At 66.9% G+C, this 115,343-nt stretch carries 104 protein-coding genes and 1 pseudogene (1 of these 105 running past the window's edge); 71 read left to right on the top strand and 34 right to left on the bottom strand.

The window, feature by feature from the left end; all coding sequences use genetic code 11:
- From cydB to cydC, 3 genes are all read left to right on the top strand, one after another.
- A protein-coding gene (cydB, locus tag FM113_RS14950) for a cytochrome d ubiquinol oxidase subunit II (RefSeq protein ID WP_087015622.1) crosses the window boundary here: on the top strand, window positions 1-173 show its 3' end. The gene continues 856 nt to the left of window position 1, outside the view; the window shows 173 of its 1,029 coding nt (coding positions 857-1,029); its start codon lies beyond the left edge, outside the window; its stop codon occupies window positions 171-173.
- Between the two features lie 104 nt (window positions 174-277).
- Complete coding sequence (gene cydD / locus FM113_RS14945; RefSeq protein ID WP_087015621.1) at window positions 278-1,948, top strand: thiol reductant ABC exporter subunit CydD; 1,671 nt, start codon at window positions 278-280, stop codon at window positions 1,946-1,948.
- Window positions 1,945-3,660 carry a thiol reductant ABC exporter subunit CydC gene (gene cydC, locus FM113_RS14940; RefSeq protein ID WP_087015620.1) on the top strand — a complete coding sequence of 572 codons (1,716 nt, stop codon included), beginning with the start codon at window positions 1,945-1,947 and terminating at the stop codon, window positions 3,658-3,660. The genes cydD and cydC overlap by 4 nt, the downstream gene beginning before the upstream one ends.
- A gap of 146 nt (window positions 3,661-3,806) precedes the next feature.
- Here cydC and FM113_RS14935 read toward each other — a convergent pair whose 3' ends face one another.
- A complete protein-coding gene (locus FM113_RS14935) occupies window positions 3,807-4,709 on the bottom strand; it encodes an aminotransferase class IV (RefSeq protein ID WP_087015619.1) in 903 nt (300 codons plus the stop codon).
- Between the two features lie 71 nt (window positions 4,710-4,780).
- Here FM113_RS14935 and FM113_RS14930 point away from each other — a divergent pair, with 71 nt between their 5' ends.
- Complete coding sequence (locus tag FM113_RS14930) at window positions 4,781-6,319, top strand: anthranilate synthase component I family protein (RefSeq protein ID WP_254909028.1); 1,539 nt, start codon at window positions 4,781-4,783, stop codon at window positions 6,317-6,319.
- Here FM113_RS14930 and FM113_RS14925 read toward each other — a convergent pair.
- Window positions 6,316-6,735, bottom strand: coding sequence for a PIN domain-containing protein (locus FM113_RS14925; protein ID WP_087015617.1), 420 nt, complete (start codon window positions 6,733-6,735; stop codon window positions 6,316-6,318). The genes FM113_RS14930 and FM113_RS14925 overlap by 4 nt on opposite strands.
- Window positions 6,710-6,982 (bottom strand): AbrB/MazE/SpoVT family DNA-binding domain-containing protein, encoded by a 273-nt coding sequence (locus tag FM113_RS14920; protein ID WP_087015616.1) that lies wholly within the window; start codon window positions 6,980-6,982, stop codon window positions 6,710-6,712. The genes FM113_RS14925 and FM113_RS14920 overlap by 26 nt, the downstream gene beginning before the upstream one ends.
- A 161-nt stretch (window positions 6,983-7,143) precedes the next feature.
- On the opposite strand from FM113_RS14920, the gene leuS reads away from it, so the two are divergent.
- Window positions 7,144-9,666, top strand: a complete 2,523-nt coding sequence (gene leuS / locus FM113_RS14915; protein WP_087015633.1) for a leucine--tRNA ligase — start codon at window positions 7,144-7,146, stop codon at window positions 9,664-9,666.
- Window positions 9,667-9,748: 82 nt separating this feature from the next.
- Here leuS and FM113_RS14910 read toward each other — a convergent pair whose 3' ends face one another.
- From FM113_RS14910 to FM113_RS14890, 5 genes are all read right to left on the bottom strand, one after another.
- The gene (locus FM113_RS14910) at window positions 9,749-10,807 is read right to left on the bottom strand and encodes an ABC transporter substrate-binding protein (RefSeq protein ID WP_087015615.1); all 1,059 of its coding nucleotides are present in this window, start codon (window positions 10,805-10,807) and stop codon (window positions 9,749-9,751) included.
- Between the two features lie 72 nt (window positions 10,808-10,879).
- Window positions 10,880-11,710 (bottom strand): ABC transporter ATP-binding protein, encoded by an 831-nt coding sequence (locus tag FM113_RS14905; protein ID WP_254909033.1) that lies wholly within the window; start codon window positions 11,708-11,710, stop codon window positions 10,880-10,882.
- Window positions 11,711-11,816: 106 nt separating this feature from the next.
- On the bottom strand, window positions 11,817-12,863 hold the full coding sequence (locus tag FM113_RS14900) for an iron chelate uptake ABC transporter family permease subunit (RefSeq protein ID WP_087015613.1): 1,047 nt from the start codon (window positions 12,861-12,863) through the stop codon (window positions 11,817-11,819).
- Window positions 12,860-13,975: an iron ABC transporter permease gene (locus FM113_RS14895; protein ID WP_087015612.1), complete on the bottom strand. Its 1,116-nt coding sequence runs from the start codon at window positions 13,973-13,975 to the stop codon at window positions 12,860-12,862. The genes FM113_RS14900 and FM113_RS14895 overlap by 4 nt, the downstream gene beginning before the upstream one ends.
- A 130-nt stretch (window positions 13,976-14,105) precedes the next feature.
- The gene (locus FM113_RS14890; protein ID WP_087015611.1) at window positions 14,106-14,939 is read right to left on the bottom strand and encodes an AraC family transcriptional regulator; all 834 of its coding nucleotides are present in this window, start codon (window positions 14,937-14,939) and stop codon (window positions 14,106-14,108) included.
- Window positions 14,940-15,085: 146 nt separating this feature from the next.
- Here FM113_RS14890 and kynA point away from each other — a divergent pair, with 146 nt between their 5' ends.
- From kynA to holA, 7 genes are all read left to right on the top strand, one after another.
- On the top strand, window positions 15,086-15,940 hold the full coding sequence (kynA, locus tag FM113_RS14885; protein WP_087015610.1) for a tryptophan 2,3-dioxygenase: 855 nt from the start codon (window positions 15,086-15,088) through the stop codon (window positions 15,938-15,940).
- Window positions 15,937-17,001 carry a hypothetical protein gene (locus tag FM113_RS14880; protein WP_087015609.1) on the top strand — a complete coding sequence of 355 codons (1,065 nt, stop codon included), beginning with the start codon at window positions 15,937-15,939 and terminating at the stop codon, window positions 16,999-17,001. The genes kynA and FM113_RS14880 overlap by 4 nt, the downstream gene beginning before the upstream one ends.
- Window positions 16,998-18,338: a kynureninase gene (kynU, locus tag FM113_RS14875; protein WP_087015608.1), complete on the top strand. Its 1,341-nt coding sequence runs from the start codon at window positions 16,998-17,000 to the stop codon at window positions 18,336-18,338. The genes FM113_RS14880 and kynU overlap by 4 nt, the downstream gene beginning before the upstream one ends.
- 7 nt (window positions 18,339-18,345) lie before the next feature.
- Window positions 18,346-19,200 carry a PaaX family transcriptional regulator C-terminal domain-containing protein gene (locus FM113_RS14870; RefSeq protein WP_087015607.1) on the top strand — a complete coding sequence of 285 codons (855 nt, stop codon included), beginning with the start codon at window positions 18,346-18,348 and terminating at the stop codon, window positions 19,198-19,200.
- A 76-nt stretch (window positions 19,201-19,276) separates the two neighbouring features.
- Complete coding sequence (locus FM113_RS14865) at window positions 19,277-20,266, top strand: ComEA family DNA-binding protein (RefSeq protein WP_176387251.1); 990 nt, start codon at window positions 19,277-19,279, stop codon at window positions 20,264-20,266.
- Entirely contained in the window at window positions 20,263-22,833 is a 2,571-nt protein-coding gene (locus FM113_RS14860; protein ID WP_140393385.1) for a ComEC/Rec2 family competence protein, read from the top strand. The genes FM113_RS14865 and FM113_RS14860 overlap by 4 nt, the downstream gene beginning before the upstream one ends.
- Before the next feature lie 48 nt (window positions 22,834-22,881).
- Entirely contained in the window at window positions 22,882-23,940 is a 1,059-nt protein-coding gene (holA, locus tag FM113_RS14855) for a DNA polymerase III subunit delta (protein ID WP_087015604.1), read from the top strand.
- A 79-nt stretch (window positions 23,941-24,019) separates the two neighbouring features.
- Here holA and rpsT read toward each other — a convergent pair whose 3' ends face one another.
- On the bottom strand, window positions 24,020-24,280 hold the full coding sequence (gene rpsT, locus FM113_RS14850; RefSeq protein WP_087015603.1) for a 30S ribosomal protein S20: 261 nt from the start codon (window positions 24,278-24,280) through the stop codon (window positions 24,020-24,022).
- Between the two features lie 110 nt (window positions 24,281-24,390).
- On the bottom strand, window positions 24,391-25,179 hold the full coding sequence (locus FM113_RS14845) for an MOSC domain-containing protein (protein WP_087015602.1): 789 nt from the start codon (window positions 25,177-25,179) through the stop codon (window positions 24,391-24,393).
- Between the two features lie 141 nt (window positions 25,180-25,320).
- Between FM113_RS14845 and lepA the strand changes: the two genes are divergently transcribed.
- The 13 genes from lepA to FM113_RS14780 all read left to right on the top strand — a co-directional run bounded on the left by lepA (window position 25,321) and on the right by FM113_RS14780 (window position 38,759).
- The gene (gene lepA / locus FM113_RS14840; RefSeq protein WP_087015601.1) at window positions 25,321-27,174 is read left to right on the top strand and encodes a translation elongation factor 4; all 1,854 of its coding nucleotides are present in this window, start codon (window positions 25,321-25,323) and stop codon (window positions 27,172-27,174) included.
- Window positions 27,171-27,857, top strand: a complete 687-nt coding sequence (locus tag FM113_RS14835; RefSeq protein WP_087015600.1) for a DUF1990 family protein — start codon at window positions 27,171-27,173, stop codon at window positions 27,855-27,857. The genes lepA and FM113_RS14835 overlap by 4 nt, the downstream gene beginning before the upstream one ends.
- Window positions 27,838-29,079: a radical SAM family heme chaperone HemW gene (gene hemW / locus FM113_RS14830; protein ID WP_087015599.1), complete on the top strand. Its 1,242-nt coding sequence runs from the start codon at window positions 27,838-27,840 to the stop codon at window positions 29,077-29,079. The genes FM113_RS14835 and hemW overlap by 20 nt, the downstream gene beginning before the upstream one ends.
- Before the next feature lie 138 nt (window positions 29,080-29,217).
- Window positions 29,218-31,101, top strand: coding sequence for an S-layer homology domain-containing protein (locus FM113_RS14825; protein ID WP_087015598.1), 1,884 nt, complete (start codon window positions 29,218-29,220; stop codon window positions 31,099-31,101).
- A gap of 170 nt (window positions 31,102-31,271) precedes the next feature.
- Window positions 31,272-32,309 (top strand): heat-inducible transcriptional repressor HrcA, encoded by a 1,038-nt coding sequence (gene hrcA / locus FM113_RS14820; RefSeq protein ID WP_087015597.1) that lies wholly within the window; start codon window positions 31,272-31,274, stop codon window positions 32,307-32,309.
- 51 nt (window positions 32,310-32,360) lie between these two features.
- A complete protein-coding gene (gene dnaJ, locus FM113_RS14815) occupies window positions 32,361-33,461 on the top strand; it encodes a molecular chaperone DnaJ (RefSeq protein WP_087015596.1) in 1,101 nt (366 codons plus the stop codon).
- 2 nt (window positions 33,462-33,463) lie between these two features.
- Window positions 33,464-34,219: a 16S rRNA (uracil(1498)-N(3))-methyltransferase gene (locus FM113_RS14810; protein WP_087015595.1), complete on the top strand. Its 756-nt coding sequence runs from the start codon at window positions 33,464-33,466 to the stop codon at window positions 34,217-34,219.
- Window positions 34,220-34,282: 63 nt separating this feature from the next.
- Window positions 34,283-34,633, top strand: coding sequence for an HIT domain-containing protein (locus FM113_RS14805; protein ID WP_087015594.1), 351 nt, complete (start codon window positions 34,283-34,285; stop codon window positions 34,631-34,633).
- A 55-nt stretch (window positions 34,634-34,688) separates the two neighbouring features.
- On the top strand, window positions 34,689-35,678 hold the full coding sequence (locus FM113_RS14800) for a PhoH family protein (protein ID WP_254909032.1): 990 nt from the start codon (window positions 34,689-34,691) through the stop codon (window positions 35,676-35,678).
- Window positions 35,675-36,136, top strand: a complete 462-nt coding sequence (gene ybeY, locus FM113_RS14795; protein ID WP_087015592.1) for an rRNA maturation RNase YbeY — start codon at window positions 35,675-35,677, stop codon at window positions 36,134-36,136. Before FM113_RS14800 ends, ybeY begins: the two co-directional genes overlap by 4 nt.
- Window positions 36,133-37,425 (top strand): hemolysin family protein, encoded by a 1,293-nt coding sequence (locus tag FM113_RS14790; RefSeq protein ID WP_087015591.1) that lies wholly within the window; start codon window positions 36,133-36,135, stop codon window positions 37,423-37,425. The genes ybeY and FM113_RS14790 overlap by 4 nt, the downstream gene beginning before the upstream one ends.
- Window positions 37,422-38,351, top strand: a complete 930-nt coding sequence (era, locus tag FM113_RS14785; protein WP_087015590.1) for a GTPase Era — start codon at window positions 37,422-37,424, stop codon at window positions 38,349-38,351. Before FM113_RS14790 ends, era begins: the two co-directional genes overlap by 4 nt.
- A gap of 36 nt (window positions 38,352-38,387) precedes the next feature.
- Window positions 38,388-38,759: a DUF5684 domain-containing protein gene (locus tag FM113_RS14780; protein ID WP_087015589.1), complete on the top strand. Its 372-nt coding sequence runs from the start codon at window positions 38,388-38,390 to the stop codon at window positions 38,757-38,759.
- Between the two features lie 52 nt (window positions 38,760-38,811).
- Here FM113_RS14780 and FM113_RS14775 read toward each other — a convergent pair whose 3' ends face one another.
- Window positions 38,812-40,674, bottom strand: coding sequence for a DUF2207 domain-containing protein (locus FM113_RS14775; RefSeq protein WP_087015588.1), 1,863 nt, complete (start codon window positions 40,672-40,674; stop codon window positions 38,812-38,814).
- Between the two features lie 153 nt (window positions 40,675-40,827).
- Between FM113_RS14775 and leuA the strand changes: the two genes are divergently transcribed.
- The 7 genes from leuA (at window position 40,828) to FM113_RS14740 (ending at window position 50,185) form a co-directional block, all read left to right on the top strand.
- Window positions 40,828-42,594, top strand: a complete 1,767-nt coding sequence (leuA, locus tag FM113_RS14770; protein ID WP_087015587.1) for a 2-isopropylmalate synthase — start codon at window positions 40,828-40,830, stop codon at window positions 42,592-42,594.
- Window positions 42,595-42,700: 106 nt separating this feature from the next.
- On the top strand, window positions 42,701-43,327 hold the full coding sequence (ruvA, locus tag FM113_RS14765) for a Holliday junction branch migration protein RuvA (RefSeq protein ID WP_087015586.1): 627 nt from the start codon (window positions 42,701-42,703) through the stop codon (window positions 43,325-43,327).
- Window positions 43,324-44,331 (top strand): Holliday junction branch migration DNA helicase RuvB, encoded by a 1,008-nt coding sequence (ruvB, locus tag FM113_RS14760; protein WP_087015585.1) that lies wholly within the window; start codon window positions 43,324-43,326, stop codon window positions 44,329-44,331. Before ruvA ends, ruvB begins: the two co-directional genes overlap by 4 nt.
- Window positions 44,332-44,438: 107 nt before the next feature.
- The gene (gene yajC / locus FM113_RS14755; protein ID WP_087015584.1) at window positions 44,439-44,915 is read left to right on the top strand and encodes a preprotein translocase subunit YajC; all 477 of its coding nucleotides are present in this window, start codon (window positions 44,439-44,441) and stop codon (window positions 44,913-44,915) included.
- Between the two features lie 63 nt (window positions 44,916-44,978).
- Window positions 44,979-46,772 carry a protein translocase subunit SecD gene (secD, locus tag FM113_RS14750; RefSeq protein ID WP_087015583.1) on the top strand — a complete coding sequence of 598 codons (1,794 nt, stop codon included), beginning with the start codon at window positions 44,979-44,981 and terminating at the stop codon, window positions 46,770-46,772.
- Between the two features lie 2 nt (window positions 46,773-46,774).
- Entirely contained in the window at window positions 46,775-47,836 is a 1,062-nt protein-coding gene (secF, locus tag FM113_RS14745; RefSeq protein ID WP_087015582.1) for a protein translocase subunit SecF, read from the top strand.
- Window positions 47,837-47,935: 99 nt separating this feature from the next.
- The gene (locus FM113_RS14740) at window positions 47,936-50,185 is read left to right on the top strand and encodes a bifunctional (p)ppGpp synthetase/guanosine-3',5'-bis(diphosphate) 3'-pyrophosphohydrolase (protein ID WP_087015581.1); all 2,250 of its coding nucleotides are present in this window, start codon (window positions 47,936-47,938) and stop codon (window positions 50,183-50,185) included.
- Window positions 50,186-50,211: 26 nt separating this feature from the next.
- Here FM113_RS14740 and FM113_RS14735 read toward each other — a convergent pair whose 3' ends face one another.
- Together FM113_RS14735 and FM113_RS14730 are read right to left on the bottom strand one after the other, a co-directional pair.
- Window positions 50,212-50,787, bottom strand: coding sequence for a hypothetical protein (locus FM113_RS14735; RefSeq protein ID WP_087015580.1), 576 nt, complete (start codon window positions 50,785-50,787; stop codon window positions 50,212-50,214).
- A gap of 122 nt (window positions 50,788-50,909) precedes the next feature.
- Window positions 50,910-52,145 carry a DUF349 domain-containing protein gene (locus FM113_RS14730; protein ID WP_176387252.1) on the bottom strand — a complete coding sequence of 412 codons (1,236 nt, stop codon included), beginning with the start codon at window positions 52,143-52,145 and terminating at the stop codon, window positions 50,910-50,912.
- A 209-nt stretch (window positions 52,146-52,354) separates the two neighbouring features.
- Between FM113_RS14730 and FM113_RS14725 the strand changes: the two genes are divergently transcribed.
- The 16 genes from FM113_RS14725 (at window position 52,355) to FM113_RS14650 (ending at window position 69,371) form a co-directional block, all read left to right on the top strand.
- The gene (locus FM113_RS14725; RefSeq protein ID WP_087015631.1) at window positions 52,355-53,668 is read left to right on the top strand and encodes a replication-associated recombination protein A; all 1,314 of its coding nucleotides are present in this window, start codon (window positions 52,355-52,357) and stop codon (window positions 53,666-53,668) included.
- 257 nt (window positions 53,669-53,925) lie between these two features.
- Window positions 53,926-54,555: a 30S ribosomal protein S4 gene (gene rpsD / locus FM113_RS14720; RefSeq protein WP_087015579.1), complete on the top strand. Its 630-nt coding sequence runs from the start codon at window positions 53,926-53,928 to the stop codon at window positions 54,553-54,555.
- Window positions 54,556-54,722: 167 nt separating this feature from the next.
- Complete coding sequence (locus FM113_RS14715) at window positions 54,723-54,950, top strand: hypothetical protein (protein WP_087015578.1); 228 nt, start codon at window positions 54,723-54,725, stop codon at window positions 54,948-54,950.
- Window positions 54,951-54,994: 44 nt separating this feature from the next.
- Window positions 54,995-57,661 (top strand): alanine--tRNA ligase, encoded by a 2,667-nt coding sequence (gene alaS, locus FM113_RS14710; protein WP_087015577.1) that lies wholly within the window; start codon window positions 54,995-54,997, stop codon window positions 57,659-57,661.
- Window positions 57,654-58,157 (top strand): Holliday junction resolvase RuvX, encoded by a 504-nt coding sequence (ruvX, locus tag FM113_RS14705; RefSeq protein ID WP_217896027.1) that lies wholly within the window; start codon window positions 57,654-57,656, stop codon window positions 58,155-58,157. The genes alaS and ruvX overlap by 8 nt, the downstream gene beginning before the upstream one ends.
- Window positions 58,154-59,251 (top strand): endolytic transglycosylase MltG, encoded by a 1,098-nt coding sequence (mltG, locus tag FM113_RS14700; protein ID WP_087015575.1) that lies wholly within the window; start codon window positions 58,154-58,156, stop codon window positions 59,249-59,251. The genes ruvX and mltG overlap by 4 nt, the downstream gene beginning before the upstream one ends.
- A complete protein-coding gene (locus tag FM113_RS14695) occupies window positions 59,252-60,127 on the top strand; it encodes a shikimate dehydrogenase (RefSeq protein ID WP_087015574.1) in 876 nt (291 codons plus the stop codon).
- A gap of 5 nt (window positions 60,128-60,132) precedes the next feature.
- A complete protein-coding gene (aroC, locus tag FM113_RS14690; protein ID WP_087015573.1) occupies window positions 60,133-61,329 on the top strand; it encodes a chorismate synthase in 1,197 nt (398 codons plus the stop codon).
- The gene (locus FM113_RS14685) at window positions 61,326-62,066 is read left to right on the top strand and encodes a shikimate kinase (protein WP_087015572.1); all 741 of its coding nucleotides are present in this window, start codon (window positions 61,326-61,328) and stop codon (window positions 62,064-62,066) included. The genes aroC and FM113_RS14685 overlap by 4 nt, the downstream gene beginning before the upstream one ends.
- A complete protein-coding gene (aroB, locus tag FM113_RS14680; protein WP_087015571.1) occupies window positions 62,066-63,175 on the top strand; it encodes a 3-dehydroquinate synthase in 1,110 nt (369 codons plus the stop codon). Before FM113_RS14685 ends, aroB begins: the two co-directional genes overlap by 1 nt.
- 234 nt (window positions 63,176-63,409) lie before the next feature.
- Window positions 63,410-64,471, top strand: coding sequence for an ABC transporter substrate-binding protein (locus FM113_RS14675; RefSeq protein ID WP_176387250.1), 1,062 nt, complete (start codon window positions 63,410-63,412; stop codon window positions 64,469-64,471).
- Complete coding sequence (locus FM113_RS14670) at window positions 64,468-65,232, top strand: ABC transporter ATP-binding protein (RefSeq protein ID WP_087015569.1); 765 nt, start codon at window positions 64,468-64,470, stop codon at window positions 65,230-65,232. Before FM113_RS14675 ends, FM113_RS14670 begins: the two co-directional genes overlap by 4 nt.
- Window positions 65,229-66,065: an ABC transporter permease gene (locus FM113_RS14665; protein ID WP_087015568.1), complete on the top strand. Its 837-nt coding sequence runs from the start codon at window positions 65,229-65,231 to the stop codon at window positions 66,063-66,065. The genes FM113_RS14670 and FM113_RS14665 overlap by 4 nt, the downstream gene beginning before the upstream one ends.
- 17 nt (window positions 66,066-66,082) lie before the next feature.
- A complete protein-coding gene (locus FM113_RS14660) occupies window positions 66,083-67,078 on the top strand; it encodes an Ldh family oxidoreductase (RefSeq protein WP_087015567.1) in 996 nt (331 codons plus the stop codon).
- Window positions 67,075-68,499 carry an acyl-CoA thioesterase/bile acid-CoA:amino acid N-acyltransferase family protein gene (locus FM113_RS14655; protein ID WP_087015566.1) on the top strand — a complete coding sequence of 475 codons (1,425 nt, stop codon included), beginning with the start codon at window positions 67,075-67,077 and terminating at the stop codon, window positions 68,497-68,499. Before FM113_RS14660 ends, FM113_RS14655 begins: the two co-directional genes overlap by 4 nt.
- Window positions 68,499-69,371 (top strand): DUF1684 domain-containing protein, encoded by an 873-nt coding sequence (locus FM113_RS14650; protein ID WP_087015565.1) that lies wholly within the window; start codon window positions 68,499-68,501, stop codon window positions 69,369-69,371. Before FM113_RS14655 ends, FM113_RS14650 begins: the two co-directional genes overlap by 1 nt.
- 122 nt (window positions 69,372-69,493) lie before the next feature.
- Here the strand turns inward: FM113_RS14650 and FM113_RS14645 are convergent, their stop codons facing one another.
- Complete coding sequence (locus FM113_RS14645) at window positions 69,494-70,987, bottom strand: AAA family ATPase (protein WP_087015630.1); 1,494 nt, start codon at window positions 70,985-70,987, stop codon at window positions 69,494-69,496.
- A gap of 317 nt (window positions 70,988-71,304) precedes the next feature.
- Here FM113_RS14645 and FM113_RS14635 point away from each other — a divergent pair, with 317 nt between their 5' ends.
- Together FM113_RS14635 and FM113_RS14630 are read left to right on the top strand one after the other, a co-directional pair.
- Window positions 71,305-73,197 carry a vWA domain-containing protein gene (locus tag FM113_RS14635; RefSeq protein ID WP_087015564.1) on the top strand — a complete coding sequence of 631 codons (1,893 nt, stop codon included), beginning with the start codon at window positions 71,305-71,307 and terminating at the stop codon, window positions 73,195-73,197.
- A 46-nt stretch (window positions 73,198-73,243) separates the two neighbouring features.
- Window positions 73,244-74,095, top strand: coding sequence for a hypothetical protein (locus FM113_RS14630; protein ID WP_087015563.1), 852 nt, complete (start codon window positions 73,244-73,246; stop codon window positions 74,093-74,095).
- A gap of 11 nt (window positions 74,096-74,106) precedes the next feature.
- On the opposite strand, the gene FM113_RS14625 is transcribed toward FM113_RS14630, so the two are convergent.
- Window positions 74,107-74,673, bottom strand: a complete 567-nt coding sequence (locus FM113_RS14625; RefSeq protein ID WP_087015562.1) for a thioesterase family protein — start codon at window positions 74,671-74,673, stop codon at window positions 74,107-74,109.
- A gap of 219 nt (window positions 74,674-74,892) precedes the next feature.
- Here FM113_RS14625 and efp point away from each other — a divergent pair, with 219 nt between their 5' ends.
- From efp to FM113_RS18575, 17 genes and pseudogenes are all read left to right on the top strand, one after another.
- Window positions 74,893-75,456 carry an elongation factor P gene (gene efp / locus FM113_RS14620; protein ID WP_087015561.1) on the top strand — a complete coding sequence of 188 codons (564 nt, stop codon included), beginning with the start codon at window positions 74,893-74,895 and terminating at the stop codon, window positions 75,454-75,456.
- A 2-nt stretch (window positions 75,457-75,458) separates the two neighbouring features.
- Window positions 75,459-75,875, top strand: coding sequence for a transcription antitermination factor NusB (nusB, locus tag FM113_RS14615; protein WP_087015560.1), 417 nt, complete (start codon window positions 75,459-75,461; stop codon window positions 75,873-75,875).
- A gap of 135 nt (window positions 75,876-76,010) precedes the next feature.
- A pseudogene (gene pyrR / locus FM113_RS14610) lies at window positions 76,011-76,583 on the top strand (bifunctional pyr operon transcriptional regulator/uracil phosphoribosyltransferase PyrR); the annotation flags it as partial.
- A complete protein-coding gene (locus FM113_RS14605; RefSeq protein WP_087015558.1) occupies window positions 76,580-77,569 on the top strand; it encodes an aspartate carbamoyltransferase catalytic subunit in 990 nt (329 codons plus the stop codon). The pseudogene pyrR and the gene FM113_RS14605, both read left to right, overlap by 4 nt.
- Window positions 77,566-78,969: a dihydroorotase gene (locus tag FM113_RS14600; RefSeq protein WP_087015557.1), complete on the top strand. Its 1,404-nt coding sequence runs from the start codon at window positions 77,566-77,568 to the stop codon at window positions 78,967-78,969. Before FM113_RS14605 ends, FM113_RS14600 begins: the two co-directional genes overlap by 4 nt.
- The gene (locus FM113_RS14595; protein WP_087015556.1) at window positions 78,966-79,520 is read left to right on the top strand and encodes a hypothetical protein; all 555 of its coding nucleotides are present in this window, start codon (window positions 78,966-78,968) and stop codon (window positions 79,518-79,520) included. The genes FM113_RS14600 and FM113_RS14595 overlap by 4 nt, the downstream gene beginning before the upstream one ends.
- Window positions 79,517-80,725 (top strand): glutamine-hydrolyzing carbamoyl-phosphate synthase small subunit, encoded by a 1,209-nt coding sequence (gene carA, locus FM113_RS14590; RefSeq protein WP_176387249.1) that lies wholly within the window; start codon window positions 79,517-79,519, stop codon window positions 80,723-80,725. The genes FM113_RS14595 and carA overlap by 4 nt, the downstream gene beginning before the upstream one ends.
- Before the next feature lie 5 nt (window positions 80,726-80,730).
- The gene (gene carB / locus FM113_RS14585; protein ID WP_087015555.1) at window positions 80,731-84,036 is read left to right on the top strand and encodes a carbamoyl-phosphate synthase large subunit; all 3,306 of its coding nucleotides are present in this window, start codon (window positions 80,731-80,733) and stop codon (window positions 84,034-84,036) included.
- The gene (gene pyrF, locus FM113_RS14580) at window positions 84,036-84,890 is read left to right on the top strand and encodes an orotidine-5'-phosphate decarboxylase (RefSeq protein ID WP_087015554.1); all 855 of its coding nucleotides are present in this window, start codon (window positions 84,036-84,038) and stop codon (window positions 84,888-84,890) included. Before carB ends, pyrF begins: the two co-directional genes overlap by 1 nt.
- Window positions 84,891-84,941: 51 nt before the next feature.
- A complete protein-coding gene (gene gmk / locus FM113_RS14575) occupies window positions 84,942-85,886 on the top strand; it encodes a guanylate kinase (RefSeq protein WP_087015628.1) in 945 nt (314 codons plus the stop codon).
- A complete protein-coding gene (locus FM113_RS14570) occupies window positions 85,883-86,833 on the top strand; it encodes a multidrug DMT transporter permease (RefSeq protein ID WP_087015553.1) in 951 nt (316 codons plus the stop codon). The genes gmk and FM113_RS14570 overlap by 4 nt, the downstream gene beginning before the upstream one ends.
- A 125-nt stretch (window positions 86,834-86,958) precedes the next feature.
- Entirely contained in the window at window positions 86,959-87,999 is a 1,041-nt protein-coding gene (locus FM113_RS14565) for an iron-siderophore ABC transporter substrate-binding protein (RefSeq protein WP_087015552.1), read from the top strand.
- Window positions 87,996-89,015 carry an iron ABC transporter permease gene (locus FM113_RS14560; RefSeq protein WP_087015551.1) on the top strand — a complete coding sequence of 340 codons (1,020 nt, stop codon included), beginning with the start codon at window positions 87,996-87,998 and terminating at the stop codon, window positions 89,013-89,015. The genes FM113_RS14565 and FM113_RS14560 overlap by 4 nt, the downstream gene beginning before the upstream one ends.
- Window positions 89,012-90,067, top strand: a complete 1,056-nt coding sequence (locus FM113_RS14555; RefSeq protein ID WP_087015550.1) for an iron chelate uptake ABC transporter family permease subunit — start codon at window positions 89,012-89,014, stop codon at window positions 90,065-90,067. The genes FM113_RS14560 and FM113_RS14555 overlap by 4 nt, the downstream gene beginning before the upstream one ends.
- On the top strand, window positions 90,064-90,864 hold the full coding sequence (locus FM113_RS14550; protein WP_087015549.1) for an ABC transporter ATP-binding protein: 801 nt from the start codon (window positions 90,064-90,066) through the stop codon (window positions 90,862-90,864). Before FM113_RS14555 ends, FM113_RS14550 begins: the two co-directional genes overlap by 4 nt.
- Before the next feature lie 41 nt (window positions 90,865-90,905).
- A complete protein-coding gene (locus FM113_RS14545; RefSeq protein WP_087015548.1) occupies window positions 90,906-91,472 on the top strand; it encodes an HdeD family acid-resistance protein in 567 nt (188 codons plus the stop codon).
- 279 nt (window positions 91,473-91,751) lie between these two features.
- The gene (locus tag FM113_RS18575) at window positions 91,752-93,416 is read left to right on the top strand and encodes an HNH endonuclease signature motif containing protein (RefSeq protein WP_087015547.1); all 1,665 of its coding nucleotides are present in this window, start codon (window positions 91,752-91,754) and stop codon (window positions 93,414-93,416) included.
- A gap of 163 nt (window positions 93,417-93,579) precedes the next feature.
- Here the strand turns inward: FM113_RS18575 and FM113_RS14535 are convergent, their stop codons facing one another.
- From FM113_RS14535 to FM113_RS14480, 12 genes are all read right to left on the bottom strand, one after another.
- A complete protein-coding gene (locus FM113_RS14535) occupies window positions 93,580-94,482 on the bottom strand; it encodes a carbohydrate ABC transporter permease (protein WP_087015546.1) in 903 nt (300 codons plus the stop codon).
- Window positions 94,483-94,548: 66 nt separating this feature from the next.
- On the bottom strand, window positions 94,549-95,481 hold the full coding sequence (locus FM113_RS14530; protein ID WP_087015545.1) for a carbohydrate ABC transporter permease: 933 nt from the start codon (window positions 95,479-95,481) through the stop codon (window positions 94,549-94,551).
- Between the two features lie 81 nt (window positions 95,482-95,562).
- A complete protein-coding gene (locus FM113_RS14525) occupies window positions 95,563-96,456 on the bottom strand; it encodes a phosphodiesterase (RefSeq protein ID WP_087015544.1) in 894 nt (297 codons plus the stop codon).
- A gap of 34 nt (window positions 96,457-96,490) precedes the next feature.
- Window positions 96,491-97,276: a tyrosine-protein phosphatase gene (locus tag FM113_RS14520; protein WP_087015543.1), complete on the bottom strand. Its 786-nt coding sequence runs from the start codon at window positions 97,274-97,276 to the stop codon at window positions 96,491-96,493.
- Between the two features lie 54 nt (window positions 97,277-97,330).
- Window positions 97,331-98,689: an extracellular solute-binding protein gene (locus FM113_RS14515; RefSeq protein WP_087015542.1), complete on the bottom strand. Its 1,359-nt coding sequence runs from the start codon at window positions 98,687-98,689 to the stop codon at window positions 97,331-97,333.
- An 83-nt stretch (window positions 98,690-98,772) separates the two neighbouring features.
- Window positions 98,773-99,954 carry an ABC transporter ATP-binding protein gene (locus FM113_RS14510; RefSeq protein ID WP_087015541.1) on the bottom strand — a complete coding sequence of 394 codons (1,182 nt, stop codon included), beginning with the start codon at window positions 99,952-99,954 and terminating at the stop codon, window positions 98,773-98,775.
- Between the two features lie 156 nt (window positions 99,955-100,110).
- Window positions 100,111-101,067 carry a MurR/RpiR family transcriptional regulator gene (locus FM113_RS14505; RefSeq protein WP_087015540.1) on the bottom strand — a complete coding sequence of 319 codons (957 nt, stop codon included), beginning with the start codon at window positions 101,065-101,067 and terminating at the stop codon, window positions 100,111-100,113.
- Window positions 101,068-101,102: 35 nt separating this feature from the next.
- Window positions 101,103-101,657 (bottom strand): GNAT family N-acetyltransferase, encoded by a 555-nt coding sequence (locus FM113_RS14500; protein WP_087015539.1) that lies wholly within the window; start codon window positions 101,655-101,657, stop codon window positions 101,103-101,105.
- Window positions 101,654-102,748, bottom strand: coding sequence for an LLM class flavin-dependent oxidoreductase (locus FM113_RS14495; protein ID WP_087015538.1), 1,095 nt, complete (start codon window positions 102,746-102,748; stop codon window positions 101,654-101,656). The genes FM113_RS14500 and FM113_RS14495 overlap by 4 nt, the downstream gene beginning before the upstream one ends.
- A gap of 17 nt (window positions 102,749-102,765) precedes the next feature.
- Window positions 102,766-103,527, bottom strand: a complete 762-nt coding sequence (locus FM113_RS14490) for an amino acid ABC transporter ATP-binding protein (protein ID WP_087015537.1) — start codon at window positions 103,525-103,527, stop codon at window positions 102,766-102,768.
- Window positions 103,524-104,315 carry an amino acid ABC transporter permease gene (locus tag FM113_RS14485; protein WP_087015536.1) on the bottom strand — a complete coding sequence of 264 codons (792 nt, stop codon included), beginning with the start codon at window positions 104,313-104,315 and terminating at the stop codon, window positions 103,524-103,526. Before FM113_RS14485 ends, FM113_RS14490 begins: the two co-directional genes overlap by 4 nt.
- Before the next feature lie 17 nt (window positions 104,316-104,332).
- Window positions 104,333-105,214 carry a transporter substrate-binding domain-containing protein gene (locus tag FM113_RS14480; RefSeq protein ID WP_087015535.1) on the bottom strand — a complete coding sequence of 294 codons (882 nt, stop codon included), beginning with the start codon at window positions 105,212-105,214 and terminating at the stop codon, window positions 104,333-104,335.
- A 165-nt stretch (window positions 105,215-105,379) separates the two neighbouring features.
- On the opposite strand from FM113_RS14480, the gene aspS reads away from it, so the two are divergent.
- On the top strand, window positions 105,380-106,723 hold the full coding sequence (gene aspS / locus FM113_RS14475) for an aspartate--tRNA(Asn) ligase (protein WP_087015534.1): 1,344 nt from the start codon (window positions 105,380-105,382) through the stop codon (window positions 106,721-106,723).
- A 74-nt stretch (window positions 106,724-106,797) separates the two neighbouring features.
- Here the strand turns inward: aspS and FM113_RS14470 are convergent, their stop codons facing one another.
- The 6 genes from FM113_RS14470 to FM113_RS14445 all read right to left on the bottom strand — a co-directional run bounded on the left by FM113_RS14470 (window position 106,798) and on the right by FM113_RS14445 (window position 112,489).
- A complete protein-coding gene (locus tag FM113_RS14470; RefSeq protein ID WP_087015533.1) occupies window positions 106,798-108,621 on the bottom strand; it encodes a choice-of-anchor G family protein in 1,824 nt (607 codons plus the stop codon).
- Entirely contained in the window at window positions 108,618-109,406 is a 789-nt protein-coding gene (locus FM113_RS14465) for a hypothetical protein (RefSeq protein WP_087015532.1), read from the bottom strand. The genes FM113_RS14470 and FM113_RS14465 overlap by 4 nt, the downstream gene beginning before the upstream one ends.
- Window positions 109,403-109,924 (bottom strand): signal peptidase I, encoded by a 522-nt coding sequence (locus FM113_RS14460; protein ID WP_140393384.1) that lies wholly within the window; start codon window positions 109,922-109,924, stop codon window positions 109,403-109,405. Before FM113_RS14460 ends, FM113_RS14465 begins: the two co-directional genes overlap by 4 nt.
- A 78-nt stretch (window positions 109,925-110,002) precedes the next feature.
- Window positions 110,003-110,674 carry a SipW-dependent-type signal peptide-containing protein gene (locus tag FM113_RS14455; protein ID WP_140393383.1) on the bottom strand — a complete coding sequence of 224 codons (672 nt, stop codon included), beginning with the start codon at window positions 110,672-110,674 and terminating at the stop codon, window positions 110,003-110,005.
- A 151-nt stretch (window positions 110,675-110,825) separates the two neighbouring features.
- On the bottom strand, window positions 110,826-111,524 hold the full coding sequence (locus FM113_RS14450; RefSeq protein WP_087015531.1) for a bifunctional 2-polyprenyl-6-hydroxyphenol methylase/3-demethylubiquinol 3-O-methyltransferase UbiG: 699 nt from the start codon (window positions 111,522-111,524) through the stop codon (window positions 110,826-110,828).
- Window positions 111,521-112,489: an NAD(P)/FAD-dependent oxidoreductase gene (locus tag FM113_RS14445; RefSeq protein ID WP_087015530.1), complete on the bottom strand. Its 969-nt coding sequence runs from the start codon at window positions 112,487-112,489 to the stop codon at window positions 111,521-111,523. The genes FM113_RS14450 and FM113_RS14445 overlap by 4 nt, the downstream gene beginning before the upstream one ends.
- A gap of 65 nt (window positions 112,490-112,554) precedes the next feature.
- Between FM113_RS14445 and FM113_RS14440 the strand changes: the two genes are divergently transcribed.
- Window positions 112,555-113,118: a helix-turn-helix domain-containing protein gene (locus FM113_RS14440; RefSeq protein ID WP_087015529.1), complete on the top strand. Its 564-nt coding sequence runs from the start codon at window positions 112,555-112,557 to the stop codon at window positions 113,116-113,118.
- On the opposite strand, the gene FM113_RS14435 is transcribed toward FM113_RS14440, so the two are convergent.
- Complete coding sequence (locus FM113_RS14435) at window positions 113,115-113,618, bottom strand: glyoxalase/bleomycin resistance/extradiol dioxygenase family protein (protein ID WP_087015528.1); 504 nt, start codon at window positions 113,616-113,618, stop codon at window positions 113,115-113,117. The two genes, FM113_RS14440 and FM113_RS14435, sit on opposite strands and share 4 nt — an antisense overlap.
- 77 nt (window positions 113,619-113,695) lie before the next feature.
- On the opposite strand from FM113_RS14435, the gene FM113_RS14430 reads away from it, so the two are divergent.
- Both FM113_RS14430 and FM113_RS14425 read left to right on the top strand, forming a co-directional pair.
- Window positions 113,696-114,538, top strand: a complete 843-nt coding sequence (locus tag FM113_RS14430) for a helix-turn-helix transcriptional regulator (protein WP_087015527.1) — start codon at window positions 113,696-113,698, stop codon at window positions 114,536-114,538.
- 69 nt (window positions 114,539-114,607) lie between these two features.
- Window positions 114,608-115,303 carry an SDR family oxidoreductase gene (locus FM113_RS14425; RefSeq protein ID WP_087015526.1) on the top strand — a complete coding sequence of 232 codons (696 nt, stop codon included), beginning with the start codon at window positions 114,608-114,610 and terminating at the stop codon, window positions 115,301-115,303.
- Window positions 115,304-115,343 lie beyond the last annotated feature (40 nt).

Genomic DNA, 115,343 nt, shown 5'->3' with positions numbered 1-115,343 from the left:
ATCCGGCACTCTCGATGTCCATCGAGGGTGCGGCGAGCTCGCAGAAGACACTGGAACTGATGACCTGGGTCGCAGTGTTCACCCTCCCGCTGGTGCTTGCCTACCAAGGCTGGACCTACTGGGTGTTCCGGCGCCGGCTGTCGCGGGCATCGATCCCGCAGGCCGCCCACTAGGGCGACGCGCTGGCGTGCACCCGCACGCCAGCGCGTCCCTCAGGGGTGGATGTCGCGCCCCGCACTAGACTGGCCACGCCCACTCCGATCTGCTCAGGATATTCGTGAAACCTTTTGATCCGAGGCTCCTGCGATACGCTCGCGCCTCACGCCGCGTGTTTGCGCTGGGGGGCGTGCTCGGGCTCATCCGCACGCTTGCGATTCTCGCCTGGTGCTGGTTCCTTGCCCGGTCCATCGTGGCCGTCGCCCTGCCCGTGCTGGGGAACGACGGCGCGGATCCCGGTCGGATCGCGGAGGGGGCACCCGCTCCTGAACAGCTCCCGCTGCTCCTTGCCGGGGCGCTCGTCGCACTCTGCGTGCGCTCGGCAGCCGCGTGGGGCATGGACACCGTCGCGGCGAGCGGTGCGGTGCGCGTCAAGTCCCAGCTGCGAGCCGCCGCCCTCGACGCCGTCGACACACGATCGCCTGAACGTTCCGATGGCCGCTCAGATGCCGAGCTCGCGACGACGCTGGGACGCGGCCTCGACGCGCTCGATGGCTACTTCTCCGGCTACGTGCCGCAGCTCATTCTGACTGCGGTGGCGACCCCGATCCTTGTGCTTGCTGTGCTGCTCGCGGATCCCGTCAGCGGCATCACCGTACTGATCGTCTTTCCGATTATCCCGGTGTTCATGATCCTCATCGGGATGGCAACGCAGGCCGTGCAGGACCGGCAGTGGGCCCAACTGCAGCGGCTGTCGTCCTCTTTCCTTGACGCCGTCGCGGGGCTCGCGACACTCAAGATCTTCGGGCGGGAAGGGCGGCAATCGGCCCGGATCGCGGCCGAAACCGAGGAGTACCGCTCGCGCACAATGAAGGTGCTGCGAGTGACGTTCCTCTCCGGCTTTGTGCTGGATCTCGCGGGCACCTTCTCCATCGCACTTGTCGCCGTGACCGTGGGTACTCGGCTCGTCAATGGTGACTTCCCGCTCGCGCTCGGCCTCTTCGTGCTGCTCCTGCTGCCCGAGGTCTTCATTCCTATTCGCCAGGTCGGGGCTGCGTTCCACGCGTCAACCGAGGGTCTCGCGGCCTCCGGGGAAGTGTTCGCGCTGATCGAGGGTGCGGACGCCCCGAGCACGCAGATGCGCAACGCGAGTGTGACGGAATCGGGTGACGGCTCGCTGCGAGCCGCCGAGCTGCATCTCGCCCGGGGCACGCGCGGGGTGGTCGGCCCGGTGAGCTTCGACGTGGGCCCGGGGGACTTCGTGGTCCTCGCGGGCCCATCGGGTGCGGGCAAATCCACGATCCTCGCGGCGTTGCTGGGCTTCGTGACGCCGGCCGCGGGATCACTCGTGCGCCCGGCCAACATCTCCTGGGCCGGCCAGCGTCCCGGCCTGCTGCAGGGCACGATCGCGGACAATGTGGCGCTGGGCGCGCAGGTCCGAGACGATGGCATGGTGCGCCGCGCACTCGACGCCGCCGAACTGACCGAGATGCCCGCGGAGCGTGAACTCGGAGCCGTGGGGGCCGGCGTGTCCGGCGGCCAAGCGCAACGCATCGCGATCGCCCGCGCCCTGTACCGGGCGTGGACGCTCGGCCCCGACACCGCGCTCGTGCTTGACGAGCCCACCTCGGCGTTGGATCGTGCAACTGAAGCGCGCATCTGCCGCATGCTGCGCGCAGAGGCCACGGCCGGACGAGCAGTGCTTGTCGTGAGTCACCGACCCGCGGTGCTTGATGCCGCCGATCGCATCGTCACCATCACCGCAGCACAGGCGACGGAGGCAGCCCGATGAACAGCGACCCTCGCCAGACTCGCGATACCCCCGATGCGCGTCGCGCCGTCCTCGAACGGGCGATGCCATCGCGACAGCGGCGCTTTCCCGGACTGGCCTTTGGCATGCTTGCCGACGCCTGCGTCGTCGCATTGCTCGGGCTCAGCATGTGGCTGATCGTGCGGGCGGGGGAGCAGCCCCCGATCCTGCACCTGACCTTCGCGATTGTTGGGGTGCGCGCGCTGGCGATTGGCCGCGCCGCGTTCCGGTACACGGAACGCCTATTCAGTCACGATGCGGCGCTCGCCCAGCTCGCGACGCTGCGCGCGGACACCTTCAGCGCGCTCATTCCGCGCGTTCCCGGGGCGATCGAATCGCACCGCCGCGGGGAGGTGCTCGCTGCGTTCGTCGACGATGTTGACCAGCTCCAGGACGAGCCGCTTCGGGTGCGGCAGCCGCTCCTCGTGAGCGCCGTGGTGGTTGGGCTGAGTATCGTCGTGGTTGCGCTGATTTCGCCGAGCGCGGCGGCGGTGCTCACCGTGGTGCTGGGTCTGTCGGGGGCGCTCGCCGTGGCGCTCGCCCAGCGCAGCGCCGGCGCGTCGGACCGTGAGCTGAGCGCTGCGCGTGCCGGACTCGTCGACGCCCTGCTTGAGCGTTTCGCCGCTTCCGAGGTGCTCGCCGCGTTTGGCGCAGTGGGGGAGCAGCGGGAGCGGATTACCGCCGCTGAGGCGCGCCTGTCCACGGTCCAGCTGCGCCGAGCCCGCTCCGCGGGGGTCACCGGAGCGATCCTGGCGGCCGCGTCGGGGATCGCCTCGGTCGCTACGCTGCTTGTACTGCTGCCCGCTCTCAGCGATGGTCTTTCCGCACCCCTGTTCGCGGCAGCTGTTGTGGTTCCCGCCGCCGTGTTCGAGGTCTTCGCGCAGGTCCCGACCGCGCTCGCGGCCCGCCGGGCGGTGCAGTCGAGCGCCGACCGCGTCGCGCAGCTCACCGAGGGAGAGCTCGCGCCCGAGATCCCGCGGGATAGGTCCGAGCAGGCCTCCGATCCGGCGCACACGCGCGGTGGCTCCGGCAACCCGGCCGCACCCCTGATCGAGGTCAGCGAGCTCGCCGTGCGGCATCCGGGCGCCTCCCGAGATGCGGTGCGCGGGCTGAGTTTTGCGCTCCAGGCCGGGGAGACCCTCGTGGTCACCGGCGAGAGCGGCGCGGGGAAGAGCACCGTGGCGCTCGCCCTCGTGCGCTTTTTGAACTACCGAGGCTCGTATCGACTGCGCGGAGTCGAGGTGACAGACCTCCCGATCGCGGAGGTGCGGCGCACCGTCGGCCTCTGCGAACAACTCCCGCACCTGTTCAACGCCGACCTGCGGCAAAACCTGAAGTTTGCACGGGATACCGCCACGGACGAGGAACTGATGGCGGCACTCGACCGCGTCGGGCTCGGGGAGTGGGCGCGATCACGAGGCGGACTCGACGCTGCGGTGGGCGAACATGGTGGCCTCGTATCCGGCGGTCAGGCACAGCGCATCGCGCTTGCCCGGGCGCTGCTCGCGGACTTCCCTGTCGTGGTGCTCGACGAACCGACGGCGGGCGTGGATCGGGAGCTCGCCGATCGCTTGCTGACCGACCTTGTGGGGGCGGTGCCAGCCGACCGGGCCGTTGTGCTGATCACGCACACGGAACTTCCTGCGGGTATTGACGCAGCCCGGCTGGAACTCGTCGCCCCGGCCGCGGGATAACTCCCGGGGTGGTGTCCCGCCCTCAAATCGTCCATACATGGGCCTTTTCGCCAGCGCGAGTCAAATCCCCGGGAAAACGACTCGGGTTGGTGAATCTCCCTCGGGTTGGGTGGTGTCGGATCTTGCGTCGGATCTTGCGTCGGATGTTACGCCGGAACGTGTGCCGGATCGCCCGCCAGCGTGTGGTCTGATCCGCCGAGCACCGGGGTCCAGTTTCGGTCGAGGGCGGCGAGGAACCAGGCGAGGCGCTCGGGTGCGGGGGAGGGCAGAGTGACATCGTCGATGTGGGTGACCGGGCGGATCCCGTGGAGTGCGTTGACGGCCCAGACCTCGGCACCCTGGAGCTCGGGGACGCTCGGACTGCGCGGTGTGAGCGAGTACGATGCGCCGGAGCGCTCGGCCGCGGCACGCAGCAGAGCCTCCGTGATCGACGGCACCCGGGCAGCGGTCGCGATGACGTGCCCCAATGCCACACCCGGGCCGGAGCCAAGTTCGGTGCCCGACGCCGCGGGCCAGTACACCAGGCTTGTGGTGGCCCCCTCCACCGCGTTTCCGGACTCGTCCTGCAGCAAGCCCTCGCCGCCGAGCTCGCGGTTCAGCGCGCCGAGCGTCGCGATGTTCGGGCCCTTGCGCTCGGGGTGCACCAGCCGCACGGCCCCGGCACTTCGCAGCCGGATCGTATCCATGAGCTGAGGGAGCGGGCGCAGCCCGAGGTCGAGCGCGAGCTCGTGACTTGGCAGCCGCCACAGCTCCAGGCGGGGAAAGCCCCGGCCGTAGGCCGCTATGCGCTCGCGAGCGTCGCGCATGAAATCTGGCAGCGATGCGCGGGTTTCGGGGATTCCGAGGGCGGGAAGCCCGATCGGATCGACGTCGCCCGAATCGCCATCGACGGTGCACTCCGGCACGTCTGCCGACTCGTCGCAGGCCGCCAACACAGTAGCCGCGAACCGATCGAGGTGCCGCTCGAAGCCGCGCACCTCAGCGACTCCTTCGTTCACGCGAACCCGAAACGAATCTGCGACGAGCAGGGTGCGAGCGGGGGCGTTCATGTCGCGAGCGTAGCAGCCCGACCGGCCGCCCAGGAGGAGTCCGGCAGGTTGTGCGCCGCTACACTGGCGAGGTGAAGAATGGGGTAGCGGCGGGCGCACGCCGGGCGGTGCGCGTCGCAGGCGGTGCCGCAGGGTTCGCCCGGCGCGCTGCGGCCGAGGCTGCGGCGTGGTGCTGGTTGGACGGGGACGCCGCAGCCCCCGGGGAACCTCGCACAAGCCTGCTGGGGATCGCGGCGGAAACGCGCCTCGCTGAGCTCGGTCGCGAGCGGGAGTTTCTCCGCGGGCTCAGCGATGAGGCAGCCCCGCGCGTGCAGTCCGGTGAACCGCTCCGCGAGGGGTTCACCTCGGGCTGGGTCGTGGCTCTCGGGTATGAACTGGGAATCGCCCTCCTTGGTGAGGTCCCGGCACCGGACACCACGGCACCCGGGCTGGCGCTCCGGCTCGACGCTGTGCTCGCGATCGACGAGCCCGGGGGGAACGCCACCGATGGCACCGTCGATGGCACGGCAGAAGACCCCGTCGAGGGTGAAATCGGGGAGCTCCGCGCTGACAGCGAGGCAGCAATCGACGCGTGGCTCGCGCGGTACGGGCGCTTGCTCGATGCGCCCGGGGGTGGGTCGGCACGCTCGGGTGCCGACTCGGACTCGGGTGTCGACTCTGGCTCGGGCGCCGACTCGGGCTCAGGCGCCGCCGCAGCCACCATTGCCGCTGCTCCTGCAGGATCAACTGCGCACCACGCCCCGGTGGCCTGGCGTCGGAACGACGCCGAGTACGCTGCCGAGGTTGCCGCGTGCAAGCGGGCGATCCGGGACGGTGAGGCATACGTGCTCTGCCTGACGGACACAGCGGAGACAACGACGCGCGTCGCGCCGCTTGACCTGTTCCTACGGCTGCGCGCGGGCGGCACCGCGCTGCGTGGTGGCGTGATCGTGACCTCTGACCGTGCGCTCGTGAGTGCGAGCCCCGAGCGTTTCCTGTCGATCCGGGGAGACCGCGTCGCGACCCACCCGATCAAGGGGACCCGACCGCGCGGGGCGGAGCCGGAAGCGGACGCGGTACTCGCAGCCGAGCTCGCGGCAGACCCCAAAGAGCGTGCGGAGAACCTCATGATCGTGGATCTCATGCGGAACGACCTGTCCCGCGTGTGCGAGCCAGGCACGGTCGCCGTCGACGGATTCTTGCGCGTTGAGACGCACCCGCACGTGCATCAGCTTGTGAGCACAGTCACCGGGAAGCTTGCGCCAGGACGGGCGCTGCCCGATGTGCTCGCCGCGTGTTTCCCGGGCGGCTCCATGACTGGTGCCCCGAAGCGTCGTGCGGTGCAATTGCTCGCCGAGCTCGAAGCCGGTCCGCGCGGGCTCTATGCGGGGTGCTTTGGCTGGGTGGACCGTGACGGCGACGCGGAGCTCGCAATGACGATCCGCAGCGTGGAGCTGCGCGGTGCCGGATCCGTCGGTGCCGGATCAGTCGGTGCCGGATCAACCTGTGCTGCGCTCGTCGGTGCCGGCGGTGGGATCACCGCTGATTCGCGTGAGGCCTTCGAGGTCGCCGAGAAGCATCTGAAGGCCGGCCCTATCCTTGCCCGGCTTGCCGAAGAAGCCCTGGGCTAGTCGTCACTCACTAGGCGGTAGCTGAGGCCAACGAGCTCGTAGTGTGGCACCGCACGGCGGTCCCGGGTCAGGAGCGTGGTGCCGACAGCGTGGCAGCTGGCGGCGATGTGTGCGTCATAGACGGGCCCGCCGGGACGCCCGTCGCGGGCAAGCTCGCGGATCAGAGCGCGGGGGTCCGCGTCACGCGGGCTCACTACATCCCAGGGCAGCGCGTCAAGCGCGGCCGCGGCCTGAAATGGTGTGACCCGATCCCGGCCGGGGAGCGTGGTCAGTACGCGGTAGCTCTCCAGGAGCACGTGCCCCGGGATGACGCTGACCTTCCGAATTGCGGTGCGGCAGACGCGATGCTGCATGTGCCCGGGCAGCAGTGCTGGGACCAGCACGCTCGTGTCACAAGAGAGTAGCGATGCCGTCATCCCGGGCCTCCTCGAGCAACTCGCGGACAAGCTCGTCGGTGAGGGGTGGTGCCTTGGGATCACGCTCGCTGCGAATGATCGGCAGTCCGTCCTCGATTTCGACGGCGTGGTCGTGGGGGATGATCTCGATCACGAGCTTGCCCGCGACGATGTCGAAACTGAGGGGTGTGTGCGGGGTGAGGCCCATCGCGTCCCGAAACTGCTTGGGTACTACGAGTCGCCCCGCGCGATCAATGGTAGGACTCATGGTAGTGAAACTACCACTCAAAATGAGAGGGCTCCAGGGCCCTCGTGGACGAGTCTCCGAAGGTGGGGCAGCGCGCGGCCCGGCGGGCGGCGCGAACCCGGTATCCTGGACCGTATGTGCCGTGCCCGAGTGCGGCGAGCCGAACCAAGATCGAGGTGTGTGTGACCGAGCAGCAGGGCCAAGAAGCCGAAGGCTACGACTTCCAAGCGATTCAGGATCGCTGGCTCCCCGTCTGGGACGAGCTGAAGCCGTTTGAGGTGGGCGCGGAGGCCTCTGACCGCCCGAAGAAGTACGTGCTCGATATGTTCCCGTACCCGTCGGGCGATTTGCACATGGGCCATGCTGAGGCGTTCTGCTTCGGCGACGTGATGGCCCGCTACTGGCGCGGCCAGGGCTACGATGTGCTGCACCCGATCGGATGGGACTCGTTCGGCCTGCCCGCCGAGAACGCGGCGATCAAGCGCGGGATCGACCCCCGCGAGTGGACCTACGCGAACATCGACCAGCAGAAGGCAAGCTTCCGCCAGTACGCGCCCTCCTTCGACTGGAGCCGGGTGCTGCACACGAGCGACCCCGAGTACTACCGCTGGAACCAGTGGCTGTTCCTCGAAATGTACAAAAAGGGCCTCGCCTACCGCAAAGCAAGCTGGGTCAACTGGGATCCGGTAGACCAGACGGTCCTCGCAAACGAACAGGTGCTCGCCGACGGCACCTCGGAGCGCTCGGGCGCGATTGTCGTCAAGAAGAAGCTCACGCAGTGGTACTTCCGGATCACGGACTACGCTGACCGCCTGCTCGACGACCTGGATCAGCTCGAGGGCCAGTGGCCCGCCAAGGTGCTGAACATGCAGCGCAACTGGATCGGCCGCTCGCGCGGGGCCGAGGTTGAGTTTGAGATCGAGGGACGCGGCGAGAAGGTCCCCGTGTTTACCACCCGCCCCGACACCCTGCACGGCGCGACCTTCATGGTTGTCGCCCCGGATGCGGACCTCGCGGCCGAACTCGTGGTGGATGCGGACGCGGACGTACGGATGCAGTTCCAGGCATATCTGGAGCAGACGCAGAAGCAGACCGAGATCGAGCGGCAGAGCACGGAGCGCGAGAAGACGGGTGTATTCCTGGGTCGTTTCGCGGTCAACCCGGTGAACGGCGAGCGGATCCCCGTGTGGGCCTCCGACTACGTGCTCGCTGATTATGGCCACGGCGCGATCATGGCCGTGCCGGCGCACGACCAGCGTGACCTTGACTTTGCCCGCAAATTCGAGCTGCCGGTGCGCGTTGTCGTTGACGTGCGCGACGAAGACGGCGCGGCGCTGCCGGATCCCGCAGAAAGTGGCGTGGCCACGGCGGGCGAGGGTGTGCTCGTGAACTCCGCCGAACTCGACGGGCTCGGCAAGACCGAAGCCATCGCGAAGGCAATCGAAGTCCTTGAGGCCCGCGGCACCGGCCGCGCGGCGACAACCTACCGCCTGCGGGACTGGCTCATCTCGCGCCAGCGCTACTGGGGCACGCCCATTCCGATCCTGCATAGCGCTGACGGAGACATGCGACCCGTCGACCTGGCAGACCTGCCCGTGGAACTGCCCGCTTCTGAGGGTCTGGATTTGAAGCCGAAGGGGAGCTCGCCGCTTGGTGCCGCAACCGAGTGGGGCACCGTCACGGACACCGAGACGGGGGAGACCTGGACCCGCGATCCGGACACGATGGACACGTTCGTGGACAGCTCGTGGTACTACCTGCGCTTCCTCTCCGCGAACGACGCCACGCAGGCTTTTGATCCTGAGCTCGCGCGCGAGTGGGGCCCGATCGATCAGTACGCGGGCGGGGTGGAGCACGCGATCCTGCACCTGCTGTACTCGCGCTTCATCACGAAGGTGCTGCACGATCTCGGCTACCTGAGCTTCGAAGAGCCGTTTACCTCGCTGCTCAACCAGGGCATGGTGCTGCAGGACGGTGCCAAGATGTCGAAGTCGAAGGGCAATCTCGTCGAGTTCGCGAGCGAACTGCAGGCGCACGGTGCTGACGCGCTGCGCGTAACGCTGGCGTTTGCCGGCCCGCCCGAGGACGACATCGACTGGGCTGACGTGTCGGTCCAGGGCTCCGCGAAGTTCCTGGCACGCGCCTGGCGCGTGGCCGACGACGTGGAGCGCGCAGGCGCCCCCGTCGGGTCCGACGCTGCGAGCGGCGACAAGGTGCTGCGCCGCGCCACCCACCATCTGCTTGCCGATGCCCCCGGCCTTGTCGAGGCGTACAAGTTCAACGTAGTCGTGGCCCGTCTCATGGAGCAGGTCAACGTGACCCGCAAGGCAATTGACTCGGGCGCGGGTGTGGCTGATCCCGCGGTCCGAGAGTCGGCCGAGGCAATCGCGATGATCCTCTCGATGTTCGCGCCGTACGCGGCCGAGGACATGTGGGCGAAGCTCGGCCACGAGCCGACCGTAGCGCTCGTGACCTGGCCGCAGGCTGATCCGGCGCTGCTTGTCGAGGACGAGATTACATTGGTCGTGCAGGTCGACGGCAAGGTGCGCGACCGGCTCACTCTGCCCGCCGCCGTCACCGAGGCCGAGGCCGAGGCCGCGGCCCGTGCGTCTGCCGCGGTGCAGCGCGCAATCGGGGACCGGGTGATCGTGAATATGATCGTTCGCGTCCCGAAGATCGTGAGCATCGCGACAAAGCCCGCCTAAGCCGCGGGCCACACACAGTGGCGCCCCCGGAACCGTGTCGGTTCCGGGGGCGCCACTGTGTGTGGGGGAGTTCGGTGCCGGACTACGCGGCGGGCGTGAAGTCGGGGAACTGCTCGACAGCGTCCGCGACGCCGGTCACGAAGCTCGTGTACGTGAGCGCGAAGCCGAAGCGCTCCGCAAGGTTGCCGTCGATCCAGTCGCCGCGCTCCACGGCGGGCACGCGCTTCAGGAGCGGCTCAAGCTCGGTGCCGGCGTCCGCCTTGAACACAAAGAGGAGATCCGCGTCGCCGAGGGCACTGACAGCGCTCTCGTAGCTGAGCATGTGGCCGTCGCCGTTCTGGTTCGCTGGCGCACTTGAGATTTCTTTGTTGTCGAGGATCTGCATTCCGAGTGCGGGGAGCACAACCTGGTAGACCGAATCACCGGATATGACGGTGAAATTGTCCTCCGGGGAATGGATCACGCTCGCGATCTTTCCCTCTGTGTAGTGAGCGACGCGATCCCTGGCCTCGGCGACCGCCGTCTCGTAGTCCGCGATCGCGGCGTCCGCCTTGTCCTCGCGTCCCAGCAGGCTGAGCTGATCCGTCATCGCGGCAAAGGGTTCTTCGGGCGTCGCGCCGGCGACGTCGATGCCGTCATTCACCGCCAGCACTGGAGCAATCTCGTTGAGCTTGAAGTCCTCGCCGTCGTAGTAGTTCCACCAGCCCACGCCCACGACGATGAGGTCGGGCTGAAAAGATGCGATCTCTTCGCGGTTCAGGTCGAAAGCGCTGTTCTTCAGGTGGGCCACGTCGTCGTCAATCAGCGGGGAGAGCGGGCTGTCCGTGCCATACGCGGTGGCGACGATCGGATAGTCCGCGAGCAGCGCCATTTCTAAGCCGCTGCGGCTGTCGAGCACAACGACGCGCTCGGGGTTCGCAGGGATATTCGCTTCGTAGCCCTCGTAGGAGAACGCGATCGTATCGGTCGTCGTGTCCGGCTCGGTGCTCGATCCGACGCTCGCGGGTTCTGCGGCCGGAGCGCATCCCGCGAGGAGTCCGAGCGCCAGGGTTGCCGACGCCCAGGCCGCGAGGTGCCGGCGGAGGCGCGGCCGTGCGGCTGAGGCGGGGGCTTGTGTGGGCGAGAGGAGCGTGACAGGCATGTAATTCCTTGGGGTCAGAGCGCGGCCCGGTGCCGCGTGCGGGTCGGGGCGTGCGCGCCCCTCGCCTCAACGCTAGAGAGCGGGCACTGCGCGAGGGGGACGATCTGCATCGCGTTCGGGACTTGCTCCGCGATCGGGGGACTGGCGTGGGGCGCGGTCGCGGCCCAACGGGACGACAGTCGGAGTGCCGGTCACCGGGTCGGGGAGCACCCGACAAGGCAGGCCGAATACGTCTTCGACGAGTGCTTCGGTCACGACCTCCTCGGGGGTGCCTGTCGCAACGATGGCACCGTCCTTCATCGCGATGAGGTGGGTGGCATACCTGGCTGCCTGGTTCAGATCGTGGAGCACCGCGACGAGCGTGTTCCCGGCGAGGTGGAGATCGGTAAAGAGCTCTAAGAGCTCGTACTGGTGGGCGATGTCGAGGAACGTTGTCGGCTCGTCGAGTAGCAGCAGCGGCGTCTGCTGCGCGAGCACCATCGCCACCCAGACGCGTTGGCGCTGACCGCCGGAGAGTTCGTCAACGAGGCGCGGAGCAAGCTCCGTGGTCCCGGTTGACTCGAGGGCGTCGAGCACTGCGGCCTCATCGGCATCGGTCCATTGCCGGATGAGGCCCTGGTGGGGGTACCGGCCACGCGACACGAGGTCGGCGACGGTGATCCCATCAGGCGCGATTGAGGTTTGCGGGAGGAGTCCGAGGCGGCGAGCGACCTCTTTGGCTCGGTAGGACGCGATCGATTTCCCGTCAAGCAGTACTTCGCCGGTGCTTGGTGTGAGAAGCCGTGCGAGAGCACGCAAGAGCGTGGACTTACCGCAGGCATTCGGGCCGACGATTACGGTGAACGAACCGTCGGGAATCTCGACTGACAGGTCCTCGGAGATGTGTTTGCGCTCGTATCCGATCGTGGCGTGCGCGACGCGGAGCGCGGCGTTCGGAAAGCGGGGTACGGAGTGACTGAGCGTGTGGGCCACGGGGCCTCCAATGCGGGTGGACAGGTGGGTGGGCGTGCTACGGCAAACGCCGTGCCTCGTGAATCAAGAGCCAGATCAGATAGGCACCACCGACGACAACGGTCACGGTGCCGACCGGCAACATCGCGGGGAGCAGATGGAGCGCGAGATAGTCGGAAGCAATAAGCATGGCGGCACCCATGAGTGCAGCCGAGGCAACGGACACGCCTGGCGTGCGGGTCAAACGTCGCGCGATCTGCGGGGCGGCGAGCGCCACAAAGGCGACGGGCCCGGCGGCTGCAGTCACCACGGCGATGAGCCCAACCGAGAGCAGCATGAGGATGAGTCGACTTGCTTCGACGCGGACCCCCAACGCCTGGGCTGCGTCGTCGCCGAGCTCGAGCTGCCGCAGCGGCCGCGCCAGCACAAGCGTGGCGACGAGGAGCAGTAGGACAAGGATGCTGCCGATTCCTGTCTGCTGCCACGTCATGCCGTTCAGCGAACCCGCACCCCAGACCGCAGCGACCATGGCGGTATCGAGATCGGCGGTGAGGGTGAGCCACGTGTTGACCGAGCTCAGCATCGCGGAGATCGCGATGCCGACGATGATGAGACGGAATCCCTGCACTCCACGACGGAAGGCGAGGAGATACACGAGCGCCGCGGTTCCTATCCCACCGATGAGCGCGCCGGCTGCGACCTGCAGATAGCTCCCACCGAGCACGATGATCACGATCAGCGCGCCCGTGTAGGCGCCCGCCGAGAAGCCGAGTATGTCTGGACTCGCGAGGGGGTTGCGGGTGAGCGACTGGAACACCGCGCCGCTCGAACCCAACGCCGCACCGAACACGATCGCTGCAACGATGCGGGGCATGCGCCACTCGACCACAACCGTGCGCGTGAAGTCGTCGACCCCGGAGAAGAGCGCGTGCCTGACTTCGCCGAGGGTCAACGGGTAGTCGCCGCTGACGAGGGCAAGGAAAGCGAGCAGAATACAGCTGAGGGCGAGCGCCACACCGATAAGTGTGGTGCGGACGTCCCACCGGAGCCATATCCCGCGGATGCGGATGCGGTGGACACGACGGCCGAAGTCGAGTCGGCTCACAGTTGGCTCAGACGTCGGCGGCGGATCAGGAAGATGAGTACGGGGGCACCGATAAACGCGGTGACGATACCGACTGGGATCTCGGCTGGACGCATGAGGATCCGGCCGGCAATATCGGCGAGCAACAGGAGGATCGGTGCCAGGACGAGCGTGAATGCGAGAATCCAGCGCTGGTCGGGGCCGGTGATCCAGCGCGCGACGTGGGGGACCATGAGCCCGATGAATCCGATGGGGCCCGCGATCGCCGTGGCACCGCCAGCGAGAAGGGTGACCGCGATGATCACGATAATGCGGGTGCGGAGTACATTTGCGCCGAGCGCGGAGGCAAGGTCCTCGCCCAGTGCAATCGCGTTCAGTGTCTGCGCCATGCAGAGTGCCAGCACGATACCGACAGCGAGAAACGGGAGGACTGGCCACACCTGAGTGAGTTCCCGGCCGACAACTGATCCGGCCCCCCAATTGCGCAGCTTATCGAACGCGCTGGGGTCGAGGAGGGTCAGTGCGCTCGTGGCGCCGCTGAGCGCGGCACCGAGCGCGACACCGGCGAGTACCAGTCGCATGGGGTCCGCACCGCCACGGCCCGCGGCCCCGATCGCGTAGACCGCGACAGTCACGATCAGGGCTCCGCCGAACGCAAACCAGATCGTACTGACTACTGACGAGAGGCCGAACACGCCAACCCCGACTGTCACCGCGAACGCTGCGCCCGAGTTGACCCCGAGGATCCCCGGGTCGGCCAGCGGGTTCCGGGTGAGCGCCTGCACGAGTGCGCCAGCGACGCCGAGCGATGCTCCCACCACAATCGCGACGAGTGTTCGGGGGATCCGGAGATCCCACACCACGTAGTGGGTCTCGATGGCCTGGCGGGAGATTACGGCCTCCCACACAGTGGCGAGAGGGAGGTCCCGGGCGCCGACAATCACGCTCAGCACCGTGACACCGAGCAACCCAACTGTGGCGAGCAGGAGCCAGCCGATTCGCGGTCCGGCACCGCGAACGAGCCCCGGCCGCGAGGCGGCCGCAAGAGCCGCGGAGGATGCCGGGGCGGCGGGGGCCTCAGCGGAGGCCAGCGTCGATGCGGTGGGTGGGGCTGGCCGAGCGGAGATCGACATGTGGTGTGGCACCCTCCTGGGCGTGTGTGTACGGTCGGAGCGTGCGGCCCCTCATCGACGCTATGGCGCGCGCGCGGCGGACGGGGGACAGAGCGTGTCGCGAACCGGACACAACGGGAACCGTGCTGCGCTAGAGCTGACCCGCGAGTTCCCCGGGCGTGCAGCCGACGGTCTTGCGGAAGGCAGTGACGAAGGCGCTTGTCGTGCTGTACCCCACGCGATGCGCCACCGACTTCACGCTGGCCCCATCCGCGAGCTCGCCAATAGCCGCACGCATACGGACGAGGCGCCGCCACTGCGCAAAACTGAGGGCCACTTCAGCGGTGAAGATCCGGGTCAGTGTGCGCGCGGTCATGTTGAGCAGCGATGCCCACTGCTCGAGCGAGCGATCGTCTGCGGGATCATGCAACACCATTTCGACGAGCAGCGTGATCCGGCGGTCCATGGGGATGGGGACATCGAGCTGCGCTGAGTGCGTCAATTCGAGCATGTCAACACAGACCTGCTGCGCGCGGAGGCGCTGTGCTTCGGTCATGCGTGCGCGCTTAATGTGGATCAGGAGCTCCCGCACCGCTGGGACCACCCGCACCGCGACGGGCTCGTCCCACGGTCGGTCCCAGCTCGCGGTGGCGAAATATGTGGCACGGGCTTCGGTGTTGTCCCGCGTGGCACCCTCGTGCTCGAAGCCAGCGGGGATCCAGAGGCCGATCCCGGGGGTGACGGTCCATTGGCGGCCGGCGGCCAGCATTGTGACGACGCCACGGTCAGTCCACAGGAGCTCGTGCTCCGGGTGCGCATGGGGTGGCCAGGTGACTGCGCGGTGCGGCTCATGCACGCTTGTGGTGAGTAGATACGGGGTGCGGACGTTGTGCTCGGGCGTTGCAGGTATGGAAGGCGCCGGGCGTGGGGCCCGTGTGTGCGGGGCCTCCGGGATGAGCGCAGGACGCAAAGCAAGCAGGGACATCGGCACCTCGGGACGGCGAACAAGTGAGTCTTACCTTACATTAGTCAGATGAAATAGATCGGATGTATGAACATTGCATCATCCTGGAGCCGCTCGTTCCTGAAGTGTTATATTGAAAGCCCATCACCTCGAAGAGGAGCACCCCCATGAGCGTCGAGCGCAACACCCGCGAGATCGAGAAAGACGTTGTCACCGACTTCCGGGAGAAGCTCAGCTACGGGAGTTATCTCAAGCTCGACACGCTGCTCGCGGCTCAACAGCCCATCAGCACACCCGAGCACCACGACGAAATGCTGTTCATCATCCAGCACCAGACCTCTGAGCTGTGGCTGAAGCTTGTGCTGCACGAGCTGCGCCACGCCCGTGAGGAACTCCGCGCAGATCGCCTCACGGGCGCGCTCAAAGCCGTGGCCCGTGTGAAGAAAATTCAGGAGGTGCTGACCGAGCAGTGGGCCGTGCTCGCAACCCTGACGCCCAGCGAGTACGCACAGTTCCGCGGGAGCCTCGGGAACTCCTCCGGCTTCCAATCTGTCCAGTACCGGGCTGTCGAGTTTGCGCTCGGCAACAAAAACGCACGGATGCTAAAGGTCTTTGAATCGGCCCCCGCGGATCACGCGCTCCTCGAGGCAGAACTGCACGAGCCGAGCCTGTACGACGAACTGCTGCGCCTCATGGCCCGGCGCGGCCTGCCGGTCCCAGCCGCGGTGTTGGAGCGCGATGTCACCCAGGCCTACGAGATGAACGAGGAGCTTGTCGACGTCTTTGTCTCGATCTATTCAGACCACACCGGCCACTGGGATCTCTACGAGGCCTGCGAGGAGTTCGTAGACCTCGAGGACAACTTCCAGTTCTGGCGTTTCCGGCACATGCGCACCGTTGCGCGGACAATCGGGATGAAAACAGGCACCGGCGGATCCAGCGGCGTGGGCTTCCTGCAGCGGGCGCTCGAACTCACGTTCTTCCCCGAGCTGTTCGCCGTCCGGACACGGATCCCCTCGTGAGCGAGGTCTGGTTTCGCGATCGCGACGGGCTGATCCGGCGTGGCACAGTTGCCGAGTCCGCGAGGGGGCAGTGGCGACTGACCCCGGGAGTGCCGGACCGAATCGCCCCCGCCGCTGAGCCGCTCGACGGACTTGTCGTGGGCCAGTTCACGGACTGGCATGTGCACCTCCAGCTTGTCGCACCCGGTGAACTCGCCGCAGGCGTGCTCGGGCGCGTGCTCGACCTCGGCGCGCACCCCGAACGCGTACGCGAGTACCGCGACGCCCCGCCGCGAGGCGTGCGCGTGGACTTTGCGGGCGCGTTCCTCACCGCCGCCGGCGGCTACCCGAGCGACCGCGCCTGGGCACCCGCCGGATCGTTTCGGGAGCTCGTGGATGTCGCGGCGGCGGCGGCCGCCGTTGCAGAGATGGCCGCGCACGGCGCGAGCGTCATTAAGGTCGCGAGCAACGCGACCGCAGGGCCCGTGCTGAGCGATGATTTGTTCCGCGCGATTGTTGCGGCGGCTGATGCCGCGGGACTTCCGGTTGTCGCCCACGCCGAAGGGCACGGCGAGGCGATGCGAGTGCAACGTCTCGGGGCCCGCATGCTCGCGCACACACCCTTTAGTGAACGGTTGGGTCCCGCGGAGCTGCGCGCGCACGCCGATACTGTGATCTGGATCTCGACGCTCGACGTGCACGGTTGGGGCGCGGGCGGTACGGCGTTCGAGATCGCCCGCGACAATCTCGCCGGCTTCCACGCGCTTGGCGGGAGTGTTCGCTACGGCACCGACCTCGGTAACGGCCCGCTGCCCGTCGGGCTCAATCCCCGTGAGCTGGCCGGGTTACGCAGCGCGGGACTCACCCCGCTCGAGATCCTCGCCGCGCTCACTCCCGCGGACCCCGAGCTCCCTGAGACGAGCCTGGTGTTCATCCCAGGCACCAGCGTTCACGACCTCGACGTTGCCGCGGCGCGGCCGCTGACGCGCGCAGATCTGGGCGAGCCCGACACGCTGCGGCGATCCAGCAGCCCCTCCCAGCAGACCGACACGACTCGCCCCGCACCGAAGGAGCAGCCATGACCCCCACCGATCAGACTCCCACCGATCCGACTCCCACCGATCCGACTCCCACCGATCCGACTCCCACCGATCAGACTCCCACCGATCCGACTCCCGCCCCACTGACGCCCCGAGCCCACCCAGCGGCAGCAGAGTTACTTGCGCGTGCCGCGGAGCTCGACCGTGCGGACCCGCTCGCGGCCTACGTGGACCGCTTTGCCCCCGCGGATGGGGTCTCCGCGTACCTTGATGGGAACTCGCTCGGACGACCCTTGCGTGATACCGCCGAACGTCTCGCTACCTTTGTGCGGGAGGACTGGGGCACACGGCTGATCCGATCCTGGGACGAGCAGTGGATGGAACTGCCGCTCACGCTCGGCGACCGGATCGGCGAGCTCACGCTCGGTGCCGCTCCGGGCCAGACCGTTGTCGCAGATTCGACAACCGTGATGCTCTTTAAACTGATGAGCGCCGCCGTTTCCCTGCAGCCCGGCCGCAGCGAGATCCTGATCGAGGCCGCGAACTTCCCGACGGACCGCTTCGTCGCCGAGGGCGTCGCCGCCGCGCACGGGCTCGAACTGCGCAGGCTCCCCAGCAATGCGCTCACGGGCGTGAGTGCCGCGGAGGTCGCTGAGGCTGTGTCCGAACGCACCGCGCTGCTCGTGTTGAACCACATCGACTACCGATCCGGTGCGATTGCCGACATGCGTGCGATCACCGCGGCTGCGCACGAGCGCGGCGTGCTCGTGCTCTGGGATCTCTGCCACTCGGTTGGCGCGATCCCGATCGAGCTCGACGCGTGTGGCGTTGATTTTGCCGTCGGGTGCACATACAAGTACCTGAACGGCGGGCCCGGGGCCCCCGCGTTCGGCTACGTTGCTGCGGCGCTGCAGGATCGCGCCGAGCAGCCTGTGTGGGGCTGGATGGGGGCCGGCGACGTATTTGGCATGCGTGATGCATATGCGCCTGCGACGGGCATGCGGCGCTTTCTGAGCGGCACGCCGCCCGTGCTGGGCATGGTTCCCATGCAGGGCATGCTTGACCTCATCGAGGGGGCAGGCATCGTGGGGATCCGCGCGAAGTCGTTGTCGTTGACCGGCCTGGCGCTCGAGGCTGTCGATGCGCTGCTTGCCCCGCTTGGGGTGAGCCTGCTCACGCCGCGCGCGCCGGAGCAGCGCGGCGGGCACGTCACCGTGGGGCACCCACGCTTCCAAGCGATCGTGCAGGAGCTGTGGCAGATCGGGGTGATCCCCGACTTCCGGCACCCCGATGGGATCCGGATCGGCCTCTCCCCGCTCAGTACCTCACACAGTGAGACCGTGCACGGCATCATCGCGATCCGCGACGCCCTGAGCTGAGTCGCGCATGACCGCCGCACTTCCGATTCTCGACGACATCGATGCCCGCCCGGGCAGTGTCGCATCCTTGCTGCGCACCGTTATCGGGCTCTACTTGCGCCGCCTGGGCGGCTGGATCGCGGCGGCAGATCTTGTCCGGCTGCTCGGGGCGCTCGGTGTGGATGGCCCGCAGGCGCGCACGGGGATCGCGCGGCTACGGCAGAAAGGGCTCCTGATCGCCGAACGGCGCGATGCGGCCGGGTACCGAGTGAACCCGGCTGCGCTCCCCATGCTGGAGCGCGGCGACCGGCGTATCTTCTCCCGCCCGAGCATGGGGGAGGATGATCCCTGGTGTCTCGTGTCCTACTCAATATCGGAGGCGCGGCGCGATGTGCGCGGCCGGCTTCGGCGTCGTCTGCAGTGGATCGGTGCGGGCACGGTGGCCCCGGGGCTCTGGATCTGTCCCGGCTACCTTGCCGATGAGGCCGCGCAGATCCTCGACGACCTGGGGGCGCGCGGCGAGGCGACGCTGTTTCGGGTGGCTCAGCCCGAAGTTGACGGACCGCTCTCCGGCGCCGTGGCGCGATGGTGGGATCTGGACGCCCTCGCGGCGGCGCACCTGGAGTTCCTTGCTCAGACGAGTGGGGGCAGTGACGCCCCGGCTTCGGAACAGGCAGAGTCGTTCGCCTGCTATGTGCAGCTGGTAGACCGCTGGAGGCCGATCCCGTACACCGACCCCGGTTTGCCGGCTGCCCTCCTCCCGACCGACTGGCCGGGTGTTCAGAGCGCCGAGACGTTCGCGCGCGTCTCAGCTCGCCATGAGCCGGGGGCCTGGGAATACGTGCAGAGCGTGCAGCGAGCGTCCTGCACAGCCGCGCCGTAGCACTGCCGAAGCGGGAGTTGTCCACAAGCGCCCTGGATCGTGTCTCCGCTGCGGAACCGGCGCCTACGGTGGGCGCATGACCTCAGAACTCAATTCCTCAGCCCCGCTCTTTCCCGCGCAGCCGTTGCGCTCAACGGCACCCGCCCAGCTCAGCACGGAGCAGTTGCTCGCGCGCGCGGCCTCCAGAGCAGCGACATCACAGAATCCCGCGAGCGGCAGCAGCACAGCGACTGAGTCGAGTGCTGATCCGGTGTGGCGCGCAACCGAGTACCCACCGCAGCACGAACGCGCACGCGGGCCGGGAGACCAACGACCGCGACTCACGGCACTGGAACGGGGCCCTGACGCGTCGGCTCGTGACAGGATCCGGCGCGCTGTGGGCACGCCCCTCGGGGTTGGGGTCGTGGCATTCGTCGCAGCCGTGGTGATCGCGATCATCGTGGCCGTGTTGCAGGTCAGAGGAGCCCAGGCCCCTGGATCAGGGGCAGCGTCGACAGTAGCAAACGTGGTGCCGGGTACCGGTGGCCGGGACACCTACGGTTCCGAGGCGACCGGGGCGGAGGCGCGCGGTGACCCGGGTGACGTGGGGGACCGTGCTGCGGGGTCTCTCGACACCGTCATCGTGCACGTTGCTGGCGAGGTCCTGACTCCGGGGATCGTTGAACTCGCCGCCGGTTCCCGGGTCATTGACGCTGTCGAACAGGCGGGCGGCGCATCGGAGGCAGCCGTCCTTACCGGTGTGAACCTCGCACGGCTCGCGGTCGACGGTGAGCAGATCGTTGTGCCCGGGGGCCAGGACGCCGGGTCGAGCTCGGCTGTGCCGGGTGCGGCGCCGGGGGCGCTTCCTCCGGTCGCGGCGGAACCGCTCGGCCCCGGAACCCTGAGCCTCAACACCGCGTCCGCTGCGGAGCTCGAGACCCTGCCCAGGGTCGGCCCGGCGCTTGCGGCGCGCATCATCGAGTGGCGCACTGAGCACGGGCCATTTGCCTCCGTTGATGCGCTGACGGATGTCCCTGGGATCGGGGCAAAAACGCTCGATGGATTCCGAGCCCGGGTGAGCCCGTGACACAACCGCCCGGTGTCTGGCGGTTGTTTGCCCCGGCGCTCGTGTGTTGGGCCGTCGTTGCCGCAGCGATCGCGATCCCCGGCAGCGGACTTCCAGTCGCCGTGGGAGGAGCTCTGCTCGGCGCGACAACACTCATTCCCTGGGAGCGACGGCACCGATCGGAGCGGAGGCACCGGGCGGAGTGGAGCCAATACCGGTCGGCAGGAGCGCGGTGGCCAGGTATGCGTGCGCCGGTACTGCTCGCGAGTGCCCTCCTCTTGGTGCTCGGGGTCCGTATCGATGGCGTCGAGCGTGCGCGGTCGGCACCCGAACTCGGCGCGGCTGCTCAGAGCGGTGAGCCTGTCACACTCGAACTCATCGTGACAGGCTATCCGGGGATCGACCGACGCGGGCGACCGTGGGTTGCCGCGTCCTGGGAATGGGCCGGTGGGACGACGCCCGTGGTGGTGTGGTGCGGTGACACCGTCGGAGATGACACCGTCGGCTCAGACACTGCCACGGACGACGACGCACCACGTCGCCTCCGAGAGTTGACTGCTGGAAGCTCCGAGCCTGACGTGAGCGAGGCGAACCTTCCCGCGCGCGCACCTCCGAGTCTGGAGTGTGGGGGCGCGGACTGGGGGCCGGGGAGTCGCGTCGAGTTGCGGGGCGAGGTGTCTGAGCTCGATCCGGGCGGGAGCGCGGCATGGGGAATGCGCGCGCAACAGGTGTCGGGAGTGCGTTCGGGCGGACCGCTCGCGGCGAGTGCGGCGCGGCTTCGTGCGGGACTCCGGGCTGCCGCGGTGTCGACACCGGGCGCGAACCTCGTGCCGGGCCTCGCCGTCGGGGACACCGCCCTCGTATCGCAGGACACGGATCAACAGATGCGTGACGCGTCGCTCACCCATTTGGTTGCTGTCTCCGGGGCGAACTGCGCGCTTGTCACGAGTGCGATGGCCTGGGTCCTGGGTTGGTGTGGGGCAGGCCGTCGCCTACGGATACTGGGCCAGGGTGGCGCGCTGGCAGGCTTCGTGTTCGTAGTGGGGCCAGACCCGAGCGTGCAACGCGCCGCCGTGATGGCCGTGGTGGTGCTGGTGTCCGGGTACGGGGGAAAGCGTGCCGTGGCATTGCCCGCGCTCGGTGCCGCCGTTGTGGTGCTTCTGGTGCGCGACCCGTGGCAGGCGCTCCACCCGGGATTCGCGCTGTCGGTTGCCGCGACCGCGGGGATCCTGCTGGCCGTGCCCACGCTGCGGCGGGTGCTCGTGACTCGGCTACGGGTTCCCAGGTCGCTCGCCCTCCCGGTTGCCGTTGCGGGTGCCGCTCAACTCGCCTGCGGCCCCTTGCTGCTGCTGATTCAACCCGGACTCCCCGCCGTGGGGGTGCTCGCCAATGTGCTTGCGGCACCCGCCGCGCCACTGGGCACGGGGATGGGACTACTCGCTCTCGTGCTGCTTCCGGTCGTGCCGGCGCTTGGCGCGTTCAGCCTGGCAATCGCCTCATGGGCCGGGCGGTGGTTGGAAGCGACGGCGGCGGTGACCTCAGCGCTTCCGGGAGCGCGCCTGCCGTGGCCAGAGGGCTGGGCCGGCGCTCTCCTGCTCGCCGGGGCTGAACTGTCCCTCGCTCTCGCCTGGTGGGTGGGATCGGGGCGTGCCGATCGCAGCGGCGGGCGTGAACCCTGGCTCGGCGCGCGGTCCATCAGCCGGCGCGGAGCGAGATGGGGAGCGGGCCTCGCCGCAATCGGGGTCGGAGCGCTGCTGGGGCCGACTCTCGTGACGCCGCTCACCACACGCGCCACCACGCCGGGCGGCTGGAGCGTGGTGGTCTGCGACGTCGGTCAGGGGGACGCGCTATTGCTCCGCGACCCCGCTGAGCCTGAATCGGTGGTGCTTGTCGACACGGGCGATGACCCGGCCGCGATCACCGAGTGTCTCGCCCGGTTCGGGGTCGGCCGGATCGCGGTCCTCGTCATTAGCCACGATCACCAGGATCACCTCGGCGCGCTCGGCGCGGTTGTCGACAGGGTGGACCGTGCAATCGTTGCCCCTGCACACCGCGAAGCCGCGGACGACCGGCCACTGCTGCGGACACTCGTGACCGCCGGGGTGCCCGTCGAGACCGCGGCCGCGGGAGACGCTGGGGGAGTCGCATCCTCTCCCGGATCCCCGGGTCCCTCGTGGCGGGTGCTCGGACCGCCAGCAGGGCGCGACCCCGCGAACGCAAACGCGTCAAGCCTGGTGCTGCGTGCGGAACTCGGGGCCATGCGCGTCCTGCTCCTGGGAGACACCGGGGCGGAGCAACACGCGGAGTTGCTCCGGCGTGAGCCGCATCTCAGCGCAGACGTCGTGAAAGTGGCGCATCACGGCTCCGGTGATCAGGACCCCGAGCTTCTGCCGCGCATTGGTGCCGAACTTGCACTCATCTCCGTCGGAGCGGACAATCGCTACGGCCACCCTGCAAGGGAAACGCTGGAAGGGCTTGCGTCTGCCGGCACCCGGGCGGTCCGGACCGACAAGCTGGGCCACATTGCCGTCAGTGGCGAACCCGGTGATCTGCGGATCTGGGGCAGTGGTGCGCGGCCCGCGAAGTGACCGAGCAGCGTGGCGTCGATTGTCGGTGGGCCCGGCTAGGCTGGACGGGTGGCAGCAGCGCGAGGAACCCAGTCGAAGTCCGCACCGGCCAAGTCCGGAGCCAAAGCCGGAGCGACGAAGATCGCCCAGGTAGGTTGGGCCGACGCGCGCCCGGCACCCGTGGTGCTGGTGAGTGGCCCAGAGGCGTTCCTCGCTGACCGTGCCACCCAAACGATCCGGACCGCGCTGCACGAGACGCACCCGGATCTTGAAGTCCACGACATCGACGCCGCCTCGTATGCCGCGGGGGAGCTGTTCACCTTTGCGAGCCCCTCGCTGTTCGCCGAGCCGCGGCTGTTGCGTGTCGACGGTGTCGAGAAGAGTTCGGACGCGTTCATCGAAGACGCCAAGCGCTACGTCGTTGATCCGGCAGAGGACACTGTTCTCGTGCTGCGCCACGCCGGCGGTCAGCGGGGCAAAGCGCTGCTCGATCTGCTGCGGCGTGGCACGCCGGGTGCGGTCGAGATCGCCTGTGCAGAGGTAAAGAAAGACGCTGACCGTCTTGCCTTTGCCCAGGCAGAGTTTCGTCGGCTGGGCGCCCAGATTAGCCCGGCTGCGCTCCGCATGCTCGTTGCCGCCTACGCAGGGGGTATCGGAGAGCTCGCGGGAGCGTGCGTTCAGCTCGTCTCGGATGTGGGGAACCGGATCGACGAGGGTGCAGTAACGCGTGCGACCGAGGGGCGTGTGGAAACGAACGCGTTTCGTGTGGCGGATGCGGCGACCGCGGGGCGCGGCGCCGATGCGCTCGTGCTGCTGCGACAGGCGCTTTCAACAGGCACGGACCCGATTCCGATGCTCGCCGCACTCAACATGAAGGTCCGCGCGATGGCACGGGTCTACGGGGCAACGGGGAATGGCGGCCAGCTCGCGAAAGAGCTCGGTATGGCCCCCTGGCAGGTTGATCGCGCGCAGCGGGAGGTACGCGGCTGGCGTGAAGAGGATCTCGCGCGCTGCATCGACCAGGCTGCCGAAACCGAGTGGCTGCTGAAGGGTGGCACCCGGGACCCCGAGTACGCCCTCGAAAAGTTTGTGCTGCTTGTGGCACGCCGCGGACGCGAACGCGTGTAGAGGTTCCGGAAACACAGAACGGGCCCCGCCGAAGCGGGGCCCGTTCTGCTAGATTCCTCAGAACCCGAAGGAGCGCGACTTAGAGCGCATCAGCCTTCGCAGCGAGAGCCGACTTGCGGTTCGCGGCCTGGTTCTTGTGGATGACACCCTTGGAGACAGCCTTGTCGAGCTTGCGGCTCGCGTCCTGCACCTTAGCCTGGGCAGCGGCCTTGTCGCCGGTCGCGATTGCGGTACGGGCGGCGCGCACAGCGGTGCGGAGCTCGCTCTTGTACGCGCGGTTGCGCTCGGTTGCCTTCTGGTTGGTCTTGATGCGCTTGATCTGCGACTTAATGTTTGCCACGTTGGGTTACGTCCTTAAAGGGGTAAAGCTGAATAAGGTGGATCCGCGCGGCGAGAGAGGGCACCTTGCGGGGTGTGTGGTGTCATCCACACGCAAGCCAAGAGTCAACTCTAGCAGACTGTGTCGCCAAGCTGGATCACGCCGCCGCGATCTGTGGGGAGCAGCAGCCGACCCATTGTGGGCTGGCGCTGGCCAAGCTGCTGGGTCAGCGTCGTGAGTACCGGCAGATCCCGTACCCCCGTCTCTGGATTTGCGTGGGTGGCCAGGCAGCGCACGATCGAGCCTTGCGGCTCGAACGCAACGTCGCCGATGCGCACGGTGTCTGCCCACCGCAGCTCTGCTTCTGCCTCGACGCCCGTGATCACGATGTTCGATCGAAACCGGCGGTGATCGACAGCGGCGCCGAGTGCGTCCGCGAGCGTCGCCACGCTCGCCTCGCTGTGCACGGACACGAAGCCCCGCGCCCGATCCTGGAAGCGTGACGTGACCCCGTCACCCACGAGCGCCAGTGGAAGCCGGCCCGGCCGCTCGAGGCGCGCAGCCTCCGGAGAGCCCAGCACAATTTCGGCCATCGCGGTTTCGAGCCGCCGGCGTCCGGCGGGTTCGAGGTCGCCCTCCACGAGGAGCTCGCCATCACGCCAGAACCGGAGCACACGTTCCGCCTGCTGGTACTCGAGGCGCAGAGCCGCGAGGGAGGGGAAATCTTGGAGTGAAAGCCCGCGCGCTTTGGGCCAGTAGTCCAGGCCGTCTTTCTCCTCGGGCAGCGCAGCGTTGCCGAAGCGAAACGCGAGTACCCGGTCGCCCGCGACTCGGCCATCATCCTGCACCACGATCGAGTCGAGGGGTTCGGGGGTGAACCCCTTGACGGGGTAGCGCGAGAGGGAAACGACACTGGTCATGCCGACCATTCTTGCAGGTGACGCCGGGTGTGGGTGTCCGGTGCCGTGGACACAGCGGGCTGAGGTTTCTTCCGCGCGCGGCACGCGTGTTGCGCGCGCGGATGAGCGACTCCGACCCGCGCCGTGCGATAATGGCCCACAATGTCTCCACGCAGCCTGAACCCCCCAGTCCCGGCGTCGACCGACCCCGCGCGCATCCGCAACTTCTGCATCATCGCGCACATCGACCACGGCAAGTCGACGCTCGCCGACCGCATGTTGCAGGTCACCGGCACCGTGCCAGACCGCGAGATGCGGGCACAGTACCTCGATCGCATGGATATCGAGCGCGAGCGCGGCATCACGATCAAATCCCAGGCGGTGCGCATGCACTGGGATGTCGACGGTGTCTCACACGCCCTGAACATGATCGATACGCCGGGTCACGTTGACTTCAGCTACGAGGTGTCACGTTCGCTCGCCGCGTGCGAGGGCGCGATCCTGCTTGTCGATGCGGCGCAGGGGATCGAAGCACAGACACTCGCGAATCTCTACCTCGCGATGGAGAACGACCTGGAGATCATCCCGGTCCTGAACAAGATCGATCTCCCCGCGGCAGATCCGGAGCGGGTGTCCCGTGAGATCGCCGATCTGATCGGCGGCAGCCCGGACGATATCTTGAAGGTATCGGGCAAGACTGGCGCTGGTGTCGAAGAACTCCTCGACCGCGTCACCGAGCGGATCCCGGCCCCGGTCGGGGATCCGGACGGGCCGCCGCGGGCCATGATCTTCGACTCGGTCTACGACTCCTACCGAGGCGTCGTCACCTACGTTCGCATGATCGACGGAAAGCTCTCGCCGCGCGAGAAGATTCAGATGATGTCGACCGGATCCGACCACGAGGCGCTCGAGATTGGTGTGTCCGCTCCGGGACCGACCCCGACAAAGGGCCTCGCGGTGGGCGAAGTCGGGTACCTGATCACCGGTGTGAAGGACGTGCGCCAGTCGAAGGTGGGTGACACGATCACCTCGAAGCGATCGCCCGCCACGGAAGCGCTCCCCGGCTACACCGACCCCAAGCCCATGGTGTTCTCCGGGCTGTACCCGCTTGACGGCAGCGACTACCCTGTGCTGCGTGAAGCGCTGGACAAGCTCAAGCTGGAAGACGCCGCGCTGCAGTTTGAGCCGGAGACCTCGGTGGCGCTGGGCTTCGGCTTCCGCTGCGGCTTCCTGGGACTCTTGCACCTCGAAATCATCTCGGAGCGTCTGCGCCGCGAGTTTGATCTCGATCTCATTGCGACCGCGCCCAGCGTGATCTACCAGGTGACGACAGAAGACGGCAAGGTTGTCACGGTCACGAACCCCTCGGAGTACCCCGAGGGCAAGATCAAGAGTGTCCGCGAACCTGTCGTGAAGACCGCGATCCTCGCCCCGAAGGACTACGTGGGCGCGATCATGGAGCTCTGCCAGAGTCGCCGCGGCACACTGCTGGGCATGGAGTACCTCGGCGAGCGCGTCGAGCTGCGCTACAGCATTCCGCTCGGCGAGATCGTGTTCGATTTCTTCGACCATCTCAAGAGCCGGACGCAGGGCTATGCCAGCCTCGATTACGAGCCCATGGGCGATCAGGAAGCCGATCTGGTGAAGGTTGACATCCTGCTGCAGGGCGATCAGGTGGACGCGTTTAGCGCCATTGTGCACCGCGACAGCGCCTACGCCTACGGCACGCTGATGACGGAGCGGCTGCGCAAGCTGATCCCGCGCCAGCAGTTCGAGGTGCCGATCCAGGCCGCGATCGGTTCTCGCGTGATTGCCCGCGAGACGATCCGTGCGATCCGGAAAGACGTGCTTGCCAAGTGCTACGGCGGCGACATCAGCCGAAAGCGCAAGCTGCTCGAAAAGCAGAAGGAAGGCAAGAAGCGTATGAAGATGGTCGGCCGTGTTGAGGTGCCGCAAGAGGCCTTCATCGCCGCACTGTCGGGCGACGTGGAAGGCAAGGAGGCTGGCAAGAAATGAGCGACGGCCAGCCCACGCGCCGGCAGAGTCACGTCGACATGCCGGTGAGTTACGCCGCGGTGGGGGCTTCGCGTGCCCCTGATCTGCAGCGCTTCCCGCCCAATGGGAGCACCCCGTACGAGGAAACCCTGCGGTTGGGAAGCGGTCAGGACCGCTTTTTGATGGCGTCGAGCCTGCTGATGACCTGGGGAGCCCAGCGTGGCGCCGGGGTCGGTGTTCGGGAACTGCAGCGCGGTTCCGGCAGCGACTACCAGGGTCCTGAATTTGACGATGCGGGGAAGCCTCAGGCTGCCGCGGCCCCCGAGGAACATTTTGGGCCTGACGGTGAGCCGTACGTTGTCCCCGGGACCCGGGCAGTGCTGAGCGTCACCGGCCAGCCCGACCGTGAGGTCCTCGTGATTTATACGGTGACTGAGGACCGTGTTGTGGGCTTCGCCTGGGGGACCGCGGACGAGCAGGGTGTTGTCGGTGAGCAGCAGTTCGGGATCGAGCTGCGCGAGGATGAAACCGTGTGGGCGTTCGCCCGTGGCTTCCTTGACGCCCCGAAGAGTGGCCTGTTGGGGCTGCGTGCTCGTGCGGAACTCAAGCTTGCGGTTGAGCAGGTGCGTCACCAGCTCGCGGCTCTTGCTCCGGGCGCGCAGCCTGCAAGCTCGGAGGGCCCGAGTGCCGAGCGTTCTGCCTGACGGCGATCCCGCACCCGAAGACGGCGGGCTCCCGCCGAGCGTTCGAGACGGGGCCGAGTCGCGGCGTTTCGGCGTCTACGTGCACGTGCCGTACTGCCGGGTTCGGTGCGGGTACTGCGATTTCAATACGTACACGGCGACTGAATTGGGTGGCACGAGCCGCGCAGAGTACGCCGAGCAGGTGTGCTGGGAACTCGGCTTTGGCGCACAGGTCTTGCGGACCGCAGGTCTCCCTGAGCGCCAGGTATCCACGGTGTTCTTCGGTGGCGGCACGCCCACGTTGTTGCCAGCGAGTGATCTGACAACGATGCTCGCGAAGATCCGTGAGGAGTGGGGGATCGCTCCGGGTGCTGAGGTCACGACCGAGGCGAATCCAGACTCTGTCGACGCCGCATACTTACGGGAGCTCGCAGCTGGCGGCTTCACCCGGGTGAGCTTTGGCATGCAGTCCGCAGTGCCGCACGTGCTGCGGACGTTGGATCGCACCCACGCACCCGAACGGGTACCGCAGGTCGTGGCCTGGGCACGCGAAGCAGGGCTCCAGGTGAGCGTCGATCTGATCCACGGCACTCCAGGGGAGAGCCTCGCGGATTGGGAGCGTTCGCTCGACGCCGCGCTGGCGTGTGAGCCGGATCACATCTCCGCGTACGCCCTTATCGTCGAAGCCGGCACCAAACTCGCTGCGCAGATCCGCCGGGGCGAGGTAGCGGAGCCTGACGAAGACCTCCACGCCGAAATGTATGAGCTGGCTGAGGCGCGCTTCGCTGAGGCCGGATTGCACTGGTATGAGATCAGCAACTGGTCACGCACGCCAGAGACTCGATCACGTCACAACCTTTCCTACTGGACCGGGGAGGACTGGTGGGCCGCCGGGCCCGGAGCGCACAGTCACGTCGGCGGTGTGCGGTGGTGGAACGTGAAGCATCCGGGTGCCTATGCGAGCCGGGTGCACGCCGAGGTGTCACCGGCGCACTCGCGAGAGGTGTTGACTCCCGAGGCGCGGCGCGACGAGCGGGTGCTGCTCGAGACGCGAATCGCCGATGGATTGCCGACTGAAGTGCTGACCGCCGGTGAGCGTTCCGCCATTCCCGGGCTGATCGCTGAGGGCCTGATTGAGGGGAAGGCTGCGATTGGCGGACGGGTGATCCCGACGCTTCGTGGACGTCTGCTTGCCGACACAGTTGTACACCAACTCTTGGGTGGTGGCACCCAAAATCACTGACAGTTCACGCATCCGAGACACAGAGTTTCCTATGCGTAACTTGTGAAGCCATTGAAGCTGGGTTATCTTTCACTGGGGTGGGGGCATTGATAGCTCCCGCAGTAACCAATTCGGTTCAACGGTGAGGAAGGCAACTTCATGCGAATGCGGCAAGTGTGTGCCGGCGCTACGGCGACGGCGTTGATTGTCAGTGGGGCGGTGCTCGGAGCGAGCGCCGCACAGGCCACCGATGCGACAGCACCGGAATATGTTCCGGCAACGGGAATCGCACAGACGACAAACGCGGCGGAGGAATCTGCGGCGTACAACACCTGGCACTTCGATCCCTCAAAGTCGCAGCTCGTCACGCAGCAGCGCAATGGGATCACTGTACCTCAGGGGGCCGAGGTGCTCGTGCGCAAGGGGAACGGCCTCGATGTGTCGCTCCCGGACGCTGCGGCGGAGACGCGCGGCTCCATCGAGGTGCTTGCTGAGAGCCTCGATATTGTGGCCTCAGACTTGAGTGCCGTGACCTACCAGATCCCCGTCTTTTTTGACTATGACGAGGCGGGCAAGCCAAAGTACACGACGCTGCGGAAGCAGGCTGGCGAGGCTGCGGATATCTGGACCACGAGCGGTGCCATCGGCACGGCATTCGCGGCCAACTCGAGTGCCGAACTCGACAAGCTTGTTGACGCGCTCGATGTTGATGATGACGCGCGCGCGATCGGTGCCGGCTTCCTCGTCTCGCGTCCGGCGAGTGAGGTCCTCGTCTCGAACTTCAGCGCCAGCGGCACCACCACGCAGTTCACGGCGGCTCCCGTCGTGACCGCACCCGGCACACCGGGCACCCCGGCCTTCGTCGATGCGAAGGATATTCGTCCCGACGAGAGCAGCTACCCGGGCTGGCACGAGGGTGTCCCGGCGGGCCCCGAGCGCGGCAGCTTCGAAACTGTCATCGGTGAGAAGAAGAACGCCGCGGGCCTGAAGATCACGGGCAAGTCCCAGGTGCTCAACGGCTTCGCAGAGGACTCGTTCCTCCCGAACGCGGCGGGCCTGGCGAAGAGTCTTGTTGTCGCCGCGGATGCCGGCGGGGCCGATATCTGGGCGCAGATCCCTGTCTTCAGCTACCCGCAGGGCGTGGTTGAGCAGCAGTTCACCACGCTGCGCGCGCTCGTTCCCGCTTCAGGCAAGCTCGCGGACACGAGCGAATGGGTGTCCTCGCGGGACATCGCTGGCCAGGGTGGCGTTCTCGTCCCGAAAAACACCGCGACGTCACTCGACGAGATCGTCGCGGCGCTCGGCGAACACGATGTGCTCGGCTACGGCGTACACGTCGAGAGTGGCTCGGCCACGATCCAGTCGATCGCGTTCAACGGTGTCACCACCGAGTTCTTCACGGCACCGATGCCGGTGGATCCCGGTACCAAGCCCGATCCCAAGCCGCAGCCGAAGCCGGCTCTGACGGACATTCCCAAGGGGCACAAGTTCTACGCCGACATCATGTGGATGCAGGAGCGTGGCATTACGACCGGCAACAAGCAGGTCGGCGCAGACGGCAAGGTCAGCTACACCTTTCAGCCGAAGGATGCCGTGACCCGCGAGGCGATGGCCGCGTTCATGTTCCGCATCGAGGCCCCCAAGGGCTACGTCGCGCCGAAGGCGTCCCCGTTCTCGGATGTGAAGCCGGGCGACAAGTTCTACAAGGAGATCGCGTGGATGTACGACGCGAAGCTCTCCACGGGGATCAAGAACGGCAACGCGCTGCCCAAGTTCGCGCCGAAGGCGAAGGTGACTCGTGAAGCAGTCGCCGCGTTCCTCTACCGTGATGCAGCGCCGAAGAACTACCAGGCACCCAAGGTCTCGCCGGTGGCGGATCTGAAGCCGGGGGACAAGTTCTACAAGGAAATCGCTTGGATGATGGAGACGAAGCGATCCACCGGCATCAAGCAGCCGAGTGGAAAGCCGACCTACGCACCGAAGGCAAACCTGTCTCGCGAAGCGATGGCGGCGTTCCTGCACCGCGCAGACACACTGAAGTAACGCACGCGGCCGCGGATCTGATCCGCGACCGTCAGAGCGCCGGGGCACCCTGCCCCGGCGCTCTTCGCGTTCAGCGGACAGCTGCGGTTCGGCAGGGCACCTGCGCTAGACTTGGCACTCAGGTTTACCGAGTGCCAATTGGGTGCGGGTGTCGCAAGCGAGGAGGGGTCGTGGTTTCGGAGCGAAGTCTGGCCGTGCTGCACGCTATCGTGAGCGACTACGTCTCGTCGAACGAGCCGGTGGGCTCAAAAGCCATCGTCGATCGGCATCAGTTCGGGGTATCTGCCGCAACGATCCGCAACGACATGGCGCTGCTCGAGGATGACGAGCTTATTGCGCAGCCGCACACTTCCTCCGGTCGCGTCCCCACGGACAAGGGGTACCGGCTCTACGTGGACACGCTCGCCAAGGTGCGTCCGCTGACGGCCGCACAGCGGACTGCGATTGAACGCTTCCTGGGGGAGTCTACGGACCTGCACGACATCATGGGGCGCACGGTCAGGCTCCTCGCGCAACTCACGAACCAGGTTGCGGTCGCGCAGTATCCATCGCTCCGGCGCACGCTTGTGCGCCACATCGATCTTGTCGCGATCGGCGAGGACCGGGTGCTCTGCGTGCTCATCCTCGGCAGCGGCGTCGTGGAGCAGCAGGTGGCCTGGCTGCCAGCCTCCCAGGTGACCGAGGCGTGGGTGCACGGGCTGCGGGATCGGATCGCGTCGGCCGCGGTCGCAACTGATGTGGAGGCTGCCGCCGCCGCGGTCGCGGAGCTCGACGCGACAATCGGTGACTGGGCTGGACCCGACGAAGTGGATCTGGTGCGCCGCGTTCTTGATGTTGTGGGGACCCAGCTGAGCGCAAACCGTACCGACCGCATCGCGGTCGCCGGGGCCGCGAACCTGTCCCGCCCCGTCGAATTTCAGGGCGCGCTTCCCGTGGTGCTCGAAGCGATCGAGGAACAGGTCACTCTGCTGCGCCTCTTTGACGAGCTTGTGCAGGACGGCCGAGACGTGACCACGTCAATCGGGCGGGAGAACCACGCCTACGGCCTCTCCGCCGCATCCGTCATCGCCTCAAACTACGAGGAGGAGGGTGCCTCCGTCTCGAAGCTCGGCGTGCTGGGGCCCCTGCGGATGGACTACGCCGGCAACATTTCTGCGGTGCGCGCGGTGGCGCGCTACCTGAACCGTTTTCTGGGTGAGACGCGGTAGCGTCGAACGCCGCACACCGTACTTTACGAACCAATCTGAGGAGAATACCCCGTGGCAGATCACTACGAGACGTTGGGCGTGTCGCGAGAGGCGACTCCCGAGGAGATTAAGAAGGCGTATCGCCGACTTGCCCGGGAGCTGCACCCCGACGTCAACCCGAGTGAAGAGGCCTCGGAACGCTTCAAAGGTGTCACGCACGCGTATGACGTGCTGAGCGATCCCGAGCAGCGCCAGCGCTACGACATGGGTGGCGGCCAGGGCGGTGCAAACGGGTTCGGGGACATCTTCGAGACCTTCTTCGGCGGCGGTGGCTTCGGAGGGCAGCAGCGCGGTCCGCGCTCGCGCGCCGAACGCGGTGACGACGCGATGATCCGTGTCGACGTGCAGCTCGAAGAGGTCATCTTCGGGGTGCAGCGGGACGTCACGGTGAACACCGCGGTGCTGTGTTCGGTCTGTCAGGGTGCGTGCACCCAGCCGGGGACGCATCCGGTGACGTGTGATGTGTGTGGCGGCCAGGGCCAGGTGCAGCGCCAGGTGCGCTCGTTGTTTGGCAACGTTGTGACCATGCACCCGTGCGGTAGCTGCCAGGGGTACGGAACGATCATCGAGCACCCCTGTGTCGAGTGCGCCGGCAAGGGGCGCGTCCGTGAGCGGCGCACGATCACCGTCGATATCCCCTCTGGGATCGACACTGGAACGCGCCTGCAGATGCGTGGCGGCGGCGAGGTGGGCCCGGGCGGAGGTCCCAACGGGGATCTGTTCATCGAGTTCCGGGTCATGCACAACGACATTTTCAGTCGCGACGGAAACGACCTGCTGTGCACGATGCAGGTGTCGATGACTGACGCCATCCTCGGTGCCTCCGCGACCCTCGGTGCGCTTGACGGCGACGTAGAGGTTGAGGTCGAGGGTGGCGTGCAGTCCGGCGACGTGGTGACCGTGCGTGGTCGCGGCATCCAGGGCCTTCGGAGTACCACGCGCGGAGACCTGAAAATCGCAGTTCAGGTTGTCACTCCGAGCAAGCTTTCGGGCCGGGAGAAGGACCTCGTGCGGCAGCTTGCCACGCTCCGCAAGGACGATCCACCCCACCTGGGCGAGTTCCAACAGGGCTTCTTCGGGAAGATCCGCGACCGCTTCTTCCGCCAGGGCTAGTCGTGGCGAACCTCTACTACCGCGAAGACCTGGAGGCGGCGGCATTCGTTCCGGGCGCGGAAATTGAGGTCGACGGGGACGAAGCACACCACGCAGTACGTGTGAGCCGGCTCCGGGTCGGCGAGCAGATCCTGCTGGGGAACGGCTCGGGCGCGCTGGCACGCGGCACAGTCACGGTCGCCGAGAAGCAACGCTTCGCGGTCGCGCTCTCCGCCGTGCAGCTGGTTGAGGCCGCCACCCCGCGTGTGGTGCTGGCGCAGGCGCTCGCGAAGGGTGATCGGGACGAACGCGCCGTGGAACAGGCGACAGAGTTTGGAATCGATGCCATTCTCCCCTGGGAGGCGACACGTTCGGTATCGCGCTGGGCCGACGCCGACAAACGCGAACGTGGCCGTGCCAAGTGGCAGCGGATCGCCCGAGAGGCGGCGAAACAGTCCGTGCGACCGTGGATTCCTGAGATCGAGTCGGCGGTTACATTGTCGGATCTCGCGGAGCGATGCTCAGCCCAGGGGACCGCGGTCGTCGCGCTGCACCCCGCCGGAACAACCACGCTCAGTGCGTGGGCGAGTGATCACGCTGCGGCCCTCACCGAAATCATCCTTGTGATCGGGCCCGAGGGCGGCTTCGCCGACGCCGAGCTCGACACGCTCCGCGCGGCGGGTGCTGACGTGCGTGTGCTCGGTGAGACCGTGCTCCGTACCTCGAGCGCGGGGCCGGCCGGCATCGCCGTGCTGAATACGATTCTCGGCCGCTGGTGACGCGCGAGCGCGGTGGGGCAACGCGCCAGCGCCCGCTGCGGCGCAGTGCCGTAGACTGAGACCATGGCAGCAGAAACAGTGTTCGGCAAGATCGTTTCGGGGGAGATCCCCGTCGAGATACTTGCGGAGACGGATCGCGTCATCGCGTTTCCTGACATGAACCCGCAGGCACCGGTGCACATCCTGGTGATCCCGAAATCGACCGCGTACGACAACGTGGCCGAGCTTGCCGCGGCGGAGCCCGACACCCTTGCAGAAATTGTGTCGGTCGCCCAGCAGCTCGCAGCGGAGCACGCGAACGGCGAGTTCCGATTGATTTTCAACAGCGGCGCAACCGTGGGCCAGACAGTGTTCCATGTGCACGCCCACGTGCTCGCCGGCGACCTTGAGGAGCGTTCACTCGTTGGATCCTGAACCAACGCACTCGCAGCCCAGTGACTCCGCGGACAGCCCGCAGCTCCACCGAACAGTGCTGCTGTCCGGTGTCGATCTCGCGTCGTTCCTCGGCCACCGCGACAAGCTGATCCGGGAACTGGAGGAGGAGCACCCGCTTGTGGAGTTCCACTCCCGCGATGAGGTGCTGTCCCTGCGCGGTCCTGTGGCCGCTGTACGTGCCGCGGAATCGGTCGTGCAGGAGATCCTGGAGCTCGCACGCCGCAGCGGCCCCGTGTCGCGGGCAGACGTGAAAGAAGTGACCCGCATGGTGCATGAGGGCAACGGCCCGCGCGCGGCGCAACTATTGAGTACCCCGATTGTGAGCGTTCGGGGTAATGCTGTGCGCCCGCAAACTCGCGGGCAGCGCGCATATGTCGACGCGATTGATGCGAACACAATTGTGTTTGGAATCGGCCCGGCTGGCACCGGAAAAACCTATCTCGCGATGGCAAAGGCCGTGCAGGCGTTGCAACGGCGTGAGGTCGCGAAGATCGTCTTGACCCGCCCCGCGGTGGAAGCAGGGGAACGTCTCGGCTATCTCCCCGGGAGCCTCGAGGACAAGATCGATCCGTACCTTCGGCCGCTCTTCGATGCGATCGGCTCCATGATGGACGCGGACGTCGTCCCGAAACTGCTCGCCAACGGCACGATTGAGGTGGCCCCGCTCGCGTATATGCGCGGCCGCACATTGAATGAGTCATTCGTGATCCTCGACGAGGCACAGAACACCACACCCGAGCAAATGAAGATGTTTCTGACTCGCTTGGGCTACGGCTCGCGGATGGTTGTCACTGGCGACATCACCCAGGTCGATCTGCCGCAGGCCTCGAGTGGCCTCCGCGTCGTGAATACGATCCTGCGTGGCGTTGAAGACATCCACTTCGCCGAACTGGGTGCCGACGACATCGTACGCCACAGCCTCGTGGGCCGGATCGTGGATGCCTACGCGGCCCACGATGAGGCCAGGACCGCGCGTGCCACCCCTGACACCACCCCGCAGCACACCAAGGAGAGCACGCGATGAGCGTCGAGATCAACAACGAGTCCGGGATCGCCGTCGAAGAGGACCGGCTGCAGCGGCTCGCCGCGTTTGTGCTCGAATCGATGCATGTGCATCCCGACGCAGAACTCGGTGTGGTGATGGTCGACGAAGCCGCGATCGAACAGCTGCACGTGCAGTGGATGGATGAGCCGGGTCCCACCGACGTGCTCAGCTTCCCCATGGATGAGTTGCGTCCTGGAACTCCGGAGGCCCCGGCACCGGCCGGGATCCTCGGAGACATCGTCATCTGTCCGCAGGTCGCCCTCGTGCAGGCGGAGGCCGCCGGTCACGATCTGCTGCAGGAAATGTCAGTGTTGCTCACACACGGGATGCTGCACGTGCTCGGCTTCGATCACGCCACGCCGGACGAGGAAGCTGAGATGTTCGGCCTCCAGCGGGACCTGCTGTTGTCGTTCGCCATGCGCGAGCGCTCCCGATGAGCGCTGGAATAGTCGGACTCCTGCTCGTCGGCGCGGTCCTGCTTCTCGGTGTTGGCGGCTTGCTCGCCGCGGCGGACGAGGCGCTGGGGGTGCGCTCGAAGGCGGAGTTGCTCGCGCTTGCGGAGGCGTCCCCCCGCACCGGCCCAGCGATCCGTGCGATCGCGGAGGACGAGGTGCGGCACACAAACGCGCTCGCGTTCACCCGAGTGTTTGCGGAGACGCTTGCCGCGGTGCTCATCACGCTCGTGCTTGTCACCACGCTCGACAACATCTGGCTTGCCCTCGTCATCGCGACGCTCGTGATGACCGCGCTCATTTTTGTGCTCGTGGGCTCGAGCCCCCGGACAGTCGGGACCCACCGACCGGATCAGGTGATCCGATTCGCGGCTCCGACGATCCGCGCGATTCGCGTACTCCTGGGACCCCTCGCCACCGCGCTTGTGCGTTTTGGTGATCGGGTGACTCCCGGGCAAGGGCGGGGCAGCGCGCGCATCCGGGACGAGCAGCAGTTGCTCTCCATCGTGGATCAGGCCGCCGAGCAGTCACTCCTCGAAGACGGCGATCGTGAGTACATTCACTCCCTTGTCGAGTTTGGAGAGACGCTGGTCCGGGAGATCATGGTGCCGCGGATCGACATGGTCACGGTTGATAGTGACACGCTTGTACGTGACGGGCTGGAGCAGGTGCTGTCTTCCCGGCATTCGCGTGTTCCGGTCATCACCGGAGACGTGGACCACGTGGCCGGGGTCGCGTATCTGCGAGACCTCAGCAGCTTTGTGTTGCGGCGGCCCGAGGAGGCCGCAACCGCGCCGATGACTCGGGTGATGAAGCCCGCGGTTTTCGTGCCGGAGACCCAGCGTGCCGACAAACTGTTGCGTCGGATGCAGGAGGAATCAAACCATCTTGCGCTTGTCGTTGATGAGTACGGTGGAATCTCGGGCCTCGTGACGCTCGAGGACGTCATTGAGGAGCTCCTCGGGGAGATCAGCGACGAACACGACCGGGATGTACCCGAGGCCGCACTGCAGCCGGACGGCTCCTACGTCGTGAGTGCTCGGCTCTCCGTCGAAGAGCTGGGAGACCTGTTCAACATTGAGCTCGACGATGATGAGGTCGACACCGTCGGCGGGCTCGTCGCGAAACATCTCGGGCGCTTGCCCGAACAAGGAGACACGACCGTGGTTGCGGGCATCGCGCTCACAGCGGTCGCCATGGAACGCCGACGGCAGCGCCTGCTCGCCGTCGCAGCTCACTGGGTGGGCACCACAGACTCGGAGGACACAGAATGAACGATCAGCAGACGCCGGAAGCGGGAGAGTTCCGCGCGGGCTTTGTCTCTTTTGTGGGACGCCCGAACGTGGGCAAGTCCACGCTCACGAACGCCCTTGTTGGTGAGAAGATCGCGATCACGAGTCCGAAACCGCAGACCACGCGTCGCGCGATCCGCGGCATTTCCCACCGTCCGGACGGCCAGCTCATTATCGTGGATACGCCCGGGATCCACCGCCCGCGCACGCTTCTGGGCGAGCGGCTCAACGCGCTTGTGGAGGCGACGCTCGGTGACGTCGACGTGATCGGGTTCTGCGTCCCCGCGACCGAGAAGCTGGGCCCCGGCGATCGCTTCATCAATGATCGTCTCGAAGACTTCCCGCGCGCCAAGAAGGTCGCCATTCTGACAAAGGTCGACGAGGCCTCCCAGAGTGAGATCATCGACCAGCTCACGCGGCTCGGCGAGTTGCGCGAGTGGGACGCGGTGGTTCCCGTATCGGCGCTGACCAATGACCAGCTCGACGTGCTTTCCGACGTGCTGCTGGAACAGATGCCGCTCTCGCCGCCGCTCTACGACGCTGCGGACACGACCGACGAGTCTGAGGACGACCGGATCGCCGAGCTGATCCGCGAGGCCGCGCTTGACGGGGTCCGGGATGAGCTGCCGCACTCTCTCGCCGCCACGGTCGACGACCGCGTAGAGCGCGATGCTGAGGAGGACGGCACGCCCGGCCTCCTTGAAATCTATGCCTCGTTGTATGTGGAGCGGGACAGCCAGAAGGGCATCGTGATCGGCAAGGGTGGCTCCCGCCTACGCGACGTGGGCGAGCGGGCTCGCCGGGAGATCGAGACGCTTCTCGGTCGCCGGGTGTACCTCTCCATGCGCGTCAAGGTGCTCAAGGAATGGCAGCGGGATCCGAAGGCGCTCGGTAGGCTCGGGTTCTAAGCCGCGGCACCGCGGGGATATGGGGAGGGACCCGAAATGGACCAGATTACTGACCAAGCACAGCTGACCACGCTGACGCAGGGAGTCGGCCCGGTAGCGATCGCCTGGTACATCCTTGTCGCAATCGCGCTCTGGCGCGTGTTCTCGAAGGCCGGATACCCAGGGATCCTGGCGTTGATCCCAATCGTGAATGTCTTCATTCTCGTGAAGGTCGCGGGCTACTCGGCCTGGATGGGACTGTTGTACCTGATCCCGATCGTCGGCTTCATCTTCTCGATCTTTGTCGCGATTCGACTGGGTGAGCGTTTCCAGAAGGGCGGCGGTTTCGCCTTTTTCTTGCTCTGGCTGCTCGCTCCGATCGGGTACTTCATCCTCGGTTTCGGCCAGTCACAGTATCGTCGGCGCTAGGACCAGGCTCGTGCGTCGTGCGCGGCCTGGAGCCACGCCGACGCCGGGTTGACTATCGCCCACCTGCGAATCCGCCTCCGCCGCCCCCACCGGCGAACCCGCCTCCGGTTGACCCCCCGGAGGAGCTCGCGGAATAGGTCGCGGCCGCGGAGATTGACGAAGAGAACTGCGTGATCGACGCACCGAGCCGGTCCACGCCACCCGCGAGAATCCCCGGGTACCAGATCGGCAAGTACTGCGGCTCGTGCGCATATCGCGTCGCGAGCGTCTGGCCCCACTCCTTCTCAAGCCCGAACAGCATCGCGTAGGGGAGCAGCTTCTCATAGAGCTCGATGACGGAGTGCTCGCCAGCGTCTCGCCGCTCCGCTGTGGTCACGGATTGCAGCATGGCCAGACGGTCGGCCTCCGCGACCCGAATGAACTCCTTGACGCCCAAGAGGTATCGCCTGGCCTCGGCACCGCGCGGCGTGAGGACCCGGTGCGGCACGAGGCTCACGATCCCAAGCACCAGTGCCACCCCCGCCAACACGATCGTGATGGCGGGGGTGTCCGAAGTGCGGGTCGCGATCCCGAGCACGATGAACACCGCGCACGCCGCCGCGAGGCCGATGCTGACCCAGCCAAGTACCCGGCCGAGGGGGCTGCGCACCCGCTCGACGTATCCGCGTTCCAGGGCAGCGCCCGAGCCGGCGGCGGCGAGTGTTGTCATGCGATCGCTGAAATCGCTGTCCTCTTCGGGGATTGCGAAGAGCGTGCCCACCGCGGCCCCGGGGAAGACAGCCGTCAGGGCCGAAGCGTCGAGCGGGTCTCTGGCCCGAGCGGGATCGAGAAGCCGGAACGCGAGCTTTGGCTTGTGTGCTCGCTTGCCATTCTTTCCCGGGAGTTCTTCGATTCTCGTAGCACCGAGGAGCGCGAGGTGAACAAGTTCCGCGGGCGGGGTCGGCTTCGAGGCACCGACGATCGGCCCGGCGAGCAGCGGGGGGAGATCCGCCGGTACGTCGTACTGGGCGATGATCGCCGCGTCACTTCGGCGTGACCGTCGAAGGCGGGCAACGCTCACGACACCGCCGCCGGACGCGAGGACCGCTGCGCCGCCGACAAACAGCGGGAGTGTGTCCAGGGTGAAGTTGGGGAGGCGCGCCGCGGGTTGTGCAACCGTGCCGGGGTCGAGCCCGATCGCGACAGTGAGTCCGGATTGTGCGGGCAGCGCCCCAGCCTCAACAGTGAATGTTCCTGGAGTCCCTGAACTCGGCTGCATGATCCGGCACTCAGACGTCGACTCGTGGCTGCCCACATAACACCGCTGCTGTCCGGTGAGGTGTGCGGCCAACGCCGGGGCGAACCTGACCGTCACCGACGCCGCGTCGATCGGTTGAGCCCGGTTCAGGGGGATCATGTCCCAGTACAGCTCGTCGAATTGTTGATCGGCACGAGCGAGAATGACATCGTCAAGGGTGTAGCCGATCACATAGCTTTGGGCACCGTGCACGAATTTGTCGTCACCGGTCAGGATCGCGACGTAGTCCGAGTCCGCGTCAATGTCCGAGCCGGACTCGACAGCGAACGGTACCGGATCGCCTATCGCGTCCGTGACGCTGACTTCGCGCGGATCGGTGCGCGCACCGAGATACTCCTGCGGGACCAGGCGAATCATTCCGCGGTTTTGATCGTGCTCGGGAAACTCGGCGACGATGCGCTCAGTGATCCGGGCGGTGGCGCGGCCATCATCCCGCAGAGACACATCCATTTCGACATCCCAGCTCGAATACCGGAACTGCTCCACGGCGGGGTCATCCGCACTCGCCGCGAGTGTTGCCGCCTGAGCGGCCGGGGCGGCGCAGAGGAGACCCGAGAGGGTCGCGACGCCGGCGATGAGGATCGCGGCGAAGCGCGGTGTTCGAGAGCGTGGGGTCATGCTCCCAGCCTATGAGCTTGCGTGATAGAGTGTGGCCATGCTGTTCGGCTCGCTGCTCCTTAGCTGCCGCGACGAGGCCTAATCTTCAGGCCTTCCTCGTCGCGGCGTTTGTGTTTGGCTGAGCGAATGTGAACTGACGAGAAAGACGAGCCCATGAAGAACATGCAGCAGCCCTCCGGTATGCCGATCCACCGCTACCGTCCGTACCACGAGATCATCCCCGTAGACCTGCCAGACCGCACCTGGCCCACGAAGACGATCACGAAGGCACCCCGCTGGTGCGCCGTGGACCTGCGCGATGGCAACCAGGCGCTCATCGACCCGATGAGCCCCGAGCGCAAGCGCATTATGTTCGACCTGCTCGTCAAGATGGGCTACAAGGAGATTGAGGTCGGCTTCCCCTCGGCAAGCCAGACCGACTTCGACTTTGTGCGTCACCTGATCGAAGAGAACGCTATCCCGGATGACGTTACGATCCAGGTGCTGACGCAGGCACGCGAGCACCTGATCACCCGCACCTACGAGTCACTGGTGGGTGCGAAGCAGGCGATCGTTCACCTCTACAACTCGACCTCTATTCTGCAGCGGGACGTTGTCTTCCGCTCCGACCGTGAGGGCATCAAGCAGATCGCTGTCGAGGGTGCTCGGATGTGCAAGGCCGCCGAGCCCATTGCCGCGGGCACCGAGATCTATTACGAATACTCGCCGGAGTCCTATACGGGCACCGAACTGGAGTATGCGGTAGAGGTGTGCAATGCGGTACTCGAGGTATTCGAGCCGACCCCCGAGCGCAACGTCATCATTAACCTGCCCGCAACTGTGGAGATGGCGACCCCCAACGTCTACGCAGACTCGATCGAGTGGATGAGTCGCCATCTCGCGCATCGCGAGAACGTGATCCTGTCGCTGCACCCGCACAACGACCGCGGCACAGGCGTCGCGGCGGCGGAGCTCGGCTACCTTGCCGGTGCTGACCGCATCGAGGGGTGCCTGTTTGGTAACGGCGAGCGCACGGGCAACGTCGACCTGGTGGCACTCGGCATCAACATGTTCACGCAGGGCATCGATCCGCAGATCGACTTCTCCAGGCTCGACGAGGTGCGCCGCACCGCGGAGTACTGCAACCAGTTGCGGGTGCCAGAGCGGAGTCCGTGGGCGGGCGACCTCGTCTACACGGCGTTCTCGGGCTCGCACCAGGACGCAATCAAAAAGGGCTTCGAGCGCATGGCGCAGGACGCCGAGGCGGCGGGCAAGTCTATTGACGAGATGGAGTGGGCGGTGCCCTACCTGCCTGTCGACCCGAAGGATCTCGGCCGCTCCTACGAGGCCGTGATTCGCGTCAACTCGCAGTCCGGCAAGGGGGGCGTTGCGTACCTGCTGAAGAGCGATCACAGCCTCGATCTCCCGCGTCGCCTGCAGATCGAGTTCAGCGCGGTTGTCCAGGGCGTCACCGACTCCGAGGGTGGCGAGATGTCCAGTGAGGCGATCTGGCAGATCTTCCAGGATGAGTACCTGCCGGCGGTGTCCGAGGACGCTGCCCGCTGGGGTCGCTATGAGATTTTCCGCACCGCGTCCACGAGCGCGGGGGACGGGATCACGGAGCTGAACGTTGACTACCGCGACGGGGCCGAGCAGAAGCAGGCGACGGGGCGTGGCAATGGTCCGGTCGACGCGTTCCTCAACGCGCTGAACGAGGACGGTCACGAGGTCACGCTGTTCGACTATGTCGAGCACGCGATGAGCACGGGCGGCGACGCGGTAGCCGCGGCGTATGTCGATCTTGAGGTCGACGGCCAGCGCCTGTGGGGTGTGGGAATCGACCCCGATACAACCCGCGCCACGCTCAAGGCGATCATTTCCTCGGTGAACCGCGCGGTACGCAACGCCGTTCCCGCCGAGGTGGGGGTCGCCGCAGGCTGATACCTGCATCGTCTTTCGGGGCCCATCGCTCCGGCTATTCGTACTTTTGTTCGAATAACCGGTGTGGCGGGCCCCGTCCCGTTCGTGGGCATCCTAGGGTGGGCATGTGATTGCATCGATTCGTGGACCGGTTCTTGCTGCGGGTGCCGGCTGGACAGTAGTGGGTCTGGGCGGCCTGGGAATGCGCGTGGAGGTGCCGAGCGGGCGTGTGGCTCAGGCCCATCCCGGAGACGAGATCTCGCTGCACACGTCGCTTGTGGTGCGTGAGGACGCGCTGACACTGTTCGGCTTTGCCACCGTCGCGGAGCTCGACGTGTTTGGCCACCTGATCAGTGTTTCTGGGGTTGGTCCGCGGAGCGCGCTTGGCGTGCTCTCCGCGCTCGCCCCGGGTGAGATCGCACGGGCGGTGGCGACCGAGGACGACAAAGCGTTCCGAAAGGTCTCGGGGATTGGCCCGAAGACGGCGAAACTGATTATTCTCTCGCTCGCTGGAAAGCTTGCCGCGGCGGATTGGGCAGACGAGGCGACGCCGGATCAGCCCACCGCGGCCCCGAGCGCCGCGGACGGTGTGGTTGATGGCCTCGTCGGTCTCGGCTGGGGGCAGTCCGAAGCGCACGAGGCGGTCAGCGACGCGCTCGATGCGGGCGCACCGGACACGAGCGCTGATCTGCTGCGCGCTGCGCTTGCGCTGCTCCAGGCGGGCCGGCCCGGATCCCGCGGGAGCGCGCGGTGAGCAGCGAGATTTCGCCGCAGGCCACCACCGCCGAGCAGCGGTATGAGGGCGCGCTGCGCCCCGCGACCCTCACGGAGTTTGTGGGGCAGGCGAAGGTGAGGAGCCAGCTTTCGCTCCTGCTCAACGCCGCCTCCCTGCAGCAGCGCACGCCCGACCATATTCTGCTCGCGGGCCCTCCGGGGCTGGGGAAGACGACGCTGTCGATGATCGTGGCCACCGAGCTCGACAAGCCACTCCACCAAACCTCGGGCCCCGCGATCCAACACGCGGGTGACCTTGCCGCCGTCCTGTCGGCGCTCACGCCAGGGGAAGTGCTCTTCATCGACGAGATTCACCGCATGGCGCGCAGCGCCGAGGAGATGCTGTACCTCGCGATGGAGGACTTCAAGGTCGACATCATGGTCGGGAAGGGTGCCGGCGCGACCTCGGTCCCGCTGGAACTCTCGCCCTTCACGCTTGTCGGTGCGACCACGCGCTCAGGGCTGCTCCCGAATCCGCTGCGGGACCGCTTCGGGTTCACGGCGAACCTGGAATTCTACGGGGTTGACGAGCTCGCGAGCGTGGTGCGCCGCGCCTCGGGCCTGCTCGGATTCGAGCTGTCCGAGCAGGGGATCGAGGAGATTGCAGGCCGTTCTCGGGGAACACCGCGCATTGCAAACCGCTTGCTACGCCGCGTGCGGGACTTTAGCCTGGTGCATGACACCCCGGGCGATACGGCAACGGTGCGCGCAGCCCTCTCCCTGTACGACGTGGATGAGAATGGCCTGGACCGTCTCGACCGCGAGGTGCTGCGTGCGGTTGTGGAACGGTTTGGCGGCGGCCCCGTCGGACTGTCGACCCTCGCAGTTTCTGTGGGGGAGGAAGCTGAGACGATCGAAGCTGTCGTCGAACCCTTCCTCGTGCGTACGGGGCTGCTCACCCGCACACCGCGGGGTCGCGTCGCGACGCGACTTGGCTGGGAGCACCTCGGGGCCGTCCCGCCGGAGGTCCCGGGCGCTCCATAGTCAGCACTTCCCTGGAAATCTCTGTGTTTCTGCAGGCTCGAACCCGCTAGAATCGAGAGAATTGTGCCCTCTGCAACCGCATGCGCACGCCCACCGAAAGGACTGTCGTGGCTATTGACCCGATCACTCTGATGATGTTTGCGCTGATCGCGCTCCTGATCTTCTTCATGTTCCGCAACGGAAAGAAGCGTCAGCAGGCGATGCAGGATCTGCAGAGTGGCCTTCGCCCCGGCGCGGACGTCATGCTTCAGTCGGGCATTTACGGCACGATTGACTCGGTTGACGAGGAAGACAACAAGGTTACGGTGCGCAGCGGTACGAGCACCTTTGTGGTGCACCGCAACGCCGTGTCGCAGATCGTGACGCCGGTCGATGCGCCGGAAGAAGCTCCGGCTGCTGATCTTGCTCCGGACGATGACCCCGCATTCGGTGAGCGCCTCGCGAGCGGCAGCCCCGAGGCGAAGAACGCTCCGGAGGTCGACGCAGCCGAGGCTGAGCGCGGCACCGACAACGTGGCAGACGAGTCGGGCACGCAGAGCCCCGACGCTGACCAGCAGGGTGGAGAGCAGACGCCGAAGGCGTAGCTTCTGAAAGCCGCGGCTCCGGCCGCGGCTTTCCCCCCTCCCTCTGAGAGAAAGCAGTCAGTTTTGGCTTCCACACCAGCCGTGAGGCGAGCCCGCCGCTCCCTCGTGTTTCTACTGGTCCTGATCGTCGGTCTCGCCGGTCTCATCACCTACGGAGTATTCCGGAGCGATGCGACATGGACGCCGAAGCTTGCACTGGACCTCCAGGGCGGTACACAAATCCTGCTCGCCGCCGAGCAAACCGACGGCAAAGCCGTGACGGGAGAGCAGCTGCAACAGGCGGTCTCGATCATCCGCCAGCGCGTTGACGCGGCGGGTGTCTCCGAGGCGGAGATCACCACGCAGGGCAACCAGCACATCTCGGTGTCGATCCCGGGCAAGGCTGACGAAGAAACGCTGCAGCGCATTGAAGCGTCTGCGAAGCTCGATTTCCGCCCGGTGCTCGCGGTGGGGATCGGCCTCGACATGAACCAGGTTCCGCCCGCAAACACGAGCGGGGAGGAGCCCACTGCTGACGAGCTGAAGGCTCAGGAAGAAGCCGAGGCCCAGCTAGCTGCAGCTCGGGAGGCCGCGGAGAAGCTCGTCATGAGCGATCCCGATGACCTCTACCCGGAACCGCCGCCCGCTGAGGCAGGCGACCTCGCCTGGGTCACCCCGGCGATGCAAGCGAAGTTCGACGCGTTTACCTGCGACATGGAATCCGCTCTGGAGACCGGCAACGCGACAGCGGATCGTCCCCTCATTACCTGTGACGACACGGGCACGCAGAAGTACCTGCTCGGCCCCGTGGAGCTCAGCGGTGACGTGATCACCGACGCGACCGCGCAGATGGAAACCACCCAGACGGGTGCGACCACTGGTGGCTGGGTTGTGCAGATCATCATGAACAAGACCGGTGCCGAGAAATTCGGCAAGATTAGCTCTCGTCTCTACGGCGCACCTGAGCCGCAGAACCAGTTCGCGTTTGTGCTTGACGGCCGCGTACTCTCCGCACCGACAATGCAGGGCCAGATCCTGGACGGCCGCCCCTCGATCAGTGGCGACTTCAACCAGGAGACCTCGAAGGCGCTTGCTGACCAGCTGAAGTTCGGTGCGCTGCCGATCGACTTCTCTGTGCAGAGCCAAGAAGACATCTCCGCTACGCTGGGCACCAGCCAGCTCGGCGCGGGGCTGCTGGCGGGCCTCATCGGCCTACTCCTCGTGGTCGTATACTCGCTCTTCCAGTACCGCGCGCTCGGCTCGCTGACGATTACGTCGCTCGCCATCGCCGGTATTTTGACCTATCTACTGCTCACATTCTTCTCCTGGCGTCAGGGCTATCGCCTATCGCTCGCGGGTGTGGCGGGCATCATCGTCGCGGTCGGCTTCACCGCCGACTCGTTCATCGTCTACTTCGAACGTATCCGCGATGCGCTGCGCGATGGCTTTACGATCGAGCGGGCGGTCGAGAACGGGTGGGCTCGTGCCTTCCGTACTGTCCTCGCATCTGACGGCGTGAACTTCCTCGCCGCGGTGATCCTGTTCATCCTCGCGGTGGGCAATGTGAAGGGCTTCGCGTTCACGCTTGGCCTGACCACGCTTGTCGATGTGCTTGTTGTCGCGCTGTTCACGCACCCGATGATGACGCTGCTCGCCCGGACGCGGTTCTACCAGAACGGCAACAAGTTCTCCGGTCTGGATCCGCGTCAGCTCGGGGCCGTCTACCGTGGCCGGGCGCAGTTCCGTGAACCGGTGGTTGCCACTCGTGGTGCGGGCAAGAAGGTGGCTCGGAGCCAGAAGGAAGCAGAACGTCGGCAGACAATCGCGGAGCGCAAGGCGGCTGAGTCCGTCGGCGCGACCACCGGAAAGGAGAGCTAACCATGGCTCGTTCATTTGCCGAATTCGGCAACGCTCTCTACACCGGCGAAAAGTCGATCAACTTCATCGGCCGTCGCAAGACCTGGTACGCAATCTCGCTTGTCCTGATCGTGCTGTCGATCGTCGGGCCAATGCTCCGTGGCGGCTTTACGTTTGGCATCGAGTTCACCGGGGGAAGCCAGTTCCAGGTCCACCTCACCGAGGGGCAGGACCGCGACACCGCGGTAGCTGAGCAGGCTGTTGCCGAGGTGCTGCCCTCAAGCGCGCCCCGTGTGACGCTCGTGGGACCCACCGATATCCGCGTCCAGACCGAGGCGCTCGAGGAAGCCGAGAACCGCGAGGTAACGGCGGCACTTGCTGCGGCGTACGACATCAAGCCTGACGAGGTGACGTACTCGTTTATCGGGCCCGCCTGGGGCCAGGACATCACCCGCCAAGCGGTGATTGCGCTCTTCGTCTTCCTGATCTTCGCTTCACTCGTGATGGCGCTGTACTTCCGGACCTGGAAGATGTCACTCGCGGCAATCGCTGCGCTGCTGCACGACCTCGTGATCACTGCCGGAATCTACGGGATCTCCGGATTCGAGATCACCCCGGCCGCGATGATCGGATTCATGACGATCCTCGGATACTCGCTCTACGACACCGTCGTGGTGTTTGACAAGATCCGTGAGAACACGCTGCCGGGTGAGCTGACAGAACGCACAACCTTCGCGGAAGCTGTCAACCTCGGCGTCAACCAGACGCTCGTGCGTTCGATCAACACGTCAATCGTTGCTCTGCTGCCGGTGGGCTCCATTCTCTTCATCGGTGCCTTTGTGCTCGGCGCGGGGACGCTGCGTGACATTTCGCTGGCGCTGTTCATTGGAATCCTGGTGGGCGCCTACTCGACGATCTTCATCGCCGCACCGATGTACGCGCACCTCCGTGAAGGGGAGCCTGCGCTCAAGCGGCACGATGAGAAGGTGCTGCGCCTGCGTGGTCAGTCGGGCAGTGCGTCAGCTGCAGCGGACAACGCTGCTGACGATGCTGCGGCCTCCAGCTCCGCGGCGAACGCCGTGTAACGATTCGATCGATTCGGCCTTCGCCACACCCACGGGCACCCAGTTCGTCAGAATGGGTGCCCGTGGTGTAGCGTTCAAACATTCGAGGAGGAGTTCAGGGTGGTAACGAATGATGTGGCACAGGGCGGCACGACCGCGTTGCGCCGGCTCGTGCCCCGAATCTTCTCCCGCGGAAGCGCTCCCGGTGCCGTAGACCAACTTGTGCGCACCGTTCGTGGCAACTACCCACGCGCCGACCTCTCAGTGATCGAGCGGGCCTACACCACGGCGGAGCGAGCCCACCGTGGCCAGAAGCGCCGCAGTGGCGAACCGTACATCACTCACCCGATTGCGGTGGCGCAAATTCTGGCAGAGCTGGGCGTCGCCCCGGTTGCGATTGCCGCTGCGCTTCTCCACGACACTGTGGAAGACACCGAGTACACCCTTGAGGAACTCACCCGCGATTTCGGCGAAGAGATCGCGATGCTCGTGGACGGGGTCACGAAGCTCGACAAGGTCAAGTACGGTGATTCCGCGCAGGCTGAGACCGTTCGCAAAATGGTTGTGGCGATGGCCAAGGACATCCGCGTGCTCGTGATCAAGCTCGCCGACAGACTCCACAACGCCCGGACATGGGGCTTTGTGTCGAGTGACTCGGCGAAGCGCAAGGCCCAGGAAACGCTTGAGATTTACGCGCCGCTCGCACATCGGCTGGGTATTCAGTCGATGAAGTCGGAGCTCGAAGACCTCTCGTTTGCCGTGCTGAAGCCGAAGCTCTACGCCGAGATCGAGAACCTGATCGCACAGCGCAACCCGCAACGTGACGAGATCGTCGGAACGGTGATCAGCTCGATCGAGGCGGATCTGCGTGAGGCCCGTATTCGTGGCGAGGTCACCGGTCGGCCCAAAGAGCTGTACTCGATTTATCAGAAGATGATCGTCCGCGGCCGCGACTTTGACGACATCTATGACCTGGTGGGCATCCGCGTGCTCGTGCAATCGATTCGCGATTGCTATGCGGTGCTCGGGGCCGTGCATGCGCGGTGGACCCCGATTCCGGGGCGATTCAAGGACTACATCGCGACCCCGAAGTTCAATCTGTACCAGTCGCTGCACACCACGGTGATTGGACCGGACGGGCGCGCGGTTGAGATTCAGATTCGCACGGTGGAAATGCATCAGCGCGCTGAGTACGGCGTGGCCGCGCACTGGAAGTACAAGCAGCGGGCGCAGGATCAGGCGGGCACCACGTCGAACGACATGGCCTGGCTTGCCCACATCTCGGACTGGCAGGCGGAGACCGAAGACCCCAGCGAGTTCCTCGACGCGCTGCGCTTCGAGATCGGCGCGAAGGAAGTCTACGTCTTCACGCCGAAGGGGCGGGTGATCGGGCTCCCGAACGGCGGCACGACAGTTGACTTCGCGTACGCAGTGCACACCGAAGTGGGACACCGGACAATGGGCGCCCGCGTGAACGGCCGCCTGGTGCCGTTGGAAACCGCGCTGCAGAATGGCGATGTTGTCGAGGTGTTCACCTCGAAGGACCCGAACGCCGGCCCGAATAAGAACTGGCTCTCGTTTGTGAAGAGCAAGCGCGCGCAGAACAAGATTCGACAGTGGTTCACCAAGGAACGGCGCGAAGAGGACGCGGAGAACGGCAAGACCGAGATCGCGAAGGCGCTCCGCAAGCAGGGACTGCCGCTGCATCGGGTGATGAACTCCGAGGCGCTCCAGCAGGTGGCTCTGCAGCTTCGCTACGACGATGTGACTGCACTCTACGCGGCAGTGGGCGCGAGTCATGTGTCGGCGCAGTCCGTCGTGGAAAAGGTGACGGCGCTCGTCTTCGACGATCAGACCTCGACGGAGCCTGCCCTCGCGACGATGCCGATCATCGAGGCCCCCCGCGTGTCCCGGTCGACGGGATCGAGCGGAGTTATCGTGAAGGGTGCCACCGACATCCTCGCCAAGCTCGCGAAGTGTTGTACACCGGTTCCCGGTGACGAGATCCTCGGCTTCGTGACGAAGGGCCAGGGCGTTTCGGTGCACCGCGTCGACTGCCATAACTTCCTGAACCTGCGTCAGCAGGAGGATCGAATCATCGAGGTGGAGTGGGCACCCACCACGAAGAGCGTGTTCCTCGTGCAGATTCAGGTCGAAGCGCTCGACCGCTCGGGTCTGCTCTCGGACGTCACGCGCACGCTGTCCGAGCATCACGTCAACATCCTCTCAGCCACGGTGAATACCTCGACGTCTCGGCTCGCGATCAGCAAGTTCGTGTTTGAGATGGCGAACGCCACCCACCTGGACCACGTCCTCAACGCCGTTCGCCGTATTGACGGTGTCTACGACGTCTACCGGATCACCAACTAACGGTCTCCCGCTCCGCCGCGCGCGCATCAGAGCTGGCGGAGCCGTTCGAGCGCCCGCGCACGATACGGTGCCGCGCCGGAGGCGAGGGCGGCGCTAATTCTGGGCGCGTCCCAGGCGAGCCGGTACCGGAGCAGCCGGCAGGCACGCCTGTGGAGCCGTGTGAACTCCTCGGTGAGGCGCAGAAGGTCGCAGAGTGTGCGCCCGGGCGTGGTCACCGCCGCCGCCCCGAACTGCACCGTGTCGGCGTCTGGGGTCCAAAACTGGTGGACCCGAACCCCAGGCGGCGCGTTTCGTGAGCCGCGACGACGGCCCGCCGTTGTGGTGTGCAGCGGGTGACCTGGTTCGGAGATGACGCCCCACACCCACGCCGCGGTGGTGAGGACGGCGATATGGCCGGGCGCGATCCAGGGATCCAGCGCCGCGAGTCGCACTCGCGGGGTGTCGGGCCACCCCGCGGGCCGGACCCCTGGGCCGCAGCGGAGGAGGCTCCCGCGCGTGAGCTCGGCGGTTCGCACGGCCACCGGCCAGAGACCGGGGAGCGGGACGCTGAGGTTGGGGTGTCGATCTTGGGTGGGAACGGGGTGGGTCACTGGGGGAGTCATGCCTCCATGATCACCCCGGAGCGAGGAATAACGAGGGGCGCGGCCTCAAGTGTGGATAACTTGGAGCCGCGCCCCTCAGTAACGCGGTGTGAGCGACGCGTATGCGGCGCTCGGGGCTCGAACTAGTCGCCGAGCGCGGCGAGCCAGGACTGCTGGGTCGCGAGCTTGTCTTCGGCTTCCTTCTGTGCTTTTGCGTTGCCCGCGCTCTTGGCGGCATCGATTTCGGCGGTCAGCTCGGCGATTGAGGACTCGAGCTGCCCGCGCAGGCCCTCACTCCGTGCCTTCGTTTCGGGGTTGGTCTTGCGCCAGTGCTCGTCCTCGAGGTGCTTCACGTGGTCTTCGACCTTGCGCAGCCGGCCCTCGATGTCGCGGAGCGCCTCTCGGGGGACACGACCGATCTCGTCCCAGCGCAGCTGCACCGCGGTGAGCTGCTTGCGGGCAGCAGCGCGATCGGTAACCGAAAGAATCGGCTCAGCTTCGGTGAGGAGTTCCTGCTTCGCGACGAGGTTCGCGGAATACTCCTCGTTGGTCTGCGCAGCTTCCTCTGCTTTTGCCTGGTAGAGGACGTCGCCCGCGGCCTTGAACCGTGCCCACAGCTGATCGTCGACCTTGCGGCTGGCGCGACCCGCGGCCTTCCAATCCTCGAGCAGATTGCGGTAGCTCGGGATGCCGTCGATGCCCTTCGGGGCGAGCGCTTCGGCCGCGGCGATGATCCGCTCCTTGCGCTGCTTCACATCCTTGTTGGTGGCGTCCATCTGCGCGAAGTGCGCGCGACGAGCGCTGTCGAAGGTCTGACGTGCGGTGCGGAATCGCTTCCACAGTGCGTCCGCCTGCCCCTTCGGAACCTGGGGTCCGCTGCGCTGCGCGCTCTGCCAGTCGGTGAAGAGCTGTTCGAAAGCGAGGCTCGTGTCCTTCCACCGGACTGAGGCCTCGGGTTGCGCAGCGAGGCGCTCGGCCTCGGTCACAATAGCCTCACGCTTTGCGATTGCCTCCTGACGGGCGACTTCACGCTCCGCCTGCTGCTTTTCGCTGAGCTCGGCGGTCTTCGACCCGAGCTTCTCCACGCGGGCACGCAGCCCCGCGATGTCACCCACTGCGGCAGGCTCGACGAGCAGGGCCGTGAGCTTGGCCACGGAATCGGCCGCGGAGGCGTCCGCGGTGCCACGCGCGATGCGGGCCTCAAGCAGGGTCACCTGACCCTCGATGTCGGCAAACTTCCGGGTGAAGTAGGCGAGGGCCTCTTCGGGCGTGCCGTCGGGGAAAGATCCGACCACGCGTTCACCGTCACCCTCGCGCACATACACGGTACGGTCGTCATCGACTCGTCCCCAGGGCGTTTCGTTGGTCGCTTCGCTCACGGTTCTGCTCACTTAACGTGTGTGGGCCGGGCGTGCCGACCATACGGGATAGACCCCTCCACTATGCCACAGTGCGCGGCCTGCCGAACTGGACGCGCGCAGAAGGGGCCCTGCTCGCACCGGTATCTTGCTCGGCGCTCCTGCGCGAGGAGCCCCAGGATCCCGTGTCAGCGGTGGTCGCTAGCATGGGGGACGTGGACACTCAGGGAATGCCGGCCGCCACCGCGCCGCTCGCGGTGCGGATGCGCCCGCGCTCGCTCGATGAGGTTGTGGGGCAACAGCACCTGCTGCGCCCGGGTTCTCCGCTGCGTGTGCTTGCCGCCGATACCGATGGGGGCGGCGGTGCGGTGTCGGTGATTTTGTGGGGCCCGCCGGGCACCGGCAAGACAACGCTCGCCCAGGCCATCGCGCACTCGAGCGGCCGGCGCTTTGTGGAACTCTCGGCGGTGACCGCGGGGGTGAAGGACGTGCGGGTCGTGATGGAGCGCGCGCTCAACGATCGCGATCTCTACGGGATGGCGACAGTCTTGTTCCTCGATGAGATCCATCGCTTTACCAAGGCGCAGCAGGATGCACTGTTGCCCGGGGTGGAGAATGGCTGGGTCACGCTCGTCGCGGCGACAACGGAAAACCCTTCGTTCTCGGTGATCAGCCCGCTGCTCTCGCGCTCGCTCCTGCTCACACTGGAGCCGCTGCAAGAGTCCGAGCTCGGCGACCTGATCCGGCGCGCTATCGCAGACCCGCGGGGGCTCGGCGATGCGGTGGAGGTGGAGCCCGAGGCTGTTGACGCACTTGTGCAGCTGGCGTCTGGTGATGCGCGCCGAGCGCTGACAAGTCTGGAGGCTGCCGCGAGCTCAGCGATCGCCCTGGACACGGAGGAGGACTCACCCCGCGTCACTCCGGAGATTGTTTCTGCCGCCGTGAACCGAGCGCTCCTGCGGTATGACCGTAACGGGGACCAGCACTACGACGTGACGAGCGCGTTCATTAAGTCGATGCGTGGTTCTGACCCGGATGCCGCGATCCACTATCTGGCCCGCATGATCGAGGCGGGGGAGGATCCCCGCTTCATTGCTCGTCGGCTCATGGTGCACGCGGCGGAGGATGTCGGGATGGCCGATCCGCAAGCGCTCGTGATCGCGGTGGCCGCCGCCGAAGCGACACAGCTGGTCGGGCTGCCGGAAGCGCGAATTCCGCTCGCCGAGGCAACGATCTATATCGCCACGGCTCCGAAATCGAACGCCGTCATCTCCGCCATCGATTCGGCCATTGCTGATGTGAAGGCCGGCCGGTTTGGACTCGTGCCGTTGCACCTGCGTGACGCGCACTACCCGGGCGCAAAACGGATGGGGCACGGCAAGGGGTATCGCTACCCACACAGCGACCCGCGCGGGGTGTCCCCGCAGCAGTACCTCCCGGATGAGCTTGTGGGGCGAGAGTACTACGCGCCGACGGCCCACGGGAACGAGCGTGAGGTTGCGGAGCGGCTCGAGAAGATTCGGCGGATCACTCGCTCCGAGTAGGGCGCGGCGCGCGCCGGGGTGCGCTCCCGTGATATGCTGAACGCTGGCCAACACTGAGCTCGTCGCTGGCTGCGGACGAACTCTTGTGGCAGGTACCCTGTAGCCGGGTTTCTGCGCTGGTCGTTCCCTCACCGAAACACGGTGTGCTGCGTCGCGTGCATTGCCAGCGAAAGCTGATGAATGCGGGCGCAGCGTGGCCGAGAGAACACGCGATTCAGCTATGGATCGCGGAACGCTAGAAACCTGAAAGGACACACGTGTCGACAACGTCGCGTACCCGCTCACAGACCCGTCTTTCCCGCTCGCTCGGGATTGCCCTGACCCCGAAGGCAGCTCGCTACCTCGAGAAGCGCCCCTACGGCCCCGGCCAGCATGGCCGCACCAAGCGTAAGAGCGACAGCGACTACGCGGTGCGTCTGCGTGAGAAGCAGCGTCTTCGCGCCCAGTACGGCATCCGCGAGAAGCAGCTCACCATCGCCTTCAAGGAAGCCCGTCGTCAGGACGGCCTGACCGGTGAGAACCTGGTCGAGCTCCTCGAGATGCGTCTCGACGCACTCGTGCTGCGCGCAGGCTTCGCACGCACCACGGCGCAGGCGCGCCAGATGGTTGTGCACCGTCACATCCTCGTTGACGGCAAGATCGTCGACCGCCCCTCCTTCCGCGTGAAGCCGGGACAGCTCATCCACGTCAAGGAGCGCTCCGAGGGCACCGAGCCCTTCCAGGTCGCTGCTGCAGGCGGCCACGCCGAGGTTCTCCCCCCGGTTCCGGGCTACCTCGAGGTTGAGCTCGACAAGCTTCAGGCACGCCTCGTGCGTCGCCCGAAGCGCGCTGAGGTCCCCGTGACCTGTGAAGTGCAGCTCGTGGTCGAGTTCTACTCGGGCCGCTAAGTCGCGCCGAACCGTTTGACCCGCAGGGGCACCGAAGAAATTCGGTGCCCCTGCGGTGTTTTCATGGGGAACACATATCCAAAGCTGGGAGAGTGTGACCCACTAAGCTTGAGGTTGCTTTCTGGTGCGGCTGTGCCGTGCTTGCTCGCCGAATGGAGGAATGAGACATGCGCAAGCTGACGTGGCTGGTGTCCGGAGCCGTATTGGGGTTCATTGCCGCACACTTCGTGAATCAGACGACCGAGGGACGCCGCTTCTTTGACCGCGTGAACCGCGGCATGAGCGAATTCAGTCGGGCGTTTACTTCGGGCTATGAGGCCGAGGCCGAGGCCGATGAAGCAGACGCCGATGCCGAACTTGAGGACGCGCTCCGCGGGCTCTCACAGAAGTCCTAACCGACACCCCCACCCCGCACCACCCAGACGTAGAAAGTACCCGGATGCAGACCGCTGAAATCCACCGCCGTTGGCTCGACTTCTTTGCAAAGCGCGGACACACAGTTGTGCCCTCCGCATCGCTTGTCAGCGACGATCCCAGCCTCATGTTCACGGTCGCGGGCATGGTCCCGTTCGTGCCGTACCTCTCTGGCCTGGTTCCCGCACCGTACCCGCGCGCGACGAGCGTGCAGAAGTGCATCCGGACGAACGACATCGAGGAGGTCGGTAAGACCCCGCGACACGGCACCTTCTTCCAGATGTGCGGCAATTTCTCCTTCGGAGACTACTTCAAGTCGGACGCGATCAAGTACGCGTGGGAGCTGCTCACCACGCCCGAGGCAGATGGCGGACTGGGGTTCGCGGCGAAGGATCTCTGGGTCACGATCTACGAAGAAGACGACGAGGCCTTCGCGCTGTGGAAGGAGCACTCGACGCTGCCGGACGAGCGGATCCAGCGCCTCGGCAAAGACACGAACTACTGGTCAACCGGTCAGCCGGGACCCGCCGGTCCGTGCTCGGAGATCTTCTTCGATCAGGGTCCGGAGTACGGGATCGACGGTGGCCCGATCACGGACGATGATCGCTACGTCGAGATCTGGAACCTCGTGTTCATGCAGTACGAGGTCGCTGATGTGAAATCGAAGACCGACTTCACGATCCTGGGCGAACTCCCGAAGAAGAACATCGACACCGGCATGGGTCTCGAGCGCGTCGCGTTCATCAAGCAGGGCGTGCAGAACATGTACGAGATCGATCAGGTGCGCCCGGTGCTCGACCGTGCCGCTGCGCTCGCGGGGAAGACGTACGGTGCAGACCACGCTGACGACGTTCGGTTGCGCGTGATCGCGGATCACGTGCGCAGCGGGCTGATGCTCATCGCCGACGGTGTAACACCCTCGAACGAGGGCCGGGGCTACATCCTGCGGCGCCTGCTGCGTCGCGTGATTCTGTCGATGCGACTGCTCGGCTTCGACGGGGCGAGCTTCGCTGAACTGTTCCCGGTCTCGCGCGACGCGATGCAGGGGGCCTATCCGGCGGTCGCCGAGAACTTCGATTTCATTTCGCGCGCCGCATACGCGGAGGAAAAAACGTTCCTGCGGACCCTTGCCTCGGGAATCCAGATCCTCGATACCGCGGTTGCGACCGCGAAGGGCGCGGCTACGACGGTTCCCGGCGACACCGCGTTCCTGCTGCATGACACGCACGGATTCCCGATCGAGCTGACGCTCGAGATCGCCGAGGAAGCGGGCGTCGCTGTCGATCGCGGCGTGTTCACCGAGCTCATGCAGGAGCAGCGCGATCGCGCGAAGGCCGACGCGAAGGCGAAGAAGGGCCAGCGCGCCGACCTGTCGGTCTACAAGGAGCTCCGCGGACTCGGAGAGACCCTCTTCACAGGCTACGACGAGCTGACCCACGAGAGCCGCGTGCTTGGCCTCGTTGTCGACGGTGTCGCCGTGCAGGAAGCCCGTGAGGGTGAGATCGCGGAGGTTGTGCTTGCCGAGACCTCGCTCTGGGCGGAATCGGGCGGCCAGGACTCGGATCAGGGTGTCATCGTGGGCGACGGTTTTGAGGCCGAGGTTCTTGACGTGCAGAAGCCTGTTCCCGGCCTTGTGGTGCACACAGTCAAAGTCACGGTCGGCACGATCGGGATCGATCAGCGCGCCGAAACCCGTGTTGACGCTGACTACCGCCGCGGTGCAACACAGGCCCACTCGGCCACGCACATCGTGCACGCCGCGCTGCGCGACGTGCTCGGCACCGGGGCTCATCAGACCGGCTCCTACAACAAGGCCGGCTACATGCGCCTCGACTTCGCGCACGGCGACGCGCTCTCGACGGAGACGAAGAGCGAGCTTGAGGAGATCTCGAACCTGGCGATCCGTTCCGACTACGACGTTGTCACCCGCGAAATGGGGATTGACGAGGCCAAGGCGATGGGTGCCATGGCGCTGTTCGGCGAGAAGTACGGCGACCGCGTCCGCGTCGTCGATATCGGGGGTGCGTGGTCGCGTGAACTCTGCGCGGGCACGCACGTCTCCAGCTCCGCCGAGGTCGGCATGATCAGCCTCGTGTCCGAGAGCTCGGTCGGATCCACGAACCGTCGCGTTGAATCCCTGGTGGGCATGGAGGCGTTCCGCAACTTCGCTGCCGAGCGCGCCATCGTGCAGCAGCTCATGGGCGGCTTGAAGGTGCCGCGCGCCGAACTTATCGGCCGCGTGCAGGATCTGGGTGCCCAGCTCAAGGCCGCCGAGAAGAAGATCGCGGCGTTCGAAGCGGCAAAGCTTGCCGAGCGCGTGCCGGAGCTGCTCGCATCAGCAGAAACGCTCGGCGACGTGCGCGTGGTCACCGCATCGCTCGGCACAGTGGGGTCCGCCGACGACATTCGTGGACTCGCCCTGCAGCTGCGCGAACGCCTGTCGAGTGAGGCCGGAGTAGTGGTCCTCGCGGGCGAGGCCGCGGGCAAGCCCGTCGTGATCGCAGCGACAACCGAGGGTGCCCGCACCGCCGGCGTGCGCGCAGGCGACCTCGCGAAGCTGGGTGCCAAGGTGCTCGGTGGGGGCGGTGGCGGCAAGCCCGATCTCGCTCAGGGCGGTGGCACGGATCCGGCGCAGATTGACGCGGCGCTCGCGGAGATCCGCCGCACAATCGGAGGCGCAGCGGGTGCGTAGCGGCGTGCGGCTCGGGATCGACGTGGGGAAGGCCCGCATTGGGGTGGCGCGGAGTGACCTGCACGGGATGCTCGCGACCCCTGTCGAAACCGTGCCGCGTGATCCCGAGGCTCGCGAGGACATCGCGCGCCTCCTCGGGATCGTCGGCGAGCTCGACGTCTTCGAAGTGATCGTGGGCCTGCCGCTGAACATGCGCGGAGAACACACGCTCTCGACCGATGATGCGACCGGATTTGCGGATCGCCTCGCGGCGCAGCTCGCCGCGAGTGCCAGGCCCGTTCCGGTCCGTCTCGTGGACGAACGACTCTCGACAGTGTCGGCTCAGGGGCAGCTGCGCCAGGCCGGCAAGAAAACAAAACAGACCCGATCCATCATTGATCAGGCCGCTGCGGTGGTGATCCTGCAGCACGCACTCGACAGCGAGCGGGCTCAGGGCACCGCGCCGGGGCGCGCTGTGGCACCGACACACGCCGACGCAGAGGAGAACGACGTATGAATGCACGCACTCGTGGGGAATCAGCGGGAACCGGCAAGAAAATCGTCATCTCACTCATCGTCACTGTCGTGCTGCTCGGCGGGCTCGCCGCCGCGGGAACCTATCTGTGGTCCCAGTTCGGCACGCAGATTTCGCTCATGATGGGCTGGACCACAAACGACTACGAGGGCCCCGGATCCGGCGACACCATCGTGGTGATCACCGAGGGCGAGATCGGCGAGGACATCGCGGCAAGCCTCGCGGAGGCAGACGTGGTGAAGACGTCGGAGGCGTTCTATCAACTGCTGTTGGCGCAGGATCCCGCCGTCGACTTCCTCCCGGGTTCGTACAGGCTCAAGTTGCAGATGAGCTCGCAGGGCGCGCTTGATGCGCTGCAGGATCCCGCGAACAAGATGCAGCTCACCGCGATGATCCCCGAGGGGAAGACCGTGGGGCAGACGATCGAGCTGATCGCGGCCGGCGCAGACATCCCCCTCGCGGAACTCGAAGCCGCGATCGCGGATCCTGCCGCGTTTGGACTCCCCGCTGGCGTGGACAGCCTCGAAGGGTGGCTGTTCCCGGCGACCTACGAGTTCGAAGAGGACACCACCGGTGCCGAAGCGATCCAGCGACTTGTCGACCAGCAGCGCGCAGTCCTCGACGAGTTTGGCGTGGCCGAAGCTGATCGGGAACGGGTCCTGAACATTGCCGCAATGATCCAGCGTGAGGGCGGCCGCATTGAAGACTTCGGCAAGGTCTCCCGCGTCATCCAGAACCGGCTCGACCAGGGCATGAAACTGCAGATGGACTCCACGGCGCAGTACGGCATGGGGCAGCACGAGGACGGCTCGGTGTGGTCCACCGACGAGGCGCTCTCCGACGACAATCCCTGGAACACCTACGTGCAGGAGGGGCTGCCCAAGGGTCCCATTGCGAACCCGGGCCGCGACGCAATCTCTGCGGCACTGAACCCTGAAGCGGGGGACTGGCTTTACTTCGTGGCGATCAACCTTGACACGGGGGAGTCCGCGTTCAGCGCGAACCAGGAGCAGCACGACGCCGCCGTGGGGCAGCTCAACGAGTGGTGCGCGGCAAACCCGGGGAAGGGCTGCTAAATGCCGGGTCGGCCGGCGGTGCCGGAGCGGCTGGCGGTGCCAAGTCAGCTGGCCGTGCTCGGCTGGCCGATCGCGCACTCGCTGTCGCCGCGAATCCACCGGGCCGCATATGAGGTGCTTGGCCTGCCCTGGCGCTACTCGGCGGTGCGCTGCGCGGTGCCCGAGCTAGAGGGGTTCCTCGCCGGCCGCGGGCCGGAGTGGCGGGGATTCTCGGTGACGATGCCCCTCAAGGAAGCGGCACATCGACTCGCCACGACGCTGGATCCGATCGCGCAGGTGAGCGGTGTGGTGAATACCCTGATCCGGCGACCCGATGGCACCGGCTGGGACGGGGCCAACACCGATGTTGCCGGGCTGGCGGCCGCGATCGCCGGTGCCAACCTTGACGCCACGCGCACCGTGGTGCTCGGTACCGGTGCCACCGCGGTATCCGCCGTTCTCGCGGCGCAGGCACTTGGTGCAGAACATGTGTGGGTCGCCGGGCGCAACGCCGAGTCGGCGGGGGCGATCCGGGATCGGCTCGCGGCGCGTGGTGCGGTGACGCCAGTGGGCCCCGCCGATCCAGCGCTTGACCACGCCGATGCCACTCTGATCATCGCGACGCTCCCCGGGCCGGTGGGCCACGCGCTGCCCGTGCCTGACGCCCTCTTCGGGGTCCCGCTCTTCGACGTTGCCTACGATCCGTGGCCGTCACCCCTCGCGGGGCGCTGGGAGGCTGCTGGGGGGGCCGCCCACCCAGGTACGGCAATGCTCATCGAACAAGCGATTGTGCAGATTCGCCTCTTTCGGGGCGGCGATGCGGCAACGCCGATGACGCAGGAAGACGCAGTGCGCGCCGCGATGCGCGCGGCAATCACGCCCGATATGGGAGGATAGTCGGTATGCTGCGTTGGCTTACCGCTGGAGAATCCCACGGCCCCGAACTGATCGCTGTCCTCGAGGGCCTCCCCGCCGGGGTCCCCGTCTCTCTTGAAGAGATCCGGGCTGACCTCGCGCGGCGCAAGCTCGGCTATGGCCGTGGCTCGCGCATGAAGTTCGAACAGGACGAGCTGAACGTCTCGGGCGGTGTGGTCCAGGGCGTGTCCATTGGCGGCCCCGTTGCCATCCGGATCGGCAACACCGAGTGGCCCAAGTGGTCCGAGGTGATGTCGGCCGAGCGGACCGAACTTTCCGAGAAGTCTCGCGGCCGCGGTGCCCCGCTGACGCGTCCTCGCCCCGGACACGCCGACCTGGCAGGCATGCAGAAGTACGGCTTCGATGAGGCGCGTCCCGTGCTCGAGCGCGCGAGTGCCCGTGAAACCGCAGCACGTGTCGCCCTGGGTGCTGTTGCGCGTGCGTTCCTCGCAGAGCTGGGGATCGGGCTCGTCAGCCACACAGTGTCGCTCGGCGACATCGCGGTTCCCGCGGGCGGCGCACTGCCGCGACCCACGGACACGCCAGCGCTCGACGCGGATCCGCTGCGCTGCTTCGACGCCGCAACGAGCGCGCGCATGGTCGCGGAGGTCGACGACACGAAGAAGTCCGGCGACACGATTGGCGGCATCGTTGAGGTGCTCGCCTACGGTCTGCCGCCCGGGCTTGGATCCTACGTACACTGGGACCGGCGCCTCGACTCGCGTCTTGCCGGTGCTCTCATGGGGATTCAGGCGATCAAGGCCGTGGAAGTTGGCGACGGCTTCGAGACAACGCGCCGCCGAGGATCGGCGGCGCACGATGAGCTGCATATCGCGGACGGTCAGATCGCCCGTGAGACCGGTCGTGCCGGCGGCATCGAGGGCGGCATGACCACCGGCCAGGTACTTCGCGTACGCGCCGGGATGAAGCCCATCGCCACGGTGCCGCATGCGTTGCCGACGATTGACGTCGCCACTGGCGAAGAAGCGAAGGCACACCACCAGCGCTCCGACGTCTCCGCGGTTCCGGCCGCCGGTGTAGTCGCTGAGGCCATGGTCGCGCTTGTGCTCGCGGATGCTGTCACCGAGAAGTTCGGCGGCGACAGCGTTGCGGAGACGAAGCGAAACCTGGAATCCTACCTCGCGGCGATCCCCGAGCGGTTGTCGACCGTCATCGAGTCGTGACCAGGCATCGCCGGGCCGGACGGATCGCGGGCCCGCCCGCGGCCGCGCCGAAGCCCGCGCCGCCCACCACCCCGGAGCTGCAGCACCCGACCGAACCCATCGGCTTGATCCCGCAGTCCCCGCGTGGCAGCGGACGACCGCGGCGTCGTCGTCGGCGGCGCTCCGGGGCGAAGCTGCCGGATCGCGCGGTCGTGTTTGTCGGCCCGATGGCCGCTGGGAAGACGAGCCTCGGCAAGCGCGTTGCGCGTGAACTCGGCATTCCGTTCGTGGACTCCGACGCCGTGTTTGTGCGCGCCCACGGGGCGATCACCGACTTCTTCGCGAAGCACGGCGAGTCTGAGTTTCGGCGGATCGAGGCCGAGGTGATTGCGGCCGAACTCGCCGCTCCGGGCGCGCGGATCCTTGCCCTCGGCGGGGGTGCCGTGCTGACCGAGAGCACGCGGGAGCTGCTCTCGGGGTACCCGGTTGTACTTCTCATGACGACGCAGGAAGCCGTGCTCCGCACGGCAAACATCCAGCGCCGGCCGTTGCTCCGTGACGATCCCGAGGCGTGGGGTCGGATCCTCGCCGAGCGCCGGCCGCTCTACGAGGAGGTCGCCGACGTGACCTACCGCACCGATCGTGCCACCAAAGAACAACTCGCGCGCCGCGTCGCCCAGTGGGCGCGCAGCTTCCGGAAGACGCGCGAACCGAAGCGAACAGACGGCGACACCGCGCCGTCGAACAGGAGCGAATGATGACCGACGCACCCGCACAGGCGGCAGACGAGCAGCCGGTGACCGAGATCAAGGTCACGGGGGAGAGCAACTATACGATCACCGTGGGTCGCGGCATCCTGGGCCGCGTGCCCGCAGTGCTCGGCGATCGCGTCGCCAAGATCCTGATCGTGCACACGCCGACGGTGGGCCGCGTCGCGACCGAACTGCGTGATGCACTCCAGGAGCGCTACGAACAGGTGCTCCTCGCCGAGGTGCCCGACGCGGAGTCGGCCAAGCGCATCGAGGTCGCGGCGTTCTGCTGGCAGATCATGGGCCAAGCGGACTTCACGCGCACCGACGCCGTGATTGGCCTCGGCGGCGGTGCCGTCACCGACCTCGCGGGCTTCGTGGCCTCGACGTGGCTGCGCGGGGTCTCACTGGTGCAGATCCCGACAAGCGTGCTTGGCATGGTCGACGCATCCGTGGGTGGCAAAACCGGCGTCAACACCACCGAGGGGAAGAACCTCGTGGGTACGTTCTATGCCCCCACCGGCGTCATCTGTGACCTCGACCTCGCGGCCAGCCTGCCACGCAACGAGATCCTCGCGGGCTTCGCGGAGATCGCGAAGTGCGGCTTCATCGCCGAACCCGAGATCCTTGATCTGCTCGAAGCCGACGTCGACCGGGCGACGGATCCGGCGTCGGCGGAGTTCCGCCGCCTTGTTGAACTCGCCATCGGGGTGAAGGCTCGCGTCGTATCCGAGGACTTCCGCGAGGGCGGCCTGCGGGAGATCCTGAACTACGGCCACACACTCGGCCACGCGATCGAACACGCGGAGCGCTACCAGTGGCGTCACGGCGTTGCGATCTCGATCGGCATGATGTACGCCGCGGAGCTCGGCCGCATGGCCGGTGCACTCTCGGATGCCGCGGTCGACCGTCACCGTGCGATCCTGTCCTCGCTGACGCTGCCGCTGAACTACCCGGCCGGCCGCTGGCCCGGCTTGCTCGCGACGATGCAGCGCGACAAGAAGGCTCGCGCCGGGATGCTGCGCTTCATCGTGCTCGACGAGATCGGGAAGCCGCGCGTACTCGCCGGCGTCGACGATTCGATGCTGCAGTTCGCGTACCAGGAGATCGCCAACTGACCCCTGAGCCACGAAACGACCCCGAAATCACGCGAAATCGCGCGGTTTTGGGGTCGTTTCGTGGTTTTGGGGTCGTTTCGGGGGGCCGCAGCCGGGGCGACAGCCGGGGGTGGCAGCCGCGCGCGGTGTGACCGAATGTGACGGCGCATTCCGCACAGCGAAACGCCAACCCGATAGATTGGCGGAATGACCGGCAACAGGGCCGGCACGTGTGTGAATTTCCGGGAGCCCCTCATGAGTCTTCGTCGTCGTTTCACTGGAGGTCTGGCGCTCATCGCCGGTGCCGCTCTGCTCACCGGCTGCGCCACGGGCGCCGCGCCCGAGGGCAGCGGTGACGTCGCCGATGCGCCGAAGATCACCTTCCTGTACTCACCGTACGCCGACTATGCACCGTTCTTCCTCGCGGAGGAGAAGGGGTACTTCGAGGACGCCGGGGTCGACGTAGAACTGATCTCGAAGAGCGGCAGCTCGGGGGAGACGTACCAGCAGGTGAGCACTGGCAGCATCACCGCCGGCGGCGCGACCTGGGGTGCGGGCCTGTTCAACGCCACCGAGGCGGGTGCCTCACTTTCAGTGATCGCGAGCGTCTCACGAATCCCCGAAGAGGGGAAGAACCCGGCACCGCTCATGGCTTCGGAACAGTCCGGGATCACCGACGCGAAGGACTTGAAGGGCAAGAAGATCGGCATCCCCGGTGATGGCGGCTTTGGTATCTACTCCGTGAACCTCGCCCTCGAATCGGTGGGGCTCAGCCTTGACGATGTCGAGCTTGTGAACCTCACCCCGGGCGACATTCCTCCCGCCCTCGCGAACGGCTCGATCGACGCGAGCTGGACAATCGAACCGATCTCCTCCGCGATCACGGACAAGAAGATCGGGCACGAGCTGCTCGACGTCAGCTACCAGGCCGGCGTTGAGCTCGGTGCCCTCGCGTTCAACACCGAGTACGTCGAGAAGTACCCGGAGGCGGTCACCGCGTTCACCGCGGCGTATCTCCGCGCCGTTCAGGAGCTCGAGGCCGGCGGCTGGAACCATCCCGCATCGCAGGAGATCATCGCCGAGTACACGGAGCTCCCGGTGGAGACGCTTGCGTCTATCGGTCTGACCGTGCAGGACCCCGAGGGTGCGATCGACTGGAGCGATGTGGAGCGCCAGGAACAGTTCTTCCGGGATCGCGACACCCTCGAATTTGAGGGCAAGTCCTCGATCAAGGACATCTTCCGCGCGGACATTCTCGCCGACGCCGTGGCGCAGGCGGGCGACGCCGCGGAGTCCTCGGACACCGACGCCAAATGACGGGCATCTCAATCCGGAACCTCTGGAAAGCGTTCCCTAACGCGGAGGCGAGCGGTGAAGTGCTCGTGGCCGTGCAGGACGTTTCGCTCGAGGTCGCCGAACGCGAGTTCGTGTGTGTGCTCGGCCCCTCTGGCTGTGGCAAGAGCACGCTCCTGCGCGTGGCGGCGGGGCTCGAACAGCCGAGCCTGGGCACCGTGGAGACCCAGAGTCGCCCGTCAGTCGTGTTCCAGGAGCACGGCGTCTTTCCCTGGCTCACCGTGGCCGAAAACGTCGCCTACCCGCTGAAACTTCGGCGGGTCCCGAAGGCACAGCGGCGTGAGCGGGTCGCCGAGCTGCTGGAGCTCGTGGGGCTCACCGACTTTGCGAGTTACTTCCCGTCGCAGATTTCGGGTGGCATGCGTCAGCGCACCTCGGTGGCGCGGGCGCTCGCGGATGACGGCAATGTGCTCCTGATGGACGAGCCGTTCGGTGCACTTGACGAGCAGACGCGCGTCGCGCTCCAGCAGGAACTGCTGCGGATTTGGGAACAGACCTCGAAGTCCGTGCTGTTCATCACGCACAGCGTCGATGAGGCGCTGACCCTCGCGGATCGGGTGGTGGTCATGTCGCATCGGCCTGGCCGGATTATCGCCGATATCGAAATTCCGTTCGGCCGGCCCCGGGATATCAAGGAGCTCCGGCGGGATCCCCGCTACGGCGAGATCACTGTGCAATTGTGGGATCTGCTCGAGCAGCAGCCCGACGAGGAGGAGGCCGCGTGAGCGCCGAAGCGCAGGCGGGTGTCCCCGCCGTCCCGGCCGATATCGAGCGTCAGCTCGCCGCGGCCGTGCAGCAGGAGAAGGGCTCGCGCTGGACGCGCCGGATCGGGCCGTACACGCCCATCCTCCTGATCTTGGTCTGGGAACTGCTGAGCCGCGTTGGGGTGCTTGACGTCCGGTTTTTCCCGGCACCGAGCTCAATCATTGAGACGTTTGTAAAGATGCTGCTCGACGGGGTTTTGCTCGAGCACACCGCGATGACACTCTCTCGTATTCTCATTGGCTTTGTGCTGGGAGCTGTACCGGGCGTGCTATTGGGGGTCCTGCTGGGCTCCGTGCGCCCGCTACGCCAGTTGCTCGAACCGATCTTTGCGAGCCTGCTCCCGATCCCGAAGGTCGCGATCTTCCCGCTCCTGCTGCTCATTTTTGGGCTGGGCGAGACGAGCAAGTACGTGATCGTCGCCATCGGCGTGTTCTTCTACCTGTTTTTCAACACAATGAGTGGGGTCATGCAGACGCCGCCGCTGCTGAACGACGTCGCGCAGGCGAACGGGGCGACACGCGTGCAGCGTTGGTTCACTGTGTCTTTCCCGTACGCGCTGCCCTCGATCTTCACGGGGCTCAAACTCGCCACGGGCGGGGCCTTTGTGATCATCGCCGCCTCCGAGTTCGTGGGTTCCCAAAGCGGGCTTGGGTACCTCATCTGGAGTTCCTGGTCCACTTTCGCGGTGTCAAAGATGTACGTGGGCATCGTGACAATCTCAATCCTGGGCTACGCCGCAACCTCGCTTGAGGGCTTCATCGAGCGTCGTGTGGTCCCCTGGGTGAAGTACTGAGCGGGGACTCGTTCACCATGCAGGACACAAATACGCTCCCCGCTGGGGAGCTGCACCGGGCCCTTGTCGTTGCCCTCGTTGCCGCGACCGGCGACGCCGGATCGACCGGGGCGACGCACGCGGACACTGAGCGGGCCGCCCTGTGGCTCACCCAGGCGGAGCAGCTCGGCCTGCCCGGGTTCGGCGTCGCCATGCTGCTGCGAGATCTGGAGCGTATGGCCGCCCCGGTCGGCGCGGCCGCAGATTCCCCGGTTCCGGCACCGATCGCGGCGCTCGATGCCACCGGCGTGCCTGGCCCACTCGCCTTGGCGACAGCCACGCGACTCGCAGGAGCTGCCGCGCGGACGCACGGCGTCGGCGTCGTTGGAATCCGCAACGTGGGGGCCCTCGGTATCCTCGGCTTCGCGGCGCGCGACCTCGCAGCAGACGGTGCAGTTGCACTCGTCGCCGCTCAGGCACCGGCAAAGGTCGCGCCGTGGGGCGGCACTTCTCCGGCAATCGGGACCAACCCGCTCGCGGTCGCGGCACCGCGTGCAGCTGAGGCACCACTCGTTGCGGACTTCGCGACCGCGCCGATCACACAGGCAGCTCTGGCGGCTCATCGCAACCGCGGCACGCCGCTTCCCGCGGGGATCGCGCTCGACGCGGCGGGTGAGCCTGCGCTCGACGCCGGACATGTCGCTACGATCCTGCCAGAGAGCCTGCTGGGCTCTCTCGGCGGCTTTCTCGTTGAGATCATCGCCGGGATCGCCGTGGGCGGCCGCGGACCGGCGGGAGCGCCCGCGAGTGGCCGCGGCGCGTTTGTGCTCGCGCTCGATCCGGCTCGTGCGGGTGGCGACAGTGCGGCGCTCGATAGCGTCCAGCTGGCCGCGGACTGGCGCGCGGCGGGTGGGCACGTTCCCGCCCGTTTCGACGCGCTTCCGTTCGGGGAGTCCGCGCCGAGCGGCCAGGTCACCGTCACGACTGAGAGTCTTGCGGCACTTCGCGCTCTCGCGAGCGGAGCACAGCGATGAACGCGGCGCCGCACCTCACTGTCAGCCCGGAATCCGGGCTGCTCTCCGAGCGGCGGCGGATCAGCGTTGCCGGTGCGGTACCTGGCTCGCTTGTCACGCTCCGCGCGGAAACCGTCCGTGGTGCCGAAACTTGGGCCGCGCAGGCGAGCTACCTTGTCGACGCCGACGGTGCTGTCGATCTCGACGCGTCTGCGCCGGTCTCAGGCGACTTCCGGGTGCCGGATGCGATGGGGCTATTCTGGGCGCAGGCGCGGGTGACCGCGCACGGCGGCAGTTCCGAACCGCAGGACGTCACGGTCCCGCTCGTGACGCGGCTGCGCGCGTGGGGCGAACCCGGGACAGGCGTCCTCGATACGCCCGCGAGTGCTGCCCCGGGTGCGGCTGTGCCGGCGTCTTCCGGCCCCGAGACCGCGTCCGAAGTGCGCGTAGAGCAGCACCTGCTTGCCGCTGGCGTGACCCGCACCGAATTGCGTGAGGACGGCCTCGTCGGCACGGTCTTCCGACCGGTGGGCCGCGGCCCGTTCCCGACGATCATCGTGATGAACGGCTCCGGCGGCGGGATCAACGAGGCTCGGGCGGCCCTCTATGCCGCGGCGGGGATTCAGGCGCTCGCGCTCGGCTACTTCCGCGCGCCCGGCCTGTCGCACTTCATCTCGCGCACGCCGCTCGAGTACTTCGAGCGTGCGCTTGCCTGGACGCAGCGCGAACTCGATCCGCTCGGCGGTGCGCCGCTTGTCAGCGGGCAGTCGCGCGGCGGCGAGCTGACGCTGCTGCTCGCCTCCCGGTTCCCCGAGCAGATTCTTGGCGCGGTCGCGTTTGTGCCGGGCGCGTTTGTGTTTGGCGCGCAGGGTGCCGCCGACCCAGCCGACGGCTGGGACGGCCCCACTTGGACCGTTGACGGAGAACCGCTTGAGTACCTCTGGCACAACAACGCGGGTGTCACCTGGCAACCCTGGAACGATGCACCGCCTCCCGCACGGCACTCTGACGTCTACGTCGATGGGCTGCATGACCGGGACCTCGCCCGTGCGAGCCGGATCCCCATTGAACAGTTTCCGGGACCGGTGCTCTGCGTATCTGGGCTTGACGATCGCGCCTGGCCGTCGAGCTACGCGTCGCGGCTCGCCCTTGACACGCTTGCCCGTCACGGGCACGCCGCCGAACGACAACACCTCGACTACGTTGATGCGGGTCACGGAATCACGATCCCGCACCTGCCGAGCACCGAGATCGCCCGTACACACCCGGTTTCCGGGGTGAGCTACTCGAACGGCGGCACCCCCTGGGGCAACGCTCGGGCGAGTGCGGATTCCTTTGCCGAGGTGTGCGCGTTTGTGCGGCGCACCGTCGCTGCCAACACCGTCGCTGCCAACACCGCGGCACACCCCACCGAACTTTCCCCACGAACGAAGGAGCAGTAATGCCGACGACTGAGCATCTGGCAGGGCAATGGCGCGAGTGGCGCCACACCCGAGTCGCGGAGCTGACACGGCCCTATGGCTGGACCGCGCTTGTGGCGCAGTACTGGCTGCACGAGGGCACCTCGGAGAAGGCGCTCGACGGACTCCCCGGCACCTGGGCCGTCGCTGACGGCCGCGTGATCTTCACCCCGCCGGCCGCGGGGCCAAACCTGTCGGTGAACGGCGAGTACCCGACGGGCCCGGTCGAGATCCCGACTGGCCGCAATCAGACCTACGGTCACGGTGGCAGTGTGCCCGTCTATTTCGGCGATCGCGAGGTTGAAACGGTGCCGCGCACGAACGACGCGGGGGACCGGATCCTCGGGGTGCGCGTGCGCGACCCGCATGTCTCGGTGGGTGCCTCGGAGATCGGGCTGACCGCCTTCGACTACGATCCCGCCTGGCGAATCCCGGCGGTGTTCACGCCGGCGGAGCGCAACGATGTTGAGGCGGTCACTGTCGAGACCGGCGTGCGCGAGACGACAACGCAGATCGGCACGCTCGCCTTCGCGCACGAGGGGGCTGAGTATGAGCTTGTCCTCATTGGGAAGGACGCCGCCCACGGCGTGCAACCCGTTGCGCACGTGCGGGACCGCACGAGCGGACCGATCAGTTACGGTGCGGGCCGCGTCATCGAGCTGCAATTCTCGGAGGACGGGGAAGGACGTATTGACTTCATCGACTTCAACTACGCCCACGCGCTACCCTGCGCGGTCACGAACTTCGTGACCTGTCCGCTGCCGCCCGCGCAGAACACGCTCGACTTTGAGGTGCTCGCCGGCGAGAAGAAGCCCGAGCACGACGTGGCCCGTGTGCTGACGTACGAGGCGTAGGACGGTAGCCTCGCTCCGCCCCACAGAACCGACCCCCCAAGTACACAACCGACCCGTTACTCGCGGAAGCCTCTGCGAGTAACGGGTCGGTTATGTAGTAACGGGTCGGTTCTGCCGGTCGCTCAGCGCAGCTGGAAACCTTGACCCTCGAGGATCAGGGCGAGCACCCGCCGATCCTCGCGGTGCATGACGCCCTCCACGAAGCGTGACAGGGCGTGGTCGAGAGAAACCGACCCCGCGCTCCCGGTGACCTTCTGCACAATGGCGACGAGCGTGCGCGGGGCGAGCACCGACTCTTCGAGTCCGGGCCGGCCGTCGATCTCGCGCTCGGCACTGACATAGTCGCCAAAGCCGCCGCTCGCCGCACCAGCGAACACCTGCTGGCTGATGAACGCGGCACGCGCGACCCGTTCGAGAGCGTCCGCGGACCACTCCCGAGGCAGTTCGCCGCGCTCGTCGACAATGGCTGCGGCCGCGAGCAGCGCATTCTCCGCTGGGTACGCTTCGAATGCGATGCCGGTATCGGGGTAGTGCACACGGTAGCTGTTTGCGCCGAATCGGTTCACGAGCTCGGCGCTGAGCCTGTCAACGCCGCGGTAGCGATGCGGGGTTTGCTCATTGGCGGTGGCCAGGACGGCGAAGCCCTGCGCGATGCGCACCGCGCGCCCCGCGTCTTCCTGCACGCCGAGCGTGTCGCCGGGGCGCAGTTGCAAGATCCGGTTCAGTCGCTTCAGGAACTCCGGCGGCATCGCGTTGACCTCGTCGAGAATCACCGGACGGCCCTCGGTCATGGCGCGCAGGAGCGGGCCGGGGGTGAAGACGCTGACGGTGGCGCCGTCCTGGGCGCGCAGCTCGTGCGTGCCGATGAGCTGGGCTGAGGTGATGTCGCCGTAGCCGGACACAAGTTCGGGCTCGCGGCCGAGCACGGTGCGCGAGAGGTGCTCCGCCAGCGCGGTCTTCGCGCCGCCGGTTTCGCCGAGCAAGAGCACCGGGTTGCCACGGTGTAGCGCCGGTGCGGCCTCGGCGATGATTCCCCGCATCTGCCCGGTGAGGAGCAGGCCGTCGCGGAGCTGGCGGCGGGCCTCACGCAGGCGCAGGGTGCCGTGTGCGGCGAGGGCGGTGTCGTGCCCGCCCTCGCCCAGCCCCAGAGCGACGCTGGGGGACTCGCTCGGCCCGCTCGGCCCGCTCGGCCCGCTCGGCCCGCTCGGCCCGCTCGGCCCGCTCGGCCCGCTCGGCCCGCTCGGCCCGCTCGGCCCGCGGAGCTCGGCCGCCCGTGCGCGTTCGCCCGCTGTCAGCGAGCGGCCCTGCGCGATTGCATCGGCAACAATGGCCTCCGCTGCGGCACTGCGTGCCCGGTCGTCGAGCTCGGCTTGCCGTTCGTGTACGGCGAGCCGAAGCGCGCTGGCGCGGTCGTCGAGCGCGCGAGCGATGAGGTCACGGTGCTCAGGCTCCGCCATGATCTCGGCCAGCCTGGCATCGAGCCTGTCGAGGTCCGCGCTGTGCAGATCGCGCGACGCGTGGCCGGTGCTGAGCTCGCGTGCGCGTCGAACCCGGCGGCGTTCGGCGGCTAGTTCCCGCGCCTCGGCGAGGACCGGGTGAGCGTCAAAGGAGAGCATGATTGTCACGCTATCACTCGGGTGAGCTGTGCCGGGCCGGTTCGGGCTGTGGCGCGAGCAGTGGTGCGGGCCGTGGTGCGGGCCATGGTGCGGGCCATGGTGCGGGCCGTGGTGCGGGCCGTGGTGTGTGCAGTGGCTCTTGGAGTTCGTGCGGCGGCCCCCGCGGACCGACGCACTTCAATGCATATCATGCATAGATGCTCCGGTAGTGCCCAAGTCTGATGCATGAATGCTCTTCCGGCGCGGTGCAGCCCAGATGGCGACGGCCACGCCTGTGCCGTGCTGGTGGCCCCCGACCCCAGCGCTAGGGTGAGTGCATGGACTCGAGAGAGCGTGAGGCACAGCGCCGGGGCGAGCTGCGTGCTCGGTTGCACGCGGCGGGCGCGGTCCTCGGCGTACCCGTGGAGGTGACCGAAGAAGCGGAGTGGGAACTCGTGGATGGGACACTTCGCGTCGGGCTCGGATGGTACGGAACTCGCGGTCACGGGGACACGGAGGCCGTCGCCCTTGCGCTGCTGCATCTGTGGGAAGGTCCGCGCAGTGAACTCACCGAGGCCACGCGAGCGCGCCGTGTCCGATCGATTGCGGCCCTCCGACCCGAAACCGAACCGCTGCTGCGCGCCGTACTCCGGTTGCAATCGGCAGCGGAGCTTATTGCTGCGTTCCCCGGGCTGCGGGAACCGCTCGCAGTGGCGCTCGCGCGCGGCCTGCCAGCTGAGGTGCGGTCCTTGCCGCGACACTTGCAGTGGGTGACGGAGATTCTACGCCGCGGCGGATCCGCGGGAATCGGTGACGCCGGTGCGGTGATCGACGTCGACCCCGAGGTTCAGCACGAACTCACCCAGCTCGCGGCGCGGGGCGACGGGAGTTTCGACCCGCTGCGACGGGTACTCGCGCCGGACCCCAGCCGATCCGCGCTGCAGCGCACTGAACGCGCGCTGGCCCTCTTACTTCCGAGCTATGACGCGCTGCGGGCGCGCGATGCGGCAGACCGCGGTCTCGACGTGGCGGGTGACGGAGCAGATCCGGATCCCGGAGATTCCGGGTCGGCGCTTGAGACCGGGGCAGGCGCGGCCGGCGCCGACGCGTCACCAGGCGATGCGCCGGATCAGTCGGATGCTGCTCCTGACGCGGCTTCAGCGGATGAGCAGGAGAGCGCGCGACCCGGTGAGGGAAGCGATTCCGCCGAGGGGGCGGACCTCTTTGCTGCCGAACACGCGGGCTTTGTTGAGTCGATACTGAACACCCCGATGCCGGCGTCCGGCGCGCTGCTCGACGGCATCGTGGAGCAGGGGCTTGAAGCCGTCGCCGACGCGGCGCACGATGACCGGGACCCGGGGAGCGCCGGAGGCGGGGACGCCCGGGGTGGCAGCACGGCGCTCGCGGCTTACCGAAGCCGGGCCGCAGTGCTCGCGCCCGCCATCGAAGCGATGCGCGAAGTGTGGTCCAGGGTCATCGCTGAGCGTGTGGCGCGCCGCCCGGCGCTGAGCCGCCGCGCGGAGCCCGAGGGCGACGAACTCGCGACCGATGCGCTGCCCGCAGCGATCGCCGAGGTCCTTGCCGGGGTAGCTCGGCCGCGTGCGTACCGTCGCCGTGTTTCCCGCCCCCGCCCGACACGTCGCGCCGGGAACACCGACTACGTGTTCCTGATCGATCGATCCGCGTCGATGCAGGGGCGGATCGCGGCCGCCGCCTCTGACGCAATGCTGATTTTGCTCGAGGCGCTCAGCGGGGTGGAGCGGGACGTGCAGCACGCCGAACGCGCTCTGGGCAGCAGTCTTGAGCTCGACGTGCGCACGGCGTTGCTCGTGTTCGACGCCGAGGTGGAAGTTGTGAAGCCGCTCTCAAGCGGTCTCGACGATGCGGTTCGTCGCCGCCTCGACGCGGCGATCCGCACTCCACAGGGCTCCACCAATGATGGGGCGGCGCTCCGGGCAGCGGCGGAACAGCTGGGTGCGGTCGGTGGCGAGGAGGGGGACGGACAGCAACGTCGGCGCATCGTCTTTCTCATGAGCGACGGTGGATCGAACGATCCGGTCGCGGCCGCCCGCGAATTGCGCGCACTCCGGCAGCTCGGCGTGCGGGTCGTGGGCTGTGGCTTCGGCAGCGACGAGATGACCAACCGCTACGCTCCGGACGGCCGTCGGGTCGACGATCCTGCGCGCCTCGCGGAGACACTGAGCACGGTGATCGTGGATGAGCTACCGTGAGGAGCATCAGCACCACCGTCACGTTGAGTAGGGGATCCCGAGGCACATGGAACGACAGTCACACGCCACGGAACAGCTGCGCCTCATCCGCGCGCTGTATCCGGCGCTCGCAGAACGGTACGACGCAGGGTCGGGCTCCATGCCGACACCCCGCGCGGAGTTTGACGCGTGGCTCGATCGCGAAGCGGGAGCACTCCACGCTGGTGCTGCGTTCGGTGCGATTGGCGACGCTGCGGTGACCGAGCGCTTCGAGGCCGCCTTCCGCGCGGCCCACCGTGTCGCCGCCCTGTTCGGAGCGTCGGTGCCGGAGCCGGAGGCGTTCGCCGCCGCGGGAGTGGACCTCCTGCATCTGGGAACCCTGCTCGCAGCACAGCCCGAGCTCACTCCGGTGCCCACACCGTATGGGCTGGGTGCCGCTCGGTGGCGCTCCGCCTTCGCCGCGGCGGCGCTCGCGCACCCCGCGGTATTGGCTGATGGGCCGGGGGCAACACCGCTCGTGTTTGGGGCTGAAGCAGAGCGCGGGTTCTCTGAGCTTGACAGCATCCCCGAGTCCGCAATAGCGATCCCGAGTGTGGTGCAGCGCGACAGGACCGGAGCAACCCTGCGCTGGACGCTGCGGCTCGTGCCCGCGGGGTCCACGCCGAGCGTGCTGGGGCTCGGGTTTGCGCACGGCCCGCACGTGTCGCTCCCGGAAATGCTCATGCTGCAACTGATGCGGATCACTGGCGGCGACGAACCCGTGGACACGGGAACGTTTACCTGGCTCGCCGGGACCGTCGAGGGCGGCAGGCTCGCCGCGCGCCACGTGTATGACGCGGGTGAGCAGGTCATCCGAATCACCTGCCGGGAGATCGGCAATCAAGGCCCGCACCTCGGGGCGCGCCCGCCGCTGGCATAGCGTCTCGCGGCTTAGTCCCAGCTGCTGACGGCCTCGGCGCGCGTCGAAGGGAGTCGGGTGTTCTGCCCCCAGGCGAGGATCTCCTCGGGCACGTGAAAGTCCTCGGCGCGGGCACCGGTCTTCTCAAGGATTTCCGGGACCGGCACGACGCCGCCACTGCGGCGCAGGATACGCGCCCGCACGATCGCCCGTGCGTAGATTTCCGGTCGGCGCTGCGCGTCGGGACGCACGAAACGCTGCTCCATGTACACGGCCTGCTCGTCAAAGCCTAGGATCTTCGATTCGATCCAGAAGCGCTGCCACGGGTTCAGGGATTTCCGGTAGGAGATTGTCTGGCCCACCACGACTGGATACCAGCCCTCGCGGGTCATCACATCCCAGGTGCCGTTGCGCTGGATCAAGTCGAAGCGACCCACGTCCATAACTGAGAGGTACTTGCCGTTGTTCATGTGCCGCAAAAGGTCGAGGTCGGTGGGCCACACCCGGAACCGTGAGCGGCTCATGTCGCCGAAGCCGATCCGGGGGCCGCGTCGCCCCACGAACCACTGGTGCCAGAGGGTGCGAAAGATCATGTGCATGGAGCGAGCCTAGGGGAGCGACGTGTGTAGCGGGCGGGAGTTGTGGGGTGCATGCCATGGGGCCGAGGTTCCCGGGCGAACGATTGTGCATCCCCTCGAAATGCCAGTTTTGAGCCTTTGGTTCCCTCATGCGGCGCGAAATCGGATTCTCGGCGGCGGGTGTAGAATGATTCGGCGCACTTCAGCGCTCGTACCTCACAGAATCCGGAGAACCCCTGCATGGCATCCTCGAACGACATCAAGAACGGCACCGTGATCAAGGAGGCTGGCCAGCTCTGGAGCGTGATCGAGTTCCAGCACGTGAAGCCGGGCAAGGGTGGCGCGTTCGTTCGGACCAAGCAGAAGAACGTTGTCTCCGGCAAGATCATCGATAAGACCTACAACGCGGGCGCGAAGATCGAAACCGCAAACGTCGACCGCCGCGACTTCCAGTACCTGTACCAGGACGGCGCAGACTTCGTATTCATGGACCAGACCGACTACGACCAGATCACGGTCTCCTCGGTTGTCGTCGGCGACGCGGCCAACTACATGCTGGAGAGCCAGCAGGTGCAGATCGGCCTCCACGATGGTGAGCCCCTCTACCTCGAGATGCCCGCATCCGTGGTGCTCGAGGTGACCTACACCGAACCCGGCCTGCAGGGCGACCGCTCCACGGGTGGCACGAAGCCCGCAACGCTCGAGACCGGTGCTGAGATTCAGGTTCCGCTGTTCCTTAACGCCGGCACCAAGGTCAAGGTTGACACCCGCACGGGTGACTACCTCGGCCGGGTCAACGACTAACCTTGTCGGCACGGACAAAGGCGCGCAAGCGCGCCCTGGACATGCTGTACCAGGCTGATCTGCGCGGCGAATCAATCGCCGTGATCGTGAACGCTGAATCGAAGCGCGCCGCGAGCGAGCCCGATCGAGCTGCCTCGTGGCTGTACGCGCGCGAGATTGTCGACGGGGTGAGCGACCACCGCGATGAGATCGACGAGCTGATCACGAGCTACGCACAGGGCTGGACCCTGGAGCGGATGCCGCACCTGGACCGGGCGCTGCTGCGCCTGGCCTCCTGGGAGATTCTGTTCAATGCCGAGGTGCCCACGCCCGTCGCCATTGACGAGGCCGTGGAACTCGCAAAGGAATACTCGACAGACGACTCCGGTCGCTTTGTCAACGGAGTGCTGGGCCGCGTCGCGGACCACGCCCGAAACTAAGAACCTGCACTGCGCTCCCGGAGTGAATCCCGGTCCCACGAGGAGTCGTGTGGCCGGGATTCGCTCCGGGATCCGCTATGCTGGGGAGGAACAGCTTTTCTTTAACTCCCGTCCAGTGAGGCGGAGAAGGGGGGCTCGAATATGGGTACGCGTGTAGTGCTGGAAAGCGCTGAGATCTCGCGGGCGCTGACTCGAATCTCGCACGAAATTATTGAGGCGAACAAGGGCGTTGACGGTCTCGTGCTTGTGGGAATCCCCACGCGCGGCACCTTTCTTGCTTCGCGTATCGCGGAGACGATCTCCCGCATCGAGGGCCGGTCGGTTCCGAGTGCGAGCCTCGACGTCACCATGTACCGTGACGACCTCGCGCAGAACCCGACCCGTACGCCGCATCCCACGAGCATGCCGGTCACGGGCATCGATGGCTGCACTGTGGTGCTCGTCGATGACGTGCTGTTTTCGGGTCGAACCGTGCGCGCTGCGCTCGACGCGCTCAACGACCACGGCCGTCCCAAGGCCGTGCGTCTGGCCGCGCTCATCGACCGCGGTCACCGGGAACTCCCGATCCGCGCTGACTACATCGGCAAGAACCTGCCAAGCGCCAAACACGAGCGGATTTCCGTGCGGCTTGCGGAACACGACGGGATCGACGAGGTCACAATCTCGGCCGGCGACTCCGGGAGCGCAGCGGACGGGGGTCGCGCATGAGGCACCTGCTCGACACACGCACCCTCAGCAGGGACGAGGCGATCCTGATCCTCGACACCGCCGAGGACATGGCGGCAACCCAGCAGCGCGAGGTGAAAAAGCTTCCGACGCTCCGCGGCAAGACCGTGGTGAACCTGTTCTTCGAGGATTCAACGCGCACCCGGATCTCGTTTGAGGCGGCGGCGAAGCGGCTTTCGGCTGACGTGATCAATTTCACCGCCAAGGGATCCTCCGTGTCTAAGGGCGAATCGCTGAAAGACACGGCCCAGACGCTCCAAGCAATTGGCGCTGATGGTGTAGTGATCCGGCATCCCGCATCCGGTGCGCCATCCCGGCTCGCATCGAGCGGATGGATCGACGCTGGGGTGCTGAACGCGGGCGATGGCACACACGAACACCCGACGCAGGCGCTGCTCGACGCCTTCACGATGCGTCGCCGCCTGTTCGGCGCTGACAGCCGGGGCCGCGACCTCGACGGGATCTCCGTCGTGATCGTGGGCGACATCGCGCACTCTCGGGTGGCGCGCTCAAACCTCTGGCTCCTGAACGCGCTCGGCGCGCACGTCGCCTTCGTTGCCCCCGAAACGCTTCTGCCCTATGGCACGCGCGAGTGGCCGGTGGCCCATCACTACTCCCTCGACGAGGCGCTCCGCGTGGAGCAGCCCGACGTCGTGATGCTGCTCCGGATCCAGACGGAACGTATGCACGCAGCGTACTTCCCGAACGAGCGTGAGTACGCCCGCAACTGGGGCCTCGATGACGCACGCCTGGAACGACTCACGGAGCGCGCGATCGTCATGCATCCCGGTCCCATGAATCGCGGCCTTGAGATCTCGTCCCGAGCCGCGGATTCACCCCGCTCGACGGTGCTTGAGCAGGTCACCAACGGCGTGTCCGTGCGTATGGCCGCGCTCTATCTGCTGCTCTCTGGTGAGCGCACCGCAGAACCCGCTTCCCCCGACTTCCGTGAAGGAGAACCCGTATGACCGCACAGCCAGGCTTCCTGATCCGCGGTGCGCGCCTTGCCGCGTCGCTCACCGAGCGCGGTGCCGAGCTTGCGTCGGCTGAACCTGTGGACCTGCGTGTTGTCGACGGCACGATCGTCGAGCGTGGCACCGGGCTCGTCGCAGTGCCGGGGGAGCGCGTCATCGAGGCTGACGGTCTTGTTGCGCTGACCGGTCTCGTCGATCTCCACACGCACCTGCGCGAGCCCGGCTTTGAACAGTCGGAAACCGTCCTCACAGGAACGCGAGCGGCTGCGGCCGGTGGGTTCACGAGCGTATTCGCGATGGCAAACACCCTGCCTGTGCAGGACACGGCGGGTGTGGTCGAACAGGTGCAGACGCTGGGCGACGCCGCGGGCTACGCCACGGTCCGCCCCATTGGTGCGGTCACCGAAGACCTCGCGGGCGAAAAGCTCAGTGAGATTGGCGCGATGGCCCAGTCGCGCGCTCAGGTCCGCGTGTTCTCGGATGACGGCAAATGCGTCCACGACCCCATGCTCATGCGCCGCGCGCTCGAGTACGTGACGACCTTCGGTGGTGTGATCGCGCAGCACGCGCAGGATCCGCGCCTCACCGAGGGGGCGCAGATGAACGAGGGTGCGCTCTCGAGTGAGCTCGGTCTCAAGGGGTGGCCCGCCGTCGCGGAAGAATCGATCATCGCCCGCGACGTGCTGCTCGCCGAGCACACGGGCGCCCGGCTTCACATCTGCCACCTGTCCACGGCGGGCTCTGTCGAGGTCGTGCGGTGGGCGAAGGCGCGCGGCGTGCAGGTCACCGCCGAGGTGACCCCGCACCACCTGATCCTCACCGAGGAACTTGTGCGCAGCTACGATGCTCGGTACAAGGTCAACCCCCCGCTCCGGCGCGAGGCCGACGTGCGGGCGCTGCGGCAGGCTGTCGCCGATGGGGTCATCGACATCATCGCCACAGACCACGCCCCGCACCCGATCGAGGCGAAAGAGTGCGAGTGGGATGCCGCCGCGTTCGGGATGGTCGGGCTTGAGTCCGCGCTCCCGATCGCGCTCCTCACGCTTGTCGCCGAGGGGCACACGAGCTGGGCTGAACTCGAAACGCTGCTCTCACAGCGCCCCGCGCAGATCGGCGGTCTTGCAGGCCACCCGACCGAGCTTGCAGTGGGCCAGCCCGCGGACCTCGTGCTTGTCGATCCGAGCGGTTCGAGCACGTTCGATCTCGACAGGCTACAGGGACTGAGCAGCAACTCGCCCTATCTCGGCATGGAGTTGCCCGGCCGGATCGCCTTCACGATGCGCCGCGGCTACCTCACCGTCGACGGCGGGGAACTCGTTGACACCGCAACGGTGGCCGCTGCCGCCCTCGCCGCGGGGGCTCGCCAGGACCACACCACGGAGGTTGTTTCATGAGTCGCACAAGCTTCATCATCATGATGTCAGCGATCGCCATCCTGGCGTTTGCCGGCATGTGGATCGCGTGGCGCGGGCGAACGCGGCGCGACGCGCGTGACACCACAGCCATCGCGGGGGTGCCGCTGTCCGGCGAGGTACTCGCCAGCTTCCCGCGCGCCAGCTATGTGTCCACGACGCCCGAGGGTGCGCCCCTCGAGCGCGTTGCGGTGCCCGGCCTGCGCTACAAGGGCTTCGCTGAGGTGATCGTCCGCGGTGACGGCGTTTCCGTGGCGGTCACGGGGGAGGCCCCCGTGTTGATCCCGCGGGCCCAACTTCGCGGCACCGGGACGGCATCGGGCCGCGTGGGCAAGGCAGTCGAACGGGATGGGCTCTCGTTGCTGCAGTGGCAGCTCGCGGGTTCCGGCACGCAGGCCGGGCGACCGGTCGAATCCAGTTTTCGATTCGCGGATCCGGCGGAGCAGCAGCGCTTCGCGGACGCAATCACGGCGGTGCTCGTACCGGGCACCGCACACACAACCACTCAGACCACGACCCAGGAGGACGCGTGACCACGAATACGACCGAAGTGACGGTACCGCCAGTTTCCGCGGCTACCCAGGGTGCCGCGGTGCTCGTACTTGAGGACGGCACGCGCTACACCGGACGAGCCTACGGTGCCACCGGACGCACGCTTGGCGAGGTCGTCTTCTCGACCGGCATGACCGGCTACCAGGAGACGCTCACGGATCCGTCCTACGCCGGCCAAATCGTGTTGATGACGGCGCCGCACATTGGCAACACGGGCGTCAACGACACGGACATGGAATCGCGCAAGATCTGGGTGTCCGGCTTTGTGGTCCGCGACCCAGCGCGCCGGATCTCGAACTTCCGCGCCGAGCGCTCGCTCGACGAGGACCTCGTCGGTGACGGGGTTGTCGGTATCTCCGGCGTCGACACGCGTGCGGTGACGCGGAAGATCCGTTCCGCTGGCGCGATGCGCGCAGGCGTGTTCTCGGGGCCCGACTTCACGCTCTCCGACGAGGATCAGCTGGCCCTCGTGCGCGAGCAGGGTGGCATGGCGGGGAAGAACCTCTCCGAAGAGGTCACCACGCCGGAGCGCTACGAGGTGCCTGTCACCGAGGGCGTCGACCGGGTGGGCTCCATCGCGGTACTCGATCTCGGCATCAAGCGCGCGACAGTCGGCTACCTGGCGGATCACGGCTTCGATGTGACCGTTCTGCCCGCGAGCACCACGCTCGAGGAGATCCGCGCGCTCGCGCCCGACGCTCTGTTCTACTCGAACGGCCCCGGCGATCCCGCGGCAAGCACCGGCCACGTGGAGCTGTTGCGCGCGTTGCTGCGCGACGGCGTGCCGTACTTTGGGATCTGCTTCGGCAACCAGCTGCTGGGCCGTGCGCTCGGCTTCGACACCTACAAGCTGCCCTTCGGCCACCGCGGGATCAACCAGCCGGTCATGGATAAGCGCACCGGTCGGGTCGAGATCACCGCACAGAACCACGGTTTCGCCGTGGACGTGCCGATCGAGGGGACCGTGGATTCACCCGAGGGCTTCGGCCGCGTACAGGTGAGCCATGTCAGCCTGAACGACCAGGTTGTCGAGGGACTTGAGTGCCTCGACATCCCCGCGTTCTCGGTGCAGTACCACCCTGAGGCCGCCGCCGGCCCGCACGACGCCTTCTACCTGTTCGATCGCTTCCGCGCCCTGGTCCAAGACCGCGCCGCAGCCGCCGACACCACAATTCAGGGAGCCTAAGAAGTATGCCCAAGCGTTCAGACATCAATTCTGTTCTTGTCATCGGATCCGGCCCGATCGTGATCGGTCAGGCCTGTGAGTTCGATTACTCCGGAACCCAGGCGTGCCGCGTGCTCCGCGAGGAGGGCGTACGCGTCATCCTGATCAACTCGAACCCGGCCACGATCATGACGGACCCGGACTTCGCCGACGCGACTTACGTGGAGCCCATCACGCCCGAGGTCATCGAAACGATCATCGCGAAGGAGAAGCCCGACGCGATCCTGCCGACGCTCGGCGGTCAGACGGCCCTCAACGCCGCGATGGCGCTGCACGAGCAGGGGATTCTCGACAAGTACAACGTCGAGCTCATCGGTGCGAAGGTCGACGCGATCCAGAAGGGTGAGGATCGTCAGCTGTTCAAGGACATCGCCATTGCTGCGGGTGCGGGCGTTGCGAAGTCCTACATCGCCACAACCGTGGACGACGCGAAGGAGTTCGCGAAGGATCTCGGCTACCCGCTCGTGGTCCGCCCCTCCTACACGATGGGTGGCCTGGGTTCCGGCTTCGCCTACACCGAAGAGGAGCTTGTCCGGATCGTCACTGACGGTCTGCACTACAGCCCCACCACCGAGGTGCTCCTTGAGGAGTCCATCCTGGGTTGGAAGGAGTACGAGCTCGAGCTCATGCGCGACACCAAGGACAACGCGGTTGTCGTCTGCTCGATCGAGAACGTTGACGCTGTGGGCGTGCACACGGGCGACTCGATCACTGTGGCACCGGCACTGACGCTCACCGATCGTGAGTACCAGAACCTCCGCGACATCTCGATCGACATCATCCGTCGCGTGGGTGTCGACACGGGCGGCTGCAACATCCAGTTCGCGATCGACCCGGTGGACGGCCGCGTGATCGTCATCGAGATGAACCCCCGCGTCTCCCGGTCATCGGCGCTCGCGTCGAAGGCCACAGGTTTCCCGATTGCGAAGATCGCGGCGAAGCTTGCCATTGGCTACACGCTCGATGAGATCCCGAACGACATCACGATGAAGACGCCGGCCTCGTTCGAGCCCGCGATCGACTACATCGTGGTGAAGACGCCCCGCTTCGCGTTCGAGAAGTTCCCGGCCGCGGACGACACGCTGACGACAACGATGAAGTCGGTGGGTGAGGCGATGGCGATCGGCCGAAACTTCACCACCGCGCTGCAGAAGTCACTGCGTTCGCTTGAGAAGCGGGACACCTCGTTCCACTGGGGCGAGGAGACCCGCTCGGTGGCGGAGATCCTTGAGACGATCAAGCGTCCCACCGACGGCCGCATCGTGGATGTGCAGCAGGCGCTGCGCCTCGGTGCCTCGATTGAGCAGGTCTTCGCGTCCACCGCGATCGATCCCTGGTTCCTCGACCAGATCGTCCTGATCAACGAAGTGGCTGAGCAGGTTGCCGCCGCCCCGCAGCTCACCATCGAGGTGCTGCGTGAGGCGAAGGATCACGGCTTCTCGGACGCGCAGATCGCCGCGATTCGTGGCCTGTCCGAGTCGGAAATCCGGGGCCTGCGTCATGGCCTGGGCCTCCGCCCCGTGTTCAAGACCGTGGACACCTGCGCCGGTGAGTTCCCCGCGCTGACCCCGTACCACTACTCCTCATACGACGAGGAGACCGAGGTCACGCCGTCCGACCGCAAGAAGGTTGTCATCCTGGGCTCCGGCCCGAACCGCATCGGACAGGGCGTCGAGTTCGACTACTCCTGCGTGCACGCCTCCTTCGCGCTGTCTGAGGCCGGGTACGAGACGATCATGATCAACTGCAACCCAGAGACTGTCTCGACGGACTATGACACTTCGGATCGTCTGTACTTCGAGCCGTTGACGCTTGAGGACGTGCTCGAAGTGATCCACGCGGAGCAGGCCTCGGGCACGCTCGTCGGCGTGGTTGTGCAGCTTGGTGGGCAGACCGCCCTGGGCCTCGCCCAGCCGCTGAAGGACGCGGGTATCCCGATCCTGGGCACCACGCCCGAGGCGATTGACCTCGCCGAGGAGCGTGGCGCGTTCGCCGGAATTCTGGAGCGCGCGGGCCTCGTGGCGCCGCGTAACGGCACCGCCATCGACAAGGATGGCGCGATCCGAATCGCCGAGGAGATCGGCTACCCTGTGCTCGTGCGCCCGTCGTTTGTGCTGGGCGGCCGCGGTATGGAAATCGTGTACGACACGGAGTCCATGCACGGCTACTTCGAGCGGATCGCGGGCCACGCGCTCGTGGGTCCGGGGCACCCCCTGCTTGTCGACAGGTTCCTTGACGACGCGATTGAGATTGACGTTGACGCGATCTACGACGGCGAGCAGCTGTACGTGGGCGGCGTCATGGAGCACATCGAGGAGGCCGGTGTGCACTCGGGTGACTCGAGCTGCACCCTGCCCCCGATCACCCTCGGACACGATCAGATCAGTGCGGTCCGCGAGGCGACGCTTGGCATTGCTGCGGGCCTGGGCGTGCGCGGCCTGTTGAACGTGCAGTTTGCGATCGGTCAGGGCGTGCTCTACGTGCTCGAGGCGAACCCGCGCGCATCGCGTACGGTGCCATTCGTCTCGAAGGCGCTCGGCATCCCTCTCGCGAAGGCTGCCTCCCGAGTGATGGCTGGCGAGAGCATCGCCGAGCTGATCACCGCCGGTCTGCTGCCCGAGCGCGACGGATCCCGTGCTCCGATCGACGCACCGATCGCGGTGAAGGAAGCCGTACTGCCGTTCAAGCGCTTCCGCACGTATGAGGGCCTCGTCGTCGACTCGCTCCTCGGCCCGGAGATGCGTTCCACAGGTGAGGTCATGGGCATGGACCGTGACTTCCCGACCGCGTTCGCGAAGAGCCAGTCGGCCGCCGGCAGCGAGCTTCCGGTCGCTGGCACGGTCTTCCTCTCGGTCGCGGATCGCGATAAGCGCTCCGTGGTGCTTCCCGCCCTGCGGCTGCAGGAGCTCGGCTACCGGTTGCTCGCGACTCAGGGGACCCAGGTTGTGCTCGGGCGCAACGGCATCGAGTCGGAGGTTGTGCGCAAGCACTCGCTCCAGGCTGAAGGCGACACGATCGTCGACCTCATCAACCGCGGTGAGATTGACATGATCGTGAACACCCCCTCGGGCAGCTCGGCGCGGGCTGACGGCTATGAAATCCGTGCCGCTTCGGTTGCTGCGGACAAGCCGATCTTCACGACCGTGTCGGAGCTCTCCGCCGCCGTGGGCGCGATTTCGGCTCAGAAACTCGGCTTCGACGTCAAGTCGCTCCAGGAGTATGAGGCGGATCGCGTGGCCGCGCGCGCCGCTGCTGCGGGGGCGACTGCCTGATGAGCGCGATTCCGTTCGGCACCCGGCTCGCCTCGGAACTCGCCGCGAAGCGGCACCTGTGCGTGGGGATTGACCCCCACGCGCCGTTGCTCGCCGATTGGGGGCTCCCCGACGATGCGGCCGGGGCCGAGCGGATGGGCCGCGATGTGATCGCGGCCGCCGCCGGCGTAGCGGCCTGCGTGAAGCCGCAGATCGCATTTTTCGAGCGGTTCGGTTCCGCTGGGTTCGTGGCGCTTGAGCGCATCTTCGCGGATGCGCGAGAGGCCGGGGTCCTTGTGGTCGCCGATGTGAAGCGTGGCGATATTGGCACGAGCTTCGCGGCGTACGCAGACGCGTGGCTGCGGCCCGGCTCGCCGCTCGAAGCCGACGCCATGACTGTCACCGCGTACCAGGGCTTCGGGAGTCTTGCCGGCGCCTTTGGCTACGTGCAGGACCACGGAAAGGGGCTGTTTGTGCTTGCTGCAACCTCGAACCCCGAAGCCCGTGACGTGCAGCAAGCTGTGCGCGCGGACGGCCGCACGATCGCGCAGGCGATGGTGCAGGACGCGCTGGCCGCCGGGAACCCCGCCGATGATCACGTGAATTCGGTCGGTGTGGTCCTCGGGGCGACGCTGCGGCTCGCGGACTTCGGGATCGACGTGTCCGCGCCCCCCGCTCGCCCGGCCTTGCCGGTGCTCGCACCCGGCTTTGGTGCCCAGGGCGCCCGAATCGAAGATGCGGGGGCGATTTTCGGTGGTCTCGGGTGGGCGCTGCTCGCCAACGAATCACGCAGCGTCCTCAGCGGAGGCGCACAGGGGCTCGACGCGCGGGTGCGCGATCGGGCCGAAGCCGTGGCGACGGCGCTCACGGTGTGACACCCTGTTAGGAGGGGCACACTGGTGGGAGAAATGACGAGTGGAGACCAGATGAGTAGTCCAGAGAACCGCGCGGCACGTGACATGCCCACGGTGGATCGTGTGGCGGCAAACCGGGCCGCGATTGCGGCGCGTCAGGCGCGCGCGGATCTGAAGCGTCGGCTGCGCAGTGGTGAGGTATCGCCACTGCGTGTCCTGGCGCAGGCGGATGAGGACGGGACCCCCGCGGCAACGCTGCGGATCACCGACTTCCTCCTTTCTTTCCCCGCGATCGGCGTGGTGAAAGCGGAACGAGTGCGTGAGCAGCTCGATATCTCCGAGCGAAAGCGGCTCGGAGGCTTGGGGGTGCTGCAGCGCGAGCGTCTCGAACGTTTCGTGCGCGCGCGCACGGGCGCGGAGCTCCGCGCGGGTCGCCCGCCGCTTACGGTGCTGGCCGGTCCCACAGCGGTGGGTAAGGGCACGGTGGCGGCGTACATTCGGGAGCACTATCCCGAGGTGCGGCTGTCAGTGTCGGCAACGACGCGTGCGCCGCGGCCCGGTGAAGTCGAGGGCGAGCACTACTTCTTCGTCTCCGACGAGGGCTTTGACCGAATGCTTGCCGCTGGCGAGCTGCTGGAGTGGGCGACGGTGCATAACAAGTACCGTTATGGGACGCCACGCGGCCCCGTGCTCGCTGCGGCCGAGGCCGGTGAACTGATGCTGCTGGAGATCGACCTGCAGGGTGCGCGGCAGGTGCGGGCGAGCATGCCCGAGGCTTGCCTCGTGTTTCTTGCACCGCCGAGCTGGGATGAACTCGTGAACCGGCTTGTCGGCCGCGGCACCGAAGATTCCGAAGAACGCGCACGCCGTCTCGAGACCGCAAAGATCGAGCTCGCGGCCGCGGAAGAGTTCGACGAGGTCATCGTGAACGACGAGGTGCCGCTTGCAGCGGCTCGCCTCGTCGAGATCATGCGCGGTGGCATCCCCGCCGCGGCCGGGGAATCCCCGCGGGCATGATCGAACACGTCAGCGAGCTCGATCCGAAACAGTTCCTGGGCATTCCGCTAGCCCTCATCGGGGCTGGCTTGCTCGCCTTTGGCGCGCAGTACCAGTCTCGCGGCCTGAACAAGGTCGAGCGAATTGTGGGGGAGAGCGCCGGGTCCGGACTCTCCTGGGCCCACATCAGGAGCCTCCTGACCCGACCTTCCTGGGTCGTGGGTACGGTGCTCTTGGGTCTGGCGGTGCTGTTTCAGATCGGCTCGCTGGCGTTGTCCCCGCTGATCATCGTCCAGCCCATTGGTGTTGCCGGACTGATCATCACCTCGATCTTGAATTCCCGAATGAGTGGCGTGCACCTGGGAAAACGGGTGCGGGCGTCCCTGGGACTCGCGGTGCTCGGGATTGTCGCGTTCGTGACGATCGCCGCCTTTACCGCCCGTGATCAGCCGGTCACGGATGCGAAGCTCATGACGATTCTCGTGACCTACGGAATCGTTCTTGTGATCGCCTTTGCGCTGTTTCTCGCCTTCCGGCATCGCGGTTTCGCGCTCATGTACATTGTGGGTGCCGGCGTGCTGTACGGCTTCGTTGCGACCTTTGCGAAGGCAGTGATCGGGCGGCTGCAGCAGGGCGAGTTCGAGTGGCTCACTTGGGTCTGTGTGGCAGCCCTCCTTGTCGGAGCGCTGCTCGGTATGGTGTTCGTGCAGAACGCTTACTCGTCGGGGCCGCCCGACCTTGTGGTCGCCGGCCTCACTGTGATCGACCCCATTGTGGCCGTGTTGATCGGGATCGTGGTGCTGCACGAGGCGGCGGGAGCGCCCGCGTGGGCCGTGGTCGCGTACGCCCTCTCCGGAGTGGTTGCCGTGATCGGTGTGGTGGGACTGGCTCGCTTCCACCCGCAGGCCGGTGGCGCGATCGCCGAGATTCCCGCGCCGGCAGGCGGGGCTGAGGCGTCGCCTGAGTGAGAATCTGCCCGATCATTGCGGAGCGTACTTGACAACTAAGGTTGGCCTTACCATCATGTGATGTGGCGCGCGAGACGTTCGCGCGACCCATGCTTGACCGGATCGGTCGCCCTGAAAGGACTCTCGTGCGCGTTTCTCGCCTGCTCGCTTCCGCCGCAGCCATTGCCCTCTGCACTCTTCCGCTGGCCGCGTGCTCGGCGACAGGCGGTCCGGAAGAGGACGCGGGCGGCGCGCAGAGCGTCCCACGGAGCGCCGAGTTCCCCGTGACAATCGAGCACGCATTTGGCACAACCACGATCCCGGAAGCACCGGAGCGCGTAGCGTCGGTTGCCTGGGCCAACCACGAGGTGCCCCTCGCGCTCGGAATCGTGCCGGTCGGGATGAGTAAGGCAACCTGGGGAGATGACGGCGGGATCGATGGTGTCCTGCCGTGGGTCGAGGGTCGCCTGACTGAGCTCGATGCCGAGACTCCGGTGCTCTTCGACGAAACTGACGGCATCGATTTCGAGGCTGTCGCGGACACAAACCCCGACGTGATCCTCGCGGCGTATTCCGGTCTCAGTGAAGAAGACTACGACACACTCTCGAAGATCGCCCCTGTGGTTGCGTACCCTGAGACACCCTGGGGTACCTCGGTGTCCGACATGATCCGGCTCGACGCCACCGCACTGGGTCTCGAAGCCGAGGGCGAGCAGCTCGTTGCAGAACTTGAAGACACCGTCGACGCATCACTCGCGGCGCACCCGACACTCGCGGATCAAAAGATCCTCTTCGCGTTCATGAACCCCTCAGATCTGTCGAAGATCGGTTTCTACACAGTGCACGACACGCGCCCTGGATTCCTCGCAGGGCTCGGCTTGCCGCAGCCTGAGGTTGTCGAGACTGAGAGCGCACGCACGGAGGAGTTCTACCTCGAACTGAGCTCGGACGTCGCCGACCGATTCGCAGACGTGGACGTGTTCGTGACGTACGGTGATCCGGACGGGGAGCTTGCTGCGCAGCTCCAGGCCGATCCGCTCCTCGCCCAGATCCCCGCGATCGCGGAGGGTCGGATCGCAATCCTCGAAGACTCCACGCCACTGGCAGCGTCCGCGAATCCCTCGCCGCTGTCGATTGGTTGGGGAATCGACGAGTACTTCGGCGTGCTCGCCGCGGCTGCAGAGTGACGGCGGCGGCTCGGCGGCACCCGCTCGCCTGGCTGCTCCTGGGATGCGCGGTGCTCGCGCTGCTCTGCGTGTGCTCGATTGCGCTCGGCGCGCGCATCGTGGGCATCGATGAGGTCTTGGCGGGGCTGCGTGGAGACGCCAGCACTGTTGACTCCGCAGCGGTCGTGAAGCGGGTCCCGCGTACGGTGTTGGCAGTGCTTGTCGGGGCAGCCCTCGCGCTCTCCGGTGCCACCATGCAGGCGATCACGCGCAACCCGTTGGCGGAGCCCGGAATCCTGGGCGTCTCCACAGGAGCGGCGCTCGCGGTAGTGATGGGACTGAGCTTCTTTGGACTGCACCGCCCGTTTGCGCTGATGGCCCTCGCCATCGCGGGAGCAGCAGTCGCCGCGGTGGCCGTGTACGTCATCGGCGGGCTCGGCCAGCGCGGTGTATCTGCGAGCAGCCGGAGCCCGTTTGCCTTAGCGCTCGCGGGTGCCGCGTGCGGTGCCGCGTTCGTGTCGCTCACGAACGCGATCATGCTGCCCCGTGTCGACCTGCTGCGCACCTTCCAGTTTTGGCGGGTCGGAAGTGTGGGTGGGGCGAGCTGGGAAAGCATTGGGGTGCTCCTTCCCGGGCTCCTCGTGGGTGCGGTGCTGTGCGCCCTGCTTGCCCGGGGGATGAATGCGCTTGCGCTCGGCGACGACGTCGCCACGGGGCTGGGGGAGTCGGTCATGCGGACCCGTACATTCGCGGGGATCGCCGCCGTCGTGCTCTGCGGTGCGGCGACTGCAGTCGCGGGTCCGATCGGATTTGTGGGGCTTTTGGTGCCGCACGTGTGCCGTGCGCTGTTCGGGCCTGACCACCGGTGGCTACTGCCTCTGTCCGCGCTCGGCGGAGCCCTGTTGCTCGTGGCGGCGGATGTGACCGGCCGACTCATTACCCGCCCTGCAGACGTGGAAGTGGGAGTTGTCACCGCGCTCATCGGCGCGCCGTTCCTCATCTGGATCGTGCGGCGTACCCGGGTGGGATCGCTGTGAGCGCGCGCGTACCGGATTCGCAGGCGTCCGCGACCGAGCTGGTTGTCGCTGGACGGCGGCAGCGGGCACGGCGGCGCGGGATTGTCATCGCGATCCTGATTGTTGCGTTGCTCCTCGCATTTGTGGCGAGCGTGACGCTGGGGCGCACGGTGTACGGACTTGATCAGGTTTGGGGTGTTGTAACTGGGCAGGCTCAGGGCGGCGCGGTGTTCACGGTCGGGGAGCTCCGCTTGCCTCGGGCCACCCTCGGCGTGCTTGCGGGCTTCGCGCTCGGGATCGCTGGCACCACGTTCCAAACGCTGCTCGGCAATCCTCTCGCTTCGCCAGACATCCTCGGCATTGCGGCGGGAGCGGGCGCAGCAGCCGTGTTCGGCATTATCGTGCTGGGGCTGAACGAGACGTTCAGCTCGGCGCTTGCGCTTACCGGCGCGCTCGCAACGGCGCTCGCGATCTTTCTGCTGTCGCAGCGTGGCGGGTTCACGGGCATGCGCTTCATCCTGATCGGGATCGGCACGGCCGCGATCCTGCAAAGCGTCACCTCATACATGCTGGCGCGCGCCGTGGAGTGGGACATCCAGCGCGCCATGCAGTGGCTCACAGGGAGTCTGGGTGGTGCGAGCTGGGAGAGCGTGCTGCCGCTCGCAATCGCGTGCCTCGTTGCCGTGCCAGTCCTGCTGAGCCGCACGCGGGAGCTTGAACTCTTGCGTGTGGGAGAGGCGACAGCGCAGGCCCTGGGGGTCACCGTGACCCGCAGTCGGATCGGGCTCATCGTTGCCGCGGTTGTGCTTCTCGCATTCGCCACTGCGGCCTGCGGGCCGATCATGTTCGTTGCGTTCATGGCCGGTCCGATCGCGGCGCGCTTGGCTGGCCCGGGCACCTCCCTCCTGCTCCCTGCTGGACTGACCGGAGCGCTCCTGGTGCTCGCTGCGGACTTTGCGGGCCAGTACCTGTTTGGCGGACGCACGCCGGTCGGGATCGTCACCGGCGTGCTCGGTGCTCCGATCCTGATCCTCCTCCTGATCCAACTCAATCGGAAAGGGGCCCGCTCATGACGCCCCAGCGACAACTGTCCACCCGAGACCTGGGCATCGCCTACGGTGATCGTCACATTATTGCCGGCCTGGATTTCGACTTTGCACCTGGGCGTGTCACCGCAATCGTTGGGCCCAACGGCTGTGGTAAATCCACACTGCTGCGCAGCTGTGCGCGACTGATCAAGCCACATTCGGGGGCGGTGCTGCTCGACGGTCGCGCCGTCGATGCCACACCCACGAAGGAGCTTGCCCGCGTGCTCGGGCTGCTTCCCCAGAGCCCGTCGGCACCCGAGGGGATCACTGTCGCGGACCTTGTGGGGCGAGGCCGGCACCCGCACCAGGGCGGATTTGCGCGGTGGAGCGCCCGGGACACTGCGGTCGTCGCTGAAGCATTGACCGCGACCGGGACTGCAGATCTCGCGAATCGCCCCGTCGATGAGCTTTCGGGAGGCCAACGCCAACGTGTGTGGATCGCCATGGCGTTGGCGCAGGAGCCCGAGGTGCTGTTGCTCGATGAGCCGACAACATATCTCGACGTCACACATCAGCTGGAGGTCCTCGACCTTGTGCGCACCGTGAATCGGGAGCGCGGGACGACAGTCGTGCTCGTGCTCCACGATCTGAATCTCGCCGCACGCTACGCTGACCAGCTCGTCGCTGTTCGTGATGGCCGTATTCGAGGTGCCGGGACCCCCGCGGACGTGCTCCGTCCCGAGCTCGTCCGCGATGTCTTCGATCTCGACTGCCAGGTCATCCAGGATCCGGTCTCGCGCACACCGCTGATCATCCCCATTGGGCGGCATCGGGCGGCCTGAGCGTGGGATACTGGCACTCACGCACAGGTGAAGGAGTGGCCATGAACGAGCCGGATATCAGGATTATCAGAGCCGAACCCCGTCGTGCCCCGTGGGCGGCCGTGCTCACCGTCGGAATCGTGGTGCTGCTGGCCGGAGTCGGCCTCGTGGTCTGGCCGTTTGTCACGGCGAGCAACATCCTGGCCGTGATCTTTGGCATTGCTCTGATGGCAAACGGGCTGGCAATGCTCGTCCGTCCGGGGCCTGCGGCGGCCTCGCGCGTCGTGGGGGCCCTGTTCCTCGTGGCTGGACTGCTGGCAATCGTGTTTGCCGAGTTCACTGTGCAGGCGCTCGTGGTGTTCGTGGGGGCGACCATGATCCTGATCGGTGTGGTGTGGATCGCGTTCAGTGCGCGGGCGGGCGGGGCGCGCAGCGGCTGGTTGATCGTACCGGGAGTGCTCGCCATCCTCGGCGGCATCTTCGCGCTCATCTGGCCGGCAACCGCGCTGGGGATTGTCGCGTTCTGCGCGGGCATCGCGATGCTTGTGTTCGGCGGATCACTGATCTGGGGTGCGATCGGCATGCGAAAGGCGCGTGTCGAGCAGACCACGATTATCGTCGAGGACTAGCGCCGCGCACATTTCCGCAGGAGATTCTCGTCCCTGGTGCCGGATCCGGGCCGAAATCTCCTGCGTAGTCGTGAATCTCCTGCGCGTTGGTGAACGGGTGCCGATGTCCATTTGCCCGGGCCTGCCCCAGGGCCGCAAGCCTCGGGATTTGGGGGCGGAAACTTTCTCCAAAAACTTTTCACCCTGACCACCAGGGGTTCCTTCATCTCAGAATTATTCCCCCCTGAAACCCCCTGTTGTCGGGGCCTGAATGTCAGTGGTCCATGGTGAACTCCCCCCATGCCCGCCAATGGAGAGTTCACCCCCGCGCAGCGCCACCGCGTCGCACACGCGGTGAGCCGACTCGAAACGATCGAGACGCACCAACGGGCACTCGATGCGGAACGCGTCACTGTCCTTGCTGACGCCCTCGACGCGGTCGTCAGCACCTCACCCGGGGCGGGCCAGGAACTTGGGTACCGGGCCCTGCGCTTAGAACTTGCCGCGGCCCTCTCCCGGAGTGAAACCGCTGTTGAGCGGCTCCTGGATCTTGCGTCTTCTCTCACTTCTCACTACACCCCCACACTGCGTGAGGTTCAGGCTGGGCGGATTAGTTTGGACCACGCCCGCGTCATCACCGACGCCGGCACAGTCTTTGTTACCGGGGACCTCCCCGCAGACGCGGCACGTCGCGGCGTGTACGAGGCGGAAGTGCTCGTGCACGCCCGCCAGGAAACCCCCACGAGGCTCCGCCCCATCGCACGGGCTCTCGCCGCCCGGTATGCGGAGCACACCCTCGAGGAACGACACCAAGAAGCCAGCACGCGCCGCTGTGTGCGGGTGCGGGACCTGGATGCGGGGATGGCGGAACTTGTCGCGTTCCTCCCCGCTGTCGAAGCACACGCGATCTATGACCGGGTGACACGCATCGCGCGGGCCACCATCCAGGAAGAAGCCGCCACCCGCACCGCGGACGCCGCCACGGAAACAGCCGCACAGGGAAGCGCTGTCGGTGTTCCCGGTGACCACGGTGCTGCAGGTGATGGAGGCGCCGCCGGAGACATCAACGCGTTCGGGGGCGCACTGGGCACGGCGGGCACCGGGGACACGGCAAACACCGGGGGCACCGGCCCCGTTGATGGTGCTGCCCCAACCACGGACCCGTCAGATGGCACCGCCCTCCCGCACCGTTCCCGGGACGCAGTCCGCGCCGATGTCCTCCGCGATCTCCTCCTCACCGGCACCACCGACGATGTTCCCGCCGCGGGCCCAGAAATCCACGCGAAGGTGCAGGTCATTGTCCCGGTGAGCGTGCTCGAGGGTCGCACTGGCGACACGAGTGACACCGCCCCGGAACCACCACCGCCACCCGATCCCGGCAGGCAGCTCGACCCAGCACGCCCCTTCGCGGACCTCGGCCGACGCCCCACCACACGCGCAACGACCAACCCCATAACCCCGCGCCCAGCCCCGGTCGCGGAACTCGTCGGCAACGGACCCATCCCCGCGTCAGAAGCCGCCCGCGTCGCCCACGCCACCCCCGTATGGGAAGGCGTGTTCACAAACCCCGACGGAGACGTCCTCGCCGTCAACAGATACACCCCCACCCCGGAAATGCAGCGCCGCATCACCGCGAGAGACCTCCACTGCCGCGCCCCCGCCTGCAGAGCCCCAGCGCACCGCTGCGACATCGACCACACCATCGCCGCCAGCGACGGCGGACCTACCACGACCGCAAACCTCGCACTGCTGTGCCGGGCCCACCACACCCTGAAGCACCACAGTGACTGGAAACTCAGCCAGCTCCCGGGCGGGACCCTGAAATGGGTGAGCCCCACCGGCCGCGTCACGATCGACCGACCACCCAGCCGAGTCAGATTCAGCACCGACCCGGCACCACCCCGGCCCCGAAACGAACGGCCGACACCACCGGCCGAAACCCCGAACGCCGCACACCCGTTCTGAATGCCCGCGGGCCCACGAGTGCGCCTCGCTCATCCCAGACCCGGCCCAGACCCAGACATGGCCCGCCCCGGCGCGTCAAAATGCCAGCAGTCAGCAGCCAGGTCAGCCGGAAGTCAGGTCAGCCGGAAGCCCGCCTCACCGCCCCCACCCGCGAGCGCGGGCGCTACTTCAGTCCGGAACGGACGAACGCATCCACCACATAGCGCTGCAGGAAGATATAGATTCCGAAGATCGGGAGGCAGGCGAGCGCGCTTGCTGCCATGATCGCGCCCCAGTTATTGCCCTCGGCCCCCATGAACCCTCGAATGCCGACCTGGATGAGGTCAGTGGACTGTTGCATGATCAGCGACGGCCACAGGTACTCGTTCCACGCGTTGATGAAGAGCATGATGCCGAGCGCGGCGAGCGCAGGCCGAAGATTGGGCACCACCACCTCCCACAGCGTCCGCCACGGGCCTCGCCCGTCCATGTCGGCCGCGTCGAGGAGTTCCTTCGGAAACGATTCGAGGTGTTGACGAAGCAGCATCACCGCGAACGCCGTGGCGAGCTGCGGCACCATCACGCCAAGAATCGTATTGAGCAAGCCCATCTTCGAGATGAGAACGTAGTTCGGAATCATTGTCACCTGGAACGGGACGAGCCAGGAACCTACGAAGAGCAGGAAAAGAATTTTCTGCCCGCGGAAGCTCCACCGCGCGAAGCCGTAGGCGGCGAGGATCGCCACGAGCAGTTGCCCGACCGCGAGCACGAGCGCCATTCCAAACGTGTTCCCCAGCATTCCGAGGATGGGGATCGTATCCCAGACGTACTGAAAGTTTTCCAGGCTGAACGGGCCCGGGAACGGGTTCGTTGACAGCATCTCGTCGGCCGGGCGGAACGCCGTCACGAACATCCAGTAGATCGGGAATACCGAGATGATCGCGAGCGCCGTCATGATGACGTGCGCCGGGATGTTCCCCAGCCGCTTCCGGCGTCGGGCACCGCGCACGGCCCGTACGGCGGAGTCGATGAGGGTCGCGGTGGCGGGTGTTTCCAGGTGCTGCGGTGCGACGAGCGTGAACGTCATGAGCGGAGATCCTTCGCGACGGGGGAAACGGGCTTCTGAGGGTGCCGGGCAGGTGCCCCGGTCGGGCTAGTTGTCATGGAAGCTCAGTCGTTCCGAGAGCTCAACAAACAGCAACGCGATCAGCCCGAATCCGAGGAAGAACACGGTGCCGGCGGCCGCGGACAGCCCCGCGTCAAAGTTCCGGAACCCGAACTGGTAGAGCAGGTAGTAGATGTTCGTGGAGGATCCGCCTGGCCCGCCCTGCGTGGCGAGATCAATGATGGGGAACGTCCACTGGGCGGAGAGCAGGATCGTCATGAGCCCGAGGAACACGAGCGTCGGGGAGAGCAGCGGAAGCGTGATCCTGCGCGTGATCTGCGCTGCCGTTGCACCATCGGTGGCGGCGGCATTGCCGTAGTCCGGGCTGATTCCGGCGAGCCCGGCGGAGACGACAAGTACCCCGAAGCCGAGCATCTGCCAGCCGACGATCACCACGACTGCCCAGAGCGAGGAGTCAGGCTCACGGAACACGTTCCCCAGCTCGATGCCCAGGGTCCGCGCCACCGCGGGGATCGTGCCCCCTTCCGGGGCGAACATCCAACGCCAGATCGCGCTCGTGGCCACCGGGGTCACGAGGAACGGGACGAAGATGAGCGCCTGGTAGACGGTTTTCGCCCGGCCCGCGACCTGCCGCGAGAGGAGGGCGAAGATGACGGGAAGGGCCACCGAAACCCCGAGGAACGCAACGGTATAGATCAGCGTGTTCCACAGCGCCTGGTGCAATTCGGGGAGCGAGAGCACCGTGGCGTAGTTGGCGAAGCCGACGGGCTGCTTCGGCTGCGTGGGGATCAGGTTCCAGTCAAAGAACGACAGCTCGAAGGTCTGCGCGAGCGGCAGGTAGGTCCACACGATGAGCAGTGCCGTGGCGGGAAGCACATAGAGATACGGGGCCAGTGCGAAGCGGCGTCGGGCCGTTCGAGGGGCCGCGGAGGCCGCACGAGCGGCCTCCGCGGTCTCCATAGACTCCGCTGGCTCTTGAGGGGAAAGTACCTGGGTGAACAACCGAGAATCCGATCTGGTCAGCGAAGCGCGTGGAGTGGACTAGTGGCCGGCGTTGTGGGCTATGGCGGCGGCTGCCTCGTCGACGGTCATCGATGCGAAGGACCGCATCTGCTCGGCGGTGACCTCGTAGACGGTCGAGAATTCGCCGATCGGGACGACGGTGTGCATCACGCGGTCGTTGTACAGGTGCACAAGGTTGAAACCCTGCGCTCCGTCCTGGCCACGCATGCCTCCCGGCTCCACGTTCAGGTCCTGCGTGTAGCAGGTGGCTGATGCCACCGACACGGGCACTCCGCCAATCTCACTGAAGGTAGTGAAATGGAGGTGCCCACCGAGCACACCCCGTACATCGGTGCCCGCAATCGCGTCCGCGAAGCGCTGCTGATCGGCCAGCTCCACAAACTCCATCCCGCGGATCAGAGACGGTACTGGTGGGTGATGCAGCGCGATCAGGGTGCCGTGCGGAGCGGGCTCTGCGAGGACTTCCGCGAGCCAGGCGTACTGCTCCTCGGTGATCTCACCGTGGTGCGCACCGGGCACCGTGGAGTCGAGCGCGACAATCCGGAGTCCACGGATGTCGGACACCATGTCGACGCTCTCCTCCCCCGCGTCCGAGTCGAGCAAAAGCTGGCGGAACGGCGTGCGGGTGTCATGGTTTCCCATCACCCAAATCACCTCCGCGCCGATGGCGGCCGCTGCAGGCTCGACAATGGCGCGAAGCCGTCGGTAGGCGTCTTCTTGCCCGGCGTCCGCGAGATCACCGGTGAAGACGATCGCATCGGGGCGGGCCTGAGAGCGGGCGAAGTCCTCGAACAGGCGGCGAAGATTCGCGTCACTATCGATGACGCCGTGGAGCTTTTCGTCGGTGCCAACAAAATGGGTGTCGCTGAGGTGCAGGATGAAGTGCTCAACGGGCGGGTGCTGCGAGGTCATACTGAAGGTCCTTTCGTACTGTGTGAGGAGGGCGCTAGGGGGCGATCGAGGGCGTCAGCGTGGGGCCGATCAGGCGGTTACGCAGCCGATCCAGCCCGGCCGCGTCGAGGCCGTTCGTATGGAGCAGATCGGTGAATCCACCGAGCTGCTGCTCCACATAGTCGAGCGTTACGGCCATCACGTCGGCGGGGCTGCCAGTAATGAGTTCCTGAATGTCCGCGTCAAGAACGCCGAATTGTGCGGCCGCGCCGGCGAGCATGTTGTCCGCCCACTCCCCGGCCAGGTTGTCGGCGCTCGCGGCGTAGTCGGCAACGATCTGTTCCCGGGACACCCCCACTGCGGCGAGCGCCGCGGCGACAACGAGGCCGGTGCGGTCCTTCCCCGCAGTGCAGTGCACGAGCACGCCGCCCTCGGGAGCATCGGCGATGAGTTGCACCGCGGCGGCGAGCCGCTCCGCCCGCTCGGTGACGATGTGGCGGTAGAGCGAGCCGAGGGAAAGCAAGCCACCGTTCAGGGGAAGGGTGGCGTCGGTGAAGATCGGGTGATGGATCGTTTCGACGTCGGCGGCGCTGAACACCGTGGGGGCCTGCGCCAGTTCCTCGTCGGATCGAAGGTCGATCACACGGACGATGCCGTGTTCGCTGAACTTGTGTTTCCCGGCGGCGCTGACGCGGTGCAGTGCGTCGGAGCGGAAGAGCCCGCGGGGTCGGATGCTGCCGGCCGTGCCGGGGTATCCCTCGGTGCTGCGGAAGTTGTGAGTGCCCTCGATGGGGATCGCAGCGCCGACGTTCGGGGCTGCGGTGGTGGTGGGGTGGTGCACGGTTTCTCCTGAGTTCTCGCGTCAGCGGAGTGTGGATTGCAGGGCGCGGGAGCGCTAGCCGATCAGTTCCTGAGCGCGGTCCGCGGCCTCGGTCATCGTGGCTTCGGCAGGTTTGCCGTAGTAGACGACCTCCTCGATCGCAGTCGCGAGCAGATCATCGACCTGGACGTAGCTGTTTCCGGGGTAGGACACCCACGGCTGGAGCCGGTCAAGCTGATCCAGGTTCGGCTGCGCAAGCGGGTTCGCGGCGGCCCAGTCGGCGAGCACTCCGCCTTCTTCGACCAGGCCGGTACGCAGCGGCAGGTAGCCGATCTGGCTCGTGATCAGTTCGTAGGCCCGGTCGCTCGTGAGGAACCTGATGAGTTCCCAGCCCGCGCGCTGCTTCGCCGGATCCTCGCTCAGGACAAATAGCGCGGAGCCGGAGTTTGTCGGCACGGCTTCGTGGTCTGCAAACGCGGGCATCGGAGCGGCCGCAAGCGTCCAGCCGCCCGCGGCCGCCCCCTGCATGAACATGCCCTGCAGCGCGGAGGTCGTGAGGATCATCGCGGTGTCCCCCTTCACGAGGCCCTCCATCTGCGCCGCCGCGTCGGAGCTGCGCATTGCGCCCGCCTCGGTCATCTCTGCGAAGCGCTCGACCACGGCCACGGCTTCAGGAGACCCGAACTCAATCGTGGAGCGGTCCTCCGAGAGCACTTCAGCACCGTTCGGCTTGAAGAGTCCCTGCATGCACCAGCTGCCGCCCTTCACGGTGCACGCAATGTCGAGTGCGGGTTTGCCCGTGGACTGCGACACCTGGAGGGCGACCTCTTCGACCTTGTCCCAGGTGCTGAGATCGGGGGTGCCGCTGATTCCGGCCGCCTCGAGCACGGTGGCGTTGTAATACAGCACCGGGGTGGAGAACACATACGGCATTCCGATGGTCTTGCCCTCCCAGTCCGCGAGCACCCGTGCGTTCGGGTGCATCGGGTTCTCGCCCTCGAAGGCTGCTTCAAGCTCCTCGGCACTGACGATGTCGGCGAGCGGCTTGGCCCCGAGCTGGGTGGCCGTGTACTCGAGCGCATCGTAGGTGAGCTGGGCCACGTCCGGCGGGTTCCCTGCGAGCAGTTGGGTCTGGACGCTGCCGACGTAGTTGCCGGCGGCAGCCGCGGCCCCCTGGGTGGGCTGTGCCTTCACGGTGATGTTCGGGTGAGCCTCCTCGAACTCGGAGACGAGCTGGTTCACGGTGTCGGTCCAGACCCCGGCCTGCGTGAGGTTGTAACTCTCGAACACGATCTCGACCTGTTCGTCGGGACCGAGCTCAGGGACCACGTTGGCGGCAGACTCGGAGACTGCCGGCCCGGAGGAACAGGCGGCGAGCGGGATCACCGCGGCAAGCGCGAGCGCGGTTGCGAGGAGAGGGCGGCGGAAACGCATGGGGGAACCTTTCGGGAGCGGGGAGATAACGGGAAGGGATGCAGCGGGAAGGGAGACAGCGGGAAGGGAGACAGCGGGCAGGATCACGGCTGGGTGGCGCCGAGCAAAGCGGAGCGCAGAGCCCCGATCGGGAGCTCCGTGTTCGCGCTCGGGACCGCGTCGGCGTCGGGCTGCCATTCGAGCCGGCGGCCGCTCGCACGGTCGAAGAGATGCACGTGCGCGCTGGGCGCGTCGAGGACAACGAGCTCCCCCGGCCGCCACTGCGCGTCCCGGTCGCACGCGACGGTCACCCGATCCTCACCGACGGTGCAGTGCACGAGCTGTTCCCGTCCAAGGTTCTCGACGAGCTCAACGGTGCCGCGGAGCGCTATCCCGGCGGTCGGCACCGCGGCGGGAGCGCCTCCGGCGTGCACACGCAGGTGTTCGGGGCGCACGCCGACGACGATCTCGCGTTCCGGGGTGCTACCCGGCCACAGCATCGCCTCGATGCCCGGTGCGAGGACCGAAATCGTGCCCGCTGTAGTGGTGAGGCTTGCGTCCATGAGGTTCATGGCGGGGGATCCGAGGAAGCCGGCCGCGAACACGGAACTGGGGGTGTCGTAGAGCTCCTCCGGGGTGCCGAACTGTTCGAGTCTGCCGCCGTTGAGTAGCGCAATTTTTGTCGCCATCGTCATGGCCTCGACCTGATCGTGGGTGACATAGACAAAAGTGGCCCCGAGCGTGCGGTGCAGCGCCGCGAGTTCCTGCCGGGTGGCAGTGCGCAGTTTCGCGTCGAGGTTCGATAGCGGCTCGTCCATGAGGAAGGCCTGCGGCTCGCGTACCAGCGCCCGGGCGACGGCGACGCGTTGACGCTGTCCCCCGGAGAGCTCTTTGGGTTTGCGGTCGAGCAGGTGCCCGATCTCCACGGACTCAGCCGCGACCCTCACCCGTTCCGTGATCTCGGATTTCGCGGTGCCGCGCACGCGCAGCGGGAAGGCGAGATTCTTCGCGACGCTCAGGTGCGGGTACAGCGCGTAGCTCTGGAAGACCATCGCGAGGTCCCGCTTGCGAGCCGGCAGGCCGGTGATGTCGGTGCCGTCGATCTCGATGCTGCCGCCAGTCGGCTCGAGCAGCCCGGCGATCATGCGCAGCAGGGTGGTCTTGCCGCACCCCGACGGCCCGAGCAGCACGAGAAAATCCCCGTCGGCAACGTCGAGCGAGATCCGGTCGACCGCGGTCACGTCGCCGAACGAGCGGGTGAGTTGGTTGAGTACAAGCCGGGCCACCGGCCACCTCCCATGGAATCGAATTTCCCAGGTTTCCCACTTCAGGAAACGTGTGATTCCAGGATGCGCGGCGCAGGTGAACCCCTCAGGACCGCACAGTGAACGGTGATGGCCGCCTACGCGAACACTCGTGCCCCGGGAGGTAAACCGATGCGCTTAGGTGCCTCCGCGCCGGATCGCCTCCGTGCCATCGGACGTGCCATCGGACGCGCCATCGGACGTGTCGGCAATCATGGACCGCACCTCATCGAAGGTTGCCGCCTGAGCGCGCTCCGCTCCGGGTGTGTGCGCAATCGCCGCGGCGTGCAGCGCTGAGAGCAGCAAGACCTGCACGATATTGCCGGTGACTGTGCTGTCGTTCCAGAAATGAAAGTCCGCCCCAGCCACCAGGGCATAATCCGCGATCTGGGCCAGCTCCGATTTGGCATAGCTCGTAATCGCAATCACGGTCGCGCCATTCTCGGTCGCGAGCCGGGCCGATCGGAGCGTAAACGCGTTCATTCCGCTATCGCTCACCGCGAGACACACGTCCCCCGGGCCCAGAAGCTTCGCCGCGATGTGCTGGGTCACGATGTCAACCGGGCACTCACACACCTTCCCACTCGAGAGAAAGTGCAGCGAGACGGACTGCGCGGACGGCAGGGAGGCCCCGTTCCCAATGATCAGGAGGCGCTTGCTTTCCCGGATCGCGCCCGCCGCGGCGTCGAACGCATCGAGATCGAGCGCGCCAAGCGCGCCCTGAATACCGGCCATTGCGCGCGTGAACACGTGTGCCACCGGGTGTTCCGCGGGTGCCCCGGCCGCGCCGCCCGGCACCTCCGGTGTGGCGTCGAGTCCGACGGTGCGCCGCACCGCGGCGGCCCCCAGGTCGCGACGTAGGCAGTCGCGAAGCCGCGGGAGCCCGTCGAAGCCGAGTTTCTGACAGGCCCGCACCACTGTCGCAGGCGACACCTCGGCCCGCCGCGCGAGCGCCGCCACCGAGGCAGCGGCAGCGAACTCGGGGTCCTCGATGCACACCTCAGCGACACGACGCTCACTCGGCACCAACGAGGGTGCCAGGGACTGCAGCAGGGCCCGGGTACCGCCGAGCGGGGGTGTGATCACCGAAGTCATACCCTCGTTGCTACCAGGGCTGGGTGGCCAGCAGGTTACGCGTCCCGCAGAACACCGAGCGGCAGCGCGTAGTTGAACAGCTCAATCACTTTCTTCCCACCAATCCACAGCCCGTCACGCTCAGGCTGGCGTGCATAGCCCAGCGCCTCGTATAGGCGGTGCGCTCCGCGCATATCAGGCGCGGTCTTCAGCACAACCGCGCGCCAGCCTTGTGCCTCGGCCCGCGCCGCGACATCCCGCATCAGGCTCGCGGCCACCCCGCGCCGCCGCGCCGCCGGGGACACACCCAGCAGGCGCAGGTCCAGCTCGTCGTCAGCGACGTCCTCGTGCAGGGGCGGGCCCCCGAGTCGCCGAGTTGTCACACTCCCCACATACGTGCCCGCCGCATCCACCGCCACCCACACGTCATGTTCCCGGGCCCGCTCCGCGGCGCGGTGCATGGGATCGGTGCCGCCCGTGCGGGGACCGTAATCATGCGCATAGGCCGAGTCGATGAGGGCATCAATTGCCGCAAAATCGGCGCTCACGGCTGCCCGGACCCGCACCTCGGCGAGCGCTTCGGATGCGGGGGGCGCTTCGTGTGTGCTCACGCGGCACTCCGCGCCGGATCCGCGCCGACACCGGTCCCACCGGCATCGCTCGCACCAGCACCGCCCGGCTGCCACCCGAGCGCGGGCCCGATCTCCGTCGCCAGCTGGTGCAGGATGTGCTTCCAGTCAGCGAGCTCGAACTCGAACGGGAGCTCAAAGAGGTAGTCGTCAGCCGCTTGGAACGCGAGGTCCTCACGGATGAAGTCCACGATCTGCTGTGTGGAGCCCAGCACATCGCGAGCGATGATCGTCTTGCCGCCGTGCACCTGCTCCGTGCGCGGGGTGCGGGCTGCGGCGTATTCCTCGTACTTGCGGACCTGTTCCGGTGTCGCGCCGTCGGTCGGCACGATCACGCGGGCAACCGAGGCGCGGGCGGCATCCCCGGCCGGGTGCGCGGCGCGGTATGCATCGATCTGCGCGCGCTGCACACGGCCGAAGTCGAGGTCTCCGTCGGTTGTGGTGCTGATGTTACTGACGAGCCAGTTCAGGCCGGATCGGCCCGCCCACTCGGCCGAACGCAGTGATCCGCCGCCGTACCACAGCCGACCGGCAAGCCCGGGGCTGTGCGGCTCGACGCGCTCCGAGTCAATGTCGCCGCCGATGCCGTTGTAGGCGGGCACCTCGCGGACGGCGTGGCCGTCCAGCAGTTCGCGCAGCCGCTCGATCCGCCCGTAGCCGTAGTCCTCCTCACGCCACCCCGTGTCATGCACAAGATCGTTTGTCGCGTCGGAGTACCCGGGCGGGTGGACGCTGACCCCGGCAAGCACACGCCCACCCGAGAGCGCGTCAGCGGTGCCCAGATCCTCGGCGAGGCGGAACGGGTTCTCGTGTCCCACCGGGATCACGGCACTGCCCAGGCCGAGCCGCTCGGTGTGCTGCGCCACGGCCGCAAAGAACACGGCGGGCGAGGGCAGCCCGTACTGCAGGTGGCGGGTGCGCACCCAGCCGCTGTCGAGGCCCAGCTCCTCCGCGTAGCGGAACAGTTCGACGCCCTCGCGCAGACCCTTTCCGGGATCATTGCGGTCGAACGGAACGAGATGGATGAAGCCGAGGTTGCGCAGCGGTCGGGCGGGGGTCTGGGTGATTGTCATGAGTGTTCTCCCGAACTCTAAATCTGGTATTCGGGGCCACCGCGGGCGAGGTGGTACTCGCGGAGGAAAGATCGCGTGCGTTCGCTCGCGGTCGGGCCAAAAAACGTCTCAGGCGGCTCGTCGGCGACGATGCGTCCGCCCTCGAGGAACGTGACGCGATCCGCGATCTGGCGCACGAAGTGCATTTCATGGGAGACGATCACCATCGTCTGCCCGGCAGCCGCGATCTCACGGATCACCTGGAGCACTTCCCCGACGAGTTCCGGATCCAGCGCACTCGTGGGTTCGTCGAGGAGGAGCACGCGCGGTTCCATCGCGAGCGCGCGGGCGATGCCCACCCGCTGCTGCTGACCGCCGGAGAGCTGGGCCGGGTAGTGCGTGGCGTGTCCCGCGAGCCCCACCCGGTCGAGCTGCGCGAGGGCCGCGGCTTCCGCGTCAGCGCGACTGAGCCCGCGCACCACGCGGAGCCCTTCGGCAACGTTCTCCACGGCGGTCTTTCGGGCGAAGAGCTGGAACTGTTGGAACACCATCGCGGTGCGGCGGCGAAGTTCGAGCACATCCGCGCGGGCCGCGTGCGCGGCGTCGACAGTCAGATCATCCACCACGATCCGCCCGGCGTCCGGCCGCTCCAGCAGGTTGACGGAGCGCAGCAGCGTGGATTTGCCTGCACCGGAGGGGCCGACGATCGCGGTCACGCCACCGTCGACGAACTCGAGATCAAGCCGGTCGAGGATCACCCGATCTCCGAACGATTTCGAGAGCTGTTCAAGCGCGATCATGCGGTCACCTCCGTCGTCGGGCGCGAGGGCACCGTCGCAGGCCGGGACGACGACGCGACGCGACGCGCACGTCGGCCCGCGGCGGGAACACGTGGCCGCGCCAGCGCCCGCTCCACACGGCGAGCAATCTGCTCGACGATCACGGTGAGCGCCCAGTAGATAATTGCCGTCGCAAGGTAGGCCTCGAAGAAGCGGTAGTCGCGCCCGCCCAGAATCTTCGCGTACGCCGTGATCTCGACGATCGACACGACAAACGCGAGCGAGGACTGCTTCAGCATTCCGATGAAGTGATTCACCAGGGTGGGGAACGCGACCACGGTGGCGTTCGGCACGGTGACGCGGCGCAGTGTCTGCCACGGAGTCATACCAAGCGCGTGCGCGGCCTCCACCTCTTTCGGATCCACCGAGAGCAGTGCCGCGCGGATCGTCTCGGAACTGTAGGCGGCTTCGATGAGCGCGAACGTCAACGCCGCGACGAGGAACGGCGAGAGCGCGAGCGCATTCCAGTTCGTTCCGAACGTGTGGTTGATGTAGAGCACCGCGATCGGGACCGCGTTCACGTTGAGCAACAACTGCACGATCGGCGGGGTCCCACGCAGGTACGAGACGAGGATCGCGCTGATCTGGCTCAGCACCGGCACGCGCGCCAGCTTGATGAGCGCGATCCCCAGCCCGAGGCCCGTGCCCAGCACCGTGGCGACGATGCTGAGCGCGAGCGTGATCGGGATGTAGGGCAGCAGATCGAGCGCGTACTGCCCAATCGCCGGGAAATCGATAATTGTGTCCACGGGGTGCGGTGCCCGCCCTAGTTGCTGCTGGCCGGCGCCGTCTTCGGCGACACGTCCAGACCATCGAAGAAGCGCTCACTCAGTTCGGTGAGCGTGCCGTCCGCGGCGAGGTCAGCGAGTGCACCGTTGATCTCCTCGACAACCCGGTCGACGTCCGGTGTCTGCTTCGAGATTGCATACGCCGAGAACAGGTTCGTGCCGAAGTCCTCAACAAGCTTGGCACCGTCGAGCTGCACGAACTCCAGCGGCAACCCCGCGCTGTACCCGGTGTACACGACCTTGTCGTTGAAGATGAAGTCCACGCCGCCGGTGGCGAGCTGCTTGTACTGGGACTGCAGATCCAGCTCGGTGTACTCGATCTGGATCGGGGTGTCCGGGTTCGCTTCGTTGTAGGCCTCGAGGATCTTCGTAAAGTTCAGCCCCGGCTCACCGTAGGTCCGCTTTCCAGCGAGATCGCTGATCGAGGTTGCCTGCGCGAGTTCCGAGTCGGCGGGCAGCGCGAGACCAAATTGTGCCTCAATGTAGGGGTCGCTGAAAGCGTACTTTTCGCGCCGCTCCTCGGTGGCTGAGAGATTGTTCGCGACGATGTTGAAGCGCCCGGAGTCGAGCCCCGCGAACAGCGCGGGGAACTCCGCGACCTGGAACTCGAATTCCAGATCCGGCAGCGCCTCATCCACAAGCTTCAGGATCTCGATGTCGTACCCCGTCAGCTCATCGTTCTCATCAAGGAAGGTGAAGGGCTTGGGCGACGCCCCGGTCGCCACAAGCAGGGTCTGCGGCGCGTTTTCCCCCGCACCGGAGGCTTCCGCCGCCGGGGCGCTCGCCGCGCAGCCGCTCGCCCCCATCGCGAGCGCGGCGAGGGCGCCGACGAAGAGGGTGGTGCGAGCGATGCGTGCCATGAGTGTGTCCTTCGGTGTGGTCCCGGGCCGTCCCCGGGGCAATGGTGTCAGCGTAGAAAACACGATCCATCACTCCAAATGATGTGACACATTATTACAGCTTATGCCAGAGGGGCTTCCCGGCCCGCACGAGGAGCACCGCCCCAGCACGACTAGACTGTGGGGGTGACTGAGCGCGTATTAATCAAGGACCTGGCCGCACGCGAAGACGGAACCGTGCGCGTTTCCGGCTGGGTAGAGAAGGTGCGCGATCAGCGCTACGTCCAGTTCGTGGTGCTCCGCGACGAGTCCGGGGCGGTGCAGCTTGTCAACGGCGGCGTGCTGCGCGAGGCTGATCCTGAGAACCCGCGCTCCGACATCCTGGTGCCCCGCACCACGACGATCTCCGAGCTCACACACGGCACCTTTGTCACCGTCGTGGGCGAGCTGCAGCACAACGAGCGCGTGAAGCTCGGCGGCGTCGAGATCCAGATCGAGACGATCGAGGTCGTCACGAAGTCGCTCCCCGATAACCCGGTCGCCGACGACTCGAACATCGATGTGCGTCTCGACTGGCGTTTCCTCGACCTGCGTCGCCCGGAGCAGAACCTCGTGTTCCGCATCCAGACAACCTTCCTCCATGCCCTGCGCAACGTGTGGGTGGACCGCGGCTTCATCGAGATCCAGACCCCGAAGCTCATGGCATCGGCATCCGAGTCGCGCGCCGAGCTCTTCGAGGTCGAGTACTTCGAGGGGCAGGCGTTCCTGGCACAGAGCCCCCAGTTCTTCAAGCAGATGGCGCAGGCCGCAGGCTTCGGCGGCATCTTCGAGGTGGGTCCCGCCTTCCGCGCCGACCACTCCTTCACCTCGCGCCACGCGACCGAGTTCACCTCGATCGACACGGAGCTGAGCTGGATCGACTCCCACGAGGATGTCATGGAGCTCCACGAAGAGCTCATCGTCGCCGGCCTCACCGCGGTGCAGGAGAAGCACGGCGAAGAGGTGCAGAAGCTCTTCGGCATCGAGATCACCGTGCCCTCGCGTCCGTTCCCGCGCATCCCCCTCGCCGAGGCGAAGGAGCTTGTCAAGGCCCGCGGCTACGAGGTACCTCGCGCCGACGCCGACATGGACCCCGAGGGTGAGCGCCAGATCGCGGCGTGGGCCAAGGAAGAGCACGGCAGCGATTTCGTCTTCCTCACGGACTACGATTCGTCGATCCGCCCGTTCTACCACATGCGCCACGAGGACGACGCGAACCTCACGAAGAGCTACGACCTGATCTACCGCGGCACCGAGATCTCGACGGGCGCGCAGCGCGAGCACCGCATCGAGGTCCTCGAGGCGCAGGCCCGCGACAAGGGCATGGACCCGGCCGAGCTCAGCTTCTACCTCGACTTCTTCCGCTACGGCGTCCCGCCGCACGGCGGCTTCGGCATGGGCCTGAACCGCGTGCTGATGCTGATGCTCGAGCAGTCATCGATCCGCGAGGTCACCTACCTCTTCCGCGGCCCGAACCGCCTCACCCCGTAAGGTTCGGATCCAGAACCGCCTCGGCCCTCCCGCTCACTGCGAGCCGGAGGGCCGAGGCGTGTGTGCCCGCCGGGCTAGTACCCGGCGCATCCTCCGCTCGCGACCTGCGCCGCCGTGCATCCGGGGCCCACCGAGGCTCGTCCGAGGTACAGCCGAACACCGAGCCCACCCACCGCATCGAGCACCCCGATGCGCAGGGCAGCCACGTCATAGCGCCCTGCGGGCAGCGCGGCCCACTCCGGCGGCTCGGGGCCACCCGTGAAGGGGTCGTTTTGGGCATTGACCGTGAGCGCAACAATGCCGGAGATGAACAGCCTGTTATACAGCGTGGTGACCGCGGTGATGATGGGGGTCGCCAACGCCGACACCGCGACCGGGAGCACCCGCAGCGTCCCAAGCACCGCCTCGATCGCGTTCCCCACCACCCCTCCGAGCCCGCCGATCAGGCCCGTCACGAGGCTGTTCAGCACTGGCTTGAGGAGTCCGTTGACGAGATCCGCCACAAGTCCTAGGTCTTTCAGCAGGGTGATCGAGGCGGTCGTCGAAGTGTTTCCCGGGGTCAGGAGTTGCGCGAGGGTGCCGGAGGTGCTCGCCTGAATTGTGCCGATGTGGATCCAGGGCGTGATGAGGATCTTCGCCCGGAGGTCGATCACGACGGCGGCATTCACCGCGACTCCATTGATCGTTTGGGTGAGCATCGTGTTGATGGATGCGATCCAAGCGCTGAGCGTCTGCGTCAGCACATTTGTCAGCGTCGTGAGCACTGCGGGATCCGCGAGCGGGTTCGTGTTGGGCGCGAGGCCGTTCAGCCCATTGCCGTAGCTCCCCGGGTAGGCGGCCGCGAGCAGCGCCGTGGTGTTCACGCTGATCGTACCGTTGCCCGGGCGCACGGTGAGGATCCCCCCTGGGTCCCCGAACGGGGCCGCGATGAAGGTTCGGAGCGGTGCCGTGTTGACCGTTGCGGTGACCGGGCCAACGGTGATGTTGCCGAGGCTCAGCGAGCCGCTGTTCCCCCCGATCAATCCGTTCAGGAGCCCGGTCACGCCCGTCGCGATGGCGTTTGTCACCCCCGCATTTCCCGCGATCCCATTCACCGCGGTTTCCAGGGTGGTGACGGTGTTCGTCACGCCGGTCACGAGTGCCCCCACTGTGGGGGAGGTGACGTCAAGCGACACGTGCGAGGTCAGGTAGTCCCGCGAGAGGTTGCCCGAGGCACCGCTGCGCAGCCCGGTCCAGGCGGCGTCGCAGGCATCCAGATCCGCCCGCCCCGCCACCGCTCCCGCAGTCAGCGAGACATCCGTGATCCCGGGGAGCAACGTACCCACTTGATGGTTCAAGGAGCCGAGCACCTGCGAGAGCTGCAGCTTTGCGAGGTTCGGGTAGCCGGCCGGGGCCCCGTCAAGGTTGATGCCGCCGCTACTCGTCAGATATCCGGAGGCGGCCGCCGCGTGCCCCCGGTTCTCGGCCTGGCTGAATTGTCCTGCCGCCCCGGAGCCGGCCGCGAGGGGAAGCTGCAGGGCGCTCGTGAGTTCGAGCGCGAGCGCGTCATTGAGCAACGCCACGTTTAGGGGATCGGCCCACCCTTGTGGACTCCCCGCAACGGGCTGCGCCGAAGCTGGGGCGTGCAGATCACGAGCACCGTTGTTCGTCACGGACACCCCGCGTGCCGCAAGAAGCGTGTCCAGGTTGGCACCGAGGATCGCGCCGCTGAGCACGCGGCCCTCGCCCCGGCTCGCGACTCCCGTCGCCGCGGGACCGCAGTCGGTGGTCCCGAGCAGGGCCTGGTCCCACTCGGGATCGGTCCAGCTCGCATTTGTCAGCCCGACGCCCTGCAGCAGCAGCGCGCAGGCCGCCACTGCGCTGGCGATGGCCAGCCGCACCCCGCGGCGGCGCGTCATGACTGACCCCCGGGATACGCTGACGTGCTCCGGCGCCCCAGCAGGAGGGCTGTGCCGAGGCCGAGCAGTCCCACGGCCATGAGCCCCAGTGCGCCCAGATCCGTGCCGGTCACGCTCAACCGCCCCGCCTCCCCGTGCGATAGTGCGAACGGAGGCGGGGCCGATGGTTCGCTCGGATCGCTCCCGGGCGGGACTGTCGGCGGCCGTCCGGAGCTGTCCCCGCTTGCGTGCAATCCCACTCCGACCCGGGCGACCGCACCAGCAATCTCGGTGCGCGACGCCTCGGGCGGAACCGTGATCGTCACCAGCAGGTGACGCGGGGTATCTGCCCGGAGCGCGGCAAGCGCGACCTGCGACCGGAGCGGAGCAAGATCCCGCAGCGCGGTGGTCTGCAACACGGTCACAGCACCCGCCTCGCAAGCGAGAGATCCGGGATTCCCGGTAAAGGGTCGCGCGCAGGAGACCACGGCCGCCGTCAAGCCACCCACGGACACGAGTCGCCCCTCGGCATCGAGTTCGAGCGAAAGCCGCCCCTCGGGTGCCCCGGCGAGATCGACGCGCACGAGCCACTGTGTGGACTCGCCCGGTGCCAGTGTGGCCCAGGTCGGCGTGCGATCGTCCACGCTCAGCATGAGATACCCCGGGCGGCCTGTCTCGGTGAGCACCCGATACGTCGCCCAGGCCCGATCCGCGGTGAGCGCAGCTCCCCACAGCAGTGCGCAGAGTGACGCCGCGAGAAGCGCCCACACCGCGAGGCGCGTTCGGTGGACCCGTGTTGCGCTCACGCTTCCGCCCCCGATCGTCGCGGCCAGAACGCCCAGGTGGTGAGCGCGCCAGCACCCACCACCATGCCCCCGAGGCCAATCGGGCTCTGCAGCATCATCAGCGCGGTGCCCGCGCCGGGTGCGGACCACACAACCCGACGTGCGTCCCGCACCACGGCCGGACGCATGTCGGGCTGCGCGTTTGCGTCGCCCTGCATGACAAGTTCGCGGGCATTCCGCGGGATCGGCGGCGACACTGTTGCGTCGGATCCCGCACGCACCTCGATGACTCGGTGCGACACCGGGAGGTCCTCACCCGGACGCTGCACGGTTACGACGTCACCCACCTGAATTTCCTCGGCCGCGACGGGAAACGACACGGCGAGCGCTCCCTGCGGGATCGCCGGAGCCATCGAGCCCGTGCGGAACACAACAAGCGTCGCCCCGGCGGTTATCGTGAGGACTCCCCAGGCCGCGAGCGCGACGACCGCAGCAACGATCGCTGTCGTCCCGAGAATCGCGAAACCCCGTCGCGCCATGCGTTTCCCCCTCCCCGCTCAGGCCCGACCGCTGCAGGATCCGGAGGTCATGCCCACGGACCCGACTGCACAAGCGCCCTAGTTGGAGGTGGCGGCGAACTCCCAAGCGGGGGCGATGGTGCGCCCCTGGAGCGTGTCAGGCGATCCCGCCGGAAGAGTCAGCGCAAAGCAGTAGTGCTGCGTCGACCCGGCCTCTGCGCTGAGCGTCTGCTCCCCGCTCGCGACGGTGCTCAACGGTGCATTCGTGACGATCGCGGTCCACGTGGCATCGCCCACGCCTGCGGCCGTGCACGCCGCCGGCGGTGTTGCGCCCGCGGACGTGTACACGGTGGCGCGAATGGCGTTCCACAGCTCATCCCCCGCATCCGACACAGTGATCCCCGCGGCGGCAACTGCGCCCTGGAGCTCCACGTCACCGGCCACAGAATCCGTGCCTGTCCGCAACGCCACCGGCGCGTAAATCGTGTCACTCGGCGAGAGCGTTAGTGCACCCGCCGTGAACGTGAGCTCATCACCCGGGTTCACGTCGAAGTCGCCCCACGACGTCCCCACGTAGGGAACCGAGGTGTTCTGCTGCACGTTGAACTTACTCGTGCCCACGTTCGGGTCACCGTCCGCGCCGCCCCATACCCACTCGGAGTCGTTCCACGACGCGAGTGTGTATGTGGCCCCGAGGCCAACGACGAGGGCACCCGCCGCGATCGCGGCAATTTTCCGGGTCCGGCCTGACGGCCGCTGTGTGGTCTGCATGGTTCGTTCTCCCCCTGGTTGTTCCGCAGGGCGGATCCGTCCGACCGTCTCGGGTCGTGCGGTGATGATGCCCAGTGCGGACCGACACTGCGCGGGAGTGTTCCCCCGCCGTCACTGCCGGGTGGATTGGAGAGTAACACTCAGCTGACACTCAGGCAAGAGGTTGCTGAGTAGCGTCACGCCGGCGTGCCACGACAACCGAGTCGAGCAGCGTGGCGGGCGAGCCATCTGGAGCTGTCGCCGCCCGTTCACGCACGTCGGCGGCGAGCACGTCCCACCTCGCGGGGTCCAGATCGAGCGCTGCGAGCTCGGACTCCGGCGTCGGGAAGTCCTGCGGCCCGTGCCCGTGCCCGGGCCTGTGCCCGCCAGCGCCGCCGTGCTCGTGTGCGGCCCAGCTCGGTGGAGCGGCGTGCGCCACGAGCACCAGGTGCCCACCAGGTGCCACGCTGTGAGCCGCGGCCCGGAGGATCTGCTCCCGCGGCAGCGCAACGGGCGACTGGAAAAAGCTGGCGGTGATCAGGTCAAATTCGATGCGACCTGGGTCCCGCGACCAGTCCACGAGATCCGCGGCAACGAAGCTCGCGGAGACAAGGCCGTGTTCCGCGGCAGCGCGTGTTGCGCGCGCAATCGCGGTCTCCGAGAGGTCCATTCCCGTCGCGTCCCACCCACGCTGGGCAAGCCACAGCACGTCACCCCCTTCACCGCATCCGAGATCGAGTGAGCGGCCCACCGGGAGCGACTCCACGATCTCGGCAAGCGTCTGGTTCACCCGCCCCGACCACACGCGCTCGCTGCCCGCGTAGCGGTCCTCCCAGAACGCCTTCGGCGCGTCGGACCCCTGGGAACTCACGCTGCACCTCCGGATCGCACGGCATCGGCGGCGAGCGCGGCCGCCACGTCGAGCTCCACGAGCGCGTAGTTCGCGGATCCGCCAGCCTGCGCTCCCGCGCCCATCGCGATCGGCACTGTCGCCATCGGGTTCACCACGTTGCCGGCCGCCCAGATCCGCGGATGACTCGTGCGTCCCCCGGGATCAACCGTGAGAAAGTCTCCGACGGGGGTTTCCGTGCGGGCAAGGTTGAGTCCGGCAAGAAAGCCATCGTGCGGGGTCACCGCGCCCATCGTGAAGATCGCATCGATTTCGTGGTCCGCCCCGTTGGCGGTGCGGATTCCGGTGACACGAGCCCCGTCTCCCAGTACCTCGGTGACGGGACTCGGCTCGATGACGGTGCCCCGGACCTGGAGTGCGCGAGCAATGTCGGGAGCAAGTTCTCCCAGCGCGGCACTAAACACGGTGAGGTGTTCGCTCCACTGTCGGATCAGTGTGGCCTGGTGCAGGGCGAGGGGCGACGCGGCGAGCACCGCGAGGCGCGAGCCGCGCACCTCCCAGCCATGGCAGTAGGGGCAGTGGAGCACGGTGCTCCCCCAGTAGTTGGCGAGCCCCGGGACGTCCGGAAGCGTATCGCTCGCGCCTGTTGCGACGATCAACGCTCGTGTCTCGATCCGGCGGACGGTGCCCTGCTGATCCGGCGCGAGTTCGAGGGTCACGTCGCCGTGCCCGGTGACCGCCGAGACCGTACCCTCGGTAAATTCGACACCGTAGACTTCGGCCTCAGCGCGGCCACGGGCGACAAGTTCGAGCGGAGGCGTGCCGTCCAGGCCGAGCACGTTGTGCATATGGGAGGCGAAGCGGTTGCGCGGGGCCCCCGCATCGATGACCAGGGTGCGGCGGAGCGAACGCCCGAGCGCCTGAGCGGCGCTCAAGCCAGCAGCCCCGGCCCCCAGCACAACGGCGTCATAGTGTGTGTTCGTCATGTTCCCATCGTGCGCCACTTGTGCAATAATCGCAATCGAGTTTGCGAAAATGGCAAGGAGTGGTCGTGGATGAACTGACACAGCTGGGGCCGCGGCTCCGCGCCGCCCGGCAGCACCGCGGGTGGACACTCGATGAGCTCGCGGGTCGCGCCGGCCTCTCACCCAGCACACTGTCCCGCCTCGAGTCAGGGAAGCGTCAGGCCAGCCTCGAGCTACTCCTGCCACTCACCAGGCAGCTCGGGATCCGCGTCGACGATCTTCTTGCCCCACAGGACCAGGACCCCCGAGTGCGCCGCACCTCCGTTACCCGGGACGGCCTGACGATCGCGCCGCTGACGCGCGAAGCCTCCGAGGTGCGCGCGTTCAAGATCACCTACCACCCGGACGCGCCCGAACGCCCGCAGCAGGTGCACGACGGCCACGAGTGGCTCTACGTACTGTCGGGGAACCTCCGCCTCGAACTGGGCGAGCAGACCCTGATCCTGGGAAGTGGCGAGGCCGCCGAATTTGACACCGCCACCCCGCACCGCATGCGCGCGGACGGCGCGGGCCGGGCCGAGGTGATCAGCATCTTCAACGCCGCCGGCGAGCGACTACACCTCCACACGGCACCCGACGCTGTGGGCTAGCCTCCGGCGGCAGCGCTCCATGCCTGCACCCGGGCGGCGCTCTCCTCCTCTGAGAGGTCTTCGACCCGGGTCATGACCGACCAACGCACGCCAAACGGATCCCGCACGCTCGCGTAGCGGTCCCCCGAGACAAAGTCGCTGACGGGCTCACGGAGCGTCGCCCCGGCGGCGATCGCGCGATCCACCACGTTGTCCACATCGGGCACGTAGATTCCCATCGAGTAGCAATCGTCGTCGCCCGCGGGTGCCGTGACCAGGTTGTAATCAGGCAGCGGTTCACCCAGCTGCAAGTGGCCCCGCTCGAAGGCAAGCTCCGCGTGGACCACGCGGCCACCCATCTCAGTGACGTCAACCACACGGGCCCCGAAGACGTCACGGTAAAACACGATCGCCTCCTTCGCGCCCGGGATCACGAGGAATGGGGTGAGGGAGGATGCGCCATTCGGGCGGCCGTGGGTCGTGTGGGCACCGTGTGCGGCGCGGTTCTCTGGAGCAGTCATGGTCCCAGCGTAAAATCGGCGCGAGGCACGCGCTTGCAGATTTGCGCCACATGCGGGTGCGCAGAAGGGGGTGTGCAATGGGTGAAGATCCCACGAACCGGCGCGGTGTGCTCTACCCCGACCGGCTTCCCTCCTTTCATCGAGTACTCCCCACCCCCGATTTGGCTGACCGCGTCCGATGGTTCTGGATCCCCGAGTGGTCGCTCCCTGACGGTGTCGCATCCCGCCAGGAGATCCTCCCGTTTCCCGCCTGCAATCTCGTCGTCGAACCCGCGGGCGTCACCGTTGTCGGGCCGCCCACCCGGCGCTCCGAGCGTGTTCTGACCGGGACCGGCTGGGCCGTAGGCGCGCTGCTGCGGCCGGCCGCGGTGCCGGCGCTGCTGCCGGATCCCGCGGCGCTGCGCGACGCGGCTGCACCCGTGTCTGCGGCTGCGTTGCACGCCCAGGTCGTCGCGGCGATGACGGATCGGGCGCAGTCCGGCGAAGACCGGCGCGCGACCGCCGTGACCGCGCTGTCTGCGTGGGTGGCCTCCGTCGTTCCGCCGGTGGGCACGGAAGGCAGGCTTGCGAACGCGCTCGCGGACGCGCTGGGAGACCCGGCGCTCACTCGGGCAGATCAACTTCCCGAACGGCTCCATGCCTCGGCTCGCACGCTCCAGCGCGTGGCTCAACGCTTCTTTGGCCTGTCCCTGCACTCGATGATCCGCCGCCGGCGGCTGCAGGAAGCCGCTGAGAGACTTCGGCATGACGGCACGGGCGCAACCGCGGCGGGACCGGCGTCGAGTCTTGCCGCGCTTGCGACTGAGCTGGGTTACGCCGACCACGCGCACTTTGCGACCGAGTTTCGCGCGGTGCTCGGGGTCACGCCGAGTGAGTACCGCAGTCGCGCACGGGCCGAAGCTGCGGCGGCCGACGCGTAGGCTGTGCGGTGACCGGCGGGGGGTTCCCGCGCCGACAATTTCGACAGCTTCGGCTCCAAGGAGTTCCTCATGTCAGTTGCCCGCCCCACCGCGCTTGTCACCGGAGCGTCCGGCGGAATGGGGGCCGAGATCGCGCGGGATCTCAGCCGCACGCACCGCGTGATCCTGGTGGGCCGTAACGCCGAACGGCTCGCCGCCGTGGCCGCCGACACTGACGGTGAGATCTGGCAGCTCGACCTCACCGATGAAGCCACACTCGCGGCGCGGATGGCGAGCATCGACCGGCTTGACGTGATCGTGCACGCCGCGGCGATTGCACAGTCGCTGCGGGTCGACGCGGCAGTTCCCGCAGACTGGGCCGCTCACTTCGCAATCAACGTGACCGCTCCCGCGACACTCACCCGGTTTGCGCTTCCCCTGCTGCGCGCCGCCAGGGGCACCGTGATCTTCATCGGATCCGGCGCGGGCACGCAGCCGGCGGCCGGAAGCGCTGTGTACACCGCAAGCAAGCACGCGTTGCGCGGTCTCGCCGATGTGCTGCGCATCGACGAGGAGCCGCACTTCCTCCGCGTCACGACCGTCGCGCCTGGTCAGACCGACACCGAGATGCTGCGTGGGCTGATCCCAGCGGAGGCGTACCACCCGGAGAACTACGTGCAGCCGAGCTCGGTGGCCCGCGCGGTGCGCTTCGTGGTCGACGCCCCCGCCGATGTGCAGCTCACCGACGTCGCGGTCCGCCCCCGCCGGGAGTTGCACCGCATCTAGGGAGCATTTCTCTCCCTCCCCTGGGTCCTCCCCTGGGCCC

Source organism: Leucobacter sp. 7(1) (assembly GCF_900163635.1).
Classification (GTDB): Bacteria; Actinomycetota; Actinomycetes; order Actinomycetales; family Microbacteriaceae; genus Leucobacter.
This window is presented reverse-complemented; position numbering and strand designations above follow the sequence as displayed.

Excerpts from the sequence above, each read along its gene's own strand:
- cydC (WP_087015620.1), top strand. The coding sequence starts at position 1,945 with ATGAACAGCGACCCTCGCCAGACTCGCGATACCCCCGATGCGCGTCGC.
- FM113_RS14935 (WP_087015619.1), bottom strand. The coding sequence starts at position 4,709 with ATGAACGCCCCCGCTCGCACCCTGCTCGTCGCAGATTCGTTTCGGGTT.
- FM113_RS14925 (WP_087015617.1), bottom strand. The coding sequence starts at position 6,735 with ATGACGGCATCGCTACTCTCTTGTGACACGAGCGTGCTGGTCCCAGCA.
- FM113_RS14920 (WP_087015616.1), bottom strand. The coding sequence starts at position 6,982 with ATGAGTCCTACCATTGATCGCGCGGGGCGACTCGTAGTACCCAAGCAG.
- FM113_RS14910 (WP_087015615.1), bottom strand. The coding sequence starts at position 10,807 with ATGCCTGTCACGCTCCTCTCGCCCACACAAGCCCCCGCCTCAGCCGCA.
- FM113_RS14895 (WP_087015612.1), bottom strand. The coding sequence starts at position 13,975 with ATGTCGATCTCCGCTCGGCCAGCCCCACCCACCGCATCGACGCTGGCC.
- FM113_RS14890 (WP_087015611.1), bottom strand. The coding sequence starts at position 14,939 with ATGTCCCTGCTTGCTTTGCGTCCTGCGCTCATCCCGGAGGCCCCGCAC.
- kynA (WP_087015610.1), top strand. The coding sequence starts at position 15,086 with ATGAGCGTCGAGCGCAACACCCGCGAGATCGAGAAAGACGTTGTCACC.
- kynU (WP_087015608.1), top strand. The coding sequence starts at position 16,998 with ATGACCCCCACCGATCAGACTCCCACCGATCCGACTCCCACCGATCCG.
- FM113_RS14870 (WP_087015607.1), top strand. The coding sequence starts at position 18,346 with ATGACCGCCGCACTTCCGATTCTCGACGACATCGATGCCCGCCCGGGC.
- FM113_RS14865 (WP_176387251.1), top strand. The coding sequence starts at position 19,277 with ATGACCTCAGAACTCAATTCCTCAGCCCCGCTCTTTCCCGCGCAGCCG.
- FM113_RS14845 (WP_087015602.1), bottom strand. The coding sequence starts at position 25,179 with ATGACCAGTGTCGTTTCCCTCTCGCGCTACCCCGTCAAGGGGTTCACC.
- lepA (WP_087015601.1), top strand. The coding sequence starts at position 25,321 with ATGTCTCCACGCAGCCTGAACCCCCCAGTCCCGGCGTCGACCGACCCC.
- FM113_RS14835 (WP_087015600.1), top strand. The coding sequence starts at position 27,171 with ATGAGCGACGGCCAGCCCACGCGCCGGCAGAGTCACGTCGACATGCCG.
- FM113_RS14825 (WP_087015598.1), top strand. The coding sequence starts at position 29,218 with ATGCGAATGCGGCAAGTGTGTGCCGGCGCTACGGCGACGGCGTTGATT.
- FM113_RS14805 (WP_087015594.1), top strand. The coding sequence starts at position 34,283 with ATGGCAGCAGAAACAGTGTTCGGCAAGATCGTTTCGGGGGAGATCCCC.
- ybeY (WP_087015592.1), top strand. The coding sequence starts at position 35,675 with ATGAGCGTCGAGATCAACAACGAGTCCGGGATCGCCGTCGAAGAGGAC.
- FM113_RS14790 (WP_087015591.1), top strand. The coding sequence starts at position 36,133 with ATGAGCGCTGGAATAGTCGGACTCCTGCTCGTCGGCGCGGTCCTGCTT.
- era (WP_087015590.1), top strand. The coding sequence starts at position 37,422 with ATGAACGATCAGCAGACGCCGGAAGCGGGAGAGTTCCGCGCGGGCTTT.
- FM113_RS14780 (WP_087015589.1), top strand. The coding sequence starts at position 38,388 with ATGGACCAGATTACTGACCAAGCACAGCTGACCACGCTGACGCAGGGA.
- FM113_RS14775 (WP_087015588.1), bottom strand. The coding sequence starts at position 40,674 with ATGACCCCACGCTCTCGAACACCGCGCTTCGCCGCGATCCTCATCGCC.
- leuA (WP_087015587.1), top strand. The coding sequence starts at position 40,828 with ATGAAGAACATGCAGCAGCCCTCCGGTATGCCGATCCACCGCTACCGT.
- secF (WP_087015582.1), top strand. The coding sequence starts at position 46,775 with ATGGCTCGTTCATTTGCCGAATTCGGCAACGCTCTCTACACCGGCGAA.
- FM113_RS14735 (WP_087015580.1), bottom strand. The coding sequence starts at position 50,787 with ATGACTCCCCCAGTGACCCACCCCGTTCCCACCCAAGATCGACACCCC.
- FM113_RS14725 (WP_087015631.1), top strand. The coding sequence starts at position 52,355 with ATGCCGGCCGCCACCGCGCCGCTCGCGGTGCGGATGCGCCCGCGCTCG.
- FM113_RS14715 (WP_087015578.1), top strand. The coding sequence starts at position 54,723 with ATGCGCAAGCTGACGTGGCTGGTGTCCGGAGCCGTATTGGGGTTCATT.
- alaS (WP_087015577.1), top strand. The coding sequence starts at position 54,995 with ATGCAGACCGCTGAAATCCACCGCCGTTGGCTCGACTTCTTTGCAAAG.
- mltG (WP_087015575.1), top strand. The coding sequence starts at position 58,154 with ATGAATGCACGCACTCGTGGGGAATCAGCGGGAACCGGCAAGAAAATC.
- FM113_RS14695 (WP_087015574.1), top strand. The coding sequence starts at position 59,252 with ATGCCGGGTCGGCCGGCGGTGCCGGAGCGGCTGGCGGTGCCAAGTCAG.
- aroC (WP_087015573.1), top strand. The coding sequence starts at position 60,133 with ATGCTGCGTTGGCTTACCGCTGGAGAATCCCACGGCCCCGAACTGATC.
- aroB (WP_087015571.1), top strand. The coding sequence starts at position 62,066 with ATGACCGACGCACCCGCACAGGCGGCAGACGAGCAGCCGGTGACCGAG.
- FM113_RS14675 (WP_176387250.1), top strand. The coding sequence starts at position 63,410 with ATGAGTCTTCGTCGTCGTTTCACTGGAGGTCTGGCGCTCATCGCCGGT.
- FM113_RS14670 (WP_087015569.1), top strand. The coding sequence starts at position 64,468 with ATGACGGGCATCTCAATCCGGAACCTCTGGAAAGCGTTCCCTAACGCG.
- FM113_RS14660 (WP_087015567.1), top strand. The coding sequence starts at position 66,083 with ATGCAGGACACAAATACGCTCCCCGCTGGGGAGCTGCACCGGGCCCTT.
- FM113_RS14655 (WP_087015566.1), top strand. The coding sequence starts at position 67,075 with ATGAACGCGGCGCCGCACCTCACTGTCAGCCCGGAATCCGGGCTGCTC.
- FM113_RS14650 (WP_087015565.1), top strand. The coding sequence starts at position 68,499 with ATGCCGACGACTGAGCATCTGGCAGGGCAATGGCGCGAGTGGCGCCAC.
- FM113_RS14645 (WP_087015630.1), bottom strand. The coding sequence starts at position 70,987 with ATGCTCTCCTTTGACGCTCACCCGGTCCTCGCCGAGGCGCGGGAACTA.
- FM113_RS14635 (WP_087015564.1), top strand. The coding sequence starts at position 71,305 with ATGGACTCGAGAGAGCGTGAGGCACAGCGCCGGGGCGAGCTGCGTGCT.
- FM113_RS14630 (WP_087015563.1), top strand. The coding sequence starts at position 73,244 with ATGGAACGACAGTCACACGCCACGGAACAGCTGCGCCTCATCCGCGCG.
- FM113_RS14625 (WP_087015562.1), bottom strand. The coding sequence starts at position 74,673 with ATGCACATGATCTTTCGCACCCTCTGGCACCAGTGGTTCGTGGGGCGA.
- efp (WP_087015561.1), top strand. The coding sequence starts at position 74,893 with ATGGCATCCTCGAACGACATCAAGAACGGCACCGTGATCAAGGAGGCT.
- FM113_RS14605 (WP_087015558.1), top strand. The coding sequence starts at position 76,580 with ATGAGGCACCTGCTCGACACACGCACCCTCAGCAGGGACGAGGCGATC.
- FM113_RS14600 (WP_087015557.1), top strand. The coding sequence starts at position 77,566 with ATGACCGCACAGCCAGGCTTCCTGATCCGCGGTGCGCGCCTTGCCGCG.
- FM113_RS14595 (WP_087015556.1), top strand. The coding sequence starts at position 78,966 with ATGAGTCGCACAAGCTTCATCATCATGATGTCAGCGATCGCCATCCTG.
- carB (WP_087015555.1), top strand. The coding sequence starts at position 80,731 with ATGCCCAAGCGTTCAGACATCAATTCTGTTCTTGTCATCGGATCCGGC.
- pyrF (WP_087015554.1), top strand. The coding sequence starts at position 84,036 with ATGAGCGCGATTCCGTTCGGCACCCGGCTCGCCTCGGAACTCGCCGCG.
- gmk (WP_087015628.1), top strand. The coding sequence starts at position 84,942 with ATGAGTAGTCCAGAGAACCGCGCGGCACGTGACATGCCCACGGTGGAT.
- FM113_RS14570 (WP_087015553.1), top strand. The coding sequence starts at position 85,883 with ATGATCGAACACGTCAGCGAGCTCGATCCGAAACAGTTCCTGGGCATT.
- FM113_RS14550 (WP_087015549.1), top strand. The coding sequence starts at position 90,064 with ATGACGCCCCAGCGACAACTGTCCACCCGAGACCTGGGCATCGCCTAC.
- FM113_RS14545 (WP_087015548.1), top strand. The coding sequence starts at position 90,906 with ATGAACGAGCCGGATATCAGGATTATCAGAGCCGAACCCCGTCGTGCC.
- FM113_RS18575 (WP_087015547.1), top strand. The coding sequence starts at position 91,752 with ATGCCCGCCAATGGAGAGTTCACCCCCGCGCAGCGCCACCGCGTCGCA.
- FM113_RS14535 (WP_087015546.1), bottom strand. The coding sequence starts at position 94,482 with ATGACGTTCACGCTCGTCGCACCGCAGCACCTGGAAACACCCGCCACC.
- FM113_RS14530 (WP_087015545.1), bottom strand. The coding sequence starts at position 95,481 with ATGGAGACCGCGGAGGCCGCTCGTGCGGCCTCCGCGGCCCCTCGAACG.
- FM113_RS14525 (WP_087015544.1), bottom strand. The coding sequence starts at position 96,456 with ATGACCTCGCAGCACCCGCCCGTTGAGCACTTCATCCTGCACCTCAGC.
- FM113_RS14515 (WP_087015542.1), bottom strand. The coding sequence starts at position 98,689 with ATGCGTTTCCGCCGCCCTCTCCTCGCAACCGCGCTCGCGCTTGCCGCG.
- FM113_RS14505 (WP_087015540.1), bottom strand. The coding sequence starts at position 101,067 with ATGACTTCGGTGATCACACCCCCGCTCGGCGGTACCCGGGCCCTGCTG.
- FM113_RS14495 (WP_087015538.1), bottom strand. The coding sequence starts at position 102,748 with ATGACAATCACCCAGACCCCCGCCCGACCGCTGCGCAACCTCGGCTTC.
- FM113_RS14490 (WP_087015537.1), bottom strand. The coding sequence starts at position 103,527 with ATGATCGCGCTTGAACAGCTCTCGAAATCGTTCGGAGATCGGGTGATC.
- FM113_RS14480 (WP_087015535.1), bottom strand. The coding sequence starts at position 105,214 with ATGGCACGCATCGCTCGCACCACCCTCTTCGTCGGCGCCCTCGCCGCG.
- FM113_RS14470 (WP_087015533.1), bottom strand. The coding sequence starts at position 108,621 with ATGACGCGCCGCCGCGGGGTGCGGCTGGCCATCGCCAGCGCAGTGGCG.
- FM113_RS14460 (WP_140393384.1), bottom strand. The coding sequence starts at position 109,924 with ATGGCGCGACGGGGTTTCGCGATTCTCGGGACGACAGCGATCGTTGCT.
- FM113_RS14455 (WP_140393383.1), bottom strand. The coding sequence starts at position 110,674 with ATGCAGACCACACAGCGGCCGTCAGGCCGGACCCGGAAAATTGCCGCG.
- FM113_RS14445 (WP_087015530.1), bottom strand. The coding sequence starts at position 112,489 with ATGACGAACACACACTATGACGCCGTTGTGCTGGGGGCCGGGGCTGCT.
- FM113_RS14435 (WP_087015528.1), bottom strand. The coding sequence starts at position 113,618 with ATGACTGCTCCAGAGAACCGCGCCGCACACGGTGCCCACACGACCCAC.
- FM113_RS14430 (WP_087015527.1), top strand. The coding sequence starts at position 113,696 with ATGGGTGAAGATCCCACGAACCGGCGCGGTGTGCTCTACCCCGACCGG.
- FM113_RS14425 (WP_087015526.1), top strand. The coding sequence starts at position 114,608 with ATGTCAGTTGCCCGCCCCACCGCGCTTGTCACCGGAGCGTCCGGCGGA.